The 111,247-nt window shown below is 72.0% G+C and carries 110 protein-coding genes, 1 tRNA gene and 4 pseudogenes (1 of these 115 only partly in view); 70 read left to right on the top strand and 45 right to left on the bottom strand.

Translation table 11 applies throughout. From position 1 onward, the window contains the following. Positions 1–169 precede the first annotated feature (169 nt). The 8 genes from KV381_RS16625 (at position 170) to KV381_RS16595 (ending at position 5,768) form a co-directional block, all read left to right on the top strand. Positions 170–1,135 carry an alpha/beta hydrolase gene (locus KV381_RS16625; RefSeq protein ID WP_218785504.1) on the top strand — a complete coding sequence of 322 codons (966 nt, stop codon included), beginning with the start codon at positions 170–172 and terminating at the stop codon, positions 1,133–1,135. Positions 1,136–1,193: 58 nt separating this feature from the next. After that, positions 1,194–1,448: a MoaD/ThiS family protein gene (locus KV381_RS16620; protein ID WP_030078385.1), complete on the top strand. Its 255-nt coding sequence runs from the start codon at positions 1,194–1,196 to the stop codon at positions 1,446–1,448. 10 nt (positions 1,449–1,458) lie between these two features. Beyond that, positions 1,459–2,832 carry a hypothetical protein gene (locus KV381_RS16615; RefSeq protein ID WP_218785502.1) on the top strand — a complete coding sequence of 458 codons (1,374 nt, stop codon included), beginning with the start codon at positions 1,459–1,461 and terminating at the stop codon, positions 2,830–2,832. Positions 2,833–3,001: 169 nt separating this feature from the next. Further along, complete coding sequence (locus KV381_RS16610) at positions 3,002–3,691, top strand: DUF2993 domain-containing protein (protein ID WP_218785500.1); 690 nt, start codon at positions 3,002–3,004, stop codon at positions 3,689–3,691. Positions 3,692–3,959: 268 nt separating this feature from the next. After that, a complete protein-coding gene (locus tag KV381_RS37085; RefSeq protein ID WP_350310325.1) occupies positions 3,960–4,040 on the top strand; it encodes a putative leader peptide in 81 nt (26 codons plus the stop codon). A gap of 164 nt (positions 4,041–4,204) precedes the next feature. Beyond that, a complete protein-coding gene (locus tag KV381_RS16605; RefSeq protein WP_103536608.1) occupies positions 4,205–5,044 on the top strand; it encodes a sulfurtransferase in 840 nt (279 codons plus the stop codon). A 39-nt stretch (positions 5,045–5,083) separates the two neighbouring features. Next, on the top strand, positions 5,084–5,371 hold the full coding sequence (locus tag KV381_RS16600) for a DUF1416 domain-containing protein (RefSeq protein WP_003968135.1): 288 nt from the start codon (positions 5,084–5,086) through the stop codon (positions 5,369–5,371). A gap of 139 nt (positions 5,372–5,510) precedes the next feature. Next, entirely contained in the window at positions 5,511–5,768 is a 258-nt protein-coding gene (locus KV381_RS16595) for a DUF3099 domain-containing protein (protein WP_030078377.1), read from the top strand. A 4-nt stretch (positions 5,769–5,772) separates the two neighbouring features. Here the strand turns inward: KV381_RS16595 and KV381_RS16590 are convergent, their stop codons facing one another. Beyond that, the gene (locus KV381_RS16590) at positions 5,773–6,135 is read right to left on the bottom strand and encodes a DsrE family protein (RefSeq protein WP_030078375.1); all 363 of its coding nucleotides are present in this window, start codon (positions 6,133–6,135) and stop codon (positions 5,773–5,775) included. 153 nt (positions 6,136–6,288) lie between these two features. On the opposite strand from KV381_RS16590, the gene KV381_RS16585 reads away from it, so the two are divergent. From KV381_RS16585 to KV381_RS16560, 6 genes are all read left to right on the top strand, one after another. Continuing rightward, positions 6,289–7,107 carry a hypothetical protein gene (locus KV381_RS16585; protein WP_373461043.1) on the top strand — a complete coding sequence of 273 codons (819 nt, stop codon included), beginning with the start codon at positions 6,289–6,291 and terminating at the stop codon, positions 7,105–7,107. Further along, positions 7,104–7,931, top strand: coding sequence for a hypothetical protein (locus tag KV381_RS16580; RefSeq protein ID WP_373461042.1), 828 nt, complete (start codon positions 7,104–7,106; stop codon positions 7,929–7,931). The genes KV381_RS16585 and KV381_RS16580 overlap by 4 nt, the downstream gene beginning before the upstream one ends. Beyond that, positions 7,928–8,827 carry a hypothetical protein gene (locus KV381_RS16575; RefSeq protein WP_218785498.1) on the top strand — a complete coding sequence of 300 codons (900 nt, stop codon included), beginning with the start codon at positions 7,928–7,930 and terminating at the stop codon, positions 8,825–8,827. The genes KV381_RS16580 and KV381_RS16575 overlap by 4 nt, the downstream gene beginning before the upstream one ends. Before the next feature lie 278 nt (positions 8,828–9,105). After that, a complete protein-coding gene (locus KV381_RS16570) occupies positions 9,106–9,678 on the top strand; it encodes an FABP family protein (RefSeq protein ID WP_030078366.1) in 573 nt (190 codons plus the stop codon). A gap of 68 nt (positions 9,679–9,746) precedes the next feature. Next, positions 9,747–10,199 (top strand): Fur family transcriptional regulator, encoded by a 453-nt coding sequence (locus KV381_RS16565; RefSeq protein ID WP_030625628.1) that lies wholly within the window; start codon positions 9,747–9,749, stop codon positions 10,197–10,199. A 9-nt stretch (positions 10,200–10,208) separates the two neighbouring features. Next, positions 10,209–11,174, top strand: coding sequence for a folate-binding protein YgfZ (locus KV381_RS16560; RefSeq protein WP_218785496.1), 966 nt, complete (start codon positions 10,209–10,211; stop codon positions 11,172–11,174). Positions 11,175–11,199: 25 nt separating this feature from the next. Here the strand turns inward: KV381_RS16560 and dtd are convergent, their stop codons facing one another. Beyond that, positions 11,200–11,649 carry a D-aminoacyl-tRNA deacylase gene (gene dtd, locus KV381_RS16555; protein WP_030078360.1) on the bottom strand — a complete coding sequence of 150 codons (450 nt, stop codon included), beginning with the start codon at positions 11,647–11,649 and terminating at the stop codon, positions 11,200–11,202. Positions 11,650–11,764: 115 nt separating this feature from the next. Between dtd and KV381_RS16550 the strand changes: the two genes are divergently transcribed. From KV381_RS16550 to KV381_RS16540, 3 genes are read left to right on the top strand one after another with little or no spacing between them, the layout of a single operon-like run. Next, the gene (locus KV381_RS16550; protein WP_030078359.1) at positions 11,765–12,451 is read left to right on the top strand and encodes a hypothetical protein; all 687 of its coding nucleotides are present in this window, start codon (positions 11,765–11,767) and stop codon (positions 12,449–12,451) included. A 50-nt stretch (positions 12,452–12,501) separates the two neighbouring features. Beyond that, positions 12,502–13,488, top strand: a complete 987-nt coding sequence (locus KV381_RS16545) for an asparaginase (RefSeq protein WP_218785494.1) — start codon at positions 12,502–12,504, stop codon at positions 13,486–13,488. Between the two features lie 24 nt (positions 13,489–13,512). Then, positions 13,513–14,769 carry a GNAT family N-acetyltransferase gene (locus KV381_RS16540; protein WP_218785491.1) on the top strand — a complete coding sequence of 419 codons (1,257 nt, stop codon included), beginning with the start codon at positions 13,513–13,515 and terminating at the stop codon, positions 14,767–14,769. A 35-nt stretch (positions 14,770–14,804) separates the two neighbouring features. Here KV381_RS16540 and KV381_RS16535 read toward each other — a convergent pair whose 3' ends face one another. Both KV381_RS16535 and KV381_RS16530 read right to left on the bottom strand, forming a co-directional pair. Further along, positions 14,805–15,641, bottom strand: a complete 837-nt coding sequence (locus tag KV381_RS16535) for an ABC transporter permease (protein WP_030625632.1) — start codon at positions 15,639–15,641, stop codon at positions 14,805–14,807. After that, the gene (locus KV381_RS16530; RefSeq protein WP_256995078.1) at positions 15,634–16,692 is read right to left on the bottom strand and encodes an ATP-binding cassette domain-containing protein; all 1,059 of its coding nucleotides are present in this window, start codon (positions 16,690–16,692) and stop codon (positions 15,634–15,636) included. Before KV381_RS16530 ends, KV381_RS16535 begins: the two co-directional genes overlap by 8 nt. A 119-nt stretch (positions 16,693–16,811) precedes the next feature. On the opposite strand from KV381_RS16530, the gene KV381_RS16525 reads away from it, so the two are divergent. Together KV381_RS16525 and KV381_RS16520 are read left to right on the top strand one after the other, a co-directional pair. Beyond that, a complete protein-coding gene (locus KV381_RS16525; protein ID WP_032786255.1) occupies positions 16,812–17,615 on the top strand; it encodes a TetR/AcrR family transcriptional regulator in 804 nt (267 codons plus the stop codon). Between the two features lie 19 nt (positions 17,616–17,634). Then, positions 17,635–18,384 (top strand): TetR family transcriptional regulator, encoded by a 750-nt coding sequence (locus KV381_RS16520; protein ID WP_208635380.1) that lies wholly within the window; start codon positions 17,635–17,637, stop codon positions 18,382–18,384. Between the two features lie 43 nt (positions 18,385–18,427). Here KV381_RS16520 and KV381_RS16515 read toward each other — a convergent pair whose 3' ends face one another. The 5 genes from KV381_RS16515 to KV381_RS16495 all read right to left on the bottom strand — a co-directional run bounded on the left by KV381_RS16515 (position 18,428) and on the right by KV381_RS16495 (position 23,625). Continuing rightward, a complete protein-coding gene (locus KV381_RS16515; RefSeq protein WP_193463821.1) occupies positions 18,428–19,192 on the bottom strand; it encodes a phosphotransferase in 765 nt (254 codons plus the stop codon). Positions 19,193–19,251: 59 nt separating this feature from the next. Continuing rightward, positions 19,252–19,947, bottom strand: coding sequence for an HAD-IA family hydrolase (locus tag KV381_RS16510; RefSeq protein ID WP_373461041.1), 696 nt, complete (start codon positions 19,945–19,947; stop codon positions 19,252–19,254). Positions 19,948–20,148: 201 nt separating this feature from the next. Further along, on the bottom strand, positions 20,149–21,189 hold the full coding sequence (locus tag KV381_RS16505; RefSeq protein WP_373307655.1) for a peptidoglycan-binding protein: 1,041 nt from the start codon (positions 21,187–21,189) through the stop codon (positions 20,149–20,151). Between the two features lie 115 nt (positions 21,190–21,304). Continuing rightward, the gene (locus KV381_RS16500) at positions 21,305–22,978 is read right to left on the bottom strand and encodes an MFS transporter (RefSeq protein ID WP_218785490.1); all 1,674 of its coding nucleotides are present in this window, start codon (positions 22,976–22,978) and stop codon (positions 21,305–21,307) included. 158 nt (positions 22,979–23,136) lie between these two features. Continuing rightward, positions 23,137–23,625 carry a MarR family winged helix-turn-helix transcriptional regulator gene (locus KV381_RS16495; protein WP_218785489.1) on the bottom strand — a complete coding sequence of 163 codons (489 nt, stop codon included), beginning with the start codon at positions 23,623–23,625 and terminating at the stop codon, positions 23,137–23,139. A gap of 144 nt (positions 23,626–23,769) precedes the next feature. Between KV381_RS16495 and KV381_RS16490 the strand changes: the two are divergent. After that, a pseudogene (locus KV381_RS16490) lies at positions 23,770–24,089 on the top strand (aldo/keto reductase); the annotation flags it as partial. Between the two features lie 26 nt (positions 24,090–24,115). Here KV381_RS16490 and KV381_RS16485 read toward each other — a convergent pair. Next, positions 24,116–24,970 carry an alpha/beta fold hydrolase gene (locus tag KV381_RS16485; protein ID WP_103537129.1) on the bottom strand — a complete coding sequence of 285 codons (855 nt, stop codon included), beginning with the start codon at positions 24,968–24,970 and terminating at the stop codon, positions 24,116–24,118. 152 nt (positions 24,971–25,122) lie between these two features. Here KV381_RS16485 and KV381_RS16480 point away from each other — a divergent pair, with 152 nt between their 5' ends. Next, positions 25,123–25,860, top strand: a complete 738-nt coding sequence (locus KV381_RS16480; RefSeq protein WP_086777218.1) for a VOC family protein — start codon at positions 25,123–25,125, stop codon at positions 25,858–25,860. Between the two features lie 44 nt (positions 25,861–25,904). On the opposite strand, the gene KV381_RS16475 is transcribed toward KV381_RS16480, so the two are convergent. The 4 genes from KV381_RS16475 to KV381_RS16460 all read right to left on the bottom strand — a co-directional run bounded on the left by KV381_RS16475 (position 25,905) and on the right by KV381_RS16460 (position 29,235). Further along, positions 25,905–26,222 carry an alpha/beta fold hydrolase gene (locus KV381_RS16475; RefSeq protein ID WP_107491603.1) on the bottom strand — a complete coding sequence of 106 codons (318 nt, stop codon included), beginning with the start codon at positions 26,220–26,222 and terminating at the stop codon, positions 25,905–25,907. A 25-nt stretch (positions 26,223–26,247) separates the two neighbouring features. Further along, positions 26,248–27,252, bottom strand: coding sequence for an NADP-dependent oxidoreductase (locus tag KV381_RS16470; protein ID WP_218785488.1), 1,005 nt, complete (start codon positions 27,250–27,252; stop codon positions 26,248–26,250). A gap of 155 nt (positions 27,253–27,407) precedes the next feature. After that, on the bottom strand, positions 27,408–28,463 hold the full coding sequence (locus tag KV381_RS16465; RefSeq protein WP_103537131.1) for an aldo/keto reductase: 1,056 nt from the start codon (positions 28,461–28,463) through the stop codon (positions 27,408–27,410). A gap of 88 nt (positions 28,464–28,551) precedes the next feature. Continuing rightward, positions 28,552–29,235: an SDR family oxidoreductase gene (locus KV381_RS16460; RefSeq protein ID WP_218785487.1), complete on the bottom strand. Its 684-nt coding sequence runs from the start codon at positions 29,233–29,235 to the stop codon at positions 28,552–28,554. 133 nt (positions 29,236–29,368) lie between these two features. Here KV381_RS16460 and KV381_RS16455 point away from each other — a divergent pair, with 133 nt between their 5' ends. Next, complete coding sequence (locus KV381_RS16455) at positions 29,369–29,926, top strand: TetR/AcrR family transcriptional regulator (RefSeq protein WP_030078328.1); 558 nt, start codon at positions 29,369–29,371, stop codon at positions 29,924–29,926. 202 nt (positions 29,927–30,128) lie between these two features. Here the strand turns inward: KV381_RS16455 and KV381_RS16450 are convergent, their stop codons facing one another. Next, entirely contained in the window at positions 30,129–30,620 is a 492-nt protein-coding gene (locus KV381_RS16450) for a PaaI family thioesterase (RefSeq protein ID WP_030078326.1), read from the bottom strand. A gap of 91 nt (positions 30,621–30,711) precedes the next feature. Between KV381_RS16450 and KV381_RS16445 the strand changes: the two genes are divergently transcribed. The 5 genes from KV381_RS16445 (at position 30,712) to KV381_RS16425 (ending at position 37,010) form a co-directional block, all read left to right on the top strand. Then, positions 30,712–31,188, top strand: a complete 477-nt coding sequence (locus KV381_RS16445; protein WP_030078324.1) for a helix-turn-helix domain-containing protein — start codon at positions 30,712–30,714, stop codon at positions 31,186–31,188. A gap of 239 nt (positions 31,189–31,427) precedes the next feature. Further along, positions 31,428–32,276, top strand: a complete 849-nt coding sequence (locus KV381_RS16440; RefSeq protein WP_218785486.1) for a TnsA-like heteromeric transposase endonuclease subunit — start codon at positions 31,428–31,430, stop codon at positions 32,274–32,276. Between the two features lie 413 nt (positions 32,277–32,689). Next, entirely contained in the window at positions 32,690–34,501 is a 1,812-nt protein-coding gene (locus KV381_RS16435; RefSeq protein ID WP_256995077.1) for a transposase, read from the top strand. A 3-nt stretch (positions 34,502–34,504) separates the two neighbouring features. Continuing rightward, positions 34,505–35,749, top strand: a complete 1,245-nt coding sequence (locus KV381_RS16430) for an AAA family ATPase (RefSeq protein WP_218785484.1) — start codon at positions 34,505–34,507, stop codon at positions 35,747–35,749. A gap of 10 nt (positions 35,750–35,759) precedes the next feature. Further along, entirely contained in the window at positions 35,760–37,010 is a 1,251-nt protein-coding gene (locus KV381_RS16425; RefSeq protein WP_218785482.1) for a TniQ family protein, read from the top strand. A 48-nt stretch (positions 37,011–37,058) separates the two neighbouring features. On the opposite strand, the pseudogene KV381_RS37080 reads toward KV381_RS16425, so the two are convergent. Next, positions 37,059–37,151 (bottom strand): annotated as a pseudogene (locus KV381_RS37080) (transposase family protein); the annotation flags it as partial. A gap of 453 nt (positions 37,152–37,604) precedes the next feature. On the opposite strand from KV381_RS37080, the gene KV381_RS16420 reads away from it, so the two are divergent. From KV381_RS16420 to KV381_RS16400, 5 genes are all read left to right on the top strand, one after another. Next, positions 37,605–39,371: a DUF4209 domain-containing protein gene (locus KV381_RS16420; protein WP_218785480.1), complete on the top strand. Its 1,767-nt coding sequence runs from the start codon at positions 37,605–37,607 to the stop codon at positions 39,369–39,371. 178 nt (positions 39,372–39,549) lie between these two features. Beyond that, the gene (locus KV381_RS16415; protein ID WP_218785478.1) at positions 39,550–40,551 is read left to right on the top strand and encodes a DUF3800 domain-containing protein; all 1,002 of its coding nucleotides are present in this window, start codon (positions 39,550–39,552) and stop codon (positions 40,549–40,551) included. Between the two features lie 286 nt (positions 40,552–40,837). Then, positions 40,838–41,320, top strand: a complete 483-nt coding sequence (locus tag KV381_RS16410) for a helix-turn-helix domain-containing protein (protein ID WP_030078322.1) — start codon at positions 40,838–40,840, stop codon at positions 41,318–41,320. A gap of 34 nt (positions 41,321–41,354) precedes the next feature. Beyond that, positions 41,355–42,041, top strand: coding sequence for a hypothetical protein (locus KV381_RS16405; protein ID WP_218785476.1), 687 nt, complete (start codon positions 41,355–41,357; stop codon positions 42,039–42,041). A gap of 139 nt (positions 42,042–42,180) precedes the next feature. Next, positions 42,181–42,519, top strand: a complete 339-nt coding sequence (locus KV381_RS16400; protein ID WP_030078320.1) for a DUF2516 family protein — start codon at positions 42,181–42,183, stop codon at positions 42,517–42,519. Here KV381_RS16400 and KV381_RS16395 read toward each other — a convergent pair. The 3 genes from KV381_RS16395 to KV381_RS16385 all read right to left on the bottom strand — a co-directional run bounded on the left by KV381_RS16395 (position 42,501) and on the right by KV381_RS16385 (position 46,330). Further along, complete coding sequence (locus tag KV381_RS16395; RefSeq protein ID WP_218785474.1) at positions 42,501–43,850, bottom strand: PP2C family protein-serine/threonine phosphatase; 1,350 nt, start codon at positions 43,848–43,850, stop codon at positions 42,501–42,503. The genes KV381_RS16400 and KV381_RS16395 overlap by 19 nt on opposite strands. A 388-nt stretch (positions 43,851–44,238) precedes the next feature. Then, positions 44,239–45,327, bottom strand: a complete 1,089-nt coding sequence (locus KV381_RS16390) for a C40 family peptidase (RefSeq protein ID WP_218785473.1) — start codon at positions 45,325–45,327, stop codon at positions 44,239–44,241. A 217-nt stretch (positions 45,328–45,544) separates the two neighbouring features. After that, on the bottom strand, positions 45,545–46,330 hold the full coding sequence (locus KV381_RS16385) for a methylase (protein WP_030078316.1): 786 nt from the start codon (positions 46,328–46,330) through the stop codon (positions 45,545–45,547). 247 nt (positions 46,331–46,577) lie between these two features. Between KV381_RS16385 and mshA the strand changes: the two genes are divergently transcribed. From mshA to KV381_RS16365, 4 genes and pseudogenes are all read left to right on the top strand, one after another. After that, positions 46,578–47,930, top strand: coding sequence for a D-inositol-3-phosphate glycosyltransferase (gene mshA, locus KV381_RS16380; RefSeq protein ID WP_030078314.1), 1,353 nt, complete (start codon positions 46,578–46,580; stop codon positions 47,928–47,930). A 69-nt stretch (positions 47,931–47,999) separates the two neighbouring features. Continuing rightward, on the top strand, positions 48,000–48,512 hold the full coding sequence (locus KV381_RS16375; RefSeq protein WP_030078312.1) for a YbjN domain-containing protein: 513 nt from the start codon (positions 48,000–48,002) through the stop codon (positions 48,510–48,512). A gap of 155 nt (positions 48,513–48,667) precedes the next feature. Beyond that, positions 48,668–50,435 (top strand): annotated as a pseudogene (locus tag KV381_RS16370) (glycosyl hydrolase family 28-related protein). 309 nt (positions 50,436–50,744) lie between these two features. Beyond that, entirely contained in the window at positions 50,745–51,557 is an 813-nt protein-coding gene (locus KV381_RS16365; RefSeq protein WP_086777632.1) for a hypothetical protein, read from the top strand. 55 nt (positions 51,558–51,612) lie between these two features. Here KV381_RS16365 and KV381_RS16360 read toward each other — a convergent pair whose 3' ends face one another. From KV381_RS16360 to KV381_RS16345, 4 genes are all read right to left on the bottom strand, one after another. Then, on the bottom strand, positions 51,613–51,855 hold the full coding sequence (locus KV381_RS16360) for a hypothetical protein (RefSeq protein ID WP_030078306.1): 243 nt from the start codon (positions 51,853–51,855) through the stop codon (positions 51,613–51,615). Further along, a complete protein-coding gene (locus tag KV381_RS16355; protein ID WP_030078304.1) occupies positions 51,852–52,100 on the bottom strand; it encodes a hypothetical protein in 249 nt (82 codons plus the stop codon). Before KV381_RS16355 ends, KV381_RS16360 begins: the two co-directional genes overlap by 4 nt. 136 nt (positions 52,101–52,236) lie before the next feature. Continuing rightward, the gene (locus tag KV381_RS16350) at positions 52,237–52,623 is read right to left on the bottom strand and encodes a hypothetical protein (protein WP_218785472.1); all 387 of its coding nucleotides are present in this window, start codon (positions 52,621–52,623) and stop codon (positions 52,237–52,239) included. A 60-nt stretch (positions 52,624–52,683) separates the two neighbouring features. Then, on the bottom strand, positions 52,684–52,887 hold the full coding sequence (locus tag KV381_RS16345; protein WP_218785471.1) for a hypothetical protein: 204 nt from the start codon (positions 52,885–52,887) through the stop codon (positions 52,684–52,686). 113 nt (positions 52,888–53,000) lie between these two features. Here KV381_RS16345 and KV381_RS16340 point away from each other — a divergent pair, with 113 nt between their 5' ends. Then, positions 53,001–53,744, top strand: a complete 744-nt coding sequence (locus KV381_RS16340) for a class I SAM-dependent methyltransferase (protein WP_218785470.1) — start codon at positions 53,001–53,003, stop codon at positions 53,742–53,744. An 85-nt stretch (positions 53,745–53,829) separates the two neighbouring features. Here KV381_RS16340 and KV381_RS16335 read toward each other — a convergent pair whose 3' ends face one another. Continuing rightward, positions 53,830–54,591 carry a phosphoglyceromutase gene (locus tag KV381_RS16335; RefSeq protein WP_030078295.1) on the bottom strand — a complete coding sequence of 254 codons (762 nt, stop codon included), beginning with the start codon at positions 54,589–54,591 and terminating at the stop codon, positions 53,830–53,832. A 204-nt stretch (positions 54,592–54,795) separates the two neighbouring features. On the opposite strand from KV381_RS16335, the gene KV381_RS16330 reads away from it, so the two are divergent. Beyond that, on the top strand, positions 54,796–56,082 hold the full coding sequence (locus KV381_RS16330; RefSeq protein ID WP_050504825.1) for an MFS transporter: 1,287 nt from the start codon (positions 54,796–54,798) through the stop codon (positions 56,080–56,082). A gap of 116 nt (positions 56,083–56,198) precedes the next feature. On the opposite strand, the gene KV381_RS16325 is transcribed toward KV381_RS16330, so the two are convergent. Both KV381_RS16325 and phoU read right to left on the bottom strand, forming a co-directional pair. After that, complete coding sequence (locus KV381_RS16325; RefSeq protein WP_210764238.1) at positions 56,199–56,348, bottom strand: hypothetical protein; 150 nt, start codon at positions 56,346–56,348, stop codon at positions 56,199–56,201. A 233-nt stretch (positions 56,349–56,581) separates the two neighbouring features. Next, positions 56,582–57,259: a phosphate signaling complex protein PhoU gene (phoU, locus tag KV381_RS16320; protein ID WP_030078292.1), complete on the bottom strand. Its 678-nt coding sequence runs from the start codon at positions 57,257–57,259 to the stop codon at positions 56,582–56,584. A 198-nt stretch (positions 57,260–57,457) separates the two neighbouring features. Here phoU and KV381_RS16315 point away from each other — a divergent pair, with 198 nt between their 5' ends. Continuing rightward, on the top strand, positions 57,458–58,720 hold the full coding sequence (locus KV381_RS16315) for a cell wall metabolism sensor histidine kinase WalK (RefSeq protein WP_030078290.1): 1,263 nt from the start codon (positions 57,458–57,460) through the stop codon (positions 58,718–58,720). Continuing rightward, positions 58,717–59,397 carry a response regulator transcription factor gene (locus tag KV381_RS16310; protein WP_003968183.1) on the top strand — a complete coding sequence of 227 codons (681 nt, stop codon included), beginning with the start codon at positions 58,717–58,719 and terminating at the stop codon, positions 59,395–59,397. The genes KV381_RS16315 and KV381_RS16310 overlap by 4 nt, the downstream gene beginning before the upstream one ends. 113 nt (positions 59,398–59,510) lie before the next feature. Here KV381_RS16310 and KV381_RS16305 read toward each other — a convergent pair whose 3' ends face one another. Beyond that, positions 59,511–60,224 (bottom strand): DUF461 domain-containing protein, encoded by a 714-nt coding sequence (locus KV381_RS16305; protein WP_103537384.1) that lies wholly within the window; start codon positions 60,222–60,224, stop codon positions 59,511–59,513. A gap of 654 nt (positions 60,225–60,878) precedes the next feature. On the opposite strand from KV381_RS16305, the gene KV381_RS16300 reads away from it, so the two are divergent. The 11 genes from KV381_RS16300 (at position 60,879) to KV381_RS16250 (ending at position 73,460) form a co-directional block, all read left to right on the top strand. Further along, on the top strand, positions 60,879–61,361 hold the full coding sequence (locus tag KV381_RS16300; protein WP_003953493.1) for a CarD family transcriptional regulator: 483 nt from the start codon (positions 60,879–60,881) through the stop codon (positions 61,359–61,361). A gap of 346 nt (positions 61,362–61,707) precedes the next feature. Then, a complete protein-coding gene (gene ispD, locus KV381_RS16295; RefSeq protein WP_103537383.1) occupies positions 61,708–62,475 on the top strand; it encodes a 2-C-methyl-D-erythritol 4-phosphate cytidylyltransferase in 768 nt (255 codons plus the stop codon). Next, positions 62,465–62,977 (top strand): 2-C-methyl-D-erythritol 2,4-cyclodiphosphate synthase, encoded by a 513-nt coding sequence (ispF, locus tag KV381_RS16290; RefSeq protein ID WP_103511802.1) that lies wholly within the window; start codon positions 62,465–62,467, stop codon positions 62,975–62,977. The genes ispD and ispF overlap by 11 nt, the downstream gene beginning before the upstream one ends. Positions 62,978–63,090: 113 nt before the next feature. Next, entirely contained in the window at positions 63,091–63,696 is a 606-nt protein-coding gene (locus KV381_RS16285; RefSeq protein WP_103537390.1) for a GNAT family N-acetyltransferase, read from the top strand. Between the two features lie 31 nt (positions 63,697–63,727). Further along, positions 63,728–65,254: an ABC transporter substrate-binding protein gene (locus tag KV381_RS16280; protein ID WP_218785469.1), complete on the top strand. Its 1,527-nt coding sequence runs from the start codon at positions 63,728–63,730 to the stop codon at positions 65,252–65,254. A 4-nt stretch (positions 65,255–65,258) separates the two neighbouring features. After that, positions 65,259–66,980, top strand: coding sequence for an ABC transporter permease subunit (locus KV381_RS16275; RefSeq protein WP_218785468.1), 1,722 nt, complete (start codon positions 65,259–65,261; stop codon positions 66,978–66,980). Positions 66,981–67,369: 389 nt separating this feature from the next. Then, positions 67,370–68,608: an MFS transporter gene (locus KV381_RS16270; protein WP_373461208.1), complete on the top strand. Its 1,239-nt coding sequence runs from the start codon at positions 67,370–67,372 to the stop codon at positions 68,606–68,608. A gap of 45 nt (positions 68,609–68,653) precedes the next feature. Beyond that, on the top strand, positions 68,654–69,058 hold the full coding sequence (locus tag KV381_RS16265; protein WP_030078272.1) for a PPOX class F420-dependent oxidoreductase: 405 nt from the start codon (positions 68,654–68,656) through the stop codon (positions 69,056–69,058). A 153-nt stretch (positions 69,059–69,211) separates the two neighbouring features. After that, positions 69,212–70,612 carry a cysteine--tRNA ligase gene (gene cysS / locus KV381_RS16260; RefSeq protein WP_030078270.1) on the top strand — a complete coding sequence of 467 codons (1,401 nt, stop codon included), beginning with the start codon at positions 69,212–69,214 and terminating at the stop codon, positions 70,610–70,612. Positions 70,613–70,710: 98 nt separating this feature from the next. Continuing rightward, positions 70,711–71,667 carry a 23S rRNA (guanosine(2251)-2'-O)-methyltransferase RlmB gene (gene rlmB, locus KV381_RS16255; protein ID WP_030078268.1) on the top strand — a complete coding sequence of 319 codons (957 nt, stop codon included), beginning with the start codon at positions 70,711–70,713 and terminating at the stop codon, positions 71,665–71,667. A 161-nt stretch (positions 71,668–71,828) separates the two neighbouring features. Then, positions 71,829–73,460, top strand: coding sequence for a DoxX family membrane protein (locus tag KV381_RS16250; RefSeq protein WP_256995075.1), 1,632 nt, complete (start codon positions 71,829–71,831; stop codon positions 73,458–73,460). A gap of 120 nt (positions 73,461–73,580) precedes the next feature. On the opposite strand, the gene KV381_RS16245 is transcribed toward KV381_RS16250, so the two are convergent. The 3 genes from KV381_RS16245 to KV381_RS16235 form a co-directional block, all read right to left on the bottom strand. After that, a complete protein-coding gene (locus tag KV381_RS16245; RefSeq protein ID WP_218785467.1) occupies positions 73,581–74,297 on the bottom strand; it encodes a nucleotidyltransferase family protein in 717 nt (238 codons plus the stop codon). Between the two features lie 79 nt (positions 74,298–74,376). Further along, complete coding sequence (locus tag KV381_RS16240) at positions 74,377–74,790, bottom strand: hypothetical protein (protein ID WP_030078262.1); 414 nt, start codon at positions 74,788–74,790, stop codon at positions 74,377–74,379. A gap of 231 nt (positions 74,791–75,021) precedes the next feature. Next, a complete protein-coding gene (locus KV381_RS16235) occupies positions 75,022–76,158 on the bottom strand; it encodes an ABC transporter ATP-binding protein (RefSeq protein ID WP_030078260.1) in 1,137 nt (378 codons plus the stop codon). A gap of 177 nt (positions 76,159–76,335) precedes the next feature. Between KV381_RS16235 and KV381_RS16230 the strand changes: the two genes are divergently transcribed. Both KV381_RS16230 and KV381_RS16225 read left to right on the top strand, forming a co-directional pair. After that, positions 76,336–76,409 (top strand) — tRNA-Thr (locus KV381_RS16230). Between the two features lie 139 nt (positions 76,410–76,548). Then, entirely contained in the window at positions 76,549–77,574 is a 1,026-nt protein-coding gene (locus KV381_RS16225) for a MarR family transcriptional regulator (protein ID WP_030078255.1), read from the top strand. A gap of 185 nt (positions 77,575–77,759) precedes the next feature. Here the strand turns inward: KV381_RS16225 and KV381_RS16220 are convergent. Both KV381_RS16220 and KV381_RS16215 read right to left on the bottom strand, forming a co-directional pair. Continuing rightward, positions 77,760–78,611: pseudogene (locus KV381_RS16220) on the bottom strand (protein kinase); the annotation flags it as partial. After that, positions 78,608–79,348 (bottom strand): hypothetical protein, encoded by a 741-nt coding sequence (locus tag KV381_RS16215; RefSeq protein WP_030078251.1) that lies wholly within the window; start codon positions 79,346–79,348, stop codon positions 78,608–78,610. The pseudogene KV381_RS16220 and the gene KV381_RS16215, both read right to left, overlap by 4 nt. Before the next feature lie 438 nt (positions 79,349–79,786). Between KV381_RS16215 and KV381_RS16210 the strand changes: the two genes are divergently transcribed. The 6 genes from KV381_RS16210 to KV381_RS16185 all read left to right on the top strand — a co-directional run bounded on the left by KV381_RS16210 (position 79,787) and on the right by KV381_RS16185 (position 86,119). Continuing rightward, complete coding sequence (locus KV381_RS16210; protein WP_030078249.1) at positions 79,787–80,314, top strand: toxin-antitoxin system HicB family antitoxin; 528 nt, start codon at positions 79,787–79,789, stop codon at positions 80,312–80,314. 147 nt (positions 80,315–80,461) lie between these two features. After that, on the top strand, positions 80,462–81,352 hold the full coding sequence (locus KV381_RS16205) for a DUF4097 family beta strand repeat-containing protein (protein ID WP_193463834.1): 891 nt from the start codon (positions 80,462–80,464) through the stop codon (positions 81,350–81,352). 114 nt (positions 81,353–81,466) lie between these two features. After that, the gene (locus KV381_RS16200; protein WP_218785463.1) at positions 81,467–82,474 is read left to right on the top strand and encodes an ATP-binding cassette domain-containing protein; all 1,008 of its coding nucleotides are present in this window, start codon (positions 81,467–81,469) and stop codon (positions 82,472–82,474) included. Continuing rightward, positions 82,471–83,262, top strand: coding sequence for an ABC transporter permease (locus KV381_RS16195; protein WP_218785461.1), 792 nt, complete (start codon positions 82,471–82,473; stop codon positions 83,260–83,262). Before KV381_RS16200 ends, KV381_RS16195 begins: the two co-directional genes overlap by 4 nt. Before the next feature lie 253 nt (positions 83,263–83,515). Next, on the top strand, positions 83,516–84,430 hold the full coding sequence (locus KV381_RS16190) for a diiron oxygenase (RefSeq protein WP_086777171.1): 915 nt from the start codon (positions 83,516–83,518) through the stop codon (positions 84,428–84,430). A gap of 9 nt (positions 84,431–84,439) precedes the next feature. Next, positions 84,440–86,119: an FAD-dependent oxidoreductase gene (locus KV381_RS16185; protein ID WP_086777172.1), complete on the top strand. Its 1,680-nt coding sequence runs from the start codon at positions 84,440–84,442 to the stop codon at positions 86,117–86,119. Between the two features lie 131 nt (positions 86,120–86,250). On the opposite strand, the gene KV381_RS16180 is transcribed toward KV381_RS16185, so the two are convergent. Further along, positions 86,251–87,729, bottom strand: coding sequence for an MFS transporter (locus tag KV381_RS16180; protein ID WP_030078238.1), 1,479 nt, complete (start codon positions 87,727–87,729; stop codon positions 86,251–86,253). Positions 87,730–87,903: 174 nt separating this feature from the next. On the opposite strand from KV381_RS16180, the gene KV381_RS16175 reads away from it, so the two are divergent. Then, positions 87,904–88,350, top strand: a complete 447-nt coding sequence (locus KV381_RS16175; protein ID WP_086777173.1) for a MarR family winged helix-turn-helix transcriptional regulator — start codon at positions 87,904–87,906, stop codon at positions 88,348–88,350. A gap of 29 nt (positions 88,351–88,379) precedes the next feature. On the opposite strand, the gene KV381_RS16170 is transcribed toward KV381_RS16175, so the two are convergent. Further along, the gene (locus tag KV381_RS16170; RefSeq protein ID WP_086777174.1) at positions 88,380–89,780 is read right to left on the bottom strand and encodes an FAD-binding oxidoreductase; all 1,401 of its coding nucleotides are present in this window, start codon (positions 89,778–89,780) and stop codon (positions 88,380–88,382) included. Positions 89,781–89,932: 152 nt separating this feature from the next. Between KV381_RS16170 and KV381_RS16165 the strand changes: the two genes are divergently transcribed. Continuing rightward, on the top strand, positions 89,933–90,847 hold the full coding sequence (locus KV381_RS16165) for an aminoglycoside phosphotransferase family protein (protein ID WP_030078232.1): 915 nt from the start codon (positions 89,933–89,935) through the stop codon (positions 90,845–90,847). A 75-nt stretch (positions 90,848–90,922) separates the two neighbouring features. Beyond that, a complete protein-coding gene (locus tag KV381_RS16160) occupies positions 90,923–91,420 on the top strand; it encodes a GNAT family N-acetyltransferase (RefSeq protein ID WP_086777175.1) in 498 nt (165 codons plus the stop codon). A gap of 17 nt (positions 91,421–91,437) precedes the next feature. Here KV381_RS16160 and KV381_RS16155 read toward each other — a convergent pair whose 3' ends face one another. Both KV381_RS16155 and KV381_RS16150 read right to left on the bottom strand, forming a co-directional pair. Continuing rightward, complete coding sequence (locus KV381_RS16155) at positions 91,438–92,436, bottom strand: zinc-binding dehydrogenase (RefSeq protein ID WP_086777176.1); 999 nt, start codon at positions 92,434–92,436, stop codon at positions 91,438–91,440. A gap of 83 nt (positions 92,437–92,519) precedes the next feature. Beyond that, on the bottom strand, positions 92,520–93,713 hold the full coding sequence (locus KV381_RS16150) for an NAD(P)-binding protein (protein ID WP_098026313.1): 1,194 nt from the start codon (positions 93,711–93,713) through the stop codon (positions 92,520–92,522). Between the two features lie 103 nt (positions 93,714–93,816). Here KV381_RS16150 and KV381_RS16145 point away from each other — a divergent pair, with 103 nt between their 5' ends. Further along, positions 93,817–94,527 carry a pentapeptide repeat-containing protein gene (locus KV381_RS16145; RefSeq protein ID WP_030078224.1) on the top strand — a complete coding sequence of 237 codons (711 nt, stop codon included), beginning with the start codon at positions 93,817–93,819 and terminating at the stop codon, positions 94,525–94,527. A 16-nt stretch (positions 94,528–94,543) separates the two neighbouring features. On the opposite strand, the gene KV381_RS16140 is transcribed toward KV381_RS16145, so the two are convergent. The 3 genes from KV381_RS16140 to KV381_RS16130 form a co-directional block, all read right to left on the bottom strand. Next, complete coding sequence (locus tag KV381_RS16140; RefSeq protein ID WP_030078222.1) at positions 94,544–95,041, bottom strand: hypothetical protein; 498 nt, start codon at positions 95,039–95,041, stop codon at positions 94,544–94,546. A gap of 83 nt (positions 95,042–95,124) precedes the next feature. Next, on the bottom strand, positions 95,125–95,769 hold the full coding sequence (locus KV381_RS16135; protein ID WP_218785459.1) for a response regulator transcription factor: 645 nt from the start codon (positions 95,767–95,769) through the stop codon (positions 95,125–95,127). After that, positions 95,766–97,037: a sensor histidine kinase gene (locus KV381_RS16130; RefSeq protein WP_373461040.1), complete on the bottom strand. Its 1,272-nt coding sequence runs from the start codon at positions 97,035–97,037 to the stop codon at positions 95,766–95,768. The genes KV381_RS16135 and KV381_RS16130 overlap by 4 nt, the downstream gene beginning before the upstream one ends. 244 nt (positions 97,038–97,281) lie before the next feature. Here KV381_RS16130 and KV381_RS16125 point away from each other — a divergent pair, with 244 nt between their 5' ends. The 4 genes from KV381_RS16125 (at position 97,282) to KV381_RS16110 (ending at position 101,195) form a co-directional block, all read left to right on the top strand. After that, positions 97,282–97,839 (top strand): heme-binding protein, encoded by a 558-nt coding sequence (locus KV381_RS16125; RefSeq protein ID WP_030078214.1) that lies wholly within the window; start codon positions 97,282–97,284, stop codon positions 97,837–97,839. A 34-nt stretch (positions 97,840–97,873) separates the two neighbouring features. Further along, positions 97,874–98,470, top strand: coding sequence for an ankyrin repeat domain-containing protein (locus KV381_RS16120; protein WP_218785458.1), 597 nt, complete (start codon positions 97,874–97,876; stop codon positions 98,468–98,470). After that, a complete protein-coding gene (locus tag KV381_RS16115; protein WP_218785456.1) occupies positions 98,467–99,702 on the top strand; it encodes a YncE family protein in 1,236 nt (411 codons plus the stop codon). Before KV381_RS16120 ends, KV381_RS16115 begins: the two co-directional genes overlap by 4 nt. 83 nt (positions 99,703–99,785) lie before the next feature. Continuing rightward, the gene (locus tag KV381_RS16110; protein ID WP_218785455.1) at positions 99,786–101,195 is read left to right on the top strand and encodes a M1 family metallopeptidase; all 1,410 of its coding nucleotides are present in this window, start codon (positions 99,786–99,788) and stop codon (positions 101,193–101,195) included. Positions 101,196–101,223: 28 nt separating this feature from the next. Here KV381_RS16110 and KV381_RS16105 read toward each other — a convergent pair whose 3' ends face one another. Then, positions 101,224–102,834, bottom strand: coding sequence for a M4 family metallopeptidase (locus KV381_RS16105; RefSeq protein ID WP_218785453.1), 1,611 nt, complete (start codon positions 102,832–102,834; stop codon positions 101,224–101,226). Positions 102,835–103,140: 306 nt separating this feature from the next. Beyond that, a complete protein-coding gene (locus KV381_RS16100; protein WP_007446537.1) occupies positions 103,141–103,716 on the bottom strand; it encodes a TerD family protein in 576 nt (191 codons plus the stop codon). A gap of 192 nt (positions 103,717–103,908) precedes the next feature. On the opposite strand from KV381_RS16100, the gene arfB reads away from it, so the two are divergent. After that, positions 103,909–104,343 carry an alternative ribosome rescue aminoacyl-tRNA hydrolase ArfB gene (gene arfB, locus KV381_RS16095; RefSeq protein ID WP_030088019.1) on the top strand — a complete coding sequence of 145 codons (435 nt, stop codon included), beginning with the start codon at positions 103,909–103,911 and terminating at the stop codon, positions 104,341–104,343. A gap of 65 nt (positions 104,344–104,408) precedes the next feature. Here the strand turns inward: arfB and KV381_RS16090 are convergent, their stop codons facing one another. Then, positions 104,409–104,915, bottom strand: coding sequence for a flavin reductase family protein (locus tag KV381_RS16090; RefSeq protein WP_030625732.1), 507 nt, complete (start codon positions 104,913–104,915; stop codon positions 104,409–104,411). A gap of 328 nt (positions 104,916–105,243) precedes the next feature. Between KV381_RS16090 and cdgB the strand changes: the two genes are divergently transcribed. Both cdgB and KV381_RS16080 read left to right on the top strand, forming a co-directional pair. Further along, positions 105,244–106,902 carry a diguanylate cyclase CdgB gene (cdgB, locus tag KV381_RS16085; RefSeq protein ID WP_030625734.1) on the top strand — a complete coding sequence of 553 codons (1,659 nt, stop codon included), beginning with the start codon at positions 105,244–105,246 and terminating at the stop codon, positions 106,900–106,902. 144 nt (positions 106,903–107,046) lie between these two features. Beyond that, positions 107,047–108,057 carry a carbohydrate-binding protein gene (locus KV381_RS16080; RefSeq protein ID WP_030088012.1) on the top strand — a complete coding sequence of 337 codons (1,011 nt, stop codon included), beginning with the start codon at positions 107,047–107,049 and terminating at the stop codon, positions 108,055–108,057. A 68-nt stretch (positions 108,058–108,125) separates the two neighbouring features. Here the strand turns inward: KV381_RS16080 and KV381_RS16075 are convergent, their stop codons facing one another. From KV381_RS16075 to KV381_RS16065, 3 genes are all read right to left on the bottom strand, one after another. After that, on the bottom strand, positions 108,126–109,052 hold the full coding sequence (locus tag KV381_RS16075) for a 1-phosphofructokinase family hexose kinase (RefSeq protein ID WP_218785451.1): 927 nt from the start codon (positions 109,050–109,052) through the stop codon (positions 108,126–108,128). Positions 109,053–109,243: 191 nt separating this feature from the next. Beyond that, positions 109,244–110,401 (bottom strand): N-acetylglucosamine-6-phosphate deacetylase, encoded by a 1,158-nt coding sequence (nagA, locus tag KV381_RS16070; RefSeq protein WP_218785449.1) that lies wholly within the window; start codon positions 110,399–110,401, stop codon positions 109,244–109,246. Then, positions 110,401–111,247, bottom strand: the 3' portion of a protein-coding gene (locus KV381_RS16065) for an ROK family protein (RefSeq protein ID WP_230543875.1). It continues 47 nt past the right edge of the window; only the last 847 of its 894 coding nucleotides appear in the window; the start codon falls outside the window, past its right edge; its stop codon occupies positions 110,401–110,403. The genes nagA and KV381_RS16065 overlap by 1 nt, the downstream gene beginning before the upstream one ends.

The following is a 111,247-nucleotide window of genomic DNA, read 5'->3' as shown; positions in this document are numbered from 1 at the left end:
GCGGCACTGCTTCGTACGTCCTGCGCCCCGCGTCATGCGGGTTTTACGGTGCGGTCCCGCGCCCTGGGACCGCTGAGCTTGTGGAAACGTCGTCGTAACAACGCCGGTAAAGCACAAAAGGACCCGGGGGCTGCATTGCCCGGATCCTCTTCGCAGCAGAATAGCCCACATGAGTTCCGTGTCCGAGGGTCGATTCCTGAGTTCTTCTGTTCCCTTGCTCACGCCTCCGCCCCGTTGCGCCACCTTGCTGACCGATGACGGCGTACGGGTCGAGGCGGTGTACGAACCGTGTACGGCGGGTTCCGCGGCGGCGCGCGACGGGGTGGCGGCGACCGCCGGGGCGCACCCCGCGACGACCCCCGCGATCGTCGTCGCGCACGGCTTCACCGGTTCGGCCGACCGCCCCGCCGTACGACGGGCCGCGCGGGCGTTCGCCCAGCGTGCGGCCGTGATCACGTTCTCGTTCCGGGGCCACGGGCGGTCCGGCGGACGCTCCACCGTGGGCGACCGCGAGGTGCTGGATCTGGCCGCCGCGGTGGCCTGGGCGCGGGAGCTCGGACACACCCGGATCGTTACGGTCGGGTTCTCGATGGGCGGCTCCGTGGTGCTCCGGCACGGGGCTTTGTATACGGCGGATTCCCCGGCCGGTTCCCCGGACGGATCGATCGGCGATTCCCCGGACGCGGATTCGCCCGTTCGCGTACCGGAGCGCGAGGGGCGCACGCGGCGCACGGGGGCGCACTCGGACGTGGTGGTCTCCGTGAGTGCTCCTGCCCGCTGGTACTACCGGGGGACGGCCCCGATGCGCCGGCTGCACTGGGTGGTCACCCGCCCCGCGGGCCGCCTCGTCGGCCGCTACGGATTCCGTACCCGCATCGCCACCGAGGAGTGGAACCCCGTCCCGCTCTCCCCGGTCGCCGCGGTCCCGCTCATCGCCCCGGTCCCGCTGCTCCTGGTGCACGGCGACCGCGACCCGTACTTCCCGCTGGACCACCCGAGGATGCTGGCGGAGGCGGCCGGGCCCGGCGGTGCGGAGCTGTGGCTGGAGCGGGGGATGGGCCACGCGGAGAACGCGGCGGACGACGCCCTTCTGGCCCGGATCGCCGACTGGGCGACGGCCGCACTGCCCGCGTGACCCATCATGGAGAGCTGACGCACGAGGCGTCCGACGAACCGACCGAAGGAGTGGCGCCATGGCAGCGGGGACGATCCGCTACTGGGCTGCGGCGAAGGCCGCCGCGGGCACCGCGGAGGAACCGTACGCGGCGGCGACCCTCGCCGAGGCGCTCGACGCGGTGCGGAGACGGCACCCCGGCGAGCTGAGCCAGGTGCTCCGGCGGTGCTCGTTCCTCATCGACGGGAACCCCGTCGGGAGCCGCGGGCATGAGACCGTACGCCTTGCCGAGGGCGGCACGGTCGAGGTGCTCCCGCCGTTCGCAGGAGGGTGAACCGCAGGCCATGAGCAGCAGCGATCAGCAGTACCCGTACCCGTCGCCGTACGACCCCGAGCGGCAGCAGCCGCAGCCGTCGTCGCCGCACTGGCCCGACGGGACGGCGGGCGGGCCCGCCGCGCCGCAGGATCCGGCCGCCTTCGACCAGGGCGCGACGCAGACGTGGCAGGCGCCGACCTGGGACACGCAGTACCAGCCGACGATCCGCCCGGACGACCCGCACCGGGCGCAGGGGCAGGGGCAGGGGCAGGGGCAGGGTTACGGGCAGCCGGATCCGTACGGACAGCAGCAGCCCGGCGCGTACGCGACACCGCAGCAGCCGCAGGCGCACGCTCCGTACCAGCAGCACCAGCAGCACCAGGAGCCTCAATACCGGGAACCGCAGTATCAGGAACCCCAGCACCAGCAGCAGCCCTACCGTCCCTCCGCGGCCGACACCGCCTATCTGCCGCCCCAGGGCGCCTCGGGCTCCTACCCGCTGCCGCCCGAGGTCCCGGCCACACCCGCCACGCCCGTCGCACCGGCCGCGGCGTCCGCCCCGCCCTCCGCCCCGGAGCCCGCGACCGGGCAGCCGGGGCCCGGTGACACCGGCTACAGCGCGCCCACGACGCTGGGCAACGCCCGGATCACCGACGCCCAGCGGGCCCGCGCCGAGGGGCGCTCGCCGATCATCGCGCCGGGGATGCAGCCCGCGGCGCTCACCGCCGTACTGGGCCTGCTGCTCGCGGGCGGCGCGGCGATCGGGACGTACGCCCTGCTCGTCCCGGTGGTGCTCCTCCAGGCGGTGACGGCCGCCGGATGGTTCCGGCTCAACGGCATGTGGCCGGCCCGCCAGGGCATCGCGCTCGCCTTCGCCGGCGGGCTCGTCGCCGATGTGGTCCTGCTCGCGGCGGGCCGGGAGCACGGTCCCGCCGCGCTGCTTGGCACCCTGGGCGTCTGGGTGCTGCTCACCGTGGTGCTCCAGCTCCGCAGCCACGCGGGGGCCGACGAGCGGATGTACGGGCTGATGGCCACCGTCGTCTCCGCGTCCCTCGCGGTGCTCGCCGGCGGACACCTCGCGGCGCTCCCGGACGCGGTGGCGGTCGGCGGGGTGGCCGTCGCGGCGGCCACGCTCGCCCGGGCCCTCCCGCTGCCCGGCGCGGCCTCCGTCGTGGTGGCCCTGCTCGCGGGCGCCGGCGCGGGCATCGCGGTCGGCGCGCTGACGGACTTCGGCGCGAAGGGCGCGCTGCTCGGTCTCGCGGCGGGCGGGGCCGCGCTCATCGGACTGCGGGTGGCGAGCTACGACTACCCGTCCCGGTTCGTGCACATGACCGCCGGGGTGGCGCTGCCGCTGACCGTGGCGACCCCGGTCGTGTACCTGGTCGGCCGCGCCGTGCTCTGACGGCGGACGGCGGTCGCTGACAGCTGTACGGCCGAGGCTGCTGACGGCCCCTCGGGAACCGATGAGGGGCCGTCGCTCGTCGATCATCCAGGGCGCCCGCTCCTGTTCCTGCGGCAGTAGGCTCACGGGCGCCAGGGGGACCGATCGGCACAGGGTGGGGAAACGACACATGCGCGCACTGCGAATACTGCTGGTCCTGGTGGTGGTGCTCGGCGGCCTCTTCATCGCCGTCGACCGCGCTGCCGTCTGGTTCGCCGAGTCCGAGGCGGAGGACCGGGTCACGATCAGCGGGGGCGGCCCCGCCACGACGGAGATCTCGATCAAGGGTTTCCCCTTCCTCACCCAGCTCGCCGGTTCGCAGCTCGACCGGGTCGACGTCAGCCTCACCGGCATGGAGACCAGCGCGGCCGGCCGTGCGATGCGGGTCAGCGAGGTCCGGGCCGAGCTGCACGACGTGAAGCTCGGCTCCGGCTACCGGAGCGCCACGGCCGCCCGCGCCACCGGCACCGCGCTCGTCAGTTACGAGGATCTGACGGCGGCGGCCAGCGACGGCGTCGTCGTGGAGTACGGCGGCAACGGCAAGGCGAAGGTCACCGGCACGGTCGAGGTCCTGGGCCGCCCGATCTCGCGCAGCGTGCTGTCCACCGTGACCCGCGTCGACGGCCACACGATCAAGGTGCGCGCGGACAAGGTGCCCGGCGAAGGGCTTCCCGGCGTCGAGGACCTGATCCGCAAGAAGACCGACTTCGAGGGTGACATCGACGGGCTGCCGAAGGGCCTGGAGCTCCGCGAGGTCAAGGTGACGGAGAAGGGCCTGGAGATCTCGGTGACCGGCTCGGACGTCGCCCTGACCGGCTGACCGGCTGACCGGGCCGCACGCACGGATCGCCGGGGGCCGTACGCGCCGGTCACCGGGGTCCGACCGCTCCCGGCGGCCCTCTGCCGACCCGCCGATCCGGATAGTGAGACGCCCGCGTCCGGTCCGCAGATGCGGGGAAGGCTCGGAGCGGCCCGGGGCCGGACGGAGGGTCCGACGGCCCCTTCTCCGTCTCGCATCACGGATGATCGTGTCTCATCATGCGACACGACGGTGACATCTCCGTCCGTACCTCCCTACGATCGGACCCATGAAGCGACAGGCGGATCTCACGAAGCGGCGGGCAGTAGACCTGTGCCGCGTCGCCGCCATGCTCTGTCGCACCTTCTGAGCGGGGCGTTCGCACCCGTCCCGCGTCCCCCGGCCCTTCGACCGTCGTCAGGGCCGGCGCCGTGCCCCGTACGCGCCGCGTTCCGTGCCTCCGCGCGTACACCCGCACCTCGCAACTCCGCATTTCGCACCACCCCGCCGCAGACTGCCCCGGAGGAGAACAACATGAGCCGCAGCGACGTCCTGGTAGACGCCGACTGGGTCGAGGCCCACATCGACGACCCGCAGGTCGCCATCGTCGAGGTGGACGAGGACACCTCGGCGTACGAGAAGAACCACATCAAGAACGCGATCCGGATCGACTGGACCAAGGACCTCCAGGACCCGGTCCGCCGTGACTTCGTCGACCAGGCCGGCTTCGAGAAGCTGCTCAGCGAGAAGGGCATCGGCAACGACACGCTGGTCGTCCTCTACGGCGGCAACAACAACTGGTTCGCCTCCTACGCGTACTGGTACTTCAAGCTGTACGGCCACGAGAACGTCAAGCTCCTCGACGGCGGCCGCAAGAAGTGGGAGCTCGACTCCCGCGACCTGACCGACGTCGTTCCCGCCCGCCCGGCCACCCAGTACACGGCCAAGCCGCAGGACGAGTCGATCCGCGCCTACCGCGACGACGTCGTCAAGGCCATCGGCAACAAGAACATCGTGGACGTGCGGTCGCCCGACGAGTTCAGCGGCAAGCTGCTCGCCCCGGCCCACCTCCCGCAGGAGCAGTCGCAGCGCCCCGGCCACGTGCCCAGCTCGCGCAACATCCCGTGGTCGAAGAACGCCAACGACGACGGCACCTTCAAGTCGGACGACGAGCTCAAGGCCCTCTACGAGGACGAGCAGGTCGACCTGTCGAAGGACACCATCGCTCTCTGCCGCATCGGTGAGCGTTCCGCGCTCACCTGGTTCGTCCTGCACGAGCTTCTCGGTGTCGAGAACGTCAAGAACTACGACGGTTCCTGGACCGAGTACGGCTCCCTCGTCGGCGTGCCGATCGAGCTCGGCCCCGCCAAGTAACCCGACCGACCCGCACGACCCGACCAGAAGGACAGAACCATGTGTGGAGCACAGGCCGGTGGCCCCGACGCTTCGACGATCAAGCCCGGTGAGACCACCATCCAGGGCAGCGTGACCCGCGACGGCGAGCCCGTCACCGGTTACGTGCGGCTGCTGGACTCGACCGGTGAGTTCACCGCCGAGGTCCCGACCTCGGCGACCGGACAGTTCCGGTTCTACGCGGCCGAGGGCACCTGGACGCTCCGCGCCCTGGTTCCGGGCGGCAGCGCCGACCGCACGGTCGTCGCGCAGACCGGCGGCCTCTCCGAGGTCGCCATCGCCGTCTGATCCTTCGCGGGATCCGCGGTACGCCGTTTTCCACGGCACCCAGAACGGCCGAAGGGCCGCACCCCAGGGGGTTGGACGCCACCTGACGCGGGGTGCGGCCCTTCGTGCCGTCCGGCGCGCGGAGTCCTACGCTGGAAGCATGTACGCCCGACGCAGGCGGAACTACTTCCTCATGATGGGCGGATGCATCGCGCTCTTCGTGTCCGCCTGGGCCGTGGTGCGCCTGTGGTCCATGCCGGTCGCGATCGGCATGTGCGTGGTCGCCATGGTGATCCCGCCGGTCGCCGCGATGATCGCCAACCGGCGGGGCCCGGAGGACCGTTGGTGGGACGACCCCTCCGGGGACCCGAAGTCCGACGAGTGGTGGGACGAGCTGGACGGCAAGAAGCGCCGCTGAGCCGTCAGTAGACGAGCGCCTGGGTGTCGTCGGCCACGGCCTCCTGCACGAAGACCTGCGCGCCCGCGATGCGCACGCCCTCCAGCACGTCCTTCTCCGTGATGTCGCGCCGGGCCGCGCACTGGGTGCACAGGGTGATGCGGCCGCCCGCCAGGATCGAGTCCAGCAGGTCGGGCAGCGGGGCGGCGTGCGGCAGTTCGAACTCCGCGGCCCGGCCCGGCAGCGCGAACCACGAGGACTCCCCGGTCAGCCAGAGCGAGACCTCGACACCGCTGGCGACACCCACGGCCGCCACGGTGAAGGCCTGCGAGCAGCGCTCGGCGGCCTCGGGCCCGGCGGTCACCTTGATCACAAGCTTCTTCGGCATATGCCGAACTGTAATCGTCCGGAAGGCAACCTCCTTGCTGACCTGAGGGTCACTTGTGCGCGCAGGTAAGGGAAACCGCGCTTCAGGTCTTTTGGGGGGACCCTTTTGGAACCGAACGACACCATTCCTGCCGCGCCGGAGGGGCCCGCACCCGTGCCGGCCCCGCCCGCGCAGGCCGAGCCGCCGGCCCCGGCCGTCCCGGCCCCGCCCGTTCCGGTGGACGTGCCCGTACGACGCCGGCCGCGTGGCCGTACGACGCTGATCATCGCGGCGGCGGCGCTGCTCGGGATCTCCGCCGGGGTCGCCGTGGGCTACGGCGTCCAGGCGGAGCGGGAGCCGACGCCGCTGGCCGCCCTGTCGCAGCCCGGTATCGGCTATCCGGCGAAGCCGGCGGCCGCCGGCCGGGCCCCGGCCCCGCTGCCCGCGGCCCAGGACCGCCGGGTCAGGACGGACGGCGACCTGCGCAAGCTGCTCGTCGACCGGCCCAAGGGCGCGAAGAAGTCTTTCGCCGACGAGCTGGGTCTCGACGACGGCTGGGAGCCGATCGACGCGTACGTGCAGGGCTATTACGACGACCCGCAGTACATGTTCGAGACGCTGGCCGCGGCGGATCTGCGCCGGGTGGCCTCGGCCTCGTGGACGCAGGGGAAGTACCGGGAGACCACGGTCGAGCTGATCCAGTTCCGGTCCGGAGACCTGCTCGGCGCGGCGGACCACTTCAGCGAACAGATGATGTACATGCCCGGCGACATGGGCGGCGCGGACAACGTGGGGGACCCGATCAAGGGCAGCCGTGAGGGCCGCTACTTCCTCTACCCGGTCGAGCGCGAGGCGGGCTACCTCCCCTCCTACCGGGCCAGGGCGCTGGCCGTGCGCGGTGACATCGCGCTCGACATCAACATCTTCGACACCGTCCCGATCAGCAAGAAGGACATCCGGACGCTGGCCGAGCGACAGCTGGAGCGGCTGTGAACGACGAGACGAACCCTGCCCCCGACCCCGCCGTCCCGGCCGCCGTCCCCGACCCCGCCGTCCCCGGCACCGCTCCCGCCCCCGGCCGCCGGGCGCGCCGGGTGCTGCTGACCGCGCTGCCGGTCGGCCTGGTGCTCGCGGCGATCGGCGGGGCGGCCGCGTACACCGATGCCACCGTGGACACCGCCGACCGCAAGGTCACCACGGCCGTCTGGGACGACGACCACGCGCCCACCGGCAAGGACCCTGCGGGCGACCCGTCCCGGGGCCGCCACGACACCGAGCTGACCAGGCTTCTGCTGCCGGTCCCCGAGGGGTACCGGCTCGGCCCGGACATCGGCGAGATCGGCAACGACAGCGAGACGAGCGGTGCGAAGGCCACCGCCGCGATGAAGGAGATGGGGCGCGGGCTGGCCGGCAAGGACCGCCGCGAGCTGAACAAGCTGGTCGAGCGGCTCCGTATCCAGGGGGTGGCGCAGCGCTCGTACACCTCGGCCGAGAACGACCTCGTCGTGAACGTCCAGATCGTGAAGATGCGGGACAAGCGGGCCGTGCGCCAGACGTACCTGGACCGCAAGAAGCTGCTGGACTCCTTCGACGTCTTCCGCAAGGGCCCGTCGATCGACGGCCACAAGAAGGCGACCTGCTACCGGCTGCCGAAGGGCGACAAGAACACCCTCGACGGCGTCAGCTGCATCGCCTACGACGGTGAGGTCTCGGTGAGCGTCGAGGCCAACGGCAGCAAGCCGTTCAGCCCGTCCGCCGTCCGGGACCTGGTGAAGGACCAGCTCGACCACATCACCTCCCCGGGGGAGTACATATGAGCGACCAGACGGTGACCCCCGAGGCGGCGGTGACCCCCGAGGCAGTGGAGGCGCCCGCACCGGCCGCGGTCCCCGCGATGCCCGAGGTTCCGCCCGGCACGCCCGAGGTTCCGCCCGGCCCCGACGCGTCGCCGAAGCCGCCCCGGCGGGTGCTGCGGGCCGTCGCGCGGTGGACGGCCGCCGCGCTGGCGTTCGGGGTGCTCGGCACCGGTACGGCCTTCGGGATCGCCTCCCTGGAGCGGACCGACGTACCCGGGCTCGCCACCGAGGACGACGGCCGCTGGGACTATCCGGAGCTGTCGCTGCCCGCGCTCCCGGCCGGTTCGCCCCGGCCGTTCTCGGCCGGCAACCCGGCCGAGATCCACCACGCCGACCTGCGCGACCTGCTGCTGCCGGCCCCCGCCGGAGCGGCGCCGGACAAGAAGCTGACCGGCGGCTGGATCTCCACGGAGACGTTCCTCGACGCCTACCGGCAGCAGGACCGCGCGTCGGTGGCCCAGCTCCTCCGGGACGCCGCGCCGCGCCACATCGCGGCCCGCGGCTGGACCATGCCGGACGGCACCACGTCCCGGATCTATCTGGTGCGGTTCAACTCCACGGCGTTCGCGAGCCGTCTGCTCGACGATCTGCACGTGGGCGCCTCGGCCGGTACGCCGCTGGACCGTACGGACACCACCGAGCTCGACGGCAGCTGGAGCTCGGCCGACAACGTCGAGAACGTCTCCTCGTTCGTCTTCGCCGAGCAGGCGCCCTTCGGCGCCGAGCACGTCCGGCAGGCGTACACCCTGGCGGGCGACACCGTCGCCCTCGTCGTGCACGAGCGCGCCGGAAAGCGGGAGACGGGCCGCATCCCCTTCCAGCAGACGCTGATCCTGCAGAATCAGCTGCTCGCCTGAGACCCGTGCCGCGCCCCCGCGGCCGGCACCTGGACGAGAAGGCCGGGCCCCCACCCATTAGGCTGGGGGCCCGGCCCTGTCACCGCCGCCACCCGCTCGTCACGAGGAGCTCCCTGTGCTTGAGGCATTCTTCACCGCCCTGCTGATCCTGGTCTGCGTCGGCGTCACCGCCTTCGCCGCGATCACCGTGAAGAAGCTGTACCAGGGCCAGCGCTGACCCTCGCCGTCCCACGGTTCCCGCCCACCCCTCGTACCCTCACAGATCGTCTGAGCCGCTCATGATCGAGATTCCGTCCGACCTCCACCCGGACCTCGTCCCGCTGGCCTTCCTCCTCGGCAACTGGGCGGGCGCGGGCGTGTCCGACTTCCCCGGCGCCGAGAAGTGCAACTTCGGCCAGGAAGTCACCTTCAGCCACGACGGCCGCGACTTCCTGGAGTACGTCTCCCACACCTGGGTCCTGGACGAAGAGGGCAAGCAGGTCCGGCCCCTGGAGACGGAGACCGGCTACTGGCGCATCGACAAGGACCGCAAGGTCGAGGTCGTCATGGCCCGCGACCAGGGCGTCATCGAGATCTGGTACGGCGAGCTGGCCGACCAGAAGCCGCAGATCGACCTGGTCACCGACGCGGTGGCCCGTACGGCGGCCTCCGGCCCGTACAGCGGTGGCAAGCGGCTCTACGGGTACGTCAAGAGCGACCTGATGTGGGTCGGCGAGAAGGCGACGCCCGAGGTCGAGCTGCGCCCGTACATGTCGGCGCACCTGAAGAAGGTCGTCACCCCCGAAGAGGTCGCCGAGATGGCCCGGAACCTCGAGGACATGCCGGACGACGGCATCGCGTTCTTCAAGTAGAGCAGGCAGAGCGAGCAGCGCGAGCAGAGCCGCCGCGGGTGTTTGACCGCACGCCCTAGACTGGGCGTGTGGTGAGCACCGACTGGAAGACCGATCTTCGGCAGCGCGGCTACCGGCTGACGCCCCAGCGTCAGCTCGTCCTGGAGGCGGTCGACGCCCTGGAGCACGCGACGCCGGACGACATCCTGTGCGAGGTGCGCAGGACCGCGTCCGGCGTGAACATCTCCACGGTGTACCGGACCCTGGAGCTCCTGGAGGAGCTCGGGCTGGTCAGCCACGCCCATCTGGGGCACGGCGCCCCCACGTACCACCTGGCCGACCGCCACCACCACATCCACCTGGTCTGCCGGGACTGCCAGGACGTCATCGAGGCGGACCTCTCCGTCGTCGCCGAGTTCACCGAGAAGCTCCGCGGCGACTTCGGCTTCGAGACCGATATGAAGCACTTCGCGATCTTCGGCCGCTGCGCCTCGTGCACGGCCGCCGAGAGGGCAGCGGAGGAAGCCTCCGCCAAGTCGTAGGCTGGGCGCATGAAGAGCCCCCTGCTGTCCCTGCCCGGCGCCGTCCCCGCCGAAGGCCGCGACGAAGGTGTCGCCGCGCACTACGGCGACCTGTTCCGCGAGCAACGCGCCCTCGCCGACGGCAACGGCTTCGTCGACCTCTCGCACCGGGGCGTCGTCACCGTCACCGGCGACGACCGGCTGAGCTGGCTGCACCTGCTGCTCACCCAGCACGTCAGCGACCTCGCCCCGCACCAGGCGACCGAAGCGCTGATCCTCTCCGCCAACGGTCACATCGAGCACGCGATGTACCTGGTGGACGACGGTACGACGGTGTGGATGCACGTCGAACCCGACACCCAGGCCGACCTGATCGCCTACCTGGAGTCGATGAAGTTCTTCTACCGGGTCGAGGTCGCCGACCGCACCGCCGACCTCGCGGTCGTCCACCTCCCGGCCGGCTCCATCGCGGAGCTCCCGGACGGAGTCGCCGTACGGGAGACCCCGCAGGGCCGCGACCTGTTCCTGCCGCGCCCGGAGCTGGAGGCGTTCGCCGCCGCCCACGGGCCCGCCGCCGGGATCCTGGCGTACGAGGCGCTGCGCGTCGAGGGGCACCGGCCGCGCGTCGGCTTCGAGACCGACCACCGGACCATTCCGCACGAGCTGGGCTGGATCGGCACCGCCGTCCACCTCCAGAAGGGCTGCTACCGGGGCCAGGAGACCGTGGCCCGCGTCCACAACCTGGGGAAGCCGCCGCGCCGGCTCGTCTTCCTGCACCTGGACGGCAGCGAGGTGCACCTGCCCGGACACGGGACGCCGGTGCGGCTGGCCGCCGACGGCCAGGAGGGCCGCCAGCTCGGCTTCATCACCACCTCGGCCCGCCACCACGAGCTGGGCCCGATCGCCCTGGCCCTGGTCAAGCGGAACGTGGCCGTCGACGCGGAGCTGATCGCCGGGGACACCGCGGCCGCCCAGGAGACGGTCGTCGAGCCGTAACCGCTCCGCTCCGCGCGGCGTACGGCTACACCTCGATGATCACCGTGAACGGGCCGTGATTCGTGAGCGAGACCCGCATGTCCGCTCCGAACCGGCCCGTCTCCACGTGCGCGCCCAGCGCCCGCAGCTGCGCCACCACCTCGTCCACCAGCGGCTCGGCGACCTCGCCCGGCGCGGCGGCGTTCCAGGTGGGCCGGCGGCCCTTGCGGGCGTCCCCGTAGAGAGTGAACTGAGAAATCACCAGGAGGGGTGCATCCACGTCGGAACAGGACTTCTCGCCGTCCAGGATGCGCACCGACCAGAGCTTGCGGGCCAGCTGCGCCGCCTTCTCGGGGGTGTCGTCATGGGTCACCCCGACCAGCACACACAGGCCCTCGCCGACGATCTCCCCGACGATTCCGTGGGCCGAGGGGTCGTCCGTCGCACCGGCGACGGAGACGCTCGCGCCGTCCACTCTCTGTACCACTGCACGCATACAGACCAACCTATCTTGGGCTGAACGGGTACAGAGCACCTGCATCGGCACCGTGCGGAGTGGCACGATGCACGATGTCGGTGTGCCGACGCACCGGTCGAGGGGACGGAACAGCATGAGTACATATGGAACCGGACAATCTCCCGGTGCCGTACCGGGCGCACGTCACCGCACCAGCACCCTGCGGTCACCCGTACAGCGCAGTCTGCCAGGGCAGGGCCCCGCGCCGCTGCCGCCGCCCGCCCAGCCGCCCGTGTCCGGGCCCGCCACCGTGCCCGAGCAGTCCGGCGCCTCCGGCGGCTCCGGGGGCGACGCGGGCTTCGGCGGGCTGCGGCTGCCGGAGCTGCGGACGCTGCGCCGGGACGCCCAGCGCGACGAGGCCGACATCGGTTACGTACGCCGGCTCGTGCAGGGGCGGATCGACATCCTGCGCGCCGAACTGGCCCGCCGCCGGGACCCGGAGGCGCCGGTGGAGGACGCGGCGGTGGTGAGCCGGCTCTCGGAGATCCTGGCCGACACCCCGTCCCGGCACCGCTCCTCCGCCCGGCACGTCACGCTGACGACGCCGCGCGGCGACGAGTTCCGGCGGCTGGCCGCCGAGACCCTCGCCGAGGTCGAGCTGTCCGATCTGGACGCCCGGACGGACGAGGAACTGCACACCGCGATGGGGCGGCTCGTCCGCTACGAACAGCAGGTCTCGCGCCGCCGTCACGAGCTCCAGCGCACCGCCGACGATTGCAGCGCGGAGATCGCCCGCAGGTACCGTGACGGTGAAGCACAAGTAGACGACCTGCTCGCCTGAAGCGATCCTTCCGGGCGCGGGTCCCGCACCCCCGTCCCCGGAAGGCCACCATGACGTCGACCGACGCCCCGTCCGCCATATCCACCGCCCCGGCCCCCGCCCCGCCCGTCCTGGCCGAGGTCGTGCGCTCCGGGTTCACGGAGGGCCACCACCGGGGGTCGCTGGTCCTGCTGGCCGCCGACGGCAGCGTGGAGCGGGCGATCGGCGATCCGGCGGCGCCGGTCTTCCCCCGGTCCTCCAACAAGCCGATGCAGGCCGCCGCGATCCTGCGGGCCGGCCTCGACCTGTCGGGCGAACGGCTGGCACTGGCCGCCGCGAGCCACTCCGGGGAGCCCTTCCACCTCGATCTCGTACGGAAGATGCTCGCCGAGCACGGGCTGACCACCGCCGACCTGCAGACCCCGCCGGACCTGCCGCTGGACCCGGTGGAGGCGGAGACCTACCTCGCGGGCGGGAACGTACGCGAGCGGATCACGATGAACTGCTCCGGCAAGCACGCGGCCATGCTCGCCGTCTGCGTCCGCAACGGCTGGGACACCACGACCTACCTCGACCCCGCCCACCCGCTCCAGCGGCTCGTGGGCCAGGTCGTCGCCGAGGCGGCGGGCGAGCCCGTCGCGGCGGTCGGCACGGACGGCTGCGGGGCCCCGCTGATGGCGATCGGGCTGACCGGTCTGGCCCGCGCCTTCCGGTCCTTCGTGCTGGCGGAGCCCGGCAGCGCCGAACGCCGGGTCGCGGACGCGATGCGCGCCCACCCGGAGTACGTCGCGGGCACCCGGCGGCCGGACACCTGGCTGATGAGCGAGGTGCCCGGGGCGCTCTCCAAGATGGGCGCCGAGGCGGTCCAGGCGGTGGCCCTGGCCGACGGCCGGGCCCTCGCCTTCAAGATCGACGACGGCGCCACCCGGGCGCTGGGACCGGTGCTGGCCCGGGCCCTGGAACTGCTGGGCGTGGACGCCCCGGTGGTCGCCCGGATCGGGCGTTCGCCGCTGCTCGGCGGGGCGGCGGAGGTCGGCGAAATTCGCGCGACATTCTGAGGCGCGCCCGCCTAGCGTGGGACGATGAGCCTTGATGTCCGCCCCGTCACCCGTTCCGAGATCGCCGACTGGATGAAGGCGGTGGGCACCGGCTTCCTGACCCCCGCCGCCGAGAAGCCGGGCGAGGAACTGGTCGCCGACCGGTTCGGCGACACGGACCTCTCCCGTATGCAGGGCGTCTTCGACGCCGGGCGCTGCGTGGCGACGTTCCGCTCGTTCGCCCAGCAGCTGACCGTGGTCGGCGGGGCCACCGTGACGGCCGACGCGATCACCGGGGTCACGGTGACGCCCACGCACCGCCGCCGCGGGCTGCTCAGCCGGATGATGGCGACGGACCTGGCGGCGGCCAAGGAGCGCGGCGAGGCGGTCGCCTCGCTGATCGCCGCGGAGTACCCGATCTACGGGCGGTACGGCTTCGGCCCCGCCGCCTGGGCCGCCGAGTGGGAGGTCTCCGTGCCCCGCGCCGGGCTCGACCCGCGCCGCTCCGGGCAGCCGGCGGGCGGCGGCCGGGTCGAGATGGTCGACGGCGCGGAGGTCCGCAAGACCGGCCCCGAGGTGCACGCGGCGCTGGCGGCCCGGCAGCCCGGCGTCGTCGGCCGTGGCGAGCGCTGGTGGCGGACCCGTACGGGCGTCGCGCCCCGCGCGGCCCACGAGACCTGGACCGAGCCGTTCTACGTGGTGCACCGCGCCGCCGACGGCACGGTCGACGGCCTGCTGGTGTACGGGGTGGACGACAAGTGGGGCGACTCCAAGCAGCCCCTGAACACCGCCTCCGTACGGGACCTGATCGCGGCGAACCCGGCGGCCGAGCGGGCCCTGTGGCACTACCTCTGCTCGGTCGACTGGATCACCACCGTCCGCTCGGGCTACCGCGGACCCGACGACCTGCTCCCGCTGCTGCTCCCCGACCCGCGCGCGGCCCGGATCGTCACCGCCACGGACTGGCTGTGGCTGCGGATGCTGGATGTGCCGCGCGCCCTGGAGGCCCGGACCTACGGCACCGAGGCCTCGCTCGTCCTGGAGGTGCGGGACGAGGCGGGCCTGGCCGGCGGCCGCTTCCTGCTGGACGCCTCGCCCTCCGGCGCGCGCTGTACGCCGACCACCCGGAGCGCCGATCTGGCCCTGGGGGTGGGGGAGTTGTCCACGCTGTATCTGGGCGACGAGTCCGTGCGGCGGCTGGTGGACCTGGGCCGGGCCGAGGAGCTGCGGGCGGGCGCGGCGACGACGGCGGACGCGGTGTTCCGGGCGGGCCGGCGGCCGTGGTGCCCGGATGTGTTCTGAGCGGACCGGATCATGGGCCCGTCCGTGCCCCGGGGTCAGCGCGTCCGGATCCGGAACAGCGTCCCGGACGCGCTGATCGCCACGACGAGCATGCCGGCGGCCCAGGCGAGCGCGATCCAGGGGGTGTTGCCCACGTCCTGGCCGTGCAGCAGCCCGCGCAGCGACTCGATGGCCGGGGTGATCGGCTGGTGGTCGGCGAAGCCGTGCAGCCAGTCCGGCATGTTCTCGGTCGGGACGAACGCGCTGCTCGGGTAGGGCAGGAACGACATGAAGAACGTGAAGCCGCTCGCCGCCTCCGGGGTCCGGGCCAGCAGGCCGATCGCCGCCGAGATCCAGGACAGGGCCACGATGTAGGCCACCAGCACGACGGCCACCAGGAGCCAGCCGCTCCAGGTGGCGGCCGGGCGGAAGCCGATCAGCAGCGCGACGCCGAAGACCAGGGTGGTGGCGCAGAGATTGCGGACGGTGCTGGCCGCCACATGCCCGGCGAGCACCGGCGTACCGCCCACGTCCAGGGAGCGGAAGCGGTCGATGATGCCGCCCTTCATGTCCTCGCTGACGGCGGTGGCGGTGGTCGCCGCGCCGAACCCGGCGGACAGGAGCAGGACGCCCGGGACGACGTACATGACGTACGAGTCGTAGTCCGCTCCGGTGTCGATCGCGCCGCCGAAGAAGTAGACGAAGATCAGCATCAGCATGATCGGCAGGGCCAGGGACGTGATCAGCGCGTCGATGTTGCGGCTGCTGATGCGCAGGGCGCGGGCGGCCATGACGACGGTGTGGGTGAGCGGGCCGGGCCCGCGGCCGGGGTCCGGCACGGCTGCGTCCGTGGGCCGGGCGGGGCTTCTCCGCTGAACGGCGGTGTCAGACACGGCTGGATGCCTCCGGGTTCGTGGGTGTGTTCGAGGTCAGGGCCAGGAAGACGTCGTCGAGGGTCGCGCTGTGCAGGGCGAAGCTCTCGATCGCGCGGCTGTCCGGGTCGATCTCGTCGAGCAGGGCGCGCACCTGGGCCGCCGAGCCGTCGGTGGGGAGGCCGAGCGTGAGGGTCTCGGGGGAGTGGTGGACGGCCCGGGCGGCCAGGTGGAGGTAGGCCTCGCGGCTGGTGAGGACCAGGTCGAGGCGGTGTCCGCCGAACCGGGACTTGAGGTCGGCGGCGGTGCCCTCGGCGGCGATCCGGCCCCGGTTCAGCAGGGCGATCCGGTCGGCGAGGCGGTCGGCCTCCTCCAGGTACTGGGTGGTGAGCAGGACGGTCGCGCCGCGCGCGGCCAGCTCCCGGACGACCTCCCAGAGCTCCTGGCGGCTGCGCGGATCGAGGCCGGTGGTCGGCTCGTCCAGGAAGAACACCCCGGGCTCCGGTGAGCCCACCAGCCCGGCGGCCAGGTCGAGGCGGCGGCGCATGCCTCCGGAGTACGTGAGGACGGGGCGGCGGGCCGCCGCGGTGAGGTCGAAGCGCTCCAGCAGCTCCGCCGCCCGGCGCCGGGCGGCGGCCCGGGGCAGCCCGGTGAGCCGGGCCATCATCCGCAGGTTCTCCTCGCCGGTCTGGGTCTCGTCCACGGCGGCGAACTGCCCGGTGAGGCTGATGGAGCGGCGCACCGCGCTCCGGTCGGCGACGACGTCGTACCCCGCGACGCGGGCGCTGCCGGAGTCGGCCTCGGTCAGCGTCGCGAGGATCCGGACGGTGGTGGTCTTGCCGGCCCCGTTCGGCCCGAGCAGGGCGAAGACGGTGCCGCGCCCGACCTGGAGGCCGATGCCGTCGAGGACCCGGACGGCGGGCTTTCCGTAGGACTTGGTGAGGCCGTACGCCTCGATGGCGAGGGCTTCGCCGGTGCCGGTGCCGGTGGCTGTACGGGTGTCGAGTGGAGCGTTCGGGCCGTTCGGGCTGTTCGGGCCGTTGGGGTCGGTCGGGTCGGTCGGGTCGGTCATGTCGGGACCTCTTCCGCATTCTTCTGCGTATGACATACGCGTTATTGCGTAAGCATTACGCATCCCTAGGATGGGGTCAAGGCGTACGGGGGCGCGGGACGCCGGGCGAAGGGGATGCGGTGACGGAGAAGAGCGGCTCGGACGGCGGCGACCTGCCGGCCAGCCTGGAGGCTGCCTGGGGGCTGCGCGACCGCCCGGCCAAGGGCCCGAAACCCGGCCTGAGCCTGGAGCGGATCGTGGCCGCGGCGGTGGGCGTCGCGGCGGCCGACGGGCTCGGGGCCGTGTCGATGGGCCGGGTCGCCCAGGAGCTCGGCGCGTCCACGATGTCCCTGTACCGGTACGTCTCCGCCAAGGACGAGCTGTACGTCCTGATGCAGGAGGCGGCCGTCGGCCCGCCGGAGCCCCTGACCGCCCTGGAGACGGGCGCGGGCTGGCGGGCGGCGCTCACCGAATGGGCGTCGGCGCAGCGCGACCGCTACCGCGCGAACCTCTGGGCGCTCCGGATCCCCATCGGCGGCCCGCCCGCGACGCCGAACTCGATCGCGTGGTGGGAGCAGGGGCTCCAGGCGCTGGGAGGCACCGGTCTCGCCGAGGGCGACAAGACCTCGGTGATCCTGCTGATCTCCAACTTCGTCCGCAGCGAGGCGCTGATGGTGAGCGACCTGGCGGCGGCCGTCGCCACGCGCGGGATCACGCCCGATGAGCTGATGGCCTCCTACGAACGCACCCTCAAGCGGCTCGTCGACCCGGAGCGGCACCCCGGCATCACCCGGCAGCTGGAGACCGGGGTGATGAGCGAGCCGGACGAGGCGGACTACGAGTTCACCTTCGGCATGGAACGCCTGCTGGACGGGGTGGAGGCGCTGGTCCGCAGGACGGCCGAGGGCTCCCGGGCCCCGGGCTGCGACGCCGGATCCGCCTGAGATCAAGGGCGTACGCTTCATGGTCATGAGCGGAGAGAACGCCGGGAACGAACCCGTGGGCGGACCGGGGAACCGGCCCGGAGGCGGACCCGGGGACGCGCCCGGAGGCGGGGCCGCCCGCGGGTCCGGCCCCGTACGGCAGCGGCCTTCGGCGCCGCTCGGTCTGCGGGAGCGCAAGAAGCGGCTGACGTACCAGGCGGTCTCCGACGCGGCCATCGCGATGTTCCTGGAGCGCGGCTTCGACAAGGTGTCCGTGGCGGAGGTGGCGGCAGCGGCGGACATCTCCAAGCCGACGCTGTTCCGGTATTTCCCCGCCAAGGAGGACCTGGTGCTGCACCGGTTCGCCGACCACGAGGACGAGGCCGCGCGGGTGGTCGCCGGACGGCCCTCCGGCGACAGCCCGCTGGACGCCCTGCGCCGCCACTTCCTCGACGGCCTCGACCGGCGCGACCCGGTGACCGGCCTGTGCGACGTACCCGAAGTGCTGGCGTTCCTCCGCCTGTTGTACGGGACGCCGTCGCTGGTGGCCCGGATGTACGCCTACCAGGGCCGCTCCGAGGCGGCCCTCGCCCGGGCGCTGGGCGGCGGGGTGTCCGAACGGCTCGCGGCCGGGCAGATCGTCGCCGTCCTGCGCATCCTGGCCCTGGACAACTGGCGGCGGATCGACGCGGGGGAGAGCGCGGACCGGGTCTACGCGGGCGCGGTGCAGGCGGCCGAGGACGCGTTCGTCCAGCTGCGGACGGGCCTGGAGCCGAGGCCGCGCGGCTGAGCGCTGCGGGGCCGAGGGCCATGCCGTTGAGCTGATGCGCCGGTCAGCCGGAGTCGGCGAGCAGGGCGGCGGTCAACTCGTGGCGGCGGTCCGCCAGTCGGCTCTGGTGCCGGTCCCACGCCGCACGGCCGCTCTCCTCGTACGCCGCCACGTACGCCGCGTCCCCGCGCGCCACCCGCGACTCGACGAACGCCCGGCACACGGCGGTGGCCTGCTCGATCACCGCGGGCAGCGCGGCCCGGTCCGCGCGCCCCAGCCCGTAGCCGTCGGCCAGCACCCGCAGCCGGTGCGCCGGGTCGAGACCGGCGCGCCCCCGCATCGGCGCCCAGTAACGTGCCGCCATGGCCACGTCCCACACCGGGCGGCCCGGCGCGGCCAGGTCGAAGTCGATGAGGGCGGCCGCGCCGCCGCCCCGGAACACCACGTTCTCCAGGCACCCGTCGTTGTGGCAGACCACCGCGCCGGGAGCCGTCGCCCCCTGCGGGTCGGCCAGGTCGGCGGGCCAGTCGGCGGCGCGGTCGAACGGTACGGCCGCCGCCGCGTCGTGCATCCGCCGGAGCAGCGCCCCCACGGAGCGCAGGGCCTCGTCCGTCCAGGTCCAGTCCGGGTACGGGGCGACGGCGACCTTGCCGGGCAGGTACGAGAGCCGCTCGCGGAGACCGGAGGCGGAGACGCCCAGGGGCACGGGCGCACCGTCGAAACCCTGCCCGCGCAGTGCCCGGAGGTGGGCGTGCAGGACGGAGACGTGGCGTGGAGCGGGGCGTTCGACGGCGTCACCGTGGCGCAGGACGGCTCCGGCGTTGGCCATCCCACCGGACAGCACCTCCGGCTCGCGGTCCCCGGGGTCACCGCTCCCGGTCCGGGGGGTCACCGACCCGGGCGGGGCTGCGCGGCCCGCTCCGCGCACGGCCCCAACGCGGCGCGCAGGTCGGCCGGTTCGCGGAAGAGGACACCGGTCATGCCGAGGGCGACGGCCGCGTCGACGTTCTCCTGCCGGTCGTCCACGAACAGGCACCGCGCCGCCGGTACGCCCGCCCGCTCGGCCGCGATGCGGTAGATCGCCGGGTCGGGCTTGGCCACCTGCTCCACGGCGCTGCCCACGACCGCGTCGGCCAGGTCGGTCAGGCCCAACAGGGCGAGGTCGTCGTCCAGTTGGAGGGTGGCGTTGGTGACGAGCACCAGCGGTACGTGGGTCCTGGCCCGCCGCAGCAGGGCCACCACCTCCTCGTCGGCCCGGAAGGGCGCGTCCGCGAGGGCCCGGCCCAGCTCGCGGGCCCGGTCGGCGCCCACCCGTTCCGTGAGCCCCGCGGCGATGGCCTCCACCCAGGCGGCCGGGGTGATCCGGCCCAAGAGCAGCGGCAGATCGACCTCGGGCGCGTAGGCGACCTCGGTCGTCGCGCCCTCCGGCAGCCCGGCGGCCCGCTCCAGGGCGGCGAGCGGGGCGGTGTCGTAGAAGCGGACGACGTTGTCGAGGTCGCAGAGCACGGCGTCGAAGGCGCGGGCGACGGTGTCAGGCGCGGAGGCCGGAGCGGGTACGGAGGCGGGGGCGGGTCGCGTACTCATGCCGGGTCTCCTGCGTGGCCTTCGGCGTGGCCTTCGGCGCGGCGGGGAGGTGAAGCGGTGGCGCGCGGTCATGCGGTGGTGCAGTGGTCTGCGTGGTCGACCATAACCGGCCGCCGGACCGTTCATGGCCGACCACGGCCGCCCTGCCGGGCGACCCGCGGGACAGCACGCGTCACCGTGTGCCCCACACTCGGCGGCGGGTCAGCCGGTCAGCGCCCGCCAGGTCACCGGGCCCGCCTCGCCGTCGGCCACCAGACGGTTGGCGCTCTGGTAGGCGCGGACGGCGCTCGTGGTGACGGAACCGAACCCGCCGTCGACCGCCAGCCCGGCGCTGCGCTTGTTCAGCGCGGTCTGCAGGGCCCGGACATGGTCCCCGCTGCTGCCCTGCCGCAGCGTGTACACGAGCACGGGCCAGGTGGCCGGGCCGACCTGGCCGTCGGCCACCAGCCCCTTGGAGCTCTGGAACCGCTTGACGGCGGCGACCGACACGGAACCGTACTGCCCGTCGGCGACCAGCGTGTGCCCGCGCCGGGTCATCAGGCGCTGGATCACGACGACCGTCGCGCCGCTCGCGCCCGGGTCGATCCTCGACCAGCCGCCGGACAGGTCCACACCCCGGGCGGCCAGGAAGCCGACCGGGTTCACCGTGCTGCCGAGGCTTCCGGTGTGCGTCTCGAAGTGGAGGTGCGGACCGGTCACATTGCCGGTCGCCCCCATGTCGGCGATCCGCTGTCCGGCGCTGACCGTGGCGTTGAGGGCGACCCGGTAGGCGCTGAGGTGCCCGTAGTACGTGTACTGGTTGCCGCCGTGCGCGATCACCAGGGCGTTACCGGTCCGGCCGGGCAGGCCCCCGCCCCACGAACGGCGGACGACCGTGCCGGCGGCGGCCGCGTGGACGGCGGTGCCCGTGGAGTTGCTGACGTCCTGGCCGGCGTGGGACGCGCCGCCTCGGGGGGCGCCGTAGTGGCCGCCGGCCGGGAACCGGCCCAGGGCGGGATTGGCCCACGCCCCGTTCTTCGCGGCCGCCGCTGCCGCTGCTTCCGCCGCCGCTGCGGCCGCCGCTTCCGCTTCCGCCGCCACCGCCGTGGACGCTCCGGCCGACAGGCTCAGGTTCACGGCGAGCGCGCCCAGGCCCAGGCCGGCCAGCAGCCCCCGCCGGGACACCCCGGGGACGGGGGGCGGAGCCTCAGCATCCACGGACGTATCGGCCGGTGCGGCGGCGGTGGCGCAGGATCGGCACATCAGGTCTCCCTCGAAGCGGTCGGGCGGCGCCGGCAGGGCGCGTGGGGCGAGCGGGGCATGAGCGGGGGGTACGAGGATCTACCCGCATAGACGGTAGGGACGGCCGCCCGCCCTGTCAGGGGCCCAGGGGCCCACGCGAGGGCCCAACGTCCGACCCCGCGACCGGTGTTGGGCCCTCGGACGCCCCGCCGGTGGACGTAGGTGCTCCGCCGGTGGGTGCGGACGTGTCGCCGCCGGGCGCGGACGTGCTGTCGACGGGTGCGGACGCGTCGCGGCCGGGCGCGGACGTGCTGCCGACAGGTGCGGACGTTCCGCCGGTGGGTGCGGGCGCTTCGCCGCTGCGCCCCGGCCGGAGCATCAGGGCCGCGACGGCGAAGGCCGCCGCGAGGAGCCCCGCACCGACGGTGAACGCCAGCCGGTAGCCGCCGGTCAGCGCCTCGGCGGAGGAGAGCCCGGCGGCGCCGAGCGCTTCGGTCCGGCCGGCGGCCAGGGTGGACAGGACGGCCACGCCGAGGGCCATGCCGATCTGCTGGGTCGTGTTGAAGAGGCCCGAGGCGAGCCCGGCGTCGTGGTCGCCCGCACCCGACATGCCGAGCGAGGTCAGCGCCGGGAGCGCGAGCCCGAACCCGGCGGCGAGCAGCATCACGGGCAGCAGATCGGTGACGTAGTCCGCCCGCACCGGCAGCCTGGCGAGCAGTCCGAGGGCGGTGATCAGCAGCCCGATCCCGGTCAGCAGGACGGTCCGTTCGCCGAACCGGGCGGCGAGCCGGGCCGAAAGACCCAGCGAGACGGTTCCGATGACCACGGCGGCCGGCAGCATGGCGAGGCCGGTGGCGGCGGCCCCGTAACCGAGGACCTTCTGCAGGTAGAGCGCCATGACGATCTGGAACGCGAAGAGCGCGGCCACCATCAGCATCTGGACGAGGTTGGCGCCGGACACCGTGCGCGAGCGCAGGATCCGCAGGGGCATCAGCGGGGTGCGTGCGGTGGTCTGCCGTATCGCGAAGGCGGCGAGCAGGGCGAGGGCGAGGCCGCCGAGGCCCAGCGTGTGCGCCGAGAGCCACCCGTACGACTCCACCTCGACCACGGTGTAGATGCCGAGCATCAGACCGGCGGTGACGAGCAGCGCCCCGAGCGCGTCGGCCCCGGCGGCGAGGCCGAGGCCCCGGTCGGCGGGCAGGACGCGCCGGGCGACGAGGAGGACGGCGAGGCCGATCGGCAGATTGATGAAGAAGATCCAGTGCCAGTCCAGGGCGTCGGTGAGGACGCCGCCGAGGACCTGGCCGATGGAGGCTCCGGCCGCGCCGGTGAAGGAGAACACGGCGATGGCGCGGGCGCGTTCGGCGGGTTCGGTGAACAGGGTGACCAGGATGCCGAGGGCCACCGCCGCGCTCATCGCGCTCCCGAGGCCCTGCGCGAAGCGGGCGGCGATCAGTACGGCGGGCGAGGCGGCGGCCCCCGCGACCAGCGAGGCGGCGGTGAACAGCACGGTCCCGGCCAGGAACATCGGCCGCCGGCCGATCAGGTCGCCGAGCCGGCCGGCCAGCAGGAGCAGGCTGCCGAAGGCGATCAGGTAGGCGTTCACCACCCAGCTGAGCCCGGCGGGCGTGAATCCCAGATCGTCCTGGATGGCGGGCATCGCGACGGTCACGATCGAACCGTCGAGCACGATCATCAGCATCCCCGTGGCGATCACGCCGAGGGCGAGCGCCCGGCTCCGGGGTGTGGGTGGCGGCGGTGGCGGCTGCGGCGGGCGGTGCGTGGAGGAGGGCAGGGCGTCGGCAGACATGGGTCCGCTCCTGTCGATGGAGGTGACGACAGGAGCGACCGTAGCAGATGGTTTTGTTGCGGACTATCTCTTACGGTCCGCTCGCCTTCCTGATCCTCCGCCTCCGCCCCGCCCGGCCCCCTTCTCCGCCTCCCTCTCCTGTCCCCTCTCCCCTTCCTCTACTTCGCGGTCTGGCGTGCGCGGCGTACGGAGCGAGGGCTCTCCACCGGGTTGGCCAGATGTCCGGCGGCCAGTGCGTTCAGCGCCTTGAGCAGGGCGGCGCGGTCGCCCGCGTCCAGGGCCGTCAGGGCCTCGTCGTGGACCCGGTCGACGATGGCCTGGCTCTGCTGGGCGAGGGAGGCGCCCTTCTCGGTGACCGCGATGATCCGGGCGCGCCGGTCCCGGCTGGAGGGCCGGCGCTCGGCGAGTCCGGCGCTCTCCAGCGCGTCGACCGTGACGACCATCGTGGTCTTGTCCATGTCGCCGATCTCGGCGAGCTGGATCTGGGTGCGCTCCTCCTCCAGGGCGTGGACGAGGACGCAGTGCATACGGGCGGTCAGGCCGATCTCGCCCAGCGCCGCCGCCATCCGGGTCCGCAGGACGTGGCCGGTGTGGTCGAGGAGGAAGGAGAGGTCGGGGGCGGTGCGGGTGGGCGTCATGGCGGTCATGGCATCCAGCGTACTCATTCGATCCGTGGCGGATCATCCGGAAAGGGATGGTCAACGTTCTTCCGGCGGCCCGTCGCGGACCCGGGACGCCAGCTCCTCGGCCGGGTGGGCGCCGGGGCCACGGCGGCGGCGGGCGAGGACCAGGCCCACCTGTCGACCCGGGACACGCTCGGCCCGTGCACCGAACTCGGCCTGGCCTTCCTGCCGTGGAGCCCGCTCGGCGGCATCTCGCGCAGCGCGGTCGACGACCCGGACGCGGCCGGGCCGGCACCGGACACGCCGTTCCACGCCCTGGCCCGTACGCGGGTGTCAGCCCGCAGCAGGTCTGCCTGGCCTGGCAGTTGGCCCAGTCACCGGTCGTGGTCCCGATCCCGGGCGCCCGCCGGCCCGCCTCGGTCCGCGACTCCGCCGGGGCGGCGGGCCTCACGCTGTCGGCGGCCGGGGCGGCGGGCCTCCACCTCTGACCGCTGCCGGCCGCCCCGGACGGGCGTCAGAGCGCGGCGAGTCCGGCGAGCAGCTCGGCGGCCGGCTTCGGGCGGACGAGCCAGCGCAGATGGCTGCCTTCGAGGGTGCGGACGTCGAAGAGGTTGTCGGGTGTGAGCGCGTCGGCCTCGCGGATCATGCGGTCCTGGAGGGCGGGCGGAAGGCTGGTGTCGGCGGCCAGGCGTACGTAGGTCCGGGGCACCCGACCCCAGGTCGCGGTCTGCGCCCGGTCGGCCGACGTACCGACGTCGAGGTTCTCGTCGGGCTGGAAGGTGTTGAGGAAGGTCCGGAACTCGTCGTCGGTGAGGTCGGCCGCGAACGCGTGCCTGAACCCGGCGAGCGCCGCCGGGTCGGCCGTACGGAAGTTGACCCGCAGCAGCCCGAGTTCGGCCGGGTTCCCGACGAGGGCGAGGGCCAGGGCTCCTGCGTCGACATCGGCCATCTCCGGCTGGGCGTAGTAGTCGTTCACGTCCAGATCGACGGGGCACCAGGCGGAGACGTAGACGATCCGGTCGATCAGGTCCGGCCGGGCGTTGGCGACGGCGGTGGCCGTGACGCCGCCCCGGCTGTGGGAGACGAGGATCGTGGGCCCGTTCCGCTTGGCCCGTTCCAGGACCTCGATCACGTGGGCCACGTTGTCCGCGAGGGTGACGCCCTTGATGGCCCCCGGTTCCGCGGCCAGCGCACCGAGATCCTGGGGCGCCTGGTAGGCGGCGGGGTACGTGGCCCCGAACCCGTGCCCCGGAAGGTCGACCGCGACCGAACGGTGCCCGAGCAGGCCGAGTTCGGCTTGGAGCGGCGCGAAGGAGAACGAGTTCGCGAAGGCTCCGTGGACGAGGACGAAGGTCGGAAGAGTTGGCATGCTTCCCAGGCTCCAACGGAATGATCTTCGAGGGCAAGGCCCGGAGGCGAGGTTTTCGGGTCGGGGAGGGCCGAGCACGAGCACGACCGCGACCGCCGGTCCCATCGGCCTGAGCGGCCCGTGCGGCCGACGTGACTTCTAGGATCTGCCGCATGGCAACGCGACTCGTGCAGATCAACATGAAGGCCCATGACGACTCCGCGCTCGGCCGGTTCTGGGCGGAGGCGCTCGGCTGGGGCGTCGACAGCGAGGGGCCCGGCGTGACCAACCTCGAACCCGTGGGCTTCGCCTACCCCGGCCCGACGGCCGTCTGCATCGACATCATCGCCCGCCCGGAACCCAAGACGGTCAAGAACCGCGTGCACCTCGATCTGGCCACCACCTCGGCGGCCCATCGGACGGAGTTGGTCGAGCGCCTGAAGGGACTCGGCGCGACGCTCGCCGACGTGGGACAGGGCGACGTCCCCTGGACGGTCATGGCGGACCCGGAAGGCAACGAGTTCTGCGTCCTGGAGCCCCGCCCGGTCTACCGGGACACCGGGCCGATCGCGGCGGTGGTGGTGGACAGCGCCGACCCACGGGGGATGGCCCGGTTCTGGGGCGAGGCGATGGACTGGACGCCGCACGAGGTCACCGACGACCTGGCGACCCTGCGTTCCGCCAAGGGCGTCGGGCCCTACCTGGAGTTCGTCCGTACGCCCGACACCAAGAGCGGCTGGAACCGCGTCCACCTCGACGTCGCCCCCTACTCCGGTGACGACCTGGCGGCGGAAGCGGCCCGACTGCGCGCGCTGGGCGCCACCGACCCCGCTTTCGACGCGTCCGCGATCTCCTGGACGATCCTGGCCGACCCGGAAGGCAACGAGTTCTGCCTCCTCTCGCCTCGCTGAACCCGGCCGGTCGGCGCGAGGCCCGTCGTGACCACGGCGGATGCCTACGATTCGAGGAACTCAAGGACCCGTGGGACGAATGCGTCGTGGTACTGGAAGATGCCGCCGTGCCCGGCATCGGGGTAGAGCGGGACGAGTTCACCCCGGGGCAGTCCTGCTGCGAGGTCGAGCGTGTTCTCGCTGGGCACCGTCCGGTCGCTCTCACCGTTGGCCACCAGGACCGGGTGGGGAATGCGCGACAGGTATGCCGGGGTCTGGAGACCCCAGCGGTGAATGGCCTTCAACTGGGCGCGGAGCGAGGTCTGGTTCCTCCGCCGCGGGAGCGGGGGCGGGATCTTCTTGTTGGCCGGGGCGGTTCTCACCGGTCGTCCGGGTGAGGTTCTGTCCTCACGTCATCGCGATGACGACCTTGCCGGCCTTCGCGCGGCCCTTCTCGACGTACTCCATGGCCTTCGGGGTCTGATCGAACGGGAAGACGCGGTCGACGACGGGACGGATCTTCCCGGCGTCGACGAGCCGGGCGAACTCGCGCAGCGTGCCGCCGCCGGCCTTCATGAACAAGAACGAGTACGTCACGCCGCGGCGCTTGGCACGGCGCCGGGTCGTGAAGCTCAGCGCGCTCATCACGATGCGCAGGATGGGGTTCAGGCCCAGTTCGCGGGCGAAGGCCGCGTCGGGCGGGCCCGCGACGCCGATGGCTTTCCCGCCGGGCTTGAGGACCCGGAGGGACTTGGCGAGGGTCTCGCCGCCGAGGCTGTCGAGGACGACGTCGTAACCGTCGAGGACCGTCTCGAAGTCCTGCTTCCTGTAGTCGACGACGACGTCTGCGCCGAGCTCCTTCACCAGGTCGGCCTTCGCGGTGCTCGCGGTGGCGGCCACGTGCGCGCCCAGCGCCTTGGCCAGCTGGACGGCGATGGTCCCGAGGCCGCCGGCGCCCGCGTGGATCAGTACTTTCTGGCCGGGCTGCACCTGGGCCCGCTCGACCAGCGCCTGCCACGCGGTCAGCGCGACCAGAGGGAGGGACGCGGCCTCCTCCATGGTGAGCTCGGCCGGCTTGATCGCCACGTCGTCCTGGTGGACGGCGATGAGTTCGGCGAACGTGCCGATGCGGTCCTTGTCCGGCCGCGCGTAGATCTCGTCGCCCACCGCGAACCGGGTGACAGCCGGCCCCACCCGGACGACCGTCCCGGCGAGGTCGTTGCCCAGGACGAGCGGGAGACGGTAGGGCAGGAACGCCTTGAAGGCTCCGTCGCGGAGCTTGAGGTCCAGCGGATTGACGCTCGCCGCGTGGATCTTGACCAGGACGTCGTCGGCGCCCACCTCCGGGTCGGGCACCTCACCGGCGCGGACCCCGGCCTTGTCGCCGTACCTCTCGATCAGGAAGGCCTTCATCTTCGTCTCCGTCTCTCGTCCGCGAGGGGACGGGATCACTGCTCATCCTGGGCCCGGCCCAGCACGATCGCCGTTCTGTGACTTCGTGACTTCGTGACTTCGTGGTTTCGTGGTGAGTTCTTCGTTTTCCGGCGCCCCTGCCGGTACGGCGGGTGTCAGGCCGCCGGTGCGGCCGGGGTGAGGAGACGGCCGGGCACGCCGCCCTGGATGCCGCCGAGGGAGGCGGCGGTCCCCTCGTGCGGGACGCCGAGCGGGACGGCGCTGACATCGGACAGCCGGGCGTACTGCTCGGGGGTGAGCCGGACGTCGAGGGCGCCGAGGTAGCTGTCGAGCTGGGTGAGGGTGCGCGGCCCGATGATCGGGACGAGCGAGGCCGCGGAGCGGTCGGCACGCTCCCGCACCCAGGCCACCGCCACCTGGGCGGGCGTCACGCCGGTCTCGTCGGCGACGGCCAGGACGGCGTCGACGACGGCGGTCTTCTGGCCGGTGCTCTCGGTGTGGATGACCGCCCCCAGGTCGCTGAGGCGGCCCTCGGCGCTGCTCCGGTATTTGCCGGTGAGCAGCCCGCCGCCGAGCGGGGACCACAGGGCCGCGCCGAGCCCGAGGCTCTCGGTCATCGGCAGCAGCTCACGGTCGGCGGTGCGCTCGACCAGGCTGTACTCGTGCTGGATGCCGATGACGGGAGCCCAGTTCTTCAGCTCCGCGAGGGTCACCGCGCGGGAGGCTCGCCAGGCGGGGAAGTTGGACAGGCCGGCGTAGTGGATCTTGCCGGAGCTCACCAGGTCGTCGAGCCCGCGCAGGATCTCCTCCATGGGGGTGAGCTCGTCGGGGAAGTGCACCCACAGCAGGTCGATGTGGTCGGTGCCCATGCGCTTCAGGCTGGCCTCGACCGAGGCGACCATGGTCTTGCGGCTGTTGCCGGTCTTGGAGACGGTCGGCTGCGGTGCCGCGCCGACGGTGAACTTGGTGGCCAGGACGAAGTGGTCCCGGTCGGCGGAGACGAACGTGCCCGTCAGCTCTTCCGACTCGCCGAACTGGTAGGTGTCTGCGGTGTCGAGGAAGGTGCCGCCCGCTTCGGCGAATCGGTCGAAGATCCGGCGGGCGTCGTCCGGCTCGGCTCCGGCGCCCCAGCCGGTGCCGAAGTTGGCGGTGCCGAGCGCGTACTCCGACACGCGCAGGCCGGTCCGGTTTCCGAAGGTCGTGTAACGCATGAGAAGTCCTCTGACGTGAGCGATGGGCCGGAAGGCGAGGTGCGGCTCAGGCCGCTGCCGGCGTGCCGGACAGGGTGGCGGGTGCGGCTCAGGCCGCTGCCGGCGTGCCTGACAGCGACGCCTTGACCAGCCGGCTGGTCTCGTCGGCGAGGACCTCGGGCAGGCCCTCCTCGATCGCGCGCAGGGCGTGAGCCGCGACCTCGACGGGGTCGGCCTTCTGGTCGGCGGGTACGGCCGCGGCCATGTCGGTGTCCATGTAGCCGACATGCAGCGCGGAGACGGCGATGCCGCGGGGGGCCAGTTCCTCCCGGGTCGCGTCGCTCAGCGCCCAGGCGGCAGCCTTGGTGACGGCGTAGGAGCCGAGTCCTGCCGGATGGAACCAGGACAGGGCGGACAGGACGTTGAGGACGCCGCCGCCGTTGCCCTCGATGACGGGGGCGAAGGCCCGGGTCGTGAGAAGCGGGCCGAAGAAGTTGGTCTCCATCTCCCGGCGCACCTCGCCCAGGTCGCCTCCGACCAGCGTCGCGCCGGTGGATACGCCCGCGTTGTTGATCAGGAGTGTCGCGTCCGAGGCGATGCGGGCGGCCTCCTGGATCGACTCCTGGTCCGTGACGTCGAGCCGCAGCGGGGTCACGCCCGGCAGGTCGACCGTCTCCGGGCGGCGGGCCGCCGCGTAGACCTTGGCGCCGCGCTCGACGAGCTGGGCTGCCAGATGCCGCCCGAGCCCCCGGTTGGCGCCGGTGACGACCGCGACCGTGTTCTTGAGCTCCATGTCCGCCTCTGCTTCCGGTCCTGGCGGGCGCCGCCGGGGCCACCCGCACAAATTAGATTACGCAACCAATCTAAACACCGGTTTACGATAGATGCCAGTCGACATCCAAATGGGGTTCACGGAGGAGGTGGCCATGGGCCGCGTATCGCAGGCGCAGGCGGAGGAGAACCGCCGCAGGGTGGTGGAGAACGCCTCGCGGCTGTTCCGGGAGCAGGGCACGCAGGTGAGCGTCGCCGACCTGATGAAGGCGGCCGGACTGACCCACGGCGCCTTCTACAAGCAGTTCGCCTCCAAGGAGGCGCTCGTCGACGAGGCTGTCGCCCACGCCTTCGCCGAACTCGCCCGGCGCCATACGGCCGGTCTCGAAAGCTACGACGGGCAGCGCGACGCCGCCCAGCGGGCCCTGATCGACGCCTATCTCTCCGTCGGGCACCGCGACGACCCGGCGGACGGCTGCCCGGTAGCCGCGCTCGCCACCGATATCGCACGCGAAGGCGGGGGGCAGGAAGCCCGTCGCGTGTACACCGAGGGGGTGGCCGACTTCGCCGGTTTCCTCGCCACCGACGACCAGGACGGCGTCGCCCGCCTCTGCACCCTGTTCGGTGCGCTCGTCCTGTCCCGGGCCACTGCGGGCTCCCCGATCTCCGAGGAGATCCTCGCCGCCGCGCACAGGGCCGTGACGGCCGGCTGACCGTCCGCCCTGCTGCCTCCCGCCGGCGCGCCGACCTCCGTCGGCTTGGCGGCAGGGGCTATGACTCGGTACGCCGCCACGCCCCGTCCGTCGACGCGGCGAAGGGGCGTGCGACCGGAACGTACGAGGATGCCGTCCGCACCCGCGGCGCGGACCAGGGAGCCTTCCGAACCTTCCGGGCGATGTCTCACGGCCTACCGGGTTATCCGGGCACCGAGAAGAGCATGCAACTGCTGGTGGCGTGGGCGAGCAGCCGGTCCGCCGCGTCGACCAGCCGGGCCTCGGCGAGGGCGGTCCGGCGGCCGCCGTTGATCACCGTGCCGATGGCGCGCACCCTGCCCGTGTCCACGGTGACCGGCCGCAGGAACTTCACGGTCAGATCGAGCGAGGTGTAGGCCATCCCCCGGGGCAGCGTGGACTGGACGGCGCAGCCCGCCGCCGAGTCGAGGAGGGTGGCGAACACGCCCCCGTGCATGCTGCCGATCGGGTTGTAGTGCTCCTCGCCCGGGGTCAGGGAGAAGACGGCCCTGCCCGACTCCACCTCGTCCAGGGTGAAGTCGAGGGTGTGGCCGATGGGCGCCGCGGCGATCCGGCCGGCTTGCACCTCTCGCAGGAAGGCGAGGCCGGTCATGGATCCGGCGGCCTGTGCCGGGATCGCGGGATCGTCCCAGCTGTACGTACGTGTTCGCCCCACGGTCCAGCGCCTCCCTCTGACTTTTGCAAGTGAAGCTAGCCATGACCTCACCTGACTGTCAATGGCGAAGCCAGGGCCCTACGATGGCGAAATGGAGTGGCTTGAGGCGAGCACGGAGAACTGCCCGGTCCAGCGCACGCTCGACGTGGTCGGGGAGAAATGGACCCTGCTGATCCTGCGTGACGCCGTCAACGGGGTCCGCCGGTTCGACGACTTCCACCGCCATATCGGCCTCTCGGAAGCCGTTCTCAGTGACCGCCTCCGAAAGCTGATCGCGGCCGGCGTCATGAAGACCGTCGCCTACCGGGAGCCGGGCAGCCGCTCCCGCAACGAGTACCGCCTGACCCGCAAGGGCTGGGACCTGTGGCCCGTTCTGATGGCGCTGAGCCAGTGGGGCGAAGCGCATGCCCTCGGCCCCGAAGGGCCCGTCCTGGACGTACGCCACACCGACTGCGGCTCCCCGGTCCGCGTCGCCGTCCAGTGTTCCGCGGAGCACGCGGCCCTCGGCCCCGAGGACGTCACCGCCCGACTGGGGCCGGGCGCCCGACGCCGGCCTGCGCACCCCTGATCCGACCCGCCGCGCGGAGGGCGCCCTCGCTGTCCGCGCTCGGTCACTCGCGAGTGTGACTCGCAGCGATAACTGTCACCAAGCGAGAGATCTGACCTGGCCTTCTCGGTCACATTCGCAGCGATGGTTGTCACCAAATGCTCGGGCTAGTTGTCACAAGGCTCGTGTTCGCAGTCGGGTTGTCACCAATTTCGAAGCGCGCTGGTGCGGGTGGCGTGGGCGTGCGTTTGCTTGAAGGCATGGCCGATGAGTACGGACTGCTGCCTGCGGCAGACCCTGAGGCGGGGGCGGTGTGGTCGCACCGCTGCCGCTGGGACGACTTGCTCCTACGGGCGTCGGCTGTCTCTGGACGTCAGGATCTGGATCTCGCGGATGGCTGGACTCGTCGCTGGGCGGTCACCTTGAACCTCGGAGGCGGCGAACTGATCGTGCCGGTCCGGGACCTTGCCCAGGTTCAGCTTCCTGGGGTCGGGCCGGTTCGCTGGTTCTCGTGGCATCGGCGGCAGCGTCATCGGCCTGGGCTTCAGTACATGGTCAGCACAGGGCGGCATCACGGCTTCGAGAGTCTGGAGGAAGCGAAGGTTCTGCTCGCGCTGGACTTCGCCGGCCAGGTGCGGGAGGTGGTCCCGCAGCCCTTGAAGCTGCAGTTCCGGACCGGCGGTGGGCCGCGTGTCCATGTTCCGGACTTCCTGGTGCTGTCCCGGGCTGGGGTGTGTCTGATCGATGTCCGACCGCTCGACCGGGTGCGCGCGAAGGATGTCGAGTCGTTCGCCGCCGCCTTTGAGATGGCACTGGCCTGCGGCTGGGAATACGTAGTGGCCGCAGGCTGGAGGCGACACGTCTTCACCGGACTGGACGCTTTGTCCTGTCAGCGCCGCCCGCTGCCCGATCCACTCGGGATGCGGGCAGATCTCCTGGAACGGGCTCGGTCCCGGGTGACGTTCGGGGAACTCGTGGCTGCTTCCACGGTTCCGCCGCTGGCTCGGGCGGAGCTGCTGCACCAGCTCTGGCACCGTTCGCTCGGTATCGATCTTTCTGTTCCGCTGAGTGACCGCTCGCTGGTCGAGCCGGCAGGTGAGGCCCTGTGAATCCTCCGCTGGCGCTTGATCTCGCTCCGGGGGCCGGGCTTGTCCTGGACGGGGTGGAGTGGACTGTCGAACGGCATGAGCCCCATCTGGGACGGGTCGTGGTACGCGATCCGGCGGGAGCCCGCCAGCAGTTGACCTTCCGGTTCCTCGTCAACCATCCGACTTGTCAGCCGTCCTCGCGCACAGCGGCTGGCGGCCCGGACCGCGGGCGGCAGCCCGCGTCCGTAGCTGATCTTCCGCCGGGGAAGCTGGAGTTGGTCCGGCTACGAACGGCCCACCTGATGGAGGTGGGCACTGGGTTCCGTAGCGGGAATCCGCAGGATCCCAGGCCGGGAGAACCGAGGCCGTGTTACGACCCGGCCACCACCACGCTGACCGAGCGACGGTGGGCCAAGGTCGCCGAGCTGGCAGCGATGGACCGGCAGGAGGCCCGGCTGTTGGGACTGGACCGGGTCGGATACCGCACGCTGATCCGCTGGGAGCGTGGCCGTGAGCGGTCCGGGCTGATCGGATGCGCTGATGACCGGTGGCTGCGGCCTGGTGGGCGTCGCCCGAGCATCGGCCCGGAGATCCGGGAAGCGATCTTCGCGGTCCACGCCGAACTACAGGGCCGGTCCCGGGTCGGGATGGCCACCCGCACCCGCCTGATCCATCAGTACGTACACGAGACCTACGGGCCCGACCTGCACGTCCCGTCATACAACACGCTGCGGCAGGTCTGGCACGAGTGGTTTGGCCCCAGCGGGTCACGGCCACGCAACCTGGGGGCGGCCGATCTGCCGGTACGGTCCGGGCATGTGCTGGTCGACCGTCCCGGGCAGGTGGTCGCGCTGGACACCACGGTGCTGCCGGCGATGGTCCGCGAAGGTGTCTTCGGCGAGCCGGTCAGGGCTCACCTGACCCTCGCGCTGGATGTGTTCACCCATTCGCTCTGCGCTTTCCGGCTCACGCTGGTTTCGGACACCGCGGTGGACGCGGCGATGATGCTGCGTGACGTGATGCTGCCACTGCCGATGCGGCCGGAGTGGGGGCCGGAGATGGAGTGGCCGTATCCGGGGCTGCCGTCCGCGCTGGTGGCCGAGTTTGCTGGCCATCCGGTGGCCGGGCTGCCGTTCTTCAGCCCGGAGACAGTCACCACCGACCACGGGTCGGTCTACCGCAACCACCACCTGGTTGAGGTTGAGCGGAAGCTGGGCTGCAACATCCTTCCGGCCCGGGCCCTGAGGCCTCCGGACAAGCACGCCGTCGAGCGCGCCTTCGGCGCGATCAGGACGCTGCTGTTCGAGCACCTGCCCGGATACACCGGCGTCGACGCCGCCGACCGGGGGGCCGCCCCCGAGGACGAGGAGGTGCTGACGCTGGAGGAGATGGAACACCTCGTCGCCACCTGGATCGTGGGGATCTGGCAGCGGAGGCACCTGGGAGAGTACGCCCCGGCTTGGGACGTCGGCGGTAGCCACAGCCCCAACAGTCTGTTCGCGGCATCCTTCGAGCAGACCGGCCTGGGGCTGCGGCTGCCGCAGCCGGACCTCTACTACGAGTTGCTGCCGTCCCATCCCATCTCTGTGCTGCGAGAGCGCGGAGTGAAGATCAAGGGCCTTTGGTATTATGGCGACGCGCTTGAGCCCTACCTGAACGAGCGCTCGGCCCGGGGCGGTAGGTTCAAGGGCCGCTGGTGCGTCCACCGCAAACCGCGCGACCGCCGTACCGTCTTTTTCCAGGACCCCCTCACCCACGACTGGCACGAACTGCGCTGGACCGGACTGCCACCGGTCGGCACGGTCCCTGCGTTCGGTGACCGACGAGTCTCCGAGCTACTGGCCGCCGCACGCGAGGCAGACATGCGGCCCCGCACGGATGCCGAACTGCTGCCCCTGCTGCTGGAGATCCTCGCCGCCCGGGCCCCCGTCAGCAGCTGGAAGACGGCCACCACCCGCTCCGAACGCATCAACCACGCCCGAGACGAGACCCAGGCTCGGGCCGCCGCCGAGGACCGGGCAGCTGCCCCGGCCCCCGCCTCACCCGTGACCTCCATGCCGCAGCGCGTCGAGCAAGCCGTCTCCGGCCTGGACGCCGAGCGCCGACACCGCCGTGAGGAGGCGGTGATTGCACGTCCCACCAAACCTGCGCGGCTGGGTGCGAGTTACCGTTCCGGCAACCTATTCCTGCTGCCCGAGGACGAGACCGACCGCCCCCAGCCCGACCCGCCGGACGAGGGAGCGTGAGCCATGGGCGACCGTGCCACGGGCAGTGACGGTGAGGCGAGCATCGTCTCGTTCCTGAGGGCTGGACCGCCACCGGACCGGCTCAGCTTCGAGGGATGGCAGCGCTGGCGCACGACCCGCAGCGCGTTCATCCCGGCTCCCCGGCTGAGCCCGGACCAATACAGGGACCTGCCCGCTCGCCGCCGGGCCTTGCACGATCTGCACCGCACCGCCTCGCACGTCAACCTCGGGCTGCAGGAGACCCCGATGAGCCGTCGGGTCACCACGCTGATGAGATCCCGCATCCAGAACAACGCACTGAACTTCACTCCCGGCACTCGTGACGGCCTGATGATCAGCGGGGGCGGCTACCAGGGCAAGACCGAGACGGCATGCGAGGCCGCAGCGGCCTTCGAAGACTTCTGGCGCGACCTCCACCAGCAGCTCAACCCCAACGCGATCGAGGGAACCCGAGACCTGTTCGTGCCCGTCGCCTACTGCCAGACACCGGTCAAGGCCACCCCGAAAGGGCTCTGCGAGGCGATCCTCGACTTCTACGGCGCCCCCTACGCCAAGACCCTCCGCGGCCTGATCCGCAGCGTCCGGGCCTCCCTGCACGACCACAACACCACCGTGCTGATCCTGGACGACATCACCCGGTTGAAGATGCACCGCGAGGACGACCAGGACACGCTCGACCTCATCCGCGACCTGATGTCCTTCAACGCCACCGTCATCCTCATCGGCGTCGACATCCCCGGCTCGGGCCTCCTGCGCGAAGGACGGCCCGACCCCCGCACTGGCCAGTGGACCTTGCCCAGTGCGCGGCGAGGCCGCAGCGACCAGGCCGCGACCCAGACCGAACGCCGCTTCGACCTGGTCGATCTCGACCCGTTCACCTACGACACTCCTCAGCAGATCAACGCCTGGATCGAGCACCTGGCCGGCACCGAGGAACAACTCCGACTCCTCGGTGCCCGGGATGGCATGCTCACTGATGGCGACATGCCCGAATACCTCTTCCGCCGCACCGGAGGCATCGTCGGTCTGCTGCGGCGACTCGTCCAGGACGGCTGCACCCGCGCCATGGAAACCGGCCAGGAGGCGCTACATATCCCGCTCCTCGACGAGATCACCATCAACCTCGGCAACCTTCTCGACCGCGACCCGCAGGCCGGCGAAATCCCCGCCGTCCCTGCCAAGCCCACTCCGAAGCGCCGCCAGAAACCCCGCAACACCGTCTTCGACAACAAGGCCGCGGGAAAGTGACGGCTGTCCCATGTCTCCGCTCCGGCCTCTGCCTCGCAGCCTCGCCCCGCTCCAGGATGAAAGCCTCGCCGGCTTCCTTCTACGCCTGGCCCACCACAACAACGTCAGCCCTGGAACGATCATCCGTCACACCGGGCTGAGCACCCACCGGGCCGGGCTGGCCGAACACCTCTCCATCAGTCAGCAGTACCTTCAAGGGCCCGAGAAATCGGCTGAGTTCGCACGCACTACCCGACTCGATGAAGACGAGGTCGTCAAACTCTTCCTTGCTCCGCTCGGCGCCCGCTATGGACCGCTCGATGCAACGCTGATACGTCGGCCCCGGGAACGAGTCCTCCACGGCAACCATGACGTGTTTCGGCGCTGGTCACGGTTCTGCCCCCGCTGCCTAGCCGGCGGCTCCGACATCGAGCGCGTTCACGGAGGCAGCTGGAAGCGTCTCTGGCGGCTTCCCCCGGTCTTCGCCTGCCCCGCCCACCGCTGCCTTCTTCGCCACAACTGCGCCAAATGCGGTCACCTCGGCATGGAGGTCCAGAGCTTCTCGCTCATCCCTAAGATCAAGAACGAGGATCTCCACCCCAACCAATGCCGCGTCGTCGTCGAAGGTCGACCGGAGCGCCTCAACGCCCCTATTTGCGGAGCTCGCCACGATCAGGCTCCAGTGCCTGCCTGCAGCGAGGAGTTCCTGGAGACAGCACTCGCGCTGCAGCGGGAACTGATTGGACTCCTTCGCCCCGACGGCCCCCGCGAAGTGGGCAGCGTGGGGTGGATGGTCGACACCAATCAGTACTTCATCGACCTGCACACCGTCGCAGGCCTGATCACCCTGACCTGGCCGGCAGCCCGGAACCTCGCCCTCAGCGCCGAACATGTCGAAATTCTTGACCGTGACGCCGTGGGGAGGGAAGAGCGCAGAAGCCGCCGGAACGGGGGAGCGGGAAAATTCCATCACTTCTACGTGCTGGCCAGCCCATCTGCCGACGCCAGGCCTTATATCGCCGCGACCGCCATCGCCCACCGAATCTTGAAGGGAAGCGACGGCGGGGCCTTGACCGCGCTCGCCTCGGTCTATGCGCACCTGCAGGAAGTTCAAGGGCTCATGAAGACTGCGGGCGACAGAATCCGAAACTCTCCGAGGAATTCTCCGCCGCTGAGATTTCTCCTCACCCACAGGGCCCCCATCACGATCGAGGGAATCCACCAGTACGTGACAGCACGCGACCGCGAGTGGCGTCCTGCTCTGCGTGATCGAGAAATCTAGTTGGCGGATCATGACCGGCGCGCTGCTGCTCACCTTACGATCGACGATGCGATTAGCCGCCGACTCGGAAACTCTGAGCAACGCAGCGAGCTGCTGCAGCGTCGGGTTCGTCCGCCAGTACGGCTGGTGACCAGCAGGCACCGGTGCTCCAACGGCAGGCGCCGCAGCTCACCCTCGCGGGCTGGATACGCACCCTCTCGCCGCAACACGGAAGTCAGCTTGCCGATTGCTGCGGGCTCTGCCAGCTGAGAAGGGCCAATCCAGGTTGGCTCCGAAGCCTCGGCGCGCCAGCCATTAAAGATCATCTATCCATTGACCAGTAGTTACGGGACAACCCTAGCGACCTCGTGCACGATAGGAGCCGCCACTGCATCCGTGCAGGTCAACGGCTCGGGCGTCAGGATGACACAAGTCGCTGGCCTGCGGCGATGCCTATCGTGCACGAGGTCGTAGGGCCTCTTCGACGCGCCTAAGACGGTCCTGCAGGCTTCCATGGCTCGTCGCTGATTCCGGCAGAACAACGGCGTGGCGGAGATTAGAAATACTTCTGAAAATCGGTAGATCCCATAACATTTGTCGTGCAAACTGAAGCACATGAACTCAGCGGACGACCAACTGGTGCTTCTAGCGGGCTGGATCGACGAAGCGGCTCAGACCGGGACGAGCTTTGCAGCGCACCGGTCGCTGAACAGTCGCATTCCGATCGCTGAGCAACAAGGAGTGCCGAGCGAAGAGGATCTTGAGGATGCTGCCCGAAAGGCGACTGCGTGGGCATTTGCTTACCACGTTCAAGTGATGGAGAACGGCGGTAAATGGCGTATCCAAATCGTCCCCTACCTCGAATATCCAGATGGTTCATCCACGCCGCCACGCGTTGCCGATGTGCCGGACTTTTGCGTAGCGGTATGGTCACAGTTGAGCGAAATGGTGTCCTCGAATTTCGGCAAGGCCAGGTTGCATCATCTGCTCTTCGAGCGCAAAACAGGAAACGCTCGAAATCATGCGACTCAGGCCGCGCAGGGCTATCTCGACGCATCTCGCGAATGGGGTAAATGGCTCGACAAGGAGGAGGCGCTGAACGCGGCATTGCGATTGGCGCGTGCGGTGGGGCAGAAAGATCTGGCCTCACGGATCGCAGTAGAAATGCTGAGGCTGGCTGGTCAAGCCATTTTGAGCGACGAAGAAATTCCTGGGGTGGTGCTGCGGCTTATTGGGCCTCTCTGTGGTGAGGCCTCACCGCCCCAAGGTCTGGGCTCCACCATCGACGCAGCCATGCGGGCGTATGTTTCTCCATTTATTCGAGACGAACTCGTATCTTTCAAGCTGCGTCGCGCGAACACACAGGAGGAGCGCCAACATCTGCAAGCTGAGCATGTGCAGATTTGGCTAGATGCTGCTGCCAGCGAAACGGGCCTTCGGAAGGCAGGGCACCTTAAGAAGGCTCTGCAGAATGCTCAGGAGACAGGCCAATCCTCTCTAATCGAGCGTTCTGCTGCGGCTCTTCAGGGAATTCGCAACGAAGATCTTGGACTCATCTCCTTCGTCTCCTCTGGAACCGTAAGTCGAGAACAGTTTCAGGAAATGATGACCCCCGTGGTCGATGCCGCCGACTGGCGAGATGCGTTGATCCAGTTCGCTTTCGCTTACGGGCCTGCTGTCGGACCTATTGAAAAGACGAGGGAGGCTGCCGAGGAGTACGCCCGTACGTCCATAATCGAGAATATGGCCACGGTGGAAATTTTTGGGTCTGATGGGTTGCCGCGCTTTTCTCCGAAAACTGATGAAGAGAAAATAGAAATGCGCCTGGCCAAGCAAGAGGCGTTCGTGTTGCAAGCGATGGCACCCTTGCTCGCACACCTTTTGCATAAGGTTGCGGAAGTGCATGGTGTTCCAAGTGAAGGGGATCTCTCCGAGTTCTTCTCTCGGGGGCCTCTCGCCTCGCAAGAGCTAGCGTCATCGATCGCCCGCTGCTTTATTCGTTTTTGGACTGGAGATCCCGAAGGGGCTACGTTCACCATAGCTCCGAAAATCGAAACACTGGCTCGAAATCTGGTTTTGAGTCTGGATGCCGGTGTCTATCGACTGCAGCGACAGGAGAAGCCTGGACAGTACCCTGGGCTGGGATCGTTGCTCTCAACCCTTCGCGAGAGAGGGCTAGATGAGTCTTGGTATCGAAACATTCTCACTATTTGCGGAAACCCGGCAGGCGGCTGGAATCTCCGGAATGAACTGGCCCATGGATTCGTCCCTACTGCGGGGTCTCCTGCAGCGGCAATCTTGTTCCAGTGTGTGATATATCTCTGGACCTTGGGGCCAAAGCGGGAACAGGATGATGTCGATCCAGGAGAATCTGGTCCCTGAGGTGGTCCTACTCCTCATCTAGGTACTGTGTCCCAAGTGGGCCCTAATAGCCAAGAGCTGTCCCGGAATGCGGGGCCAGGCTGTCAGACGATTCCCCCGCACTCGGAGCGGCTCGGGGTCCGCGCACGTGATGTGAAAGCGGTGGTGATCTTCAAGCCGGACCCCGCATGCTTCAGGGGTGACTGCTGCCTTCCCCCTCGCGCCCGCCATCTACGTCGACGAGTCGGCGAACTCCGGTCAGAATCTCCTCGACCCCGCTCAGCCAGTGTTCACACTCGCGGGAGTTCACCTTCCGGACGAGCTCGCGGGGCACATCGTGGACGAGGTACGGACCCAGTTGCCACCGAACCTGGCCGAGCCGAAGTACACCTCCCTCGCCAAGTCCTCACGTGGTAGGAAAGCGCTGGTCCGTGCATTCGGGCAGCTCCCCGAGGGCAGCGTGCGCACCTTCGTGGTGAACAAGCGGTTCATGATCATGACTAAGTTGGTCGACCTGTTGGTGGAACCCCTCGCGCATGCCGACGGCGTCAATCTTTACGAGGGCAAGGAGTTGCTCGGCCTGGCGGAAATGCTCCATACCTGCGGCACTGTCTTCGGCAACGCCACGGCTTACGACGGGCTCCTGCAGGTATTCGTTCACTGGATCAGGCAGAGAGCCACCACCGACGACCTGTTCGCGGCCATCGCCTCGTTCAAGACCGCTGTGCAGCATGACGACTTCGTCGAGTGGGTGGAGCTCCTGGAGCACTGCCGAGGCGTCGCCGACGAGACGGCTGCGGAGATCGCCTCAGGCCGACTGAAGGACACCCTCGACCCAGCGGTACCGTCCCTGTACGCCCTGACCTTCGCGTTTGGATCTTCCCTGGGCCGGCACTTCCGGCTCGTGCACGACAACTCCAAGGTGATTAGCCACAACGCGGCACTGCTACGGACCATCCACATGTTCCCGGACCCGACGCGCCCCGGGAAATTCAATCGGCAGATGCCCGTCCTGGAGATTCAGTTCGCCGACAGCACCACGCACCCGCAGCTGCAGGTGGCCGACTGGGTGGCAGGGGCCACCCGGCAGTGGGCGCAGCACCTGACCGGCGTCGGCGGTGACCAGTTTTCGAGGGACTTGGAGGCAGTGGCTCGGCCGTGGCTTGTCGACGGAATCTGGCCGCCCAGTGCGACCACCTGACCCTGTGCAGCGGTTCCTTACTCGTAGCGGCACCACGCGGCTGGCAACGAGCGCTGTCTCCAGAATCGTTCGCAATGCGGCTTTACGGGACAAAGATCCATCAACTGTCTACCTCGCTCGCCAGCTCGGTCACACGTCGCCGCGCGGCGACTGCGGATGGCTGGTGACAGGTATCGCTGAGAAGTGACAGATATCGCTGCGAGTCACAGCGAGGACGGTCGTGGCGCGCGACACTTTTGCAAGCAGGTGCTTGCAAAAGTTAGCAAGGGTGTTGCACTATCGAGTCATGGCATCACTCAACGTCGGCAATCTCGGTGAGTACCTGCGGGAGCAGCGCCGTGCAGCGCAGCTCTCGCTGCGGCAGCTCGCCGATGCCACCGGGGTGTCGAACCCGTATCTCAGCCAGATCGAGCGCGGTCTGCGCAAGCCCAGCGCGGACGTGCTCCAGCAGGTCGCCAAGGCGCTGCGGATCTCGGCCGAGACCCTGTACGTCCGTGCGGGGATCCTCGACGAGCGGGAGCGGGAGGAGCTGGAGACGCGGGCGGTCATTCTGGCCGATCCGTCGATCAACGAGCGGCAGAAGAACGTTCTGCTGCAGATCTACGACTCCTTCCGCCGCGAGAACGGATTCACGCCCGGGCCCGACGCCGACGTGAACGCGGACGCGGACGCCGGCTCCGGTGCCGACGCGGGCGGCGATGCCGGGACGACCCGTAACGGCGACGACGCCGGTGCGGGCACCACCAAGGACCAAGACCCTCACAGCTAGCAGCTGGACCTGATGATCCGGGAGGACCACAGTCATGGCCATCACCGATGACCTGCGCAAGACCCTCACCGACCCCACGCCCCTCTACTTCGCCGCCGGTACGGCCGACCTGGCCGTGCAGCAGGCGCGCAAGGTCCCGGCGCTGATCGAGCAGCTGCGGGCCGAGGCGCCCGAGCGGATCGACGCCGTGCGCAACACCGACCCCAAGGCCGTGCAGGAGAAGGTGACCACGCAGGCCAAGGAGGCCCAGGCCACCGTGCAGGCGAAGGTCACCGAGGTGTTCGGTTCGTTCGACGCCGCCGACCTGAAGAAGCTGGGCGAGAGCGCTCAGGATCTGGCGCTGCGCAGTGTGGGCGTGGCCGCCGAGTACGCGATCAAGGCCCGCGAGACGTACGAGAAGGTCGCCGAGCACGGCGAGCAGACCGTACGGACCTGGCGCGGGGAGACCGCGGAGGAGATCGTCGAGATCGCCGCCGTCGTCGAGGCCGAGCCGAAGAGCCAGGCGACGAGCCGGCCGAAGGCGAGCCCCAAGGCCGCGCCCGTCGCCAAGCCCGCCGCCGCCACGAAGGCCACGCCCGTCGCCCCGGCCAAGCCCGCCGCCACGAAGGCCGCGCCCGCCGCCCCGGTGAAGTCCGCCGAGGCCAAGGCCGCACCGGCCAAGAAGACGCCCGCGCCGCGCAAGCCCGCGGCCCGGAAGACCCCGCCGGCCGACGGCAAGTGACCCTCACGGGTCCTTGCCCGACGCGGTACGCGTGACCGGGACGCGGGGCGGGCACCTTTACGGGTGGCCGGTTCGTTGTCCCGGTACCTTGGCCCTCTCGGCCGCAGGGCGCTCATCCACTCACTAGGCGGTACACAGCATGTTGCTCTCAGGATTCGGCACGATTCTCCAGCTGCTCTATCTGGCGATGCTGGTGCTGGCCGTGGTCGCGTTCGTCTTCGCGGCGACCGCCCGTGAGGACGCCTACCGTGCCGCCGACAAGAAGAAGAAGTCGTTCTGGCTGATCATCCTCGGCATCGCCGTAGCGGTGAACCTGCTCATCCCGATGCTCTTCCTGCAGCTCGCGGGCGTGGTCGCGTCGATCGTGTTCATGGTCGACGTGCGCCCCGCGCTCAAGGAGGTCTCCGGTGGCGGCGGTGGCCGCAGGGGCGGCTCCAGCAGCGACGGCCCGTACGGTCCCTACAACGGCGGGCGCTGAACGCCCAGAGGGCGTCCGCTCACGGATGACGCGGGGTGGGAGCGCGGTGCGCTGCCGCCCCATCGTCGTATCCGCTCCGGATCGCGGCCCAGCAGCAGGACCGCCACATCGTCGGTCAGCTCGCCGCCGTTCAGCTCCCGCACCTCGGCGACGGCCGCCTCCAGCAGCTCCTCGCCCGCCAGGCCCTGCTCCAGTCGGCCGTTGACCATCGCGACCATGCCGTCCTGGCCGAGCCGCTCGCTGCCGCCGGTCCCCACGCGCCCCTCGATGAGCCCGTCGGTGTACATCATCAGGCTCCACGCGCCGCCCAGCTCCACCTGCCGGCGCGGCCAGCGGGCCCGCGGCAGCAGCCCCAGCGCCGGGCCGCCGTCCTCGTACGGGAGCAGCCGGGCCGGCCGGCCGTGGCGGGCGAGCAGCGGTGCGGGGTGGCCGGCCAGGCAGAGTCCGGCGCGCCGCCCGTCGGGGGCGATGTCGACGGTGCAGAGCGTCGCGAAGATCTCCTCGCTCTGCCGCTCGTGCTCCAGGACCTGCTGGAGCGTGGAGAGCAGCTCGTCCCCGCACAGCCCGGCCAGGGTCAGCGCCCGCCAGGCGATCCGCAGCTCGACGCCGAGCGCCGCCTCGTCCGGGCCGTGACCGCAGACATCGCCGATCATCGCGTGCACCGTGCCGTCCGGGGTGCGGACGACGTCGTAGAAGTCGCCGCCGAGGAGGGCGCGGCTGCGGCCGGGGCGGTAGCGGGCGGCGAAGCTCAGGCCGGAGCCGTCCAGCAGCGGCGTGGGCAGCAGGCCGCGTTCCAGGCGGGCGTTCTCCTGGGCGCGCAGCCGGGACTCGGTCAGCTGGTGCTGGGCGATGTCGGCGCGCTTGCGCTCCACGGCGTAGCGGATGGCGCGGCTCAGCACGCGCGCGTCCAGCTCGCCCCGGAAGAGGTAGTCCTGCGCCCCGACGCGTACCGCCTCGGCCGCCAGCTCCGTGTCGTCCTCGGCGGTCAGCGCGAGGACCGCGTGCAGCGGGGCGATCCGGAGTACGTGGGTGAGGGCCGCCAGCTCGTCGGCCCGCCCGGAGACCGGGCCGTCGCCGGGGCCGCTGTCGGAGCCCGTGACCGGCAGCGCGAGGTCCAGCAGGATGCAGTCGACGTCGTCGGTGAGCAGCCGGGCGGCCTCGGTGAGGTTGCGGGCGGTACGGATACGGACCCGGGTGCCGGCCGCCGCCGAGAGCTCGGGGACGGTGATGGTGGTGCCCGCCGGGTCGTCCTCGATCACCAGCAGGGTGAGGTCGCCGTGCGAGGTCTCCGCAGCGGGCACGGAGCGCTGCTGCGGTACGGGTACGGGCATCGGTTCGTGTTTCCTTCCCTCCCCCCGAGGGCGCGGCGGGTCGACGATCGACGATCCGCCAGTCGGGGACGATAGCGGTCCGCGGTGGGGGAACGGAATGGCGCACGGGAACCGGCCCCTGTCATATGCGCCGTCATAAGCCGCGTCCCGACACGGATCAGGCGCGATGGACCGCCGTACGGGCGGGGAAGCGCCCATGACAAACATCACGCGCCCGCGAACGGCGGCGTGGCCCCGCTCACATGGCCCCGCTCACAGGGCGTCGCTCGCCGCGGCCTCGCTCATGCGGCCCCGCTCACAGGGCGTCGCTCGCCGCAGCCTCGCTCATGCGGCGCTGCTCGCGCAGCGTCGCTCGCGCGGTCCCGTGCTTCGGACCTTCCGCCGGGTCCTACTTGTCCGGGCGGACCACGCCGAGGATCTTCATCGAGCCCGCGCCCGCCAGCGTGACGTTGCGGCCGGGGCGCGGGGCGTGGACGATCGCGCCGTCGCCGACGTACATCCCGACATGGCTGGCGTCGGCGTGGTAGATGATCAGGTCGCCGGGGCGCATGTCCTGGATGTCGATGCGCGGCAGCAGCCGCCACTGCTCCTGTGAGGTGCGCGGGATCGGCCGCTTCGCCGCCAGCCAGGCCTGGGAGGTCAGACCGGAGCAGTCGTACGAACCCGGGCCCTCCGCTCCCCAGACGTACGGCTTGCCTATCTGGGCCGTCGCGAAGGCCACCGCCGCCGCTCCGGCCTCGCTCGCTTCGCCGCTGACGTCCTTGACCGCGCCGGAGGAGAGCCAGGCCGTCTGCGCCTTGTCCGCGGCGTCCCGTTCCAGCTGCAGGAGCCGGTCGCGCTCCTTCTTCTCCAGCTGCGATTCGAGCTTCTCCGCCGCTTTGATCTGGGCGTTGATCTTCTTCTTGGCCTTGGCCTGCTTGACCCGGTTGGTCTCCAGCTTCTCCCAGTTGGCGCTGGCGTCCTGGGTGTACGTCTCCAGGTCCTGCTGCGTCTGGTTCAGGTCGGACAGGAGCGACTTGGAGGCCTGCTGGCTCTGGCGGACCTTGTTGATCCCGTCCAGGAAGAGCTTCGGGTCGTTGCTCAGGGCCAGCTGCGCGCCGGGCGGCAGACCGCCGTTGCGGTACTGCTCGCGGGCCTGGGCGCCGGCCCGGTCCTTCAGCGCGGCGATCCGCGCCTGGCCGTCGACGATCGCCTTGGCCAGCTTCACGATCTCGCCGGACTGCTTCTTCGTCTGCTCCTCGGCGAGGTTGTACGCGTCCGTCGCCGCGCCCGCCTTCCGGTACAGCGTCTCGATCTGCTCGCGGACCTTTTCGAGCTCCGCGGTGGAGTAGCGGGGCGTCGGGCCGGCGGGGGAGGAAGAAGAAGGGGAGGGCGAGGGGTCCGGGACGGGGGCGGCCATGGCCTGGCCCGTGGACGTCAGCAGGGCCAGCGCACAGACCAGCGTGATGGCGGCAGTGGCGCAGTGGCGTCGGTTCACGGGCTCCCCCTCCGGACACGTACCTGACTTACCGTCAGTAACTTCTGGGCGACGTCGCGATCGTGCCATGTCGTCCTCCAAAGCAACAGAGGTCCACGGCACCCGGTACGTCACATACCGCCCGCACGGGGCTACTTCGTCATCCCCACCCACAGGGACGAACGATGCCACCGAGGCGTTCCCGGAACGGCCGACTTCTGCCCTTCCGGGCAGTTGTTCAGCGGCTGTTGGGCCGCAGGGCGTCCCACGGCACGGTGATCTCGCCCTGGCGCCACCGCCGTACCCCGTCCGTCACCGGCCAGTCGGCCGCCACCGCGCGCACGGCCGCGATCCAGCGCTGCCGTGCGCCGAGCGAGGCGTACGGGGAGGCCGCCGCCCAGGCCCGGTCGAAGTCCCGCAGGAACGCGTGGACCGGCTCGCCCGGCACATTGCGGTGGATCAGCGCCTTCGGCAGCCGTTCCGCGAGGTCGGAGGGGCGCTCCAGCGAGCCGAGCCGGGTCGCGAAGGTGACCGTGCGCGGACCCTCGGGCCCCAGGGCCACCCAGACGTGCCGGCGGCCGATCTCGTCGCAGGTGCCCTCGACCAGGATTCCGTCCGGGGCGAGGCGGGAACACAGCCGCGCCCAGACCTCGGCGACCTGCTCCTCGTCGTACTGGCGCAGCACGTTGGCGGCCCGGATGAGCAGGGGCCGGACCTCCAGCGGAACCTCGAAGCCGCCGTGCACGAAGGTGAGGCCCTCGCGTTCGTACGGTTTCGCCGCCGCGACCCGCTCCGGGTCGATCTCGATGCCCGCCACCACGGTGCGCGGCTCGGCGGTGCGCAGCCGGTCCAGCAGCTCGACGGCGGTCCAGGGGGCCGCCCCGTACCCGAGATCGACGGCCACGGGCGTCCCGGCGCGGCGCAGGGCGGGGCCGTGCGCGTCGGCGATCCAGCGGTCCATGCGGCGCAGCCGGTTCGGGTTGGTGGTCCCGCGGGTGGCGGTGCCGATGGGGCGCTGGCGCATGGGTCGAGCGTATGCGACGGGGTCGGTCCGGGGTTCTGGGCGGCGGCCCGGCCCGTACCCGCAGGGCCGGTGGCCCGGCCCGTACGCGAAGAGCTCCGGCGGCCCGGCCCGTGCCGGGCGACGCGCCGCCCGGCAACGTAATGATTTGGCAAAGCCGGAAATGAAAGGTCGGATTCCGCTGTTCTCGCCCTTCGGAGGGTCAGCGTGCCCTCTCCACGGCATGCCCCGAACGAGGAGGACCGACGAGGTGAGCCAGTACGTCTCCCGGCTCGGCTCCACCCGGACGGCCGCGCGCCTGAGGTTCCCCGGAGGCTTCTCCGGGGTCTCCCGCAAGCCGCGCCGCATCGCGATGCTCTCCGTGCACACGTCCCCGCTCCACCAGCCCGGCACGGGCGACGCGGGCGGGATGAACGTCTACATCGTCGAACTGGCCAAACGCCTCGCCGCGATCAACATCGAGGTCGAGATCTTCACCCGGGCGACCACCGGCTCCCTGCCCCCCGAGGTCGAGCTGGCCCCCGGAGTCCTGGTCCGGCACGTCGACGCCGGTCCGTACGAGGGCCTGGCCAAGGAGGACCTGCCCGCCCAGCTCTGCGCGTTCACGCACGGCGTGATGCAGGCCTGGGCCGGTCAGCGCCCCGGCTACTACGACCTCGTGCACTCCCACTACTGGCTCTCCGGCCAGGTCGGCTGGCTCGCCGCCCAGCGCTGGGGCGTTCCGCTCGTGCACGCCATGCACACCATGGCCAAGGTCAAGAACGCCGCGCTCGCCGAGGGCGACACCCCGGAGCCGGCCGCCCGCGTCATCGGCGAGACTCAGATCGTGAACGCCTCCGACCGGCTGATCGCCAACACCGCCGAGGAGGCCGACGAACTCGTCCGCTTCTACGACGCCGACCCCTCGTCCGTCGCCGTCGTGCACCCCGGCGTCAATCTGGACCGCTTCCGCCCCGCCGACGGCCGCGCCGCCGCACGGGCCCGGCTCGGTCTGCCGCAGGACGCGCTGATCCCGCTCTTCGCGGGCCGCATCCAGCCGCTGAAGGCCCCGGACGTGCTGCTGCGCGCGGTGGCCGTGCTCCTGGACCGGGATCCGTCGCTGCGGTCCCGCATCGTCGTGCCGGTGGTCGGTGGCCCGAGCGGCAGCGGGCTCGCCAAGCCGGAGGGGCTGCAGAAGCTGGCCGCCCGCCTCGGCATCGCCGACGTCGTACGGTTCTGTCCGCCGGTGGGCCAGGACCGGCTCGCCGACTGGTTCCGGGCCGCGTCGGTGCTGGTCATGCCGTCGTACAGCGAGTCCTTCGGCCTGGTCGCCATAGAAGCCCAGGCCACCGGTACGCCGGTGGTCGCGGCGGCCGTGGGCGGGCTGCCGGTGGCGGTGCGCGACGGGATCGGCGGCTTCCTGGTGCCGGGGCACGAGCCGGAGGCGTACGCCCGCGCGCTCGGGCGGTTCGCGGACGCGCCGGAGCTGGTCGAGCGGATGGGGGCGGCCGCCGCGGCGCACGCCCAGTCCTTCGGCTGGGACACGGCCGCGTCGGCGACAGCCGACGTGTACACCGCCGCGCTCGCCGACCACCGCCGCCGGGCCACGGCGCACCACGGCTGAGCCGGGCCCCGTCGCACCACGGCCGAGGCCGCTCCTGCCGCCCGCACCGGGCTGTCGTACGCTCGCTGCATGGCTGACGTACCCGACGAGACAGCAGCGGCCCAGGTCATCGAGGCGACGCTGAACGACGCCGGGCTCGTATGGGAGAGCCCGGGGCCCGGCAACTACGTCGTGACGCTGCCCGGCACCCGCAAGCTGTCGACGACCTGTTCGCTGATCGTCGGCAAGCACTCGCTCTCCCTCAACGCGTTCGTCGTCCGGCACCCCGACGAGAACGACGCCGAGGTGCACCGCTGGCTGCTGGAGCGCAACCTCCGTCTGTTCGGCGTGAGTTACGCGATCGACTCGCTCGGCGACGTCTATCTGGTCGGCAAGCTGCCGCTGTCGGTGGTCACCGCCGAGGAGCTGGACCGGCTGTTCGGCGTGGTGCTCGAAGCGGCCGACGGGGCGTTCAACACCCTCCTGGAGCTCGGTTTCGCGAGCTCGATCCGCAAGGAGTACGCGTGGCGGGTGTCGCGCGGTGAGTCCACGCGGAACCTGGACGCGTTCAGCCACCTGACCCGGGGCGCGTCCGACAACTGACGCTCGCCTCCACGGCTTTCTCCCGTCCTCCTCCGGCTTTCTCTCCCGCTTCCGCTCGGCGGCGCAGGGGTCTTTCCCTGCGTCGCCGAGTCGTGCCATGCTCACCGCCAACGCACACATGAACGTCATTCACATACATGAAAGGCGGTTCGGGTATGGCGACGCATCGGGGGACGGGAAGCGGCGGCCTCGGCGGGGGCGATGTCGCCAGACGCGCGGTCCTCGGCAGCGCCGCGGCCGTCGCGGCGGCCGTCGTGACCGGAACCGCCACCGGAGCGGCCGCCGCCTCAGGGTCGGCCCGATCACCGGCGGTCCGGGCGCCGGAAGCCCGGCCGGCCGGAGCGTCGGCGGCCTCCCGCCCGGTCCGGGATGCCGCCCTCTGGCGGGAGTTCGCCGCCGCCCCCTTCACCCACCCCCAGATCCCCTTCGTCGGCCGCGCGGGTTATCGCGCCGGATCCCCACTCCCGCGCCGCCCTTCCGCCGGCGAGCGCCCCCGGGGCCTCGTCATCGACGTCGTACGCGACCACGGGGCCCGCCCCGACGGATCCGCCGACGCCGCGCCCGCGATCAACCGCGCCATCGCCGCCGCCGGAGAACGCGGCGGCGGCACGGTGACCGTCCCGGCCGGGAAGTACCGCATCGACGACATCATCCGCATCGGCCACAGCGACGTCGTGGTGCGCGGCGCGGGCAGCGGCGCGACGACGCTGTACGCGACCCGCAGTCTCACCGAGCTGATCGGCGCGTACGGCAGCCGGTACGGCGGCGACAAGTCCAGCTGGTCCTGGGCCGGCGGGCTGATCTGGCTCTGTCCGAAGGGTCGTTGGGCCTCACTGACCGACGCGATCCGCGCCCGGGAATGGCCCTTCGAGGGCTGGACCGGCAACCGCCGCGACGCCTGGCGCACCCTCGCCACCCCGGCCCCCGCCCGCCGGGGCGACCGCGCGATCACCGTCCCCGCCGCCGACGCCCGGAATCTTCGGCCCCGGCAACTCGTCCTCCTCCGCCTCGCCGACGACCCCGGACACACGCTGCTCCAGCACATGGCGGGCGACGGCGAGGGTGCGCGGACCTACGTCTGGGCCGACAAGACCAAGCTGACCTCGTACGTGCCCTATGAATGGCCGGTCCGCGTCACCGCCGTACAGGGCCGCCGGATCACCCTGGAACGCCCGCTTCCGCTCGATCTGCGCCCCGAGTGGGACCCCCGGCTGACGACCCTCGTCACGCCGCTCACCGGGTCCGGCGTCGAGGGTCAACGGCCCGCGTGCTGGACCCAACGGCCTCGCGTTCCAGTGCGCGTACGACTGCTGGGCCGACGACGTCACCGTCCGGCACGTCGACAACGGCTTCGGCCTGATCGGCGCGTCCGCCTGCACCCTGCGCCGTACGACGGTGGAGGGGCGCGGGGCGCACCACCCGTACTACTGCCGCGAGGGCTCGCACGACAACCTGATCGAGGACTTCACCGTCGCGGCCCGCACCACCCCCGCGCCCTCCGGAACCCAGCTCCACGGCATCAACGTCGAGGGCCTGTCCAGCTACAACGTCTGGTCGCGCGGCCGGATGGAGATGGGCACGTTCGACTCGCACCGGGGGATGCCGTTCGCCAATGTGCGCACCGACATCACGGTGAACAACAACGGCGTCCACGGCGGCGACGCCAGCGCGGGCCCGCTCTTCGGGGCGCGCTTCACGCACTGGAACATCCGGGTCACCAACGAACGGGCCGGGCTGATGAGGATCGACGGCCTCGCCCCGTACAGCGCGACCGTGGGCATCAACGAGGTACGGGAGTTCGGCCAGATCGACGTCCCCGACTTCACCGGCGACCTGCACACCCGCCTGGAGGCGTACGGGAGCCCGGAGGCGATCCGCCCGGTCAACCTGTACGAGGCACAGCGAGCCGTGCGCCTGCGCTGAGGAGCCGCCAACTCCCGGGCCCGGCCGGACACGAGGATGACGCTCCTCGCGACGGCGACGGCGACGGCGGCGGCGGGCTCGCGCCGGACGGTCCCACCGAGCGCGAACCGGAGGGTTGTACAGCGGCTCCCCACAGTGCGTTCACAGGATGATCACAGCAGAATCACGATCGCGGGAGGAGGTCGCCGGGCCGATCATCGCTCACAGGTTCGATCGTAAGGTGTGGATCACTGCGACGGTCCGTCCCAGACGGCGTCGAAGTGCCGCGCGGGGGAGGGGCGGTCGCTCCCCGAACCGGAGAGAAGAACCATGCGCGCCACTGCCGTACGCCGTACCGCCCTCGCCGCCTCCGCGGCCGCCCTCGCCCTGCTGGTCACCGCCTGCGGCGGCGGCTCGTCGGACGCCGACGCCAAGGGCGGGAAGGACGACAAGGGCACCGCGGGCGGCGGCAGCTCGGCCCCGAAGACCCCGGCCAAGGCGCTCACCGCCGCCGAGCTGGAGAAGGCCACGCTCGCCCAGGGCGATGTGGAGGGCCGCAAGGTCACCGAGGCGGGTCCGGACGACGAGGTTCCGGCCGATGGTGTGACCGTCGACAAGAAGGAGTGCCTGCCGGTCGCCCATGCCATGTACGGCGTGGCGCAGAAGGGTTCGGTGGCCACCACCAAGCGCAAGGTGATCGACGAGCCGAAGAAGACCGACGGCAAGAAGTCGCTGGAGGACCTGAAGGACGGCGGGGCGGAGGACGCGTTCAAGGACGCCTTCAACCTGACGTCCACGTTCGTCGCGCTGAACTCGTACGAGGGGACGGCGGGCCCGGACGCCTTCGCCGCGCTGAAGAAGGCCGCGGCGGACTGCGCGGGCGGCTTCACCGCCACGGTCGCCGGCACGACGACGAAGTTCGCCTCGGTCACCGAGGAGAAGGTCACCGGCGGCGACGAGTCCGCGGCCTGGACGGTCACCTCCGACGACGGCGGCGACCAGGCCCCGTTCAAGCTGGTGGCGCTGCGCAAGGAGGGCTCCGTGGCGACGTTCTTCGCCTTCAACCTGGCGGCGGCGGGCGGCGGCGTGACGTTCGAGGTGCCGGTGGAGGTCGTGGCGGCGCAGGACAAGAAGCTCGCCTGACGGCGGACGTGACGCCCCTGCCCTGAGCGTCCTTGAGCTGCCCTGTGCCGCACGCTCAGGGCAGGGGCACGAGCCGGACGACGGTGACGGTCAGCACGGACCGGGAGACGTAGTAGAGGACGATGGCCCCGGAGACGGTCGCCTCGCGCCGGTCCCGTTCGCTCTTGACGGCGGTCGAGGCGTGGCCGTACGGCTCCTCGCCGAGGGTGCGGGCCATCTCGTCCCGGAAGGACTCGCCGCCGCGCATCTTGGCCAGGGTGTCGTCGGCGGGCGGTGCGTAGGAGATGCGGAAGCTCAAGCGACGCTCCGCCTCTCGGCCTCGTCCCGCGCGAGCCGGTCCAGGATCTTCTCGGCCTCGGGATCGGGCACGGCCTCCAGCATCCAGTGCCGCATGACGGCCTGGATCTCGTGCACCCCGGCCTCGTTGATCGCGAGGTCGAACTCCTCGCGTCTCTCCTCGGGCAGCGCGGCCCGGATGTCCGGGATGCTGTTGGGCACGTCGACCTCGGTACCGCCGACGAAGGTCTTCAGAGACTCACCCATGATCGCTCTCCTCGATCTCCTTGCCCTGGAAGCAGACGGACGGTTCGGGCCCACCGTAGTGCGTACGAAGGGCGTTTCGGCCGACCCGGACGGGCACGGATCGGCCACGGATCAGGCGGGACGCGGCACTTCCCGCTCAGCCCTTCCCGAGCCTCGCCGCGACCCGGTCGCGCAGGAGCGCGTACTCCTCCTGGAGCCGCGGCAGCTCGCCGGGCGGCCGGGCTACGACCTCGCCGCCCACGACGACCTCCTCGGGCCCGAACTGCTCCCGGGTCAGATCGACCTCGACGCCCAGACCCAGCCGGTTCCACCAGTGGAAGTCGGTGCGCACCCCGTCGACATGCACCTCGCCCCGGACCAGCTCCCCGCCGAGCAGGTCGTTGAGCACCATGGCGGTGACCCCGCACTGATCGCGCGCCGGATTGTCCGGAGTCCAGCGGTCGCGGTACTCCGGGGTGCAGGTCTCGGCGCTCCAACTGCTGCGCAGGGCCTGTTCGATGTCGGTGGGCAGGTGGACGGTCATGGTGGCCATCGTGGCAGGGGGCACTGACAGCGCGCCCGCGCCGCCGTCCGCCGGGGCGTATCAGCTGCCGTCGGCGACCGTACGGCGGTCACGCCGCCGCCTGACCAGGAGGACGGCAAGGTGCACCGCGGTGCAGGCCGCGGAGACGCCGGCCAACACCCGTACGTAGAGAGGGCTTCCGGAACTCGCCGCCGCCCAGAACGCCACGACGGTCAGGAACGCAAGGTAACCCGGTGTGTCGAGATACGACCGCTTCTCGGTCACTGCCCACCCCGCTCCTTCATCCTGCTGTCCAGCGACACCATTGTCCCCATGGCCCCGGGCGTCCCCGGAATTGCGTCGACAGACGTCCCGGCCGCCCGGCAGAGTGGTCGCCCGTGACCAGCAGCGAACTGTGGACCCGAGAGACCGCCGACCGCTACGACGCCGAGGAGGCCGAGAGCTCCTCGCCCGCCGCCCTCGGACCCACCCTCGACTTCCTCGCCGAACTCGCCGGGGACGGACGGGCCCTGGAGTTCGCCATCGGCACCGGCCGCGTGGGCGTGCCGCTGCGGCAACGCGGCGTACCGGTGACGGGCATCGAACTCTCCGAGCCGATGGCGGCGGTGCTCCGCCGCAAGGCCGACGAGGACACCCTCCCGGTGGTCATCGGCGACATGGCCACCACGGTCGTCCCCGGCGAGTTCACCCTGGTCTACCTCGTCTACAACACCATCGGGAACCTGCTCACCCAGGACGAACAGGTCGCATGCTTCGAGAACGCGGCCCGCCATCTGGTACCCGGCGGCCGGTTCGTCATCGAACTGACCGTGCCGCCCCTGCGGTTCCTGCCGCCCGGCCAGGCCGCGGTGCCGTTCGACGTGTCCGAGCGGCACCTCGGCTTCGACACCTTCGACCTGGTCGAGCAGACCCTCGTCTCGCACCACTTCACCCGCGACGGCGACGACGGCCGCTACCGCCGAGGCACCTGCCGCCAGCGCTACGCCTGGCCGGCCGAGCTGGACCTGATGGCCCGCATCGCGGGGCTGGAGCTGGAGAGCCGGGTCGAGGACTGGGACGGGACGCCCTTCGGCCCGGACTCGGCCAAGCACGTCTCGGTGTGGCGCAATCCGGTGGCCTGAGGCACAGCGGCCCCGGAGCACCGACGAGCCCCCTGCCCGCGGGAAAACCGCCGGCAGGGGGCTCGGTGATGAGGAGAAGGCCGGGCTACTTCTTCTTGCCCTGGTTCTTCACGGCCTCGATGGCCGCCTTCGCCGCGTCCGGGTCGAGGTACGTGCCGCCCGGCTTCAGCGGCTTGAAGTCGGCGTCCAGTTCGTACGAGAGCGGGATGCCGGTCGGGATGTTGAGGCCCGAGATGTCCTCGTCCGAGATGCCGTCCAGGTGCTTCACCAGGCCGCGGAGGCTGTTGCCGTGGGCGGCGACCAGGACCGTGCGGCCCGTGAGGAGGTCCGGGACGATGCTGTCGAACCAGTACGGGAGCATGCGGACGACGACGTCCTTCAGGCACTCCGTGTCCGGGCGCAGCTCCGGAGGGAGGGTCGCGTAGCGCGGGTCGTCGAACTGGCTGTACTCGTCGTCGCGGGCCAGCGGCGGCGGCGGGGTGTCGTACGAGCGGCGCCACAGCATGAACTGCTCCTCGCCGAACTCGGCGAGCGTCTGCGCCTTGTCCTTGCCCTGGAGCGCGCCGTAGTGGCGCTCGTTCAGGCGCCAGGAGCGGCGGACCGGGATCCAGAGGCGGTCGGCGGACTCCAGGGCCAGCTGGGCGGTCCGGATCGCGCGGCGCTGGAGGGAGGTGTGCAGGACGTCGGGGAGCAGACCGGCGTCCTTGAGCAGCTCACCGCCGCGGACTGCTTCCTTCTCGCCCTTTTCGGTGAGGTTGACGTCCACCCAACCGGTGAACAGGTTCTTCGCGTTCCATTCGCTCTCGCCGTGGCGGAGGAGGATCAGCTTGTACGGTGCGTCGGCCATGAGTCCGAGCGTAATCGAACCCGTGCGGCCTCCGCGCGCCCGCCCGGAACGCGGACAGGGGCGGGCCGGACGGGCCCGCCGACCGGCGGATTGACGGTCGGCGTCAATCCGGTGGCGGTCGGGGAGCCGGGCTTCGTAATGTCTCCATCGTCGTCGGGGGTATTACCCGAGGCCTCGTCCGTACGTCCCGTGGGGGGAACCCTTATGTCCGTCGCCGGTCTGCGCACAGCTGCCCGCGAGACCGTCTCGGGGATGCCCCGCGCGTTCTGGTGGCTGTGGACCAGCACCCTGGTCAACCGTCTCGGCGCGTTCGTCGCCACCTTCATGGCCCTGTATCTGACCCTGGACCGGGGCTACTCCGCCTCGTACGCCGGGCTCGTCGCCGCCCTCCACGGGCTGGGCGGGGTCATCTCCTCGCTCGGCGCGGGAGTGATGACCGACCGGCTCGGGCGGCGGCCCACCATGCTGATCGCCCAGACGTCCACCGCCGTGTCGGTGGCGGTGCTCGGGTTCATGCAGCACCCCCTCGCCATCGCCGCCGTGGCGTTCCTCGTCGGCATGGCGAGCAACGCCTCCCGCCCTGCCGTGCAGGCGATGATGGCGGACATCGTGCCCCCGAAGGACCGGATCCGGGCCTTCTCGCTCAACTACTGGGCCATCAACCTCGGCTTCGCGATCTCCGCCACCGCCGCCGGGTTCATCGCCGAGTACAGCTACCTCGCCGGCTTCCTCGGCGAGGCCCTGATGACGCTCGTCTGCGCCGTCCTCGTCTTCCTGAAGGTGCCGGAGTCACGGCCCGAGCAAGCACGCGCGAAGACCGCCGACGGAAAGCGGCCCGAGGACGAGGTGCGGCTGACCACCGTCCTGCGCGACGGGCGCTTCATGGGCGTCGTGGGGCTGTCGTTCCTGGTGGCGCTGATCTTCCAGCAGGGTTACGTGGCGCTGCCGGTGGCGATGGGCACGGACGGGCTCTCCAGCTCCGACTTCGGCACCGCCATCGCCGTCAACGGCGTGCTGATCGTGGTCCTCCAGATCCCCGTCACCCGCTTCATCCAGCACCGCGACCCGCGCCGGCTGCTGATCCTCTCCTCGCTGCTCGCCGGGTACGGCTACGGGCTCACCGCCTTCGCCGGGTCGGTCGGCGCGTACGCCCTGACGGTGTGCGTCTGGACGCTGGCCGAGATCGTGAACGCGCCCACCCAGACGGGCCTGGTCGTACAGCTGTCGCCCGCCCGGGGCCGGGGCCGCTACCAGGGCATGTACACGATGTCCTGGTCGGTGGCCGCGCTCGTCGCACCGCTGATGTCCGGCTTCGTGATCGACCACTACGGCGCGTCCTGGCTCTGGGCCCTCTGCGCCGTGATCGGCACCGTCGCGGGCTTCGGCTACTGGCTGCTGATGCGCAACCTGCCGCGCGAGGAGCAGGTCGCGGCGGAGGCCCTGCCGGAGCCCGCGCCCGTGCCGGCCGATGCGGTGGAGCGGGCCTGCTGAGCGGTACGCGGACGGCTGCCCGCCCGGAGCTTCTGCACCCGTACGCGGACGGCGCCCGCCCGGAGGATGATCCGGGCGGGCGCCGTCCGTTTCGTACGCGTACCGCGCGGCGCGGTTCAGCCGGAGCAGCCGCCGCACTGGCACGGGGCGCCGGACTGGCAGCCGCACCCGCAGCCCGCGCCGCAGCCGCAGGCGCCGAGCACGCCACGGTGCACCACGTCGGTCGGGGTCTCCTGCTGGGGTTCGGTCATGGGGGAATCGGCCATGGTCCCTCCTCGGGGGCGTACGGCTGGGGCGGCCGTCGGCATGGTGCACCGCCCCCGCCCCATTGCATGCCCATCCCGGCGGGCGCATCAACGGCGCATACGCGCAGGAACGTATGTGCGACTCGCGTACGCCGGTGAAGCGCGCCGTCTCCGCCGGCGTGTCCGGTACGACGACGCGCCGCCCCGCCGTACCGGGGCCGCCGCCGCACCCCCGTGCCGTACCGGAGCGGCCGCTACGCGCCCTCGACCGGGGCCGCCGCCTGGATGTCGTCCGCGTGCTCGCCCGTCACCAGGTAGACCACGCGCTTGGCGACCGACACCGCGTGGTCGGCGAAGCGCTCGTAGTAGCGGCCCAGCAGCGTCACGTCGACGGCCGTCTCGATGCCGTGCTTCCAGCGGTCGTCCATCAGGTGCTGGAACAGCGTGCGGTGCAGCAGGTCCATCTCGTCGTCATCCTGCTCCAGCTGGAGCGCCAGATCGACGTCCTTGGTGATGATGACCTCGGCCGCCTTCGCCATCAGGCGCTGGGCGAGCTGGCCCATCTCCAGGATGGTGGCGTGCAGGTCGTGCGGGACCGCCGACTGCGGGAAGCGCAGCCGGGCCAGCTTCGCCACGTGCTGGGCGAGGTCGCCCGAGCGCTCCAGGTCGGCGCTCATCCGCAGCGAGGTCACCACGATGCGCAGATCGGTCGCCACCGGCTGCTGGCGGGCCAGGAGCGCGATGGCGCGGGCCTCCAGGTCGTGCTGGAGGTCGTCGACCTTCTGGTCGCCGGCGATCACGTTCTCCGCCAGCGTCAGGTCGGCGTCGAGCATGGACGTGGTCGCCCGTCCGATCGCCGAGCCGACCAGCCGGGCCATCTCGACCAGGCCTTCTCCGATCGAATCGAGTTCCTCGTGGTAAGCGTCGCGCATGGAAGTCCCTCTCCAGTTCCAAACTGAGGCCGGGGTCTCGGACCGACCCCCACGGTGACACGGTGGGGGCCCAACGCGTCCGGATCCGACCCCCTAAGTGAACCGGCTCCTACCCCTCGGTGAACTCTGGGCGACGAGTGTTCGAGATGGCACTCGGACGGCTGGGAGGGAGTCGTCGCACCCGCATAACCTTGAAGCATGGACGTGAACGCGGCGGTCGCCGCAGCGGCGGCGATCGCCGGTCTCCTGACCGGTGTGATCGCCATGCTGGCGTTCCGCTGGAGCGAGCGCGACCTGAAACGGCCCACGCGTACGTCACTGCGGCCGGACAGCAACGCGGCTCTTCCCCCCGGAGTGGACACCGTCCTCTCCGTGCTCAGCTCCTCCGCCGTCGTCCTCGACGAGAGCGACGGCGTGGTCAAGGCCAGCTCCGCGGCGTACGCCCTGGGCCTGGTCAGAGGCGGCCGACTGGCCGTCGAGCCCATGCTCAACATGGCGCGGGACACCCGGCGGGACGGGGAGATACGACAGGTCGAGCTGGATCTGCCCCGGCGCGGCACGGGCCGGGGCGACACCCTCGCCGTCTCCGCCCGGGTCGCCCCGCTGGGCTCGCGGCTGGTGCTGCTGCTGGTCGAGGACCTCACCGAGGCCCGCCGGATAGAAGCGGTACGGCGCGACTTCGTCGCCAACGTCAGCCACGAGCTCAAGACCCCGACCGGGGCGCTCTCGCTGCTCTCCGAGGCGGTCATGGACGCCTCCGACGACCCGGAGGCCGTGGAGCGGTTCGCCGGACGGATGCAGATCGAGGCGACCCGGCTCACCAACCTCGTCCAGGAGCTCATCGACCTCTCCCGGGTGCAGAACGACGACCCGCTGGAGGACGCCGAGCCGGTCAAGGTGGAGACGCTGGTCGCCGAGGCGATCGACCGCTGCCGCCAGCAGGCCGGCTCCAAGCAGATCACCATGGCCTCCGCGGGAGCCGAGGGCCTCACGGTCTGGGGCAACCGCGGCCAGCTCGTCGGCGCGCTCGGCAATCTCGTCGAGAACGCCGTCAACTACAGCCCCGCCCACACCCGCGTCGGCATCGCCGCGCGCCGGATGGCGTCGCCCGGCGGGGACCTCATCGAGATAGCCGTCACCGACCAGGGGATCGGCATCTCCGAGAAGGACCGCGAACGGGTCTTCGAGCGGTTCTACCGCGTCGATCCGGCCCGCTCCCGGGCCACCGGTGGCACCGGTCTCGGCCTCGCCATCGTCAAACACGTGGCCGCCTCGCACGGCGGGGAGGTCACCGTCTGGAGCTCCGAGGGACAGGGCTCCACCTTCACCCTCCGGCTGCCCGAATCGGGCGTCACGAGGGAGCGCACCACCGGCGGACCGCTTATCGTCAACGGCGACGACGAGGGGCCGTACGAGACCGATACCTTTGACCCCTTCCCTGCCCCGGAGGCTCTTCCGTGACCCGAGTGCTTGTCGTCGAGGATGAGGAATCCTTCAGCGACGCCCTGTCCTACATGCTGCGCAAGGAAGGTTTCGAGGTCGCCATCGCGGCGACCGGCCCCGACGGGCTCGACGAGTTCGAGCGCAACGGCGCCGACCTGGTCCTGCTCGACCTGATGCTGCCCGGACTGCCCGGCACCGAGGTGTGCCGCCAGCTCCGCAGCCGCTCCAACGTGCCGGTGATCATGGTCACCGCCAAGGACAGCGAGATCGACAAGGTCGTCGGGCTGGAAATAGGAGCCGACGACTACGTCACCAAGCCCTTCTCCTCCCGCGAGCTCGTCGCCCGCATCCGGGCCGTCCTGCGCCGCCGCGGCGAGCCTGAGGAGGTCACCCCGGCCGCTCTGGAGGCGGGCCCGGTCCGGATGGACGTGGACCGGCACGTGGTCACCGTCTCCGGCGGCAAGGTCGACCTCCCGCTCAAGGAGTTCGACCTGCTGGAGATGCTCCTGCGCAACGCGGGCCGGGTGCTGACCCGGATGCAGCTCATCGACCGGGTCTGGGGCGCGGACTACGTCGGCGACACCAAGACCCTCGACGTCCACGTGAAGCGGCTGCGCGCCAAGATCGAGCCCGACCCGGGCGCGCCGCGCTACCTGGTCACCGTGCGCGGCCTGGGCTACAAGTTCGAGCCGTAGACCGCGGACGGTCCGTACACGCCGAAGGGCGCTTCCCGGCCGGGAAGCGCCCTTCGGCGTACGTGGTGCGTGCTGCTGCCGCGCGGTCTGCGTTACGGGGCGGAGCCGCCGCGTCAGTTGGCCGCGGGCACGTCGCCCGTGCCCTGCGCGGCCGCGTCGCCCTGCGCGCCGGTCTCGCCCTGCGCGCCCTCGGTGGCCCCGCCGTCCGCCGGCGTACCGCCCGTCGCGCCCTCGGTCGCGGCGGGGGTCTCGCCGTTGCCGGTCGCCTCGCCCGAGGGTGTCGGGCTCGGCTTCGGCGCGGGGGCCTCCGCCTTCGGGCTGGGGCCGAAGTCCTTGAAGAAGCCCTCGGCCGGGAAGACGCTGGCGCCGAGGCCGACGTCGCCGGTCCGGCTGAGCTTGAAGACGACCTGCTGGACGTCGCCGTTGCGCGCGGCCTCGCCGCTGTTCTCGATCACGGCGGCGGCGTTGCCCTTGCCGCCGATGATGACCTGGCCGCCGGCCGGGACCACGATCGGGCCCTTGCCCTGGGCGGCCTGGAGCTTCACCTCGACGTTGCTGCCGGGCAGCGTGATCGCCTCCAGCACCTCGCGCTCGGTGCCGCCGTTGAACAGCGTCGCCGCGACGACGGCGGGGCCGTCGGCGCCACCGTCGGGCTGCGTGATCACGTTCACGTTCTGGACCTTGATGCTGCCGACCGAGGTGGCCGGGTTGTCCGGCCTGATCTTGAGCGTCTCGGCGTTGTTGCCCGCCGCGCAGGCGGACAGGGAGACGATCGAGAACACGGTGGCGGTGGCGGCGAGGGCGCCGTGTCGAAGGCTGCGGCTCACGGCGGCGGCAACTCCTTGAACGATCGGACTGCGGGCTACGGACGTCGGGCGTCGAGCGGTGGGGTAAAGCCGCCCTAAGGGTGTGTCAGCGGCCTTAGGCTACCGAGCCGCCCCGCCCGCCCTGCACCCGACCCGCCTCTAGGGCCTGTCGCGTCGGCCGGGGGTGGGTCCGATCGGCGATCACGGGCGGGGCCGGGCTGCCGCGAGGGTGTTCTACCGGTCGGTAGGTCATGTGCCGTTCACATAATCCGTGTGATCAATTCTTCCGGCCGTGTCGTCGCTTCTTCTCCATTCCCCGCTTCGGGGCGGAAAGGGCGCCGCACGACATGTGGCTTGATCAATTTCATTGCGGTCCGGCAGTTACGTCCGTACAGGTGAGCGGTCACCGAACGGAGTACGGAATGATCGCCATCTCCAAACCGACAAAACGGGACTTTCGGCCTCTTCTGCAGGGCTTCCGGGGTGTGTGACGTGGGTGTTTCGCCCCGGGTGCACAGTGGCTCCGACCTGCGAATACCGTCTTCCGGATGCCTTCCGCAGCACGTTCGTGTCGCTGTTGTCAAGCCCCGAGATATGCCCTGACCTGCGAAAACGCCATTCAGGAGATGCAGTTCTCGTGTTACTCTGGATAGCCACGGAAGGGGTACCTGTCACATGACGTTCAAGGTTGGCGACACCGTGGTCTATCCCCATCACGGGGCCGCGCTGATCGAGGCTATCGAAACTCGCCAGATCAAAGGCGTGGACAAGACCTACTTGGTGCTCAAGGTCGCCCAGGGCGACTTGACGGTTCGTGTGCCGGCGGACAATGCGGAGTTCGTGGGTGTGCGCGACGTAGTCGGGCAGGACGGGCTGGACCGGGTCTTCGAGGTGCTGCGCGCACCGTATGCCGAAGAGCCGACGAACTGGTCCCGGCGTTACAAGGCAAATCTCGAAAAGCTCGCCTCCGGCGATGTCATCAAGGTCGCCGAAGTAGTGCGTGACCTGTGGCGTCGGGAGCGCGAGCGCGGTCTCTCCGCCGGAGAGAAGCGCATGCTCGCCAAGGCCCGCCAGATCCTGGTGAGCGAGCTCGCTCTCGCGGAGAACACGAACGAGGACAAGGCCGAGGCTCTGCTCGACGAGGTCCTCGCGTCCTGACACCGGATCGCACCGGTCGTATGAATGTGCCGCGGTGCCCGCTGACCAGCCGTTTTCACGCTGTGTCGTCGGGCGCTGCGGCATGTTCGGACCCGCGTCCGGTGTATCCGGTGCCCGACTGCCGGTGATCCCCCGTGCCCGCGGTGCGATCCGCGTATGCGGAGACCGTCGGTGCGTGACGGCCTCCGGTGGTGCGTGAGCGCCCGATGCGACCTGTCCTCGCCCGGGCGGGGTCACGGAAGGGGCCCGGTGCGAGTCAGGGCGTCACGCCCGGCTCGCTGGGCCCCTACCCATGTCGGTCGTGGAAACAAACCTGCCGATCCTTCGGACCTTCGGAGTGCAACCGATGCCATCGACGACACCCCCGGCCGACGCGCCGCGCCCGCCCCGTACCGCCGCGGTGATTCCCGCCGCCGGGCGGGGCGTGCGGCTCGGGCCGGGCGCGCCCAAGGCCCTCCGGACGCTCGGCGGGACGCCCATGCTGATCCACGCCGTTCGCGCCATGGCCGCCTCCCGTGCCGTCTCCCTCGTCGTGGTCGTCGCCCCGCCGGACGGCGCGCCCGAGGTGAAGCACCTCCTGGACGAGCACGCGCTGCCCGAGCGCACCGACTATCTGGTGGTGCCGGGCGGTGAGACCCGCCAGGAGTCGGTGGGCCTGGGCCTCGACGCGCTGCCCGAGGACGTCTCCGTCGTCCTGGTCCACGACGCCGCCCGCCCGCTGGTGCCGGTCGACACGGTCGACGCGGTGGCCGCCGCCGTACGGGACGGAGCGCCCGCCGTCGTTCCCGCGCTGCCCCTCGCGGACACCGTCAAGGAGGTCGAGCCCGCCGGGACGCCGGGGGAGCCGGAGCCGGTGATCGCCACTCCCGTACGGGCCAGGCTGCGCGCGGTGCAGACGCCGCAGGGCTTCGACCGGGACACGCTGGTGCGGGCGCACGCCGCGGTCGCGGTCGACGGCGAGGGCGCCACGGACGACGCGGGCATGGTGGAACGTCTCGGGCAGCCGGTGGTCGTCGTGCCCGGCCACGAGGAGGCGTTCAAGGTGACCCGGCCGCTCGACCTGGTGCTGGCCGAAGCGGTACTCGCCCGCAGGAGGGCCAACGATGGTTTCTGACACCTCTGCGACGGGGCCCGCCCCCGTCATCCCGCTCGTCGGCATCGGCACCGACATCCACGCCTTCGAGGAGGGCCGCGAGCTGTGGTGCGCGGGCCTGAAGTGGGAGGGCGAGGGCCCCGGGCTGGCCGGCCACTCGGACGCCGACGTCGTCGCGCACGCCGCCTGCAACGCGCTCTTCTCCGCCGCCGGCCTCGGCGACCTCGGGCAGCACTTCGGCACCGGCCGCCCCGAGTGGTCCGGGGCCGCGGGCATCACGCTGCTCACCGAGGCCGCCCGGATCGTCCGCGCCGGCGGCTTCGAGATCGGGAACGTCGCCGTCCAGGTCGTCGGCCTCCGCCCGAAGATCGGCAAGCGCCGCGAGGAGGCCCAGAAGGTGCTGTCCGCCGCCGTCGGCGCCCCGGTCTCGCTCTCCGCCGCTACCTCCGACGGGCTCGGCTTCACCGGCCGCGGTGAAGGCATCGCCGGTATCGCGACCGCCCTGGTCTACCGGACCGGCTGACCCGCGGCGGCGTCCCGGGCCGCCTGCTGCACATCACTTGCACGTACGCTGAAGACGCAAGCGATGTGTCCCATGAGGCGGGAGTGGTACCGGTGGCCAGCGCGACCACGGTGATGACGGGGGCGGCGACCGTCCGGGCCGGCGCCGACGGCGGTCACGAGGACGCCGGATACGTCCTGCGCACCGCCACGGCCGACGATCTCGGCGGGGCGCGGGCCGTGATGCTCGACACCGTCTACCGCGACCTGAGGTCCGGCTATGTACCCCGCTGGCACGCCGACATCATCGACCCCGAGGCCGCCTACCTCCGCCCGGAGCGCTGCACCCTGCTCGTCGTCGAGCACCGCGGCGAGATCGTCGCCACCGGGGCCGTACGCGACCGGGGACCGCAGGCACCGCCCAATCCGCAGTGGGTCGCCGACCGCTTCCCCTCCGGCTCCACCGCGCAGCTCTGCCGGATCTATGTGCGCCCCGAGCACCGCAGGCACGGGCTGGCCCGGCGACTGGTGCGCGAGCTGGGGGAGTTCGCGGTGCGGGTGGGCGGCTACACGGCCCTGTATCTGCACACCGACCCCGCCGTGCCGGGCGCCGAGCCCTTCTGGCGTTCGCTGGCCCGTGAGGTGTGCGACGAGCGGACGCTGCCCGGGGGCGGGCAGGGGATCGTCCACTTCGAGCTGCCGATGCCGGTCCCGGGTTCACCAGGCAACCCCGCCCAATAGATGACAATCGTTTTCATATAAGGTCGCTCCCATGCCCACGCCCCGTCGCCTCCGCCGCGCCGCGCTGCCGCTCGCCGCGACCGCGCTCCTCGCCGCCGCCGTCACCGCCTGCACCTCCTCCGGAGGGTCGGGCGGCTCCGGCGGCGACCAGCGGCTGAAGGTGGCCCTGGCCTTCCCGCCCGCCCAGGCCATGTCCCCGTACGGCGACGACGCCGTCACCCTGAGCCGGCTCGCCGTCGTCGAAGGGCTCACCCGGCTCGACCGCGACGGTGAGGCCGAGCCCGCGCTCGCCACCTCCTGGAAGCGCGACGGCGACCGGGCCTGGCTGTTCACCATCCGGCCGGACACCGTCTTCCAGGACGGCACGAAGCTCGACGCCGCCGCCGTGGTCCGCTCGCTGGCCGCCGCGCAGCAGGCCTCCCCGAAGCCCCGGGTGCTGTCCGACATCACGCTCACCCCCACGGCCGAGGGCGCGGACACCGTACGGATCACGACGAAGGACGCCGACCCGCTGCTGCCCCAGCGGCTCGCCAACCCGTCGCTGAGCGTCCTGTCCGCCGGCGCGTACGCGAAGAGCGGCGCCAAGGTCGACCCCGCCGGGCACGCCACCGGCCCCTTCACCCTCGCCGAGGTCAACGGCGCGGTCAGCGCCACCCTGGAACGCAACGACACCTACTGGGGCGCCAAGGCGAAGGCCCCCGGCGTGGACGTGAAGTTCGTCGCCGACGGCACCGCCCGCGCCAACGCGCTGCGGACCAAGGACGTCGACGTCGCCGAGTACGTCCCCATCTCGCAGGCCTCCCTGCTCGGCGACGGCCTGGTCCACGAGTTCCCCTCCGCCCGCACCAACGGCCTCTCCCTCAACACCGGGCGCGGCGTCTTCGCCGACCCGGCGATGCGCGCCGCCGCCCGCGCGGCCATCGACCCCAAGGCCCTGGTCGACGGCGTCTACGAAGGCCGCGCCGACACCGCCCAGGGGCTGCTCGGCCCCGGCGTCCCGTGGGCCGCCGACCTCCGCACCGCCCCCACCGGCCGGGCGAAGGCCGCCACCCCGGCCGAGGTGCGGAAGACGCCCGAGATCGTGCTCGCCACGTACACCAACCGGCCCGAACTGCCCGAGGTCGCCACCGTCGTCCAGCAGCAGCTGGAGAAGAGCGGCTTCACCGTCAAGCAGGTCGTCCGCGACTACGCGCAGATGGAGGCCGACGCGCTGGCCGGGAAGTACGACGGGTTCATCCAGGCCCGCAACACCCTCCTGGACACCGCCGACCCGGTCTCCTACCTCGCCTCCGACTTCACCTGCGACGGCAGCTTCAACATCACCCAGCTCTGCGCGAAGCCCGTCGACACCGCCGTCGACAAGGCCGCCGCCCTCGCCGACACCGACGCCCGGCACAAGGCCGAGATGACCGCCGAGGCCGCGATCCTCGGCTCCGACGCCCTCGTCCCGCTCGTCCACGAACGCTTCGTCCAGGGCTACGACGACGCCCGCGTCCAGGGCGTCGCCCTCGACCCGATGGAACGCACCCTCATCACCGCCGACACCCGCATCGGGTGACCGCGTGAAGTACCTCGCCGGACGGCTCGGCACGCTCCTCGCCGTCGTCGCGGTGATCGGGCTGCTGCCCTGGCTGACCCGGACCGACCCGGCCCGCACGATCCTGCACGCCCGCTACGCCGACCGGGCCCCGACCCGCGAGACCCTCGCCGCGATCCGCGCCGAGACCGGGCTCGACGGCGGCCCGGCGCACGTCCTCGGCGACTGGCTCGGCGGGCTGTTCCGGGGCGACCTCGGCACGTCCTGGGTCTCCGGGCAGCCCGTCGGACCCGATGTGAGAGCCGCGCTCGGCAACTCCCTCACCCTGATGGGCGTCTCGCTCGCCGTCGCCGTCCTCCTCGCCCTCGCGCTGAGCGCGGCCACCCTCCGGCGCGGAGCCGCGCGCCGGATCGTCCGGGTGCGCGCCGGAGCGGGCGCGGCGGTGCTCGCCGCGCTGCCGGAGTTCCTGCTCGCCGCCGTCCTGGCCACCGTGTTCGCCGTACACCTCGGATGGTTCCCGGCGCTCGGCTGGGGCGCCCCCGACCAGCTCGTCCTGCCCGCGCTCGCCATGGGCGTACCGGCGGGGGCGCTGCTCGGCCGGCTGCTGGACGACGCCCTGCCCGGCGCGTTCGCCGAACCCTGGGCGAAGGCCGCCGCCGCGAGCGGCCTGCCGGGCCGGATCGTCGCCCGGCACGCCCTGCGCCGTACGCTGCCGGGCCTGCTGCCCCAGCTCGGCCTGGTCGCGGTCGGGCTGACCGGCGGGGCGGTCGCCGTCGAGACGCTGTACACGATCCCCGGCCTCGGCGGTACGGCCCTGGCCGCCGCCCTCGCCCAGGACCTGCCCGTCCTCCAGGCGGCCGTCCTCGTCCTGCTGCTCCTCGGCGTCGCCGCGGGCCTGCTCTCCCGCCTCGCCGTCCGCGTCCTCCTCGGACCCGCGCTCACCGACCGCGCGCTGCCCGCCCTGGTCGCGCCCCGGCTGCCCGGCCGCCGCGCGGTCACCGTCGCCGCCCTCGTCCTCGGCGGCCTGCTGATCGCGGTCACCGTCGCGGGCCTCCTGCGCGACCCCCTCCACCTCGACACCGCCGCCCGGCTCGCCGGCCCCTCCGCCGCGCACCCCTTCGGCACCGACAACCTCGGCCGCGACGTCCTCGCACGCCTCGGTCACGGGGCCGCCCGCACCGCGCTCGCCGCCGTCGCCGTCGGAGCCGTCACCCTCGTCCTCGGGCTGCTCCTCGGGGCGCTGCGCGCCGGAGCGCTCACCGAGACCGCGAACGCGCTCCCCGCCGTCCTCGCCGGACTCGTCCTCGCGGGCATCGCCGGGCCGGGCCCCTGGGGCGCGGCCGCCGCCGTGGCCGCCGTCGCCTGGGCCCCGCTCGCCGCGCACACCGCCGCGCTGTACGCCCAGGAGAAGGCGGCCCCGCACCTCGCCGCCGCCGTCGCCCTCGGCGCGGACCGGGCCCATCTGCTGCGCCGCCACGTCCTGCCCGGCGTCCTGCCACCGGTGGCCCGCCACGCCCTGCTCCGCATCCCGGCCATCGCGCTCGCCCTGGCCTCCCTCGGCTTCCTCGGCCTCGGCACGCAGGCGCCCGCGCCGGAGTGGGGCCGGATGCTGTCGGAGAACATGCCGTACGCGGAACGCGCCCCGTGGGCCGTCCTCGCTCCGGCCGCCGCGCTCGCGGTCCTCGGCGCGCTGGCGGTCCTCACCTCGGCCGCTGTGCGCGGGCGCACCCCGGCGGGCCTGAAGTGAACCGGCCCGCGCCGGGGTCCGCGCCCGCAGTCGCTGATGCGCCAGGGTCCGTGCCGGAGCCAGCGCCCGGGGCCGGGTCCGCGCCCGCGCATGGTGATGCGCCCGCGCCCGCGCCCGGGTCCGGAGCCACGCCCGCACTCGCGGATGCGCCAGGGCCTGTGCCGGAGCTAGCGCAGGAGCCCGTGCCCGGGTTCTTGCCCGCACTCGCTGACGCGCCCGGGCCCCCGCCCGCACTCGCTGACGCGCCAGGGCCGGAGCCCGCGCCCGCACCCGGATCCCCGCCCGCACTCGCTGAAGCGCCCGCCGAAAACCGCCGCTTCCGCCCCCGCCTCGCGAGCGCCCCCACCCCCTACCTCCGGCTCCTCACCGCCACCCAATTCGCCTTCAACATCGGCTTCTACGCCGTCCTGCCCTATCTGGCCACCCACCTCGGCAGCGGCCTCGGCATGGCGGGCTGGCTCGTCGGACTCGTCCTCGGGCTGCGCACCTTCAGCCAGCAGGGCCTGTTCGTCGTCGGCGGCGCGCTCACCGACCGGTACGGCCCGCGCCCCGTCGTGCTGGCGGGCTGCGCCCTGCGGATCGCCGGGTTCGGCTGGCTCGCCTTCGCCGGATCCACGGCCACCGTCATCGGGGCCGTCCTCCTCATCGGCTTCGCCGCCGCCCTGTTCTCCCCGGCCGTCGAGTCCGAGGCCGCCCGCGAGGCCGTCCGGCACGAACGGGACACCGGCGCCCCGCGCGCCCACGTCCTCGCCCTGTTCTCCGCCGCCGGACAGGCCGGAGCGTTCCTCGGGCCGCTGCTCGGCTCGCTGCTCCTGCTCCTGGGCGGCGGCTTCCGGGCCGCCTGCCTCGCCGGGGCCCTCGTCTTCGTCGCCGTACTGACCGGGCACGCCCGCCTGATGCCGCACACCACCCCCGTACGGGAACCGGCACAGGCGCAGCCCCCGGCACAGGAACAGCCCCCGGCACAGCAGTCCGCCCCGCACGTCGTCACCCGTACGGCTCAACCGGCGCGGTCGTCCTGGCGCGCGGTCTTCGCCGACCGCCCCTTCCTGCTGCTCTGCCTCGCGTACTCCACCTACCTCGTCGCCTACAACCAGCTCTATCTCTCGCTGCCCGTCGAGGTGGAGCGCGCCACCGGCTCGCAGGCCGCGCTCGGCTGGCTCTTCGCGCTCTCCTCGCTGCTGGTCGTCGTCGCCCAGATGCCGGTGACCCGCTGCTCCGCCCGCCGGATCGCCCCGCGCACCGCACTCGTCACCGGCCTCGCGGTCGTCGCCGCGGGCTTCGCCGCCGTACCGCTCACGCCCGCGGGCCCCGGCGGTCTGCTGCCCGGCGCCGCGCTCGTCGTCCTGCTGACCCTGGGCCAGATGCTGCTGGTCCCCGCCGCCCGGGGCCTGGTGCCCGACCTGGTCGAGGACCGGCACCTCGGGCTGGCCACCGGGGCGCTGTCCTCCGTCTCCGGGGTCGCCGTCCTCGCCGGCAGCGCCGCGACCGGCGCCCTGCTGGAGGCGTCCGCGCCCGTGCGGTGGGCGGCGCTCGCGGCGGTCCCGCTCGCCGGGGCGCTCCTGGCGTTCACCCTTCCGGCGGGACGCGGCGGGAAGGAACAGGGAGCGCGCGCGGTTACGGGGTAGAAGCATCGGACCCACCGCCCGCAGGCACTCAGGAGGACGTACGCCATGACCGCCGCTCTCTCCACCGAGCTCAAGAACCTGCTCGACACCCCTGTGTTCGTCAACATCGCCACCATCCAGCCCGACGGCAGCCCCCAGGTCTCCCCGGTCTGGGTCAAGCGCGACGGTGACGACGTCCTGATCTCCACCACCGTCGGCCGCCGCAAGGAGAAGAACCTCCGCCGCGACCCCCGCGTCACCGTGGTCGTGCAGCCCTTCGACGCCCCGTACAGCTACGCCGAGATCCGCGGCGAGGCGACGCTGACGACGGACGGCGGGCAGGAACTGATCGACGAGCTCTCGGTGAAGTACACCGGCAAGCCGTACGCCGAGTTCAACCCGAACTCCGGCGCCGACGACCCCCGCGTGGTCGTCCGCATCTCCGCGCGCAAGGTCGTCGGCAGCATCTGAGGGCCCCTCCGGGCCCGGAGAGCGCCGCACACGGCTGAAACGCACGCCGGAAAACGCTCTCCGGGCCGCTTCGGACCATCCCGGTATCAGAAAGTTGTCCCCGCGATCCCCAAGGGTCGCGGGGCACTGGTGCGGGCCTACTACCCTTGAGGCGTGACTATTCGCCTGCACGACACCAACGCCCGGCAGATCCGTGACTTCGTCCCGCTCACCGCGGGCTGTGTCTCGATCTACCTCTGTGGCGCCACTGTCCAGGCAGCACCGCATATCGGCCACATCCGCTCGGGCCTGAACTTCGACATCATGCGCCGCTGGTTCGCCTACCGCGGCTACGACGTCACGTTCATCCGGAACGTCACCGACATCGACGACAAGATCATCGCGAAGTCCGCCGAACAGGGCCGCCCCTGGTGGTCGATCGGCTACGAGAACGAGCGCGCGTTCAACGACGGCTACGACGTGCTCGGCTGCCTGCCGCCCACCTACGAGCCCCGCGCCACCGGCCACATCCCCGAGATGATCGAGATGATGACCGGCCTGATCGAGCGCGGTCACGCCTACGAGGCCGACGGCAACGTCTACTTCGACGTCCGCTCGCTCCCCAGCTATCTGGAGCTCTCCAACCAGGAGCTGGACGATCTGCGTCAGCCCTCCGGCGAGGGCGAGACCGGCAAGCGCGACCAGCGCGACTTCGCCATGTGGAAGGCCGCGAAACCGGGCGAGCCCAGCTGGGAGACGCCGTGGGGCCGCGGCCGGCCCGGCTGGCACCTGGAGTGCTCGGCGATGGCCCACAAGTATCTGGGCTCCGCCTTCGACATCCACGGCGGCGGCATCGACCTGATCTTCCCGCACCACGAGAACGAGATCGCCCAGGCCAAGGCGTACGGCGACGAATTCGCCAGGTACTGGGTGCACAACGGCTGGGTCACCATGTCCGGCGAGAAGATGTCGAAGTCGCTGGGCAACTCCGTCCTCGTCAGCGAGATGGTCAAGCACTGGCGCCCGATCGTCCTGCGCTACTACCTCGGCACCCCGCACTACCGGTCGATGATCGAGTACAGCGAGGAGGCCCTGCGCGAGGCCGAGTCCGCGTTCGCCCGGATCGAGGGCTTCGTCCAGCGCGTCACCGAGAAGGTCGGCGAGACCGTCGCGCCCGCCGCCGAGGTGCCGCCCGCCTTCGCCGAGGCGATGGACGAGGACCTCGGCGTACCGCAGGCGCTGGCGATCATCCACACCACCGTCCGCCAGGGCAACAGCGCGCTCGCCGCCGACGACAAGGAAGCCGCCGCGGCCCGCCTCGCCGAGGTCCGGGCCATGCTCGGCGTCCTCGGCCTGGACCCGCTCGACCCGCACTGGGCGGGCGAGGGCGACCGGGGCGAGGATCTGCACGGCGTCGTCGACACCCTCGTCCGCCTCGTCCTCGACCAGCGGCAGTCGGCCCGTACGCGCAAGGACTGGGCCGCCGCCGACGCCATCCGCGACCAGCTCAACCAGTCCGGCCTCGTCATCGAGGACAGCCCCACCGGCCCCCGGTGGACGCTGGGACCGCGCTGAGCACCCGCTCCGAGCAGTGAGATGGTGCCGCCCGGCGAGCCGGGCGGCACACTTTCCTTATACGTACGTACGTCTGAAAGCAACGAAACAGGTAGATCATGGCCGGGAACAGCCAGCGCAGGAACCGCCGCACGTCCAACAAGAAGGGCGCGCAGGTCGGCAGCGGTGGCAAGCGACGCCGTGGCCTGGAGGGCAAGGGTCCGACCCCGCCCGCGTCCGCCCGTAAGGGACACAAGAAGAACCGGGTCGCCAACGCCCAGGCCAAGCAGGCCGCGGCCCGCCGCCCCGCGCCCCGGCGCGGCGGCGTGAAGGGCACCTCGGAGATGGTGGTCGGCCGCAACCCGGTCTACGAGGCCCTGCGCGACGGCGTCCCCGCCGTGACGCTGTACGTCCAGCAGTACATCGACAACGACGAGCGCGTCCGCGACGTGCTCAAGCTCGCCGGCGACCGCGGCACCATCAACCTGATGGAGGCCCCGCGCCCCGAGCTGGACCGGATGACGAACGGCCTGAACCACCAGGGCCTCGTCCTCCAGGTCCCGCCGTACGAGTACGCGCACCCGGACGACCTGCTCGCCGCCGCCGACGACAACCACGAGGACCCGCTGATCGTCGCCCTCGACGGGGTGACCGACCCGCGCAACCTCGGCGCGATCGTCCGCTCGGTCTCCGCGTTCGGCGGCCACGGCGTGGTCGTCCCCGAGCGCCGCGCGGCCGGCATGACCGCCGGAGCGTGGAAGTCCTCCGCCGGCACGGCCGCCCGCACCCCCGTCTCCCGGGTCACCAACCTCACCCGCGCGCTGGAGGGCTACCAGAAGGCGGGCCTCACGGTCGTCGGCCTGGCCGCCGACGGTGAGCACACGGTGGAGGACCTGGAGGAGCTGGCCGGTCCCGTCGTCATCGTCATCGGCAGCGAGGGCAAGGGCCTCGGCCGCCTCGTCGGCGAGACCTGCGACTACCGGGTGCGGATCTCGATGCCCGGCGGCGCGGAGTCGCTCAACGCCGGTGTCGCGGCGGGCATCGTGCTGTACGAGGTGGCGCGCCGCCGCTCCTGAGACGTACGGCGTTCGCCCGTCGACGGGCCCGTCCGCCGGGCGAGTTGACGCGCGAACGCCGAACATCCATCCAGGATGCCCGAGTTTGGCCTGATCTTGACGGGTCTCGGACACATCCGGTGCGGTCAAGGCAGTGTCCTAAACACACATCACTCGGTTAGATGAGTGTGGACACCAGAACGCCTCGGTTCGACGAACAACCCGCCCTGAGCATGACCAAGGTGGACAGCGACCCCGCGCAGGTCATCGTCAACCACGCCAGCTTCCGGGTGCAGCTCGCCCCGGGCCAGCGCACACGGCTGCGCGGTGCCCCCGCGGACACGGCCCGCATCCCCGCCATGAGCGGCGCCGGCGGAGGCCGCAGGCGGGCACCCGTCGTCTGGAGCGGCAAGTCCGCTCCCGGCGACCCCGGCGCGACCGGCCTCCTCCAGGCCGTGCGCAACTCCACCGCAGGACACCTCGACGCCGGACTCGGCGGCCTCGGCGGGGCCTCCGTGGACGGGCACGGGCAGGAAGCGGGCGCGACACAGGTCATCCCGCTCCTGGAGGAGACCCAGCCCAACCCCGTGATGACCGCGCCCCACCGGCCGGGACACACCGGACCGCTGCTGCCGCCCATGCGGCAGGCCGTCGGCGCGTACGACGACCCGGTCGACGGCCCCGGCCGCCCCGACGGCATCGACGACGACTACGACGACGCCGAGGACTCCCGCTCCCGGCGGAGCACGGGCGACCCCGTCCGCCACGCCTACTACCCCGGCCACCGGATGAACCTGGGCGTCGTGCTGCTCCCCATGCGGGTGCTCCTCGGCTTCATCTCCATCTACGCCGGCATGGGCAAGCTGTGCGACCCCGTCTACTTCGACGGCGGCGAGCGCGGCTCGATGGTCAAGTGGCTGACCTCCCTGCACCCGTGGGCGCTGGCCGAGCCGCTGCGCGACTTCGCGCTCTCCCACCCGGTCGGCGCCGGACTGACCGTCGCCTTCCTCCAGGTCGTCGTCGGCGTCCTCACCGTCCTCGGCCTCTGGCAGCGGGTCGCCGCCGCGTTCGGCGCACTGCTCTCCGCCGCGCTGCTGGTCACGGTCAGCTGGCGCACCGTCGCGGTCTACGACGCCCCCGACATCATCCTGCTCGCCGCCTGGAGCCCGCTGATCATCGCCGGCGCACCCGTCTACTCCGTGGACGGCCGACTGGCCGGCGAAGCCTGGCGCAAGCTCGGCCCGCGCTCGGAGATCTGGGACCTGCGCCGCCGGGTCCTGCGCCGGGGCACCGTCGTCGCCACGGTCGTCGTCGGCCTCACCCTGCTCATCGGCTCCATCCTCGGCGGCGCGGTCCGCTCCACCGAGGTCGTCACCGTCCCCGGCCGCAACGACAACCCCACCAACCGCCTCCCCGGCATGCCGCTGCCCCAGGAGTCCACCGGCGAACGCCAGGCCTCCCGTACGCCGGAGCAGGAGCGCCGCCCGGAGCCCAGCAGCTCCGGCACGGCCACCACCCCCGCCACCGGCCAGGTCACCCCGGGCGCGACCCGCGACTCCGGCGGCCAGAGCACCGGTTCGGGCACCCAGCCCAGCGAGACGCAGGGCACCGGCCAGGAGCCCCCGCAGCAGTCCACCCCGCAGCAGCCCCCGGCCGCCACCAGCGCCGGACCCACCTCCTCCGGCTCCACCGGCGGCGACGACTCCTCCGGCGGAGGCGGCGAACCGGCCCCCACCGGCGGCTCGACCTCCTCCGGCGGCGAGGGCTCGACCTCGGGCGGCGGCCGCAACCCCATCGGCGGCCTGCTCGGCTGACCGTACGACAACGACAACAAGGGCGGCTCCCACCCGGCAAGGAGAACCGGGCGGGAGCCGCCCTTCGTATGCGTGCGTAAGGGACGCCGTGTGCGTACGTCGCGTACGTACGGGAAGCTGTCAGGTGCTGTGCGAGCCGAGCTCCCGGGCCGCCTCGGTGAGGTCCTTGGCGGTGTCGATGGCCCGCCAGTACGCCCCGTTCGGCAGCGGATACCCGGCGAGCCGACGCTCACGGGCGAGCCGCGGGAAGGTGGTCCGCTCGTGGTCGCCCCGGTCCGGCAGCAGCTTCGTGAACGCGGGCGAGAACACGTACACACCGGCGTTGATCAGATACGGCGACGGCGGCGACTCGATGAAGTCGGTGATGTGCCCGAACGCGTCCGTCTCCACCGCACCCCACGGGATCCGGGGCCGGGCGAGGGCCAGGGTGGCGGTGGCGTCGCGCTCCGCGTGGAAGGCGGCCATCTCCCGCAGGGAGAAGCGCGTCCAGATGTCGCCGTTGGTGGCGTACCAGGGCTGCTCCGGATCGGGCAGCCGCCCGGCCGCGTACTTCAGCCCGCCGCCGCGCCCCAGCGGCTCGGTCTCCACGACGGTGGTGACCCGGAGCGGCAGCACGGCCGCCTCCAGCCACTCCTGGAGCACCTCGGCGAGATGCCCGCAGGAGACCACGGCGTCGGTGACTCCCTCGGCGGCCAGCCAGGACAGCTGATGGCCGATGATCGGAGTCCCGGTTCCGGGGATCTCGACCATCGGCTTGGGGCGGTCGTCGGTGTACGGCCGCAGCCGCGACCCCTGGCCACCGGCAAGGATCACGGCCTGCGTCGGATACGTATGCATGGCAGGCACGATATGCGGTGCCCGCCGGCAGGAGGCGGCGCTGCGCGCGCGACCGCCTCCCGGGCTCAGCCTCCGGGGCTCAGCTGAACTGCGCGACGCCGGAGGCGAACGAGGTGTCGCAGACGGGCCGGGAGAAGCGGTGCGCCCGGGTCGGGCCGTACTGCTCGACGGCCGCCTTGCCGAGCGCCTTCGCGATCGACATGCAGTGGCGGGCGAGGGACGGACGCTGCTCGACGGCGCGCTGGAGGCCCGTGAGCGCGGTGCCCGGGTCCTTCTCCTGGAGCTCCACGAGCAGCTTCTCGCGCAGGACGTCCTGCGGGGCGTGCGGCTTCGCGGGCTTGGACACGGCCTCCGAGGAGGCGGCCAGCAGCTGGGAGTCGCTGTCCGAGTCCGCCCACTGGACGCTGGTGACCGCGAGGGTCCCGGACAGAACCATGACGACGGGCAGGACGAGAGCGAGGGATCGGCCGATGCGGCGCGCGGTGTGGGTCACGCAGCGAGCGTAGCGGCCAGTGATGACTTGACGACATTTCGTCACCCTCTCGGGGGATGGTTCGACGCGCCCTTTCGAATACGAGGTTGACGAACCGGGGTGAAATGTCCTGTGTGCCGGGGTATTTGACACCGCCCGACACCGAAACCCAAACCCGCCGGGACCACGCAAACGGCCCCGCACCGCCGGGCGATGCCGGGGTGCGGGGCCGTGCGTACGGCGGGAGGCGGGTCAGTTGGTGAGCCGCTCGCCGGTGGAGGTCGCGAAGACGTGCAGCTCGTCCGGGCGCGGCACGACGTGCAGCTCGGTGCCCTTCTCCGGGACGGCGCGGCCGCCGACGCGGACGACCAGGTCCTTGTGCTCGCCGCCGACCTGCGTGGCGCCGTAGACGAAGCCGTCGGCGCCGAGCTCCTCGACGACGTTGACGGAGACGGCGAGACCGGCCGGCGCGTCCGAGGCGTCCTTGGTCAGCGACTTCGCGGCGGCGCCGCCGTGCTCGACGATGTCGAAGTGCTCGGGGCGGATGCCGACCGTGACGGTGGTGTCACCGCGGTCCGCGGCGGCGCTCAGCGCCTCACGCGACACCGGCACGACGCTGTTGCCGAACTTCACGCCGCCGTCGGTGATCGGGACCTCGACGAGGTTCATCGCGGGGGAGCCGATGAAGCCGGCGACGAAGAGGTTCGCCGGGCGGTCGTACATGTTGCGCGGCGAGTCGACCTGCTGGAGCAGCCCGTCCTTCAGCACCGCGACCCGGTCGCCCATGGTGAGGGCCTCGACCTGGTCGTGGGTGACGTACACGGTGGTGATGCCGAGGCGGCGCTGCAGCGAGGCGATCTGCGTACGGGTGGAGACACGGAGCTTGGCGTCGAGGTTCGACAGCGGCTCGTCCATGAGGAAGACCTGCGGCTCACGCACGATGGCCCGGCCCATCGCCACACGCTGACGCTGACCACCGGAGAGCGCCTTCGGCTTGCGGTCCAGGTACTCGGTGAGGTCCAGCATCTTGGCGGCCTCTTCGACCTTCGCCCGGATCTCGGTCTTGTTCACACCGGCGATCTTGAGCGCGAAGCCCATGTTGTCCGCGACGGTCATGTGCGGGTAGAGCGCGTAGTTCTGGAACACCATGGCGATGTCCCGGTCCTTCGGCGGCAGGTGCGTGACGTCGCGGTCACCGATGCGGATCGCGCCGCCGTTGACGTCCTCAAGACCCGCGAGCATGCGCAGGGAGGTCGACTTGCCACAACCGGAGGGACCGACGAGGACGAGGAACTCACCGTCCGCGATGTCGATCTCGAGCTGGTCCACGGCCGGCTTCGTGGAGCCGGGGTAGACGCGGGACGCCTTGTCGAACGTGACACTGGCCATGCTGAATCTTCTCCTCAACCGGCAGGAACGTGCCGGACGATCCGAGTAGGGAGTGGTCTGGTCCACAGACGCGAACCTGCCGTGACGCTACCTGGCGTTTTCCGATCTGTCAGTAGTCCGGAGCACACGGAAAACGCGGACGGGCGGGGCGCGGGGTTGGTTAGACTGCTCCGGCACGCCTCCTTAGCTCAGCTGGCCAGAGCAACGCACTTGTAATGCGTAGGTCGTCGGTTCGAATCCGACAGGGGGCTCACCGTGAAGCCCGGGTCGGATGTTCTTCGACCCGGGCTTCTCTGCTGTGGGCGGCGCATGGCCGTTCAGTGCTTGTTCAGTGGTTTCTTATCGCGATGCCGCAGGCTCGCACTGAGCCGACTCCATGGGGGGAACCACATGCTCCGCATCCACTTCGACGACGCGGATCTGGCCAGGACCCGACTCGCCCCCGCCCCCGATCCCCTGTTCGAGGTCGCCGCGAGCATGCACCGGTTGCAGTCCAGCCGGGGGCGCTGGGCGTATGCCGGGTGGTATCGGGCGGCGCGGCGGGAGCTGCGGGAGCAGGGGCTGGAGCGGGCTCTGCGGGGGGTGTTGTTGCCCATGTATCCCAGGGCCGCGTACTACCCGGACTTTCTTACGCCGGCCACCGGGGTGGAGGGGCTGGAAGCGGGGCTGGAGGCGTTGCTGGCCACGCCGTCGCAGCGGGTCGCGGAGGAGGTGGGCATGCTCGACCGGCTCATCGGGGCGCCCGGGTGGGCCGGGCGGCTGGCCGAGCATGACGTGCGCCAGGAGTTCGTGGGGGTTCTGCGTGCGTATTACGGTGCCGTCGTCGTGCCGCAGCAGGAGCGCATCCAGGCCCGGATCGAGGCCGAGCGGGCGGTGCGGGGCCGGGGGCTGCTGCATGGTGGGGTGGAGGGCATGCTCGCGGGGCTCGGGCCCATGCTGCGGTGGTGTCCGCCGGTGCTGGAGGTCGCGTATCCGCGGCAGACGCAGGACCGGGATCTGTATCTGAACGGGCGTGGGCTCACTCTCGTACCGTCGTATTTCAACTGGGGCGAGCCCGTCGCGTTCGCCGATCCGGGGCTGCCGCCGGTGCTCTGGTACTCGTTGCTGCACGAGCCCGCGGCCCGTCCCCTGCGGGCCGAGGATCCCGAGCGGTCGCTGGCCAATCTGCTCGGGCGGGCCCGGGCGGTCGCCCTGCGGGTGGCGGCCGGTGGTGCCACCACGGGGGAGATCGCCCGCGCGGCCGGGGTTTCGGCGTCCGCCGCCAGTCGGCATGCCACCGTGCTGCGTGACGCGGGGCTCATCACGACCACCCGCAACGGGCCCGCTGTTCTGCATACGCTCACTCCCACCGGTGCGTCCGTCCTGCGCGCCGCCCAGGCCCGGGCGGGCGAGGAGTCCGCCGACGCGCCGGGCTGAGCCGGGGCGGCCACCGTTCTTCGGGTGGTGCCCCCGGTCCGTTGTGGTGGGGGCGAAGAACGGTGGCGGCCGGAATCGTCGGGGAGCGCGGGGTGTGCTGCCCGGGCTCCGCCGTTCTCACTGTCGCTCGGACGGTCGGGGCCCGGCCACACTGTTGAGGCTGAGCGAAAAAGCGCACGTCATCGCAGGCGGTGCAGCAGTGTGCGGGGGTCGGGGCGGTCGGCGGGGGTGTACGCCAGGCAGTCGTGGATGATCTCCCGCCAGGGGTGCGGCAGTGCGGCCGGCAGCCGGAGCGGTCGGGCGGTGCGCGCGTAGCGTGCGGCCGCGTCGCAGCGTGCGGCGGTCGTGCTGCCGGGGAAGGGGAAGGCGCCGGTCAGGATGGTGTGGGCCAGGACGCCGAAGGCCCAGACGTCGACCGACGGCCGCACGCGTGTGCCCCGTTCGTCCATCTCCGGCCACAGCTGTTCGGGCGGGGTGTAGTCGCGGCTGGTGTAGGGCGGTGCGTAGGCGTGGGTTCCCTCCAGTTCGGCGGCCGTGTTGAAGTCGGCCAGCCGGACGGATCCGTCCGGCATCAGGAGGACGTTGGCCGGTTTGAGGTCTCCGTGCACCCAGCTCGCTTCGTGGAGCTGGGCCAGGCCTTCGCAGATCTGGAGCAGCACCGGGCCGGGGTCGGCCGGTGCCGGGGCGGTGGCCAGGCAGGACGCGGCCCGTTCGAGGACGAGGACGGTGGCGCCGTGGAGTTCCGGGTGCTGTGGGTCGTCGACGACGAGGGTGTCGTACATCCGGATCAGCCGGGGTGACCGCAGGCGGCCGAGCAGGGTGATCTCCCGCTCGACCAGGCCGCGGAGACGGTCCGGCCGGTGAGGGGTGCGGGCGCCGGTGGGCCAGACCTTGAGGGCGGCGGTACGGGGCGGGCCCTGGTCGCGGTGTGCCCCGTACACCGTGGTGAACGCGCCGGACGCGAGGGGCTCGTGGACTTCCCACGCCCCGATGCGGTAGCCCTTCGGGACGGTGACGGTGTGCCGGACGGTGGTCATCCGCATCCCTCGTGCGCGGGCGCGGCCAGGACGACGAGGTCGTCCTCGCGCACCAGGTCGAACCGCAGGGCGAGGGAGGCCAGCGTGTCCTTCTTGCCGTGGGCGCGCCGGCCGGGTTCGGCGGCTTCCGGGCCCGGCCGGACCCGCAGTTTCAGGGCCAGGTAGTCGATGTTCCAGTAGACGGAGGAGCGGTTGACCGTCGGCCATGCCGGGCGCAGTCGCTGTACGAGCTGGTCGACGGCGGGGGTCGGGGCGTGCGGTTCGCCGCGCAGGCGGGGTTCGCACAGGGCGGCCAGGACCGCGAAGTAGCGCTTGGTCCGGTCGAGGGTGAAGGCGGGGGCGGTCACGGGCCCCGGAAGTTCCCGGGTCTCCGTGCCGGCGAACACCTGGCGCGGCGCCCACACGTCGAAGGTCAGCAGATCGCCCGCCGCGGGCAGGACGACGCGGGAGAACTCGAACGCCACGGGTGCGTCGACCCGGCCGGGGGTGACCTTGATGTGCTCGCCCGCGCCTTCCGGGTTCTCCACCACGTAGGTCTGCTCGGCGCTGCGGTTGGTCAGGAGCCAGAAGTCGCGCTGTGCGGAGATCTCCCCGGCGATCCGGTGGACGCCTTCGTGGGCGATGGTGAGGCCGCCGGGTGTCTCGCGTCGGCCGAAGGTCAGGCTTTCCCCGGAGGCGATCCTGATCTGGCTGTCCGGGTGCGCGCATGCCGGAGGCACGACGATGACGCTGTACATGGACTTGTCCCCTCATCAAGCCATGAGGGCCACCCTCCCCCGGTCCAACACGGGGGAGCGTAGGCGAGGTTGTCGTACGGAGCAAAGGCTCCGGTGCGGGTGTGGCGCGCGTGTCGCCCGGGTGACGTGTGGTGCTGCCTGGCGCTGCGCGGCGCTGTGCTGTGCGGTGTGGCGGGGAGGCAGTCGTGCGGGGGTGCGCCATGAGCTTCGCCAGGGGGTGCGCCATGAGCGGTGCCAGGGGATGCGCCATGTGTGGCGTGTCAGGTGGTGCCGTGCGGTGCCATGTGGTGCCACCGTGGCGCTATCAGTGGGGGTGGTTCTCGGGCGGGTGGTTCTCCCGGCGCCGTCTTCTCTGGGAAAGTGCAGGTCAGAGGCGCATTGGCGAGCGGTGCGTCGATGTGGCTCGACGTGGTGCCAAATGTGTGCCACTATGGCGTCATGGATCTCACCCCCTACGTCGACCACCTCCGGCGGGAACTCGCCGTCTCCGCGGAGGCCGGCGGCGACGAAGCCCGGGCACTGGCCGAACGGCTCAGCGCCCCTCTGGAGTCCGCCGCCCGGCTGACCCTGCTCAATGTGCTCTCCGCGGCCATGGGCGAGGTCACCCGGGAGCTGGCTCCCGGTTCGGTCGATGTGCGGTTGCGCGGGCTCGATCCCGAGTTCGTGGTGACGCCGCCGCCCGCGCCCGAGCCGGTGCGGGAGGCGCAGGAAGCGGTCGCGGCTCCTGTCGCGGCCGTGCCGTCGGCGGCGGAGGCCGACGACGGGGCCATGGTGCGGATCAACCTCCGCCTGCCGGCCCATCTCAAGGGGCGCGCCGAGAGTGCCGCGGCGGCGGAGGGGCTGTCGGTCAACGCCTGGCTCGTGCGGGCCGTGTCCGTCTCCCTGGACGGCGGCGGGCGTGCGAGCGCACCGGGGCGCGGCAAGGATGCGGGCGGTCGCGGCGGCTTCACCGGTTGGGTCCGCTAGGGCGGGCCCCAGGGCCTGCCCCGTACCGCTTCACCGGCCGGTCGCCGATCCGGCCGACGACACCGATCACTCATCACTCATCACCGATCACCAAGCGCTGATCGTTCATCACTTACCGGGCCACTGGGCCAAGAGGACGGGACCGTCATGCCTTCTTTCGATACTCCTGAGCCGATCTCCGCCGTCATCGAGCTGGACGCCGGCACCGCCCGTATCACCGCCGGCAAGCGCACCGACACGGTCGTCGAGGTGCTGCCGGGCAACGGGTCCGACGAGGACGACGTCCGCGCCGTGCAGCAGACCCGGGTCTCCTGCTCGGGCGGTCGTCTCACCGTCAGAACCCCGAAGAAGCGGTCCCTGTTCGGGAAGCCGGGCACCGTCGTGGTCAGCATCGAACTGCCCGCCGGGTCCGATGTGCGCGGCACCTCCGCCCTGGGCGGCTTCTTCTGCGAAGGCCCGCTCGGGGAGGTGATGCTCACGACCTCGCTCGGCGACCTCCAGGTGGACCGGGCGGCCCGCGCCGAGCTCAGGACCGATCACGGGGACATCCGGCTGGAGCGTTCCGCCGGGGACGCCGAGGTCGTCGGGTCCGGGCGGATCGAGGTCGGCGCGGTCGCCGGGGCGGCGGTCGTGAAGAACAGCAACGGTACGACCGGGATCGACGAGGCCGGCGGTGAGCTGAAGGTCAACGCGGCCAACGGCGACATCTCCGTGGGCGTCGCGCACGGGGACGTCGTCGCCAAGTCCGCCAACGGGCGGATCGAGATCGGCGTCGCCCGTGCCGGGGTCGACGCGACCTCCTCCAACGGCCGCATCCGGGTCGGCGATGTGACCCGTGGCCGGATCGCCCTGCGCACCTCCGTGGGCGACCTCGAAGTGGGCATCCACGAGGGCACCGCCGCCTGGCTCGATCTGAACCCCAAGTTCGGCACCGTACGCAACGAACTCGGCGCCGCCGCCGGTCCCGAGGACTCCGACGAGACCGTCGAGGTGCATGCCCGGAGCGGGGCCGGCGACATCATCGTCCGCCGCGCCTGAGCCCGGCCGCACCCGCGCCCCTGCCGCGCACCTGAGCCCGGCCGAGCCTCGCCCGGCCCCGCCTGCGCCCGACTCCGTCCACGCCCGATCCACCGCTCGTGAAAGGGAATCAGCATGACTGTCATCCGGACCTCCGTGCCGCCGGCCGGCCCCGCCGCGGCGCAGGCGATCACCGCCACCGGGCTGCGCAAGTCCTACGGCGACAAGCTCGTGCTCGACGGCATCGACCTGTCGGTGCCCGAGGGCACCGTCTTCTCCCTGCTGGGCCCGAACGGCGCGGGCAAGACCACCGCCGTCAAGATCCTGTCCACGCTCGTCACCGCCGACGCCGGCGAACTGCGGGCCGGTGGACACGATGTGGCCGCCGACCCGCAGGCCGTACGGGCCGCGATCGGCGTCACCGGGCAGTTCTCCGCCGTCGACGGGCTGATCACCGGTGAGGAGAACATGCTGCTGATGGCGGACCTGCACCATCTGTCCCGGCGCGAGGGGCGGCGGGTCGCCGCCGAACTGCTGGAGCGCTTCGACCTGGTGGAGGCGGCGAAGAAGCCGGCCGCGGGCTACTCCGGCGGGATGAAGCGCCGGCTCGACATCGCCATGACGCTGGTCGGCTCGCCGCGGATCATCTTCCTCGACGAGCCGACCACGGGTCTGGACCCGCGGTCCCGCCACACCATGTGGGGGATCATCCGCGAACTGGTCGCCGGTGGTGTCACCGTCTTCCTCACCACCCAGTACCTGGAAGAGGCCGACGAGTTGGCCGACCGTATCGCCGTGCTGAACGACGGGCGGATCGCCGCCGAGGGCACGGCCGAGGAGCTGAAGCGGATCGTCCCCGGCGGGCACGTCCGGCTCCGCTTCACCGATCCGGACGTCTACCGGTCCGCCGCCTCGGCCCTGCGCGAGGCCGCGCGTGACGACCAGGCGTTGGCGCTGCGGCTTCCCAGTGACGGCAGTCCGCGTGAACTGCGGTCCGTCCTGGACTGGTTGGACTCGGCCGGGGTCGAGGCCGACGAGCTGACCGTCCACACCCCCGACCTCGACGACGTGTTCTTCGCGCTGACCGGCTCCGGCTCCGGCGCGTCCGCCCGTACCGACCAGCCGAAGGAGGCTGTCCGATGAGTTCGCTCGCCCTCGCCGCCCGTGACTCCACCACCATGCTGCGCCGTAACCTCCTGCACGCCCGGCGCTACCCGTCCCTCACCCTGAACCTGCTGCTCACACCTGTCATGCTCCTGCTGCTTTTCGTCTATGTCTTCGGCGATGTGATGAGCGCGGGCATCGGCGGCGGGGGCGCCGATCGCGCGGCCTACATCGCCTACATCGTGCCGGGTCTGCTGCTGATGACCGTCGGTTCCACGGTGGTCGGGACCGCCGTCTCCGTCTCCAACGACATGACCGAGGGCATCATCGCCCGCTTCCGCACCATGGCGATCCACCGCGGCTCCGTGCTCGTCGGGCACGTGGTCGGCAGTGTGCTGCAGAGCGTGCTGAGCGTGGTCCTGGTGGGCGCCGTCGCCGTGGCCATCGGCTTCCGGTCCGCCGACGCCTCGGCCGTGGAGTGGCTGGCCGCCTTCGGGCTGCTGGTGCTCTTCGCCACCGCCCTCACCTGGGTCGCCGTCGGCATGGGGCTGATCAGCCCGAACGCGGAGGCCGCCGGCAACAACGCCCTGCCGATGACCCTGCTGCCGCTGTTGTCCAGCGCCTTCATCCCGGTGGAGACGATGCCGGGCTGGTTCCGGCCGATCGCGGAGTACCAGCCGTTCACGCCGGCCATCGAGACCCTGCGCGGCCTGCTGCTCGGCAGCGAGATCGGCCACAACGGCTGGCTCGCCGTGGCGTGGAGCCTGGGGCTCGTGGTGCTCGGCTATGTCTGGGCCACCTCGAAGTTCGGCCAGGACCCGCGGTAGCCGACGGGAGGGTGCGGGGGCTGCGGCAGCCGACGGGAGGTGTGGGGGTGCGGTGAGGACCCGGGCCGATTTCTACCGAGGGGTAGGCGGCCCGGGATCCTTGTTATACCTTGCGTCTAACAAGCGGGTGGAGTGCTCGGGTGGCGGTGCGGGCCGTCGCCACCGCCTCCGTACGGCCCGTAACAGCACGGCTGTCGACGTACGCACATCACCACGACCAAGGATCACCGCACTCGACCCAAGGAGCCGCAGCATGGCCGGCAGCACCGTTCCGTCGAAGGTCCAGGACAGTCCCGAGGGCGACGACGTCGCGCGTCGGCTGCTCGACTCGGCCGCGCAGCTGGCGTACGACCCGGCCACCGAGGTGGACTGGGACACGCCGCTGGACAAGGAGTTCCACGGCGCGAGCCCGGAGTGGTGCAGCCTCTACGGCACCGCGTACTGGGGCGAGTTGACCGAGGCTCAGCGCAAGGAGCTCACCCGGCAGGAGGCGGCCTCGGTCGCCAGCACCGGGATCTGGTTCGAGATGATCCTCCAGCAGATGGTGCTGCGCGACATCTACATGAAGAACCCCGCGGGCGCGGAGTTCCAGTGGGCACTCACCGAGATAGCCGAGGAGTGCCGCCACTCGATCATGTTCGCGCGCGGCGCGCAGAAGCTCGGCGCCCCGCACTACCGGCCGCGGCGCGCGGTGATGGAACTGGGCCGCGCCTTCAAGACGCTGGCGTTCGGCGAGGCGGCGTACGCGGCGATCCTGGTCGCCGAGGAGGTCCTCGACGTGATGCAGCGGGACTGGATGCGCGACGAGCGGGTCGTGCCGTTCGTCCGCACCATCAACAACATCCATGTGGTGGAGGAGTCCCGGCACATGAAGTTCGCCCGGGACGAGACCCTCAAGCGGCTGGAGGGCGCGGGGTGGGCGCGGCGGCAGATCAACGCGTTCGTCGTCGCCGTCGCCTCGTACTTCATCGTGACCAGCATGGTGAACCCGGAGGTCTACCGGAAGGCCGGTCTCGACAAGCGCCGGGCGCTGGCCGCCGCGAAGAGCAACGCGCACCACAAGTCGATGATGCGGTCGAGCTGTTCGGGGCTGATGGACTTCCTGGCCTCCGCCCGGCTGCTCACCAAGCCCGCCCTCGCGTTCTACAAGCGCGCGAACCTGATCTGAGCCGGGGCCATGACCTACGCGATCACCCAGACCTGCTGCAACGACGCCACCTGTGTGGCCGTGTGCCCGGTCAACTGCATCCACCCGACGCCGGAGGAACGTGCCTTCGGCTCCACGGAGATGCTGCACATCGACCCCCGGGCGTGCATCGACTGCGGGGCCTGCGCGGACGCCTGCCCGGTGGACGCGATCTTCCCGGTGGACGCGCTGTCCGCCGGGCAGCGGGAGTACGCGGACATCAACGCCGCCTACTACGAGGGCGAGGAGCCGCCTTCGGCCGGCGACGAGGTCGACGGGCCCAACTTCCATGTGTGGGGCGAGCCGGTCTTCGAGCGCAGTCTGCCGTCCGACTTCGGGCCGCTGCGGGTGGCCGTCGTCGGTACCGGTCCCGCCGGGATGTACGCGGCACAGGATCTGCTGCTGCACACCGCCGCCGAGGTCACCCTGATCGACCGGCTGCCGGTGGCCGGCGGACTGGTCCGGTACGGGGTGGCCCCCGACCACCCCGCGACCAAGAAGGTCGGCGACACCTTCTCGCGCTTCCACTCCCACCCCCGGGTCCGGATGCACCTGGGCATCGAGGTGGGCCGGGACGTCACCGCCGAGGAGCTGTCCGCCCACCACGACGCGGTGATCTACGCGGTCGGCGCGTCCACGGACAAGCGGCTCGGGGTGCCGGGTGAGGACGGTCCGGGGTGTGTCTCCGCGACCTCGTTCGTGGCCTGGTACAACGCCCATCCGGAGGCCGTCGCGCAGGGCGTCGATCTGTCGGCCGAGCGGGTCGTGGTGGTGGGCAACGGCAATGTCGCACTCGACGTGGCCCGGATCCTGGTCGCCGACCCGGACGCGCTCGCGGGCACCGACATCGCCGCCCACGCGCTGGAGGCCCTGCGGGCGAGCCGGGTCCGGGAGGTGGTGGTGCTGGGGCGGCGGGGTCCCGAGGACGCCGCGTACACCCGTTCCGAACTCCTCGCGCTGAAGCATCTGCCGGGCGTGGAGCTGGCCGTGGACGACCACGATCCGCGTACGGGCGCGTCGATCGACGCGGCGGCCGGGGCGGACGACCGGGCCGGGGTGCTGCGGGGGCTGCCCCGGGTCCGGACGGACGCCGCGTCCCCCGCGCGGGGTGAGCGCCGTATCGTGCTCCGCTTCCACTCCGAGGTCGTGGAGATGCGGGGTGAGGGCGGCGGGGTGCGCTCCGTACGGGTCACGGACGGCAGCGGCGGCGGGGGCGGTACGGCGGACCTGGGCGCCGGGCTGTTGCTGCGGGCCATCGGCTACCGGGGGCTGCCGGTCCCCGGGCTGCCGTTCGACGAGGCCTCCGGCACCGTCCCGCACGAGGGCGGCCGGGTCGCCGGGCTGCCCGGCAGCTATGTGGTCGGCTGGATCAAGCGGGGGCCGTCCGGCGGGATCGGCGCCAACCGCACCTGTGCGGCCGAGACGGTCGGCACGCTCCTGGCCGACGCGGTCGCCGGGACGCTGCCCGCCCCGACGGGCGACGGCAAGGCCTTCCGGCGGCTCGCCCGCCGGCGCAACCGCCGGGTCGTGGACGCCCGCGGACTGGCCGCGATCGACCGTGCCGAACGGGACCGGGGGCGGCTCGACGGGCGGCCCCGGGTGAAGCTCGCCACCGTCGAGGAGCTGGTCGCCACGGCGAGGTCGGGGCGGCTGCTGCGGCTGGGCCGCTGACGTACGCCCGTAGCGCCACCGTACGAAATGCGGCCCGGGGCCCGGCGGTTCACCCCGCCGGACTCCAGACCCTTGGGCTTTGGGCCTTGGGCCGCAGCCCGTCCCGGTACCCGTCCTCGTACGCGTACCGCTCAGGCCTTGGTCCGCGAAACCTCCGAGGCGTCCCGCGTCCCCGTCGGTCCGGTCGCGGCGGCGGGCGGAAGGAGCGCGGTCGCCGGGCGTACGGGGATGAGGGCGGCGACGACCGCGGCCGCGAGGCCCACCCCGCAGCCGATCAGCATCGCGATGCGGAAGCCGTCCTGCGAGGCCAGTGCGAAGCCGCCGAAGTCCGTGGTCATCCGGGCCAGGACCACGCCGATCACCGCCGCCGCGAAGGACGTGCCGATCGAGCGCATCAGGGAGTTGAAGCTGTTCGCCGACGCGGTCTCGGACTGCGGCACCGCGCCCATGATGAGCGCGGGCATCGCCCCGTACGCGAAGCCGACGCCGGAGTTGCAGACGAGGGTGACGAGCAGCAGGCTCCACGGGGAGTCCGCGCCGATCAGCGGTACGGACAGGCCGTAGCCGGCCGCGATGAGCAGGCTGCCGACGGCCAGGGTGACCTTCGGGCCCTTCGCGGCGGACAGCTTCGCGCCGACCGGGGACATCGCCATCATCATCAGGCCCGCCGGGGCCATCCACAGGCCCATCGCGAGCATCGACTGCCCCAGGCCGTAGCCGGTGGCCTCGGGCAGCTGGAGCAGCTGGGGCACGACCAGGGACTGGGCGTACATCGCGAAGCCGACCAGGATCGAGGCGGTGTTGGTCATCAGGACCTGGGGGCGGGCGGTGACGCGCAGGTCGACCAGCGGGTCGCTCAGCCGCAGCTCCCACCAGCCCCAGGCGGGCAGCAGCACCACCACGGCGGCGAACAGACCGAGCGTGGTCGCGCTGGCCCAGCCCCAGTCGGCGCCCTTGGAGACGGCGAGCAGCAGGCAGATGAGGGCGGCGCCGAGGCCGACGGCCCCGAGCAGGTCGAAGCCGCCGGACCTGGCGGCCGGGCGGTCCCCGGGGACCAGGGCCACGATCAGCGCGCCGACCGCCACGGCCAGCACGGCGACCACCCAGAACAGCACCCGCCAGCTGGTGTTCTCCGCGATGGCGGCGGCGAACGGCAGGCCCAGCGCGCCGCCGACGCCCATCGAGGCGCTCATGATCGCGATGGACGGGCCGAGCTTCTCGGCCGGTACGACATCACGCAGCAGGCTGATGCCGAGCGGGACGACGCCCATGCCCAGGCCCTGGAGTCCGCGCCCGGCGATCATCGGGACCACCGACGAGGACAGGGCGCAGACCACCGAGCCGAGGACCAGCGGGACGAGCGAGAGCAGCAGCATGCGCCGCTTGCCGTACATGTCGCCGAGCCGGCCGGCGACGGGCGTGGCCACGGCGGCGGCCAGCAGGGTGGCGGTGATCACCCAGGAGGCGTTCGACGCGGAGGTGTCGAACAGCTTCGGCAGCTCCGCGATCAGCGGCACCACCAGGGTCTGGGTGAGCGCCGCCACGATGCCGGCGAAGGCCAGGATGCCGACCACGCCTCCCGGGCGGGCTGCGGGGGGTGAACTCTCCACGGGTACTGCTCCCTCTCGCCCTTCCGGGCGGGTCGGCGGATGTGCCTTCGGTGGTGTGCCTCGGTGTTGTGCCTTCGGCGTTCGACTATGCAAGATACATGGAATGTGCATCATGCATAGTGAATGCATCATGCACATCTATCGTGATAGTCCTGGTCAACGAAGGAAGAGCGCGTGGACAAGCCCATCGACCGGATCGAGCGCGAGACCATGCTGCTCGGCCGGTACATGCACATGGTCACCCCGCGCGTGGACTGGCAGCTCGACCGCTCCGCCTACATCCTGCTCAGCCGGATCCAGGCCGAGGGGCCCATGTCCATCGGCCAGCTCGGCGACGCTTTCCGGCTGGACGCCTCCACGCTCAACCGGCAGACCGCCGCGATGCTGCGGGCCGGGGTCGTCGAGCGCATCCCGGACCCCGAGGGTGGGATCGCCCGGAAGTTCGCCATCACCGAGGACGGTGAACGCCGCCTCGACAGCGACCGGAGCAGGAACGTGGCGGGCCTCGCCAAGGTTCTCGCCGACTGGACCCCGGAGGAGGCCGAGCAGCTCGCCGCCTCCCTCAGCCGGCTGAATCTCTCCATCGAACGGCTCGACGGACGGCCCTGGCCCCGCGACTGACCGCCGGGCCCCGGCCGACCTCCTTCAGGTCAGTGGCGGCCCGCGATACGGTCCGCGATCTGTGCGATGCGGTCGGTGCCGGGGCGCGGCGAGGTGGTCTCGCGGCGGTCGGCGGCGCGGTAGGCCGTGTACATGCCGTGGACGCCGAGCCAGCGGAAGGGCTCCGGCTCCCAGCGGCGGACCTTGTGGTCGACCCAGGGCAGGGCGGTGAGATCCGTCGGGCCCGCCTGGCCGGAGTCCTGCTGGATCAGGTCGCGCAGGGTGCGGGCGGCGAGGTTGGCGGTGGCGACGCCCGAGCCGACGTAACCGCCCGCGTATCCCAGGCCGGTGGAGCGGTCCAGGGTGACCGTGGCGCACCAGTCGCGCGGGACGCCGAGGACGCCGGACCAGGCGTGGTCGATGTGCGCGCCCGCCGCGGTGGGGAAGAGCCGGACCAGCAGATCGCGCAGCGCGGCCACCGTCGCGGGCCGGGTGCGGCCGTCGTTGTCGGTGGCCGAGCCGAAGCGGTACGGGTAGCCGCGGCCGCCGAGCGCGATGCGGTCGTCGGCGGTGCGCTGGGCGTAGAAGTAGGCGTGGGCCATGTCGCCGAGGGTCTCGCGGCCCTCCCAGCCGATGGTGTCCCAGATCCGGGCGGGCAGCGGCTCGGTGACGATCATGGAGGAGTTCATCGGGAGCCAGGTGCGCTTCTGGCCCTTGAGGCTCGCGGTGAAGCCCTCGGTGCAGCGCAGGACGTACGGGGCGCGGACCGTGCCGTACGGGGTGACGGCGTGCTTGGGCTTGATCTCGGTGACCGGCGTCGACTCGTGGATGGTGACGCCGAGCGCCTCCACCGCGTCCGCCAGGCCCTTGACCAGCTTGGCCGGGTGCAGCCGGGCCCCGTGCGGGGTCCAGGAGGAGCCGACGGCCCCGGTGACATGGACGCGCTCGGCGGTCTCGCGCGCTCCGCGCAGGACCCGGTCGGTCTCCCCGAAGGCGATCTCCACGCTGTGGAAGTCCTTGAGCCGGGCGAGCTGGGCGGGGGTGTGGGCCACCTCCAGGACGCCGCCCTGGTGGATGTCCGCGTCGATCTTCTCCTCGGCGGCGGCCCGGACGACCTCCCCGACCGTCTCGTTCATCGCCTTCTGGAGCCGTACGGCGGCCTCGTGGCCGTGCAGCTTGGCGTACCGGTCGCGGCCCGCGATGCCGTTGTACAGCCAGCCGCCGTTGCGGCCGGAGGCCCCGTAACCGCAGAACTTGGCTTCCAGGACGGTGATGTTGAGGAAGGGGACGGCCTTCTTCAGGTAGTACGCCGTCCAGAGGCCGGTGTAGCCGCCGCCGACGATGCAGACGTCGACGCTCGTGTCGCCGGGGAGGGGTTCGCGCGGGGCGGGGGTGCCCTCCTGCGCGTACCAGAACGATATGCCGCCGACGACGGTACTGACGGTGCTCATGATGCCCCTGGTGTCCCTGCCCGGTCCGGTGCGATGCCGAGCGTATGTGTGGCGGGACGTTACTGCGCGCGGGGCCGTTCCGTCTTCCGGAGCCGGTGGGCTCCCCGAAATGCGCGTGCCCCGGTGAGGCGCGCCTCCCTAGGATCGGCTGCGTGATCGACATTCCCGAGGAACTCGCCGAGACCCAGTCCCGCTTCAACGGAGTAGCCGGGCGGGCGTTCGTCGCCGGTCTGCCGGACCTCGCCGCGCGGCTGCTGGAGCGGTGGGGGCTGCGGCTGGATGGCCCGTCGATGTACGGGATGTGCGCGCTGGTCCTGCCGGTGGTGCGGGAGGCGGACGGGCGGCCCGCCGCGTTGAAGCTCCAGGCGGTGGACGAGGAGACGGCGGGCGAACCGGTCGCCCTGCGGGCCTGGTCGGCGGCGGGCGCGGGGGCGGTGGAACTGCTCGACCACGACCCGGAGAGCGGTGCGCTGCTGCTGGAACGGCTCGACGAACGGCGGCCGTTGTCGGGCGAGACCGACGTACGGGAGGCGGTGAAGGTCCTCGGTTCGGTGCTGGCCCGGCTGGTGGCGGTGCCCGCGCCCGAGGGGCTGCGCACGCTGGGCGGGGTGGCGGAGCGGATGCTCGCGGAGGCGCCGGAGCGGGTGGGCCTGCTGCCCGACGCGGCGGACCGGCGGCTGCTCGCCGACTGCGCGGCGGCGGTACGGGAGGTCGCGGGCGAGCCGGGGGACCGGCTGCTGCACTGGGACCTGCACTACGACAACGTCCTGGCCGGGCGTGCGGACGCGGGGCGGGCGGGGGAGTGGATCGCGCTCGACCCGAAGCCGCTGGCGGGCGACCCGGGCTTCGAGCTGTTCCCGGCGCTGGACAACCTCTTCGACGCGGACGAGGTGGTGTGGCGGTTCGACGCGTTGACGGAGGCGCTGGGCCTGGAGCGGGACCGGGAGCGGGCGCGGGCCTGGACGCTGGGCCGGGTGCTCCAGAACGGGCTGTGGGGGGCCGAGGAGGGAAAGGTCCGGCTCGCCCCGGACCACGCGGAGATCGCGCGGCGGCTGCTGGGGCGGTGAGGCTGCCCGCCGCCGCCGGCGGACGCCCGGGGAAACGCGGTGTGGCGGGGGCCGTGAGCTGTTTACGCTGCGCCCATGATCCGTACCGCCACACCCGAAGACATCCCCGCCCTGCACGCCCTCGTGCGTGAACTCGCCGCGTACGAGAAGGCCCTCGACGAGGTCGTCGCCTCCGAGGCGCAGTTGGCCGAGGCCCTGTTCGGCGACCGGCCCGCCGCGTACGCGCATGTGGCGACGGCCGACGACAACGGCGGGGACAGCGCCGAGGTCATCGGCTTCGCCCTGTGGTTCCTCAACTTCTCCACCTGGCGAGGTGTGCACGGCATCTATCTGGAGGACCTGTACGTCCGACCCGAGCGGCGCGGCGGCGGCCACGGCAAGGCGCTGCTGGCGGAGCTGGCCCGGATCTGCGTGGAGCGCGGGTACGAGCGGCTGGAGTGGTCGGTGCTCGACTGGAACGCCCCGTCCATCGCGTTCTACGAGTCGCTGGGCGCGCGCCCGCAGGACGAGTGGACGGTGTACCGGCTGACGGACGGGGCGTTGGCGAGCCTCGGGGGCGGCGGCACCCACTAGCCGAGGCCCCGGGGCCGTCACGGCTCCAGGACGACCTTGCCCATCGTGCCCCGGGTCTCCAGCGCCCGATGGGCGGCGGCGGCCTCGGCCAGCGGGAAGCGCTGCACGGCGGGCCGCAGCCGGCCGGCCGCCGCCTCGGCGAGGGCGCGGGTCTCCAGGGCGCGCAGGCCGCCGCCCCGCTCGATCATCCGCGGCCCGAGGACGGACCCGGAGGTGATGGAGCGTTCGGCGAGTTCCTCGGCGGTGAAGGAGAGCGGGCCGCCGTCGGGCCCCTGACCGGACCAGCCGTAGACGACGTGCTGTCCGCCGGGCCCGAGGAGGTCGACGGCGGCGCGGGCGGTGGTTCCGCCGACGGAGTCGTAGACGACGGTGGCGCGCAGGCCCGCCGCGTCGAGGAAGTCACGGGCGTGGCGCGGCCAGTCGGGGCGGGTGTAGTCGAGCGCGAGGTCGGCGCCCTCGCCCTCGGCCCGTGCCACCTTCGCCGGGCCGCCGGCCAGGGCGATCACGGTGGCGCCGGCGTTCTTCGCGTACTGGACGACGAGCGTGCCGATGCCGCCCGCCGCCGCGGTCACGACGACCACGGACCGAGGGGTGAGCGGGGTGGACGCGAGGATGCCGAGCGTGGTGCGGCCAGTACCGATCATGGCGACGGCCTCGGCGGCGCCGAGCCCTTCGGGAATCTCGTGGAGCCGGTCGGCCTCGGTGACGGTGAGTTCGGCGTAGCCGCCCGGCGCCATGCCGATGTGGGCGACGACGCGCTTGCCGAGCCAGCCGGCGTCCACGCCCTCGCCCACCGACTCGACGGTGCCGGCGACCTCACGGCCGGGAACGGTCGGGAGGTCGAGGGGCGCCGGGTAGGGGCCGGTACCCCCTTCCCGCAGGATCGTGTCCAGGAGGTGCACGCCGGCCGCGGCCACGGCGACACGGACCTGGCCGGGGCCGGGGACGGGGTCCTCGGTCCTCTCGTGCACGAGGTTCTCGGCGGGGCCGAAGGCGTGAAGGCGTACGGCGTGCATGAAGGCTCCCTCGGGGCGGTGGGGCGGGCTGCGGCCCCGGCCCCCGGACGGCGGGGCGGGGCTGCTGCTCCCAGCCTCGTACCTCAGGTCCGGTTGAGGTCAACCCCGGATCCGGAGCGCCGTCCGGCCGCCTTCACGGCGAGCATCGCGGCTTCGAGGCCGCTGGTGAAGGAGACCTCGCTGAGGAGCCCGGGGGCGGCGACCTGGTCGCCCGCCAGGAAGACGCCGTCGCCCCGGACCACGGAGGGCCGGTCCCGCCAGGTGGCGCCGGGGCGGTCGACGGCCCCGGTGCGGCCGTCGGCGAGCGCCTCGACGCGCCAGGTGGTGCGCTCCCGCCAGCCGGGGAAGCCGAGGTCGAGGAGGTCCTCGGCGCGGGCGGCCCCCTCCGCCCGGCGCGCGTCGGGGCCGATCGGGAACTGCCCCTGGAGGAGCTGCTCGCCGGCCGGGGCGAGGCCCGGGTCCTGGGCGGTGAACCGTTCCAGCCAGCCGGGCGCGTCCAGGTCCGACACGACGAACGCGTCACCGCGCCGGGTGCGCAGGGCCAGGTCCACCAGGACGGTGCGGCCGCTCTCCCAGGTGAGGGAGGCGTCGGCGAGGAGGGTGCGGGCGGAGTCGAGGGAGGTGGCGACGACCACCGGCCCGGTACGGGCCAGCTCGCCGAGCCTCCGGGTGTCGACCCGGGCGCCCGCCTCGACGGCCACTCCCAGGCCGCGGGCGTGCGCGGCCATCCGCTCGATGAGCCGCGCCCAGCCGCCGACCGGGTAGCGGGCCTCGGGCGGGAGCGAGGCGAGGCGGCGGAAGCGCTCCTGGACGAACCGGGCGGAGAGCGCGCCGGGGTCGTGGTGGAAGAGGGCGGTGGCGGCGAAGTTCGCGGCGGCCCGGGCGCCCTCCTCGCCGATCTGTCCGGTGGCCCAGCTGCGGAAGTCGGCGTCCACGGGCGCGGTGCGGGCGCTGCGCCGGGCGAGCCGCAGCAGGGCGACGGGCGGGACCCGGCGGGCGGCCCCGTCGCGGCGGAACCGGAACCGGAGGCCGTCGAGGGGCGGTACGGAGACGACCGGCCCGAGCAGATCGCGCCGGGCCAGCCAGGTCCAGTGCGGGCCGCGCCGGTACAGGGCGTGCGGGCCCTCGTTGGCGCGGTGGGGGCCGTCCGTGGTCCTGGCCCGGCCGCCGAGGGTCCGGTGGCCCTCGTGCAGGGTGACCCGGGCGCCGGATTCGGCCGCGGTGATCGCGGCGGTGAGCCCGGCGAGGCCGCCGCCGATGACGTGGATCTGCTCCATGGCTGGAACTCCTTCGCTTCTTTGATGATGCGACGGATCGGGGGCGGCGGCGCGTGACATGGGGCGCGGGGGCGTTGTCAGTGGGGTACGTCACGATGGGCGCATGGCAACGAGTGCGGGCAGGACGGCAGGGGCGGCCAGGTCGGCCAGGGGCAGGAAGGAGACCGTCGCGGCGGCGCGGCGTCCGGAGGTGCGGCTGCCGCCGCTCGTTCCGTACGACGGCGAGGGCCTGGAGCCGGACGGCGACTACGACGGGCTGCGGTTCGACGGGGTGGACCTGGCGGACGCGTCGGGGCGCGGTGCGCGGTTCATGGACTGCGCCCTGGACCACTGCGCCCTGGACCGTACGGAGCTGGCGCGGGCCCGCTTCATCGACGCGGTGCTGACGGGCGTACGGGGCGTGGGCACGGACCTCGCCGAGGCGTCGCTGCGGGACGTGGAGGTGGTGGACGCGCGGCTGGGCGGGGTGCAGCTGCACGGTGCGGTGCTGGAGCGGGTGGTGGTGCGCGGCGGCAAGATCGACTACCTGAATCTGCGCAAGGCCCGGCTGAAGGACGTCGTCTTCGAGGGCTGCGTGCTCTCCGAGCCGGACTTCGGGGACGCGCATCTGGTCCGGGTCGAGTTCCGGGACTGCGTGCTGAAGCGGGCGGACTTCAGCAGCGCCCGGATGGATGCGGTGGACCTGCGCGCGGTGGCCGAGCTGGACATCGCCCGGGGCGTGGACCGGCTGGCGGGCGCGGTGATCAGCCCGGCCCAGCTGATGGAGCTGGCCCCGGCGTTCGCGGCGCAGATCGGGGTGCGCGTGGAGGCGTGAGGGAGGGGGCGGGGCCTCAGATACGGGGGAAGCGGGCCTGGAGGTCCCAGATCACGGGGTTGTCGGCCAGGCCGTCGTGCAGGTCGGCCAGGTCGGCGATCAGATCGTGCAGGAAGTCGCGGGCCTCGCGGCGCAGCAGGGAGTGACCGAAGGTGAGCGGCGGCTCGTCACCGGGCATCCAGTCCGCCTCGACGTCGACCCAGCCGAAGCGCCGCTCGAAGATCATGACGTCCGAGGACTCGGTGAAGTCCAGCTCCGCGTACTGCCGCCGGTGCGAGCGGTTGCCGCGCGGGTCCTGGTCGATCTGCTCGACGATGTCGCACAACGCCCACGCGAAGTCGAGCACCGGCACCCATCCCCAGGCTGTGGACACCTCGCGGTCCGCCTTGGTGTCCGCGAGGTAGACGTCACCGGAGAACAGATCGTGCCGCAGCGCCCGGACGTCCGCGCGGCGGTAGTCGGTCTGCGGGGGATCGGGGAAGCGGCGGGAGAGGGAGTAGCCGATGTCGAGCACGGGTCGATGGTGTCATGCCGGTTCGGGGCGGGCCGCCACGAACGGGTGAAGCGCTGCGGCGGCTGACCCGTCGGACACGGCGGCTACGGCAGCAGCCGCTGTTCCTTCGCCACCGACACCGCGCCCGCGCGGGTGTCGACGCCGAGCTTGTCGTAGATGCGGCCCAGGTGGGTCTTGACCGTGGCCTCGCTGATGAACAGGGCGCGGGCGATGTCGCGGTTGCCGAGGCCCTGGGAGAGCTGGGCCAGGATGTCGCGTTCGCGGTCGGTGAGGGTGGGGCGGGGGCTGCGCATGCGGGCCATGACCCGGCTGGCGACCGGGGCCGAGAGGGTGGTGCGGCCCTGGGCGGCGGAGCGGATGGCGGCGAAGAGCTCCTCCGGGCGTTCCGCCTTCAGCAGGTAGCCGGTGGCGCCCGCCTCGATGGCGCGGGTGATGTCGGCGTCGGTGTCGTACGTGGTCAGCACCAGGACGTGGACCGTGCCGTCGGCCGCAATGCGGCGGGTCGCCTCGACGCCGTCGATGCCCTCGCCGAGCTGCAGGTCCACGAGGACGACGTCCGGGGTGAGGCGGGCGGCGAGCACCACGGCCTCCTCGCCGCTGCCCGCCTCGCCGACGACCTCGATGTCCGGTTCGCTGCCGAGGAGCGCGAGCAGTCCGGCGCGGACGACCACGTGGTCGTCGCAGAGCAGGATCCGTACGGGGGGCGTCTGCGGGGCCTGGCCGGTCATGCGGGTTCCTCCGGGGTGGTGGGGAGCGGGACCTCGGCGGAGAGCACCGTGCCCTCGCCCGGCGCCGACTCGATCGTGAGCGTTCCGCCGAGCTGGTGCACGCGGGCCCGGATCGCGGGGAGGCCGTGGCCCCGGACGCCGGCCGTCGGGCGGGGGCCGCCGGGCTCCACGGTGAAGCCGCGGCCGTTGTCGCCGACGTCCAGGACCACCCGGTCGCCGAGGTGGGTCAGGGTCAGCCCGGCGGCGCTCGCCCCGGAGTGCTCCCGCACATTGGCCAGGGCCCCCTGGGCGATGCGCAGCAGGGCGGACTGCACCCGGTCCGGCAGCGGGGCGTGCGGGGTGCCCTCCACATGGCAGTGGACGGTGAGCGCGCCCGCCGCCTGGGCGCTCTCGCGGGCCGCCAGCGCGTGCAGGGCCGCCTCCAGGCCGCCGCCCTCCGCCAGGTCGGCCGGGGCCAGGTCATGGACGAAGCGGCGGGCCTCGGCGAGGTTGCGTTCCGCGATGCCGGTGGCCGTACGGACGTGGCGGCGGGCGGCGTCCGGGTCGGCGGTCCAGGTGCGGTCGGCCGCCTGGAGCAGCATCTGCTGGCTGGACAGGCCCTGCGCCAGGGTGTCGTGGATCTCCATGGAGAGCCGCTGGCGCTCGGCGAGCGTGCCTTCGCGCCGCTCGGTGGCGGCCAGTTCGCGCCGGGTGCGGAGCAGGTCGTCGATCAGCTCGCGCTGGCGGGCGGCCAGTTCCCGCTGGCGTACCGCCTGGCGTTGCATATGGACGAAGACGGCGGTCGCCACGGCCGCCACGGCGGGCGGGGCCAGCACCAGGTTCGGGTCGAAGCCGGTGGCCAGGCGCAGTTGCGCGGCCACCACGAACGCGGTGAGCAGGGCCACCAGCGCGAGGGCCGCGCGCGGCGGCAGGATCCGCAGCCCGGTGTAGAAGAGCGGCACCGCGCACCACGCGAAGCTCGGCGCGAGCACGACCAGCACCATCCAGACGAGGACGAGCACGCCGAGCCAGGTGAGCCGGCGCGGGGTGGGGCGCGAGCCGAGGACGGGGCCCAGGAGGTACAGCACGGCCAGGGTGATCGACAGGGCGATGATCCACGGGGTGCGGGCCTCGCCGGGGTGCCGCATCAGGAACCGGGTCAGCGAGGCGCCCAGCAGCAGGAAGAACGCGGCGTGCATGAGGAGCGCGAGCCAGCGGGCGTCGGGGTCGGACCCGGAGATCCCGGAGCCCTCGGCCACCTCCGGCGAACCGCTGCGGTGCTCCACCACGTCCCTCACGTTCCGTCGCTGACCTGCGTAAACCTCTCCATGGTGACCCGATCCGGTCACCCCCGCATCAACCGATCGGCTGATGGGGGCGTCGACCGTCCCGCCCGCCGCTTCCAGCCGGTACGTCGACCGTACGGGGCCGCATCCGCCGGGAGGATCGATACCAGAGCGAAACGCCCGGACACCTCCGGACCGCCTCGCACCCCGAACCCCCGGGCCGCCCCCGGATCACCAAGGAGCCACCATGAAGAAGCTGTCGCTGCGCACCCGTGTCGTCACCGGCGCCGTCGTCGTCGCCGCCCTCGGGGCCGGCACCTTCGGCGCGATGTCCGCGAGCGCCTCCTCCCCGGCGGCCGCCCCGGCCGCCGCGGTCAAGGCCGACACGAGCAACCGCAACCTGCAGCAGACCACCCACCTGACCGTCGCCGCCGCCACCAAGGCCGCGCAGGCCACGCTGGACGCGGCGAAGAAGGAGAACCAGCGGGTCTCCGTCGCGGTCGTCGACCGCAACGGCAACACCATCGTCACCCTGCGCGGCGACGGCGCGGGCCCGCAGTCCCCCGAGTCCGCGGTGAAGAAGGCGTACACCGCCGTCTCCTGGAACGCCCCCACCTCCGAGCTGGTCAAGCGCCTGGAGCAGGCCCCGAACCTGAAGGACATCCCCGGCACCCTCTTCCTCGGCGGCGGCGCGCCGGTCCAGGTCAAGGGCGCCCCGGTGGCGGGCATCGGGGTGGCCGGCGCGCCCAGCGGCGACCTCGACGAGAAGTTCGCCCAGGCGGGCGTCGCCGCCCTCGCCCGGTAGCCATCTCCGCACGACCGACGGGAACGGAGTACCCATGAACGCCCTCGATCACGACCTCCTCACCGCCGCACGCACCGGCGACACCGACCGCGTGCGCACCGCGATCGAGGGCGGCGCCCGGGTCGACGTCCGCGACGAGGAGTTGCGTACGCCGCTGCTCCTCGCGGTCCACGGCGACCACGTCGAGGCGGCCCGGCTGCTCGTGGCCGCCGGAGCCGACCCGAACGCGCAGGACCGGCGCGAGGACAGCCCGTGGCTGGCCACCGGGGTCACCGGCAGCGTCGCGATGCTGCACGTGCTGCTGCCGGCCGGCCCGGACCTGACCCTGCGCAACCGGTTCGGCGGCACCTCCCTCATCCCGGCGAGCGAACGCGGCCATGTCGCGTACGTACGGGAGGTGCTGCGGGTCACCGACATCGACGTCGACCACGTCAACCGGCTCGGCTGGACCGCCCTGCTGGAGGCGGTGATCCTCGGCGAGGGCGGGCTCGCGCACCAGCAGGTCGTGGAGCTGCTGCTCGCGGCCGGGGCGACCCGGGACCTGCCGGACGGCGACGGGGTCACCCCGCTCGCCCACGCCGAACGACGCGGCTTCGCCGAACTCGCCGCCTTGCTGCGGACCGCCGCATGACCGCGCCCCGCGGCCCCCGAGCCGCCACCGGGGCGCCCGGCCCCCGCACCGCCTCCCGTACGGCCCCGGGCCCCCGCGTCCGCCGCCTCGCCCTCGGCCTGCTCGCCGCCGCCCTGCTCGCCGGGTGCGCGTCCGGCACGACGGAGGCGGCGCCGGGCGCGGCCACCCCCGACACCTCCGCCGCGTCCGGCGCCGTCGCGGCCCCCGACCCCTCCCGCGCCCCCGAAGGCCGCACCCTCGAAGGCACGCTCCTCGTCGCCGACTTCGGCAGCGACACCGTGACCTTCGTCGACCCGGGCCGGGACGGTTCCGGCGAGGGCGGGGCCCCCGTCGCCTCGGTGAAGGTCGGCACCGCGCCCTACGGCCTCGTCGTCGGCGAGGACGGGCGGGCCTGGGTCGCCACCGCCGAGGGCGTCGCGGTCGTCGACACGCGGCAGCGGACCCGGCTCGCGCTCGTCCCGTACGCGACGGAGTCCGGCCCGGTCACCACCGGCGAGTACCGGGGCGGCGGCATGGGCATCGCCCTGGCCCCGGACGGGAAGCACGTCTACGTCGGGGTCAACGTGCCCGGCGAGGACGGCGCGGTCGAGGTCATCGACACCGCGACCCGCGAGGTCACCGGCACCGCGCCGGTCGGCATGCGCCCCTTCGACGTCGACGTGTCGCCGGACGGCCGCGAGGTGTACGCCACCGGTCACGACTCCTTCGACGTGACGGCGGTCGACGCGGACTCGCTGAAGACCCGGCGCATGGAGGTCGCCCCGTACGGCACCGAGGGCGGGCTCGGCTCCTGGCTGAAGCCGCACTACGCCGTCGTACGCCCCGCCGACGGCAAGCTGCTGCTGCCCTTCGAGGGGGAGCGGCTGGCCGTACTCGACCCGCGCACCGGGAAGGTGACGATCGAACGGATGACCGCCGACACCCACCAGCACGGCGCGGCCCTCGCCCCGGACGGCACCCTCCTCGTGGTCGGCACCGGCCCGATCGGTCCGGACGACGAGGACCCCTCGCTCACCGTCCGTACCCCCGACGGTCGGGAGCGGATCGTTCCGCTGGACGGTCCGCACGAGGACGTGGCGGTGTCCGATGACGGCGGAACGGCGTACGTCACCGGCGGTTTCACCCGCGACGGGTACGGGAACGGCATCACGGTCGTCGACCTGGACGACGAGGAGAGTGAGCCGGTTCGGCTGACCGCAGGCAACCGGCCGCTCGGTATCGCCGTCCTCTGAGCTGGAGCCGCCCGTTCTTCCCCCGAGGCGGGCGGCTCCGCACGGTCCCGGGCCGCGGCACGACAGGCCCTACGATCGACCGGGTGAATCGCCCGCGCCCGGCCCGTCGCCGCACCGCCACCGCCCCCGTGCTCCTCGCCCTCGCCCTGCTCGGCGGGGGCTGTTCGGGCGGGGTCGAGGGCACTCCGGGCGCGGTCGGGCTGCGCGATCCGTACTTCCCCGGGCTCGGCAACGGCGGCTACGACGTCACCCATTACGGCCTGGAGCTCGACGTCGACCCGGCCGCCGGCCGGTTGCGCGGCACGGCCACGATCACCGCCCGCGCCACCCAGGACCTGAGCGCCTTCCACCTCGACCTGCTCGGGCTCGACGTCGAGAGCGCCACCGTCGAGGGCCGCCGGGCCGCCGTGAACCGGGCGGGCAAGGAGCTGACGCTGCGTCCGGCGCCCGGGGCCGAGAGCCGGCTGCGCAAGGGGCGCACGTTCACCGCCGTCGTGCGCTACTCCGGCTCCCCGCTGACCGTCACCGACCCGGACGGGTCGAAGGAGGGCTGGCTGCCGACGGCGGACGGCGCGGTCGCCCTCGGCGAGCCGACCGGGTCCATGGCCTGGTTCCCCGGCAACCACCACCCGAGCGACAAGGCCGCGTACGACATCGGGATCACCGTGCCCGAGGGGCTCGCCGCGATCTCCAACGGCGAGCTGGTGTCACGGCGTACGGCGCACGGGCGCACCGCCTACCGCTGGCGGACCGCCGAGCCGATGGCGAGCTATCTGGCGACCGTCGCCGTGGGCCGGTTCGCCACCGAGGAGTCGGTGACCCCCGACGGCGTCCGGCTGTTCACCGCCGTGGACCCGGAGTCGGCCGCCGCGAGCGAGGACGTGCTGGCGCGGATGCCGGCCGTGCTGAAGTGGGCGGCCGGGAAGTTCGGCCCGTACCCGTTCTCCTCTGCGGGGGCGATCGTCGAGCGGACGGGTGACTCCTCGTACGCCCTGGAGACCCAGAACCGGCCTGTCTACCCCGGCCCGCCCGACACCGCGCTGCTCGTCCACGAGCTGGCCCACCAGTGGTTCGGGAACTCCGTCACCCCGAAGACCTGGCGGGACATGTGGCTGAACGAGGGCTTCGCGACGTACGCGGAGTGGCTCTGGGCCGCCGACCACGAGGACGTACCCGTCGAGGAGAGCTTCCGGGAGGCGTACGAGGACGACGCGAACTGGGCCTTCCCGCCCGCCGATCCGCCGACCGCCGCCGAGCTGTCCGAGCCGCCGGTCTACGGGCGCGGGGCGATGGCCGTGCACCGGATCCGGCTCGCGGTCGACGACGACGCGGCATTCTTCGCCCTGGTCAGGGGGTGGACGCAGAAGTACCGGCACGGCAACGCCGCCACCGACGACTTCACCGCGTACGTGGAGGAGGAGACCGGGCGGGATCTCGGCAGACTGTGGGACGCCTGGCTGTACGGCGGAAGCCGGCCGCCCCTGGAGGGCTGACCGGCTTCCGTGTTCCGTACGGCCGGGGTTACTTGACGTTGACCCCGGTCCAGGTGGCCGAGACCGCCTTCAGCTCCTCGCTGTCCGCGCCGAACAGGTCGGTCGCCGCCTTCTCGGTCGCGACGCGCGCGCCCGCGTAGTCGGTGGTGGAGGTCATGTAGACGGAGAGGGCCTTGTACCAGATCTGGTAGGCCTTCTCGCGGCCGATGCCCGTGAGCGTCGAGCCGTCGGAGGTCGGGGAGTCGTAGTCGACGCCGTTGATCGTCTTCTTTCCGCTGCCCTCGGCGAGCAGGTAGAAGAAGTGGTTGGCGACGCCGGAGGAGTAGTGGACGTCGATGTCGCCGAGGTTCTCGTCCCAGTAGTCCGCCGAGCTGCCGTCCTTGCTCGGCTGGTCCATGTAGCGCAGCGGGCTGCCGTCGCCGTTGATGTCGATCTTCTCGCCGATGAGGTAGTCGCCGGCGTCCGAGGCGTTGTCGGCGAAGAACTCCACCGAGGCGCCGAGGATGTCGCTGGTCGCCTCGTTGAGGCCGCCGGACTCGCCCGCGTAGTCCAGGTTGGCGGTGGCGGAGGTGAGCCCGTGGGTCATCTCGTGGGCCGCGACGTCGATCGAGGTGAGCGCGTTCTTGTTGCCCTCGCCGTCGCCGTACGTCATGCAGAAGCAGCTGTCGTCCCAGAAGGCGTTGACGTAGGACTCGCCGTAGTGGACCCGGGAGTAGGCGGCCTTGCCGTCGCCCGCGATGCCGTCGCGGCCGAGCGCCGTCTTGTAGAAGTCCCAGGTCTTCGCCGCGCCGTAGTGGGCGTCGACGGCGGCGGTCTGCCGGTCCTCGCCGGTGCCGTCGCCCCAGGTGTCGTCGTCGTCCGTGACGAGGTCGCCGGTGCCGGAGGAGCCCTGGTTCAGGTCGTACGTCTTGTGCCCGCCGCGGTCGCCGTCGGTCAGCTCGAAGCCGGAGTCGCTCTTCGTGGTGGTGAGCTCGACCTCGCCGCTGTACTGGCTGTTGCCGGTGCCGGTCTCGATCGCCTCGTAGCTGTGCAGCTTCTTGCCGGTCGTGGCGTCGGTGATGGTGTGGACGCGGCTGGGCGTGCCGTCCTTCTGCACACCGGTCTTGACGGTCTCCCAGGCGAGGACGGGCGATCCGCCGCCCGCGTAGATCACCTTGCGGGCACTGGCCGCGGCCTTCAGCTTCGGCGTCGTCGACGCCACGGCTATCTTCGCCTTCGTCGCCTTGTCCACGCTCTTGAGCGTGCCGTCGGCGGCGGTGTGGGTGACGAGGTCGCCGCCGAGGACGGGCAGGCCGTCGTAGGTGCGCTCGTAGCGGGTGTGGACCGTGCCCGAGGCGTCCTTGATGACGTCGCGGACGACCAGCTTCTCCTGGCCGCCGAGCTTCAGGGCCTTCGCCGCCGAAGAGACCTCCGCCTGCGCCGACTTGATGGCCGTGGCGCGCTGCGCCGAGGGGTTCACGCCGAGGGCGGCGGCCGTGGAGGGCGTCTTCGCCGTGGTACGGGCGTCGTCGTCGCCGGGGGTGGCGACGGCGGATCCGGCCTGGACACCGGCGACCACCATCGCGGCGACCGCCGCGAGTGCTGCGAGCCGACGGGTGCCCCGGGTACGGGAGTTGTGGGGGGTGGTGTGGAGGTTCATGTGTGTTCTCCGTTGGTCGTCCTGTGGGGGGACTACGAGCGGAGAGCGTGCCATCAAATGTGCGAAGTTGACGGTGTGCCGACAATTACCTCACATTTTTTTGACCACTTCTTGTACGAATGGAGTGCTGTGCTGTCCGGTATTCGGTGAAGTGGCGGGTTTTCTCGGGCGGTGCGGTGCGGTGCGGTGCGGTGCGGTGCGATGTGTGGAGCGCTTGGCCTGACGGTGGTTCACACAGGCCGGAGCCCCCGGCCACGATCGTGGCCGGGGGCTCCGGTGAAGCCGGTGTGCGCTCGGGGCGACGGGTCAGAGGTTGACGCCGAAGTCCTGGGCGATGCCGCGCAGGCCGGAGGCGTACCCCTGGCCGACCGCGCGGAACTTCCACTCGGCGCCGTTGCGGTAGAGCTCGCCGAAGACCATGGCGGTCTCGGTGGCGGCGTCCTCGCTGAGGTCGTAGCGGGCGATCTCGGCGCCGCCGGCCTGGTTGAGGATGCGGATGAACGCATTGCGGACCTGGCCGAAGTTCTGGCTGCGGTTCTCGGCGTCGTAGATGGAGACCGGGAAGACGATCTTGTCCACGTCGGCCGGCAGGCCCGCCAGGTTGACGTTGATCTGCTCGTCGTCGCCCTCGCCCTCACCCGTGACGTTGTCACCGGTGTGCACGATGGTCTGGTCCGGCGTCGACTTGTTGTTGAAGAAGACGAAGTGGCCGTCCGAGACGACCTTTCCGCCCGGGTTGACCGCGATCGCCGAGGCGTCGAGGTCGAAGTCGGTGCCGGTGGTGGTGCGGACGTCCCAGCCGAGGCCGACCGTGACGGCGGTAAGGCCCGGTGCCTCCTTGGTGAGCGAGACGTTGCCGCCCTTGGACAGGCTTACTGCCATGGGAAGTCCCTTTCCTCGTCGTGTGCGGGCTTCGTGCCATCACGAAAGCTACCGTCACCCGTCATAACGCAAGCAGCAGACCACGAGGTTCCTCATCGCTTTACTTTCTTTGCCGAACTTCCGGCCTCCGGGTGCACCGGCTCGTACGGCTGTCCCAAAAGAAGGTGACGAACGGGGCGCGGGGAGGGGACCATGGGTGTCATGTCCGGGCCCTATGTCATCCGCGGCTCGGTCTCCCTTCCGGAGGCCGAGCTCATGTGGCGTTTCTCGCGGTCCTCCGGGCCCGGCGGCCAGCACGTCAACACCAGCGACTCCCAGGTGGAGCTGCGCTTCGACCTGGCGGCGACCGACGCGCTGCCCGAGGTGTGGAAGGCGCGGGCGCTGGAGCGGCTCGCGGGCCGGCTGGTGGGCGGGGTGGTCTCCGTACGGGCCTCCGAGCACCGCTCCCAGTGGCGCAACCGCGAGACGGCCGCCGTGCGGCTCGCCGCCCTCCTGGCCGAGGCCACGGCGCCGCCGCCCAAGCCCCGGATCAAGCGGAAGATCCCGCGCGGGATCAACGAACGCAGGCTGCGCGAGAAGAAGCAGCGCGGCGACACCAAGCGCGGGCGCTCGGGCCGCGACTGGTAGGCGTCGGGCCGTGGACCCGGCCGGGCGGCCGGTGCGCGTAACCGGAACCGGAACCGGAACCGCCGTCAGCCCAGCCGGCGGTAGCGCCCCTTGAAGTACGTCAGCGGTTCGCCCTCCGCGCTCGGCAGGTTCGCCGTCAGCACCCGGCCGATCACCAGGGTGTGGTCCCCGGCCACGACGCGCTGCTCGGTGCGGCACTCCAGGGTCGCCAGCGCCCCGCCGATCAGCGGTGCGTGCGTCACCTCGCCCCGTACGTACGGGACGTCCTCGAACAGCAGCCGGTCGCTGATCCGGCCCTTCATGGCGAACCGGCCCGCGATGTGCCGCTGGCTCGCGGCCAGCACGGAGACCGCCCACAGCGGCTGCTCGTCCAGCAGGTCGTCCATCCGGGAGCCGTTGCGCAGGCTCACCATCACCAGGGGCGGTTCCAGGGACACGGACATGAAGGCGGTCGCCGTCATCCCCACGTCCTCGCCGTGGCCGTCCTCGTCGAGGGGCGGTTCCTGGGCGGTGATCAGCACCACCCCGGCGGCCAGCCGCGCGAGTGCGGCGCGGAACTCGTCGTTGCTCACCCCCTCAGCATGGGGGATGGACTCGGGGCGCGGGGCGGGGGGCTTGGTGGGGAGCACACTCCGACGCTAACCGCGGGCGCCGGACGGTCGCATCGGGCCAGGGGACCAGGCCGGTCCTAGGACCGGGTCGTACGCCCCGGAACGATCGCCGTCGCCGGGAGTCACCGACATATCATGATCATCTGTTGTGACTTGAGTCACAGAGTCCATTTTCTGCTGACCCTGTGTACCGGGTGCACAGCTCACTGTGATTCAGTGGCCGTGACACTGCGACAAGTACGTCGATAGGAAACCTGGAGTTGCTGTCGAGGTCCCGGGGGTGCGAGCGATGGAGGCCGAGTCGGAGCCGTACGTCCGCCTGGCGACCATGCGGCAGCTGCATCAGGCCGTCGCCGATCTCAACACGGCCCGCAGCCTGGCGGACACGCTCCAGACCGTGGCCGACGGGATCGTCTCGGGCCTCGGTTACGAGCTGGGCTGCGTCAACCTGGTCCGGCCGGACGGCGACCTCGTCATCGCCGCCTTCGCGGGCAATGCCGCCGCCGAGGCCCTGATCACCGGCCGCGTCGGCTCCCGCGAGTCCTGGGAGCGCCGGCTCTCCATGGGCCAGGCCTGGGACCAGCTGCGGTTCATCCCGCACACCGAGGGCTGGGTCCTCCTCGACGACGACGTACCGCAGTGGCACACCGAGGGGCCCGAGCCCCGGTTCGAGGACGAGTGGCACCCGCTGGACCGGCTCTACGCCCCGATGTACGCCTCCGCGGGCGGCCGGGACCTCCTCGGGGTCATATCCGTCGACCGGCCGCGCAACGGGCGCCGCCCCGGCGCATGGGGGCGCGAGGCGCTCCAGATGTACGCCTCCCAGGCCGCCATCGCGATCAGCAACGCCCGCCTGCGGGCCAACATGCAGCGCGCCCTGGTCCGCCTGGAGCGGGAACAGCAGGCGCTGCGGGCCAGCGAGGAGTCCTTCCGGCAGGCCTTCGAGTACGCGCCCAGCGGCATGGCCATCGCCGAGATGGGCGGCGACCAGCAGGGCAGGCTGCTGCGCACCAACGACGCCCTGTGCCGGCTGCTGAACCGCCCGGCCTCCGTGATGCGCCGCTACTCCTTCGCCGACCTGGTCCACCCCGAGGACATCGGCACCCTGCTGCGCACCTCGGCCGAGGGCGGCCGGGCCGAACTGCGCCTCAGCCGCCGGGACGGCACCTATCTCTGGGTTTCGCTGCGCAACTCCGTCGTCGCGGACACCGCCGACGGGCCGCGCTTCCTGCTCACCCATGTCGAGGACATCGAGGAGCGCAAGCGCCACGAGCTGAACCTCGCCCACCGCGCCTCGCACGACGCGCTGACCGGGCTGCCCAACAGCGCCGAGCTGAAGTCGCGGCTCTCCGCCCGGATCTGCGAGCGGCCGCACTCCTCCCCGGCCGCGACCGCGATCGAGGCGCTGGACGCGGCGTACGGAGACGTCGAGTCGTCCCTCACCCACGGCTATCAGGCTGACGGCTACGAGGGCGAGGTGGTCCCCGGCGGCGGGCCCTTCGACCACCACGTGCACACGGTGGCCCCGGACCCGGCGCACGACGACGGGACGAAGGGGCTCGCGGTCCTCTTCTGCGACCTCGACGGCTTCAAGTCCATCAACGACCGCTTCGGGCACCACACCGGCGACGCCGTGCTGATCGAGGTCGCCCGGCGGCTGAGCGCCTGCGTGCGGGACGGTGACACCGTCGCCCGGCTCGGAGGTGACGAATTCGTCGTCCTCGCCGACGGCCTCGGGGCGGCGGACGCCGCTGACCTGGCCGTTCGCCTGAGAAATGCCATCATTCCGCCCATAAGGGTCGACGGCCGGGCGGTCCGGGTCGGAGCGAGTTTCGGCATCGGCTGGGCCGAGTGCGGAATGACCGTGGAAGAGGTCCTGCGCTCCGCCGACCAGCGGATGTACGTGGAAAAGCGGTCCCGGTCGAAGGTTCACCGCAGAGCCGGATGACGTTCACGACCCGTTTCTCCCCCTACCCCGTACCCGTTCCCCGGCGGCCGTCCGGGTCGATGAGCGCAATTCGGGGCCTGCTCCGTTCGAGGTAGGCTCGGCCGGTCGGCGACGGCTGGCGACATGGTGAGGAGTGACCCAGGGATGACGGCCGGAAACAACGGCGCGAGCAAGCCCGAGGACGACGATCCGTTCGGCTATCTGTACGCGGACGGACAGGCGGCAGGCGCCCAGGCGCCCGGCCAGGGCGGCTACGGCTACCCGGGTCCGGCCGCCCAGCCGGGCGTGCCCAGAACGTCCTACAACCAGGTGCGTGCCGTCGGTGAGCGCCAGTACGGCCAGCAGCAGGTGCCGCAGCAGCAGGGCGGGTACGGCTACCCGCCCCAGCAGGCCTACGGCCAGCCCGCGCAGCAGTACAACCGGCCGAACCCGCAGTACGCGGCCCCCGAGACCTACCCCGGCGGGGCGTCCCACGGGCAGCCCCCGGCCCAGGGCGGTCACGGCGGCGGCCCGGGCCGCGGCGGTCCGAACACGAAGGCGCTCCTGATCGCGGCGGTCGCCGTGGTCGCGGTCGTCCTCATCGGCATCGGCGCCGCCCTGCTCACGGGCGACGACGGCGACAAGGACGACAAGAAGGACGAGGCGTCCTCCTCGCAGGGCTCGGCGGGCCAGGTCGAGGAGTCCGAGAAGCCGGAGGAGAAGCCGAAGGAGACCCCCAAGCCGGTCGAGCTGCCGAAGCAGGACGCGGCGACGCTGACGCTGGGCGGCACGGCGGCCCTGGACTCCACGGTCAAGGGCGCCAAGGGCGCGAACGGCAACTACATCAACCTCAACGAGGTCGGCCGCTCGGCCACCTGGACGGTCGAGGTTCCCGAGGCCGGCGCGTACACCCTGTACGTGACCTACGGCGTGCCCGGCAAGGACGCGAAGACGACCCTGACGGTCAACGCGCAGGAGCCGCGCTCCATCAACATGAAGAACTTCGCCAACGCCGAAGAGGGCGACCTGGAGAAGGGCTGGACGAACACCTACGCGTACGTCCAGCTCGACAAGGGCAGCAATACCCTCAAGCTGTCCTGCGAGGAAGGCGACGAGTGCGACGCCAACCTCGACCAGCTGGAGCTGAAGGCGGGCCACATCAAGAAGAACGGCTGACGGCCGCTCCCTCCGCGCACGCCCCGATCACCGTCCCGGTGGTCGGGGCGTCGGCGTGTCCGGGGTGGTCAGGGGGCCGGGACGTGCGGCTCCACCGTGACGAGCGGCAGCAGTTCCGCGTAGGCCGCCGCGTCGAACTCGCCCGCCGCCGGCGCCAACACCGTCGCCGTCGACAGGGCCACCGCCCGGGCCAGCCGCCGCGGCCAGTCGAGGCCCTCGGCCAGGGCGGAGAGCAGCCCGGCCACCGCCGAGTCGCCCGCGCCGGTCGGGTTGCCGCGTACGGGGGCGGGCGGGGCGGCCCGCCAGACGCCGTCCGGGGTGAGCGCGAGGACGCCCTCCGGGCCGAGCGAGGCGACCACGGCGTGCGCCCCGCGACGGCGGGCGTCGCCCGCCGCGCGCAGCGGTTCGCGGGAGCCGGTCAGCCGGGCCAGCTCCTCCGCGTTCGGCTTGACCAGGTCGGGGCGGGCGGCGATGCCCCGGCGCAGTGGTTCGCCGCTGGTGTCCAGGAGCACGGGTACGGCGGCGGCGCGGGCGATCCGGACCAGCTCGGCGTACGCCCCGACATGGATGCCGGGCGGCAGGGAACCGCAGAGCGCGACCGCGTCGGCCCCGGCGAGCAGGTCCTCGTACGTCCGCAGGAAGGCGGCCCATTCGGCGGGGCTCACCTGCGGTCCGGGCTCGTTGAGCTGGGTGGTGTCGCCGGTCGAGCGGTCGGTGATCGCGAGGGTGCGGCGGGTGTTCCCGGCGACCTCGACGAGGGCGTCGCGCGGCGGGAGCGGGGCGAGGAGGTCGCGCAGGACGGTGCCGGTCGCTCCGCCGACGAAGCCGGTGACGACGCTGTCGTGGCCCAGCGCCCCGAGCACCCGGGCGACGTTGAGGCCCTTGCCGCCGGGGCGTTCGATGACCTCGCCGACGCGGTGGCTGCCGTGCGGGACGAGCGCGTCGACGGTGTACGTCACGTCGAGCGCGGTGTTCAGAGTGACGGTCAGGATCATCTCTGCCGGCCCCTCCCTCGGTGCGGGGCCCCAGCGGTGTCGGCCCCAGCGGTGCGTGCGCCCGGCTTGTGGCGCGCGATTCCGATGATCATGTCAAAGCGGTGGCGGTCGGCCCAGTCCCGCGGGCCGACCGCCATCTCTGCGTTACGTGCCTCGTGCGTTACGTGCCTCGTGCGGTCCGGCGGCCGGCCTCAGGCCGTCTTCGGCTCGATGATCCACTCGCCCCGGCGCATGACGCCCTTGAGGACGAAGTCCTCGTCGAGGACGACCAGGTCGGCGTCCTTGCCCGGGTCCAGCGAGCCGACCCGGTCGTAGATGCCGAGCAGCCGGGCCGGGTTGGCGGAGATGGACCGGACGACGTCCTCGACGGGGATCCGGTCGAGGGTGACGGCCCGGCGGAACGCGGTGTCCAGGGTGAGTGTGGAGCCGGCGATCGAGCCGCCCTCCACCAGCCGGGCGACGCCGTCCTTGACCTCGACCGCGAGCGGCCCGAGGTCGTAGGAGCCGTCGCCGAAGCCGGCGGCGTCCATCGCGTCGGTGATCAGCGCGACGCGGCCCGCGCCCTTGTGGCGGTAGGCCAGCTCCAGGACGGCCGGGTGCAGATGCGTGCCGTCGTTGATCAGCTCGACGGTGATCCGGTCGTCCTCCAGCAGCGCGGCGATCGGGCCGGGCTCGCGGTGGGCGAGCGGCGGCATCGCGTTGAACAGGTGCGTGGCGACGGTCGCGCCCGCGTCGATGGCCTCGACGGTCTGCTCGTACGTCGCGTCCGTGTGGCCGACCGCGGCGATGACCCCGTGCTCGGCGAGCAGCCGCACCGAGTCGATGCCGCCGGGCAGTTCGGTGGCGAGGGTGAACATCCGGGCGGTGCCGCGCGCGGCGTCCAGCAGCTTGCGGACCTCGGCCGGGTCCGGGTCGCGCAGCAGCTCCTCGCTGTGGGCGCCCTTGCGGCACGGCGAGATGAAGGGGCCCTCGAAGTGGATCCCGGCCAGGTCGCCCTGCTCGACCAGCTCGGACAGGACGCCCGCGCGCCGGGCGAGGAAGTCCATCTCGCCGGTGACGGTGGAGGCGACCATCGTGGTGGTGCCGTGCTCGCGGTGCGTACGGATGCCGGTGAGCACCTCGTCCACGGTGCCGGAGGTGAAGGACGCCCCGCCGCCGCCGTGGTTGTGCATGTCCACGAAGCCGGGGACCACCCAGTGGCCGCCGAGATCGATGGTCCGGGCGCCCTCCGGTGCGGTGGCGGCGATCCGGGTGCCCTCGACGGTCACCCGGCCGTCCTCGACGGTGCCGGTGGGGAGCACCACCCGGGCGCCGGCGAGAACGGTGCTGTCTGCTGCGCGTCCGGCCATCAGGCGGAAACCTCCGTGGAGAGTAGATCCCAGGCGAGCAGCCCCGCGCCCAGGCATCCGGCGGTGTCCCCGAGGGCCGCCGGGACGATGTGGGGCAGCTTCTGGAACGTGATCCGTTCCTCGACGGCCGCACGCAGTGGTGTGAACAAGGTTTCCCCGGCTTCGGCGAGACCGCCACCGATGATGAGCGTGCCGGGGTCGAGGAGGGTGAGCGCGGTGACGAGACCGGCGGCGAGCGCGTCGATCGCGTCCTGCCAGACCCGGATCGCCGCCGGGTCGCCGGACTCGACGGCCTTCGCGCAGTCCGCGGCGTCCGCACCGGGGTCGCCGGAGGCGGCGGCCCAGGCCCGGGTCACCGCGGCGGCGGAGGCCAGCGTCTCCAGGCAGCCGCGCTGGCCGCAGCCGCAGTCGGGGCCGTCCGGGCGGACCACGATGTGGCCGATCTCGCCCGCGTACCCGTGGGCGCCCGCCTCGATGACGCCCGCGATGCCGATCGCCCCGGCGATGCCGGTGCCCAGCGGGACGAAGAAGAAGCGGTCCGCGCCGTGCCCGGCCCCGATCCGGCCCTCGGCGAGCCCGCCGGTACGGACGTCGTGACCGAGGGCGACCGGGATGGCGCCCAGCCGCTCGGAGAGCAGGGCGCGCAGCGGTACGTCGCGCCAGCCCAGGTTCGCGGCGTACACCGCGATGCCCTTCTCGGCGTCGACGATGCCGGGCACGGCGACCCCGGCGGCTACGGCGCTCTCGCCGAGGTGCTCCTCGCCGTGGGCGCGCAGTTCCGCCGCGAACGCGAGGATCGACTCGACGACCGCGTCGGCGCCGCGCTCCCGGCCGGTGGCCCGCCGC

It is taken from the genome of Streptomyces sp. WY228, from assembly GCF_019287315.1.
GTDB classification, from domain to species: domain Bacteria; phylum Actinomycetota; class Actinomycetes; order Streptomycetales; family Streptomycetaceae; genus Streptomyces; species Streptomyces caviscabies.
Note: the sequence above shows the minus strand (reverse complement) of the source record. Positions and strands in the feature narration are given on the sequence as shown.

Excerpts from the sequence above, each read along its gene's own strand:
- KV381_RS16625 (WP_218785504.1), top strand. The coding sequence starts at position 170 with ATGAGTTCCGTGTCCGAGGGTCGATTCCTGAGTTCTTCTGTTCCCTTG.
- KV381_RS16620 (WP_030078385.1), top strand. The coding sequence starts at position 1,194 with ATGGCAGCGGGGACGATCCGCTACTGGGCTGCGGCGAAGGCCGCCGCG.
- KV381_RS16615 (WP_218785502.1), top strand. The coding sequence starts at position 1,459 with ATGAGCAGCAGCGATCAGCAGTACCCGTACCCGTCGCCGTACGACCCC.
- KV381_RS16610 (WP_218785500.1), top strand. The coding sequence starts at position 3,002 with ATGCGCGCACTGCGAATACTGCTGGTCCTGGTGGTGGTGCTCGGCGGC.
- KV381_RS37085 (WP_350310325.1), top strand. The coding sequence starts at position 3,960 with ATGAAGCGACAGGCGGATCTCACGAAGCGGCGGGCAGTAGACCTGTGC.
- KV381_RS16605 (WP_103536608.1), top strand. The coding sequence starts at position 4,205 with ATGAGCCGCAGCGACGTCCTGGTAGACGCCGACTGGGTCGAGGCCCAC.
- KV381_RS16600 (WP_003968135.1), top strand. The coding sequence starts at position 5,084 with ATGTGTGGAGCACAGGCCGGTGGCCCCGACGCTTCGACGATCAAGCCC.
- KV381_RS16595 (WP_030078377.1), top strand. The coding sequence starts at position 5,511 with ATGTACGCCCGACGCAGGCGGAACTACTTCCTCATGATGGGCGGATGC.
- KV381_RS16590 (WP_030078375.1), bottom strand. The coding sequence starts at position 6,135 with ATGCCGAAGAAGCTTGTGATCAAGGTGACCGCCGGGCCCGAGGCCGCC.
- KV381_RS16575 (WP_218785498.1), top strand. The coding sequence starts at position 7,928 with ATGAGCGACCAGACGGTGACCCCCGAGGCGGCGGTGACCCCCGAGGCA.
- KV381_RS16570 (WP_030078366.1), top strand. The coding sequence starts at position 9,106 with ATGATCGAGATTCCGTCCGACCTCCACCCGGACCTCGTCCCGCTGGCC.
- KV381_RS16560 (WP_218785496.1), top strand. The coding sequence starts at position 10,209 with ATGAAGAGCCCCCTGCTGTCCCTGCCCGGCGCCGTCCCCGCCGAAGGC.
- dtd (WP_030078360.1), bottom strand. The coding sequence starts at position 11,649 with ATGCGTGCAGTGGTACAGAGAGTGGACGGCGCGAGCGTCTCCGTCGCC.
- KV381_RS16550 (WP_030078359.1), top strand. The coding sequence starts at position 11,765 with ATGAGTACATATGGAACCGGACAATCTCCCGGTGCCGTACCGGGCGCA.
- KV381_RS16545 (WP_218785494.1), top strand. The coding sequence starts at position 12,502 with ATGACGTCGACCGACGCCCCGTCCGCCATATCCACCGCCCCGGCCCCC.
- KV381_RS16540 (WP_218785491.1), top strand. The coding sequence starts at position 13,513 with ATGAGCCTTGATGTCCGCCCCGTCACCCGTTCCGAGATCGCCGACTGG.
- KV381_RS16530 (WP_256995078.1), bottom strand. The coding sequence starts at position 16,692 with ATGACCGACCCGACCGACCCGACCGACCCCAACGGCCCGAACAGCCCG.
- KV381_RS16520 (WP_208635380.1), top strand. The coding sequence starts at position 17,635 with ATGGTCATGAGCGGAGAGAACGCCGGGAACGAACCCGTGGGCGGACCG.
- KV381_RS16515 (WP_193463821.1), bottom strand. The coding sequence starts at position 19,192 with ATGGCCAACGCCGGAGCCGTCCTGCGCCACGGTGACGCCGTCGAACGC.
- KV381_RS16510 (WP_373461041.1), bottom strand. The coding sequence starts at position 19,947 with ATGAGTACGCGACCCGCCCCCGCCTCCGTACCCGCTCCGGCCTCCGCG.
- KV381_RS16505 (WP_373307655.1), bottom strand. The coding sequence starts at position 21,189 with ATGTGCCGATCCTGCGCCACCGCCGCCGCACCGGCCGATACGTCCGTG.
- KV381_RS16500 (WP_218785490.1), bottom strand. The coding sequence starts at position 22,978 with ATGTCTGCCGACGCCCTGCCCTCCTCCACGCACCGCCCGCCGCAGCCG.
- KV381_RS16495 (WP_218785489.1), bottom strand. The coding sequence starts at position 23,625 with ATGACCGCCATGACGCCCACCCGCACCGCCCCCGACCTCTCCTTCCTC.
- KV381_RS16485 (WP_103537129.1), bottom strand. The coding sequence starts at position 24,970 with ATGCCAACTCTTCCGACCTTCGTCCTCGTCCACGGAGCCTTCGCGAAC.
- KV381_RS16480 (WP_086777218.1), top strand. The coding sequence starts at position 25,123 with ATGGCAACGCGACTCGTGCAGATCAACATGAAGGCCCATGACGACTCC.
- KV381_RS16470 (WP_218785488.1), bottom strand. The coding sequence starts at position 27,252 with ATGAAGGCCTTCCTGATCGAGAGGTACGGCGACAAGGCCGGGGTCCGC.
- KV381_RS16465 (WP_103537131.1), bottom strand. The coding sequence starts at position 28,463 with ATGCGTTACACGACCTTCGGAAACCGGACCGGCCTGCGCGTGTCGGAG.
- KV381_RS16460 (WP_218785487.1), bottom strand. The coding sequence starts at position 29,235 with ATGGAGCTCAAGAACACGGTCGCGGTCGTCACCGGCGCCAACCGGGGG.
- KV381_RS16455 (WP_030078328.1), top strand. The coding sequence starts at position 29,369 with ATGGGCCGCGTATCGCAGGCGCAGGCGGAGGAGAACCGCCGCAGGGTG.
- KV381_RS16445 (WP_030078324.1), top strand. The coding sequence starts at position 30,712 with ATGGAGTGGCTTGAGGCGAGCACGGAGAACTGCCCGGTCCAGCGCACG.
- KV381_RS16440 (WP_218785486.1), top strand. The coding sequence starts at position 31,428 with ATGGCCGATGAGTACGGACTGCTGCCTGCGGCAGACCCTGAGGCGGGG.
- KV381_RS16435 (WP_256995077.1), top strand. The coding sequence starts at position 32,690 with ATGGACCGGCAGGAGGCCCGGCTGTTGGGACTGGACCGGGTCGGATAC.
- KV381_RS16430 (WP_218785484.1), top strand. The coding sequence starts at position 34,505 with ATGGGCGACCGTGCCACGGGCAGTGACGGTGAGGCGAGCATCGTCTCG.
- KV381_RS16425 (WP_218785482.1), top strand. The coding sequence starts at position 35,760 with ATGTCTCCGCTCCGGCCTCTGCCTCGCAGCCTCGCCCCGCTCCAGGAT.
- KV381_RS16420 (WP_218785480.1), top strand. The coding sequence starts at position 37,605 with ATGAACTCAGCGGACGACCAACTGGTGCTTCTAGCGGGCTGGATCGAC.
- KV381_RS16410 (WP_030078322.1), top strand. The coding sequence starts at position 40,838 with ATGGCATCACTCAACGTCGGCAATCTCGGTGAGTACCTGCGGGAGCAG.
- KV381_RS16405 (WP_218785476.1), top strand. The coding sequence starts at position 41,355 with ATGGCCATCACCGATGACCTGCGCAAGACCCTCACCGACCCCACGCCC.
- KV381_RS16400 (WP_030078320.1), top strand. The coding sequence starts at position 42,181 with ATGTTGCTCTCAGGATTCGGCACGATTCTCCAGCTGCTCTATCTGGCG.
- KV381_RS16395 (WP_218785474.1), bottom strand. The coding sequence starts at position 43,850 with ATGCCCGTACCCGTACCGCAGCAGCGCTCCGTGCCCGCTGCGGAGACC.
- KV381_RS16385 (WP_030078316.1), bottom strand. The coding sequence starts at position 46,330 with ATGCGCCAGCGCCCCATCGGCACCGCCACCCGCGGGACCACCAACCCG.
- KV381_RS16375 (WP_030078312.1), top strand. The coding sequence starts at position 48,000 with ATGGCTGACGTACCCGACGAGACAGCAGCGGCCCAGGTCATCGAGGCG.
- KV381_RS16365 (WP_086777632.1), top strand. The coding sequence starts at position 50,745 with ATGCGCGCCACTGCCGTACGCCGTACCGCCCTCGCCGCCTCCGCGGCC.
- KV381_RS16355 (WP_030078304.1), bottom strand. The coding sequence starts at position 52,100 with ATGGGTGAGTCTCTGAAGACCTTCGTCGGCGGTACCGAGGTCGACGTG.
- KV381_RS16350 (WP_218785472.1), bottom strand. The coding sequence starts at position 52,623 with ATGACCGTCCACCTGCCCACCGACATCGAACAGGCCCTGCGCAGCAGT.
- KV381_RS16335 (WP_030078295.1), bottom strand. The coding sequence starts at position 54,591 with ATGGCCGACGCACCGTACAAGCTGATCCTCCTCCGCCACGGCGAGAGC.
- KV381_RS16330 (WP_050504825.1), top strand. The coding sequence starts at position 54,796 with ATGTCCGTCGCCGGTCTGCGCACAGCTGCCCGCGAGACCGTCTCGGGG.
- KV381_RS16325 (WP_210764238.1), bottom strand. The coding sequence starts at position 56,348 with ATGGCCGATTCCCCCATGACCGAACCCCAGCAGGAGACCCCGACCGAC.
- phoU (WP_030078292.1), bottom strand. The coding sequence starts at position 57,259 with ATGCGCGACGCTTACCACGAGGAACTCGATTCGATCGGAGAAGGCCTG.
- KV381_RS16315 (WP_030078290.1), top strand. The coding sequence starts at position 57,458 with ATGGACGTGAACGCGGCGGTCGCCGCAGCGGCGGCGATCGCCGGTCTC.
- KV381_RS16300 (WP_003953493.1), top strand. The coding sequence starts at position 60,879 with ATGACGTTCAAGGTTGGCGACACCGTGGTCTATCCCCATCACGGGGCC.
- ispD (WP_103537383.1), top strand. The coding sequence starts at position 61,708 with ATGCCATCGACGACACCCCCGGCCGACGCGCCGCGCCCGCCCCGTACC.
- ispF (WP_103511802.1), top strand. The coding sequence starts at position 62,465 with ATGGTTTCTGACACCTCTGCGACGGGGCCCGCCCCCGTCATCCCGCTC.
- KV381_RS16285 (WP_103537390.1), top strand. The coding sequence starts at position 63,091 with ATGACGGGGGCGGCGACCGTCCGGGCCGGCGCCGACGGCGGTCACGAG.
- KV381_RS16280 (WP_218785469.1), top strand. The coding sequence starts at position 63,728 with ATGCCCACGCCCCGTCGCCTCCGCCGCGCCGCGCTGCCGCTCGCCGCG.
- KV381_RS16265 (WP_030078272.1), top strand. The coding sequence starts at position 68,654 with ATGACCGCCGCTCTCTCCACCGAGCTCAAGAACCTGCTCGACACCCCT.
- rlmB (WP_030078268.1), top strand. The coding sequence starts at position 70,711 with ATGGCCGGGAACAGCCAGCGCAGGAACCGCCGCACGTCCAACAAGAAG.
- KV381_RS16250 (WP_256995075.1), top strand. The coding sequence starts at position 71,829 with ATGAGTGTGGACACCAGAACGCCTCGGTTCGACGAACAACCCGCCCTG.
- KV381_RS16245 (WP_218785467.1), bottom strand. The coding sequence starts at position 74,297 with ATGCATACGTATCCGACGCAGGCCGTGATCCTTGCCGGTGGCCAGGGG.
- KV381_RS16235 (WP_030078260.1), bottom strand. The coding sequence starts at position 76,158 with ATGGCCAGTGTCACGTTCGACAAGGCGTCCCGCGTCTACCCCGGCTCC.
- KV381_RS16225 (WP_030078255.1), top strand. The coding sequence starts at position 76,549 with ATGCTCCGCATCCACTTCGACGACGCGGATCTGGCCAGGACCCGACTC.
- KV381_RS16215 (WP_030078251.1), bottom strand. The coding sequence starts at position 79,348 with ATGTACAGCGTCATCGTCGTGCCTCCGGCATGCGCGCACCCGGACAGC.
- KV381_RS16210 (WP_030078249.1), top strand. The coding sequence starts at position 79,787 with ATGGATCTCACCCCCTACGTCGACCACCTCCGGCGGGAACTCGCCGTC.
- KV381_RS16205 (WP_193463834.1), top strand. The coding sequence starts at position 80,462 with ATGCCTTCTTTCGATACTCCTGAGCCGATCTCCGCCGTCATCGAGCTG.
- KV381_RS16200 (WP_218785463.1), top strand. The coding sequence starts at position 81,467 with ATGACTGTCATCCGGACCTCCGTGCCGCCGGCCGGCCCCGCCGCGGCG.
- KV381_RS16195 (WP_218785461.1), top strand. The coding sequence starts at position 82,471 with ATGAGTTCGCTCGCCCTCGCCGCCCGTGACTCCACCACCATGCTGCGC.
- KV381_RS16190 (WP_086777171.1), top strand. The coding sequence starts at position 83,516 with ATGGCCGGCAGCACCGTTCCGTCGAAGGTCCAGGACAGTCCCGAGGGC.
- KV381_RS16185 (WP_086777172.1), top strand. The coding sequence starts at position 84,440 with ATGACCTACGCGATCACCCAGACCTGCTGCAACGACGCCACCTGTGTG.
- KV381_RS16170 (WP_086777174.1), bottom strand. The coding sequence starts at position 89,780 with ATGAGCACCGTCAGTACCGTCGTCGGCGGCATATCGTTCTGGTACGCG.
- KV381_RS16160 (WP_086777175.1), top strand. The coding sequence starts at position 90,923 with ATGATCCGTACCGCCACACCCGAAGACATCCCCGCCCTGCACGCCCTC.
- KV381_RS16155 (WP_086777176.1), bottom strand. The coding sequence starts at position 92,436 with ATGCACGCCGTACGCCTTCACGCCTTCGGCCCCGCCGAGAACCTCGTG.
- KV381_RS16150 (WP_098026313.1), bottom strand. The coding sequence starts at position 93,713 with ATGGAGCAGATCCACGTCATCGGCGGCGGCCTCGCCGGGCTCACCGCC.
- KV381_RS16145 (WP_030078224.1), top strand. The coding sequence starts at position 93,817 with ATGGCAACGAGTGCGGGCAGGACGGCAGGGGCGGCCAGGTCGGCCAGG.
- KV381_RS16135 (WP_218785459.1), bottom strand. The coding sequence starts at position 95,769 with ATGACCGGCCAGGCCCCGCAGACGCCCCCCGTACGGATCCTGCTCTGC.
- KV381_RS16125 (WP_030078214.1), top strand. The coding sequence starts at position 97,282 with ATGAAGAAGCTGTCGCTGCGCACCCGTGTCGTCACCGGCGCCGTCGTC.
- KV381_RS16120 (WP_218785458.1), top strand. The coding sequence starts at position 97,874 with ATGAACGCCCTCGATCACGACCTCCTCACCGCCGCACGCACCGGCGAC.
- KV381_RS16115 (WP_218785456.1), top strand. The coding sequence starts at position 98,467 with ATGACCGCGCCCCGCGGCCCCCGAGCCGCCACCGGGGCGCCCGGCCCC.
- KV381_RS16105 (WP_218785453.1), bottom strand. The coding sequence starts at position 102,834 with ATGAACCTCCACACCACCCCCCACAACTCCCGTACCCGGGGCACCCGT.
- KV381_RS16100 (WP_007446537.1), bottom strand. The coding sequence starts at position 103,716 with ATGGCAGTAAGCCTGTCCAAGGGCGGCAACGTCTCGCTCACCAAGGAG.
- arfB (WP_030088019.1), top strand. The coding sequence starts at position 103,909 with ATGGGTGTCATGTCCGGGCCCTATGTCATCCGCGGCTCGGTCTCCCTT.
- cdgB (WP_030625734.1), top strand. The coding sequence starts at position 105,244 with ATGGAGGCCGAGTCGGAGCCGTACGTCCGCCTGGCGACCATGCGGCAG.
- KV381_RS16080 (WP_030088012.1), top strand. The coding sequence starts at position 107,047 with ATGACGGCCGGAAACAACGGCGCGAGCAAGCCCGAGGACGACGATCCG.
- KV381_RS16075 (WP_218785451.1), bottom strand. The coding sequence starts at position 109,052 with ATGATCCTGACCGTCACTCTGAACACCGCGCTCGACGTGACGTACACC.
- nagA (WP_218785449.1), bottom strand. The coding sequence starts at position 110,401 with ATGGCCGGACGCGCAGCAGACAGCACCGTTCTCGCCGGCGCCCGGGTG.